The 115343-nt window shown below is 63.9% G+C and carries 103 protein-coding genes and 1 pseudogene; 54 read left to right on the forward strand and 50 right to left on the reverse strand.

Annotation, left to right across the window (positions count from 1 at the left end):
• Positions 1-3: 3 nt before the first annotated feature.
• The gene (rimO, locus tag DEIDE_RS12150) at positions 4-1515 is read left to right on the forward strand and encodes a 30S ribosomal protein S12 methylthiotransferase RimO (protein WP_012694256.1); all 1512 of its coding nucleotides are present in this window, start codon (positions 4-6) and stop codon (positions 1513-1515) included.
• A 60-nt stretch (positions 1516-1575) separates the two neighbouring features.
• On the opposite strand, the gene DEIDE_RS12155 is transcribed toward rimO, so the two are convergent.
• A complete protein-coding gene (locus DEIDE_RS12155; RefSeq protein WP_012694257.1) occupies positions 1576-3021 on the reverse strand; it encodes a nitronate monooxygenase in 1446 nt (481 codons plus the stop codon).
• A gap of 183 nt (positions 3022-3204) precedes the next feature.
• Here DEIDE_RS12155 and DEIDE_RS12160 point away from each other — a divergent pair, with 183 nt between their 5' ends.
• From DEIDE_RS12160 to DEIDE_RS12180, 5 genes are all read left to right on the forward strand, one after another.
• Positions 3205-4350, forward strand: coding sequence for a prepilin peptidase (locus DEIDE_RS12160; protein WP_012694258.1), 1146 nt, complete (start codon positions 3205-3207; stop codon positions 4348-4350).
• 238 nt (positions 4351-4588) lie between these two features.
• Positions 4589-6052: an aldehyde dehydrogenase family protein gene (locus tag DEIDE_RS12165; protein WP_041227265.1), complete on the forward strand. Its 1464-nt coding sequence runs from the start codon at positions 4589-4591 to the stop codon at positions 6050-6052.
• Positions 6053-6059: 7 nt separating this feature from the next.
• Positions 6060-6629, forward strand: a complete 570-nt coding sequence (gene mobA, locus DEIDE_RS12170) for a molybdenum cofactor guanylyltransferase (protein WP_012694260.1) — start codon at positions 6060-6062, stop codon at positions 6627-6629.
• 403 nt (positions 6630-7032) lie between these two features.
• Positions 7033-8217 (forward strand): MFS transporter, encoded by a 1185-nt coding sequence (locus DEIDE_RS12175; protein ID WP_162485465.1) that lies wholly within the window; start codon positions 7033-7035, stop codon positions 8215-8217.
• Between the two features lie 227 nt (positions 8218-8444).
• A complete protein-coding gene (locus DEIDE_RS12180) occupies positions 8445-8840 on the forward strand; it encodes an OsmC family protein (protein ID WP_012694262.1) in 396 nt (131 codons plus the stop codon).
• 71 nt (positions 8841-8911) lie between these two features.
• Here the strand turns inward: DEIDE_RS12180 and DEIDE_RS12185 are convergent, their stop codons facing one another.
• The 4 genes from DEIDE_RS12185 to DEIDE_RS12200 form a co-directional block, all read right to left on the reverse strand.
• Positions 8912-9301: a DUF1622 domain-containing protein gene (locus DEIDE_RS12185; RefSeq protein WP_012694263.1), complete on the reverse strand. Its 390-nt coding sequence runs from the start codon at positions 9299-9301 to the stop codon at positions 8912-8914.
• A 13-nt stretch (positions 9302-9314) separates the two neighbouring features.
• Positions 9315-9806: a DUF4385 domain-containing protein gene (locus tag DEIDE_RS12190; RefSeq protein WP_012694264.1), complete on the reverse strand. Its 492-nt coding sequence runs from the start codon at positions 9804-9806 to the stop codon at positions 9315-9317.
• Positions 9807-9890: 84 nt separating this feature from the next.
• On the reverse strand, positions 9891-10502 hold the full coding sequence (locus DEIDE_RS12195) for a Dps family protein (RefSeq protein WP_012694265.1): 612 nt from the start codon (positions 10500-10502) through the stop codon (positions 9891-9893).
• Between the two features lie 74 nt (positions 10503-10576).
• Positions 10577-11476 carry an MBL fold metallo-hydrolase gene (locus DEIDE_RS12200; protein WP_012694266.1) on the reverse strand — a complete coding sequence of 300 codons (900 nt, stop codon included), beginning with the start codon at positions 11474-11476 and terminating at the stop codon, positions 10577-10579.
• 32 nt (positions 11477-11508) lie between these two features.
• Between DEIDE_RS12200 and DEIDE_RS12205 the strand changes: the two genes are divergently transcribed.
• Positions 11509-12732: an MFS transporter gene (locus DEIDE_RS12205; protein ID WP_012694267.1), complete on the forward strand. Its 1224-nt coding sequence runs from the start codon at positions 11509-11511 to the stop codon at positions 12730-12732.
• Position 12733: 1 nt separating this feature from the next.
• Here DEIDE_RS12205 and DEIDE_RS12210 read toward each other — a convergent pair whose 3' ends face one another.
• The 3 genes from DEIDE_RS12210 to DEIDE_RS12220 form a co-directional block, all read right to left on the reverse strand.
• Complete coding sequence (locus tag DEIDE_RS12210) at positions 12734-14071, reverse strand: S41 family peptidase (protein ID WP_012694268.1); 1338 nt, start codon at positions 14069-14071, stop codon at positions 12734-12736.
• A 200-nt stretch (positions 14072-14271) separates the two neighbouring features.
• Positions 14272-15357, reverse strand: a complete 1086-nt coding sequence (locus DEIDE_RS12215; RefSeq protein ID WP_012694269.1) for a M20/M25/M40 family metallo-hydrolase — start codon at positions 15355-15357, stop codon at positions 14272-14274.
• Between the two features lie 145 nt (positions 15358-15502).
• The gene (locus DEIDE_RS12220) at positions 15503-15931 is read right to left on the reverse strand and encodes an EF-hand domain-containing protein (protein ID WP_012694270.1); all 429 of its coding nucleotides are present in this window, start codon (positions 15929-15931) and stop codon (positions 15503-15505) included.
• Between the two features lie 112 nt (positions 15932-16043).
• On the opposite strand from DEIDE_RS12220, the gene DEIDE_RS12225 reads away from it, so the two are divergent.
• From DEIDE_RS12225 to DEIDE_RS12270, 10 genes are all read left to right on the forward strand, one after another.
• The gene (locus DEIDE_RS12225; RefSeq protein ID WP_275040566.1) at positions 16044-17546 is read left to right on the forward strand and encodes a DR2241 family protein; all 1503 of its coding nucleotides are present in this window, start codon (positions 16044-16046) and stop codon (positions 17544-17546) included.
• A gap of 272 nt (positions 17547-17818) precedes the next feature.
• Entirely contained in the window at positions 17819-18532 is a 714-nt protein-coding gene (gene purC / locus DEIDE_RS12230; RefSeq protein ID WP_012694272.1) for a phosphoribosylaminoimidazolesuccinocarboxamide synthase, read from the forward strand.
• A gap of 63 nt (positions 18533-18595) precedes the next feature.
• The gene (gene purS / locus DEIDE_RS12235; RefSeq protein ID WP_012694273.1) at positions 18596-18847 is read left to right on the forward strand and encodes a phosphoribosylformylglycinamidine synthase subunit PurS; all 252 of its coding nucleotides are present in this window, start codon (positions 18596-18598) and stop codon (positions 18845-18847) included.
• Positions 18844-19215, forward strand: a complete 372-nt coding sequence (locus DEIDE_RS12240) for a cupin domain-containing protein (RefSeq protein ID WP_012694274.1) — start codon at positions 18844-18846, stop codon at positions 19213-19215. Before purS ends, DEIDE_RS12240 begins: the two co-directional genes overlap by 4 nt.
• The gene (purQ, locus tag DEIDE_RS12245; protein ID WP_012694275.1) at positions 19212-19883 is read left to right on the forward strand and encodes a phosphoribosylformylglycinamidine synthase subunit PurQ; all 672 of its coding nucleotides are present in this window, start codon (positions 19212-19214) and stop codon (positions 19881-19883) included. The genes DEIDE_RS12240 and purQ overlap by 4 nt, the downstream gene beginning before the upstream one ends.
• Positions 19880-20350: a DinB family protein gene (locus tag DEIDE_RS12250; RefSeq protein WP_012694276.1), complete on the forward strand. Its 471-nt coding sequence runs from the start codon at positions 19880-19882 to the stop codon at positions 20348-20350. The genes purQ and DEIDE_RS12250 overlap by 4 nt, the downstream gene beginning before the upstream one ends.
• Positions 20347-22575 (forward strand): phosphoribosylformylglycinamidine synthase subunit PurL, encoded by a 2229-nt coding sequence (gene purL, locus DEIDE_RS12255; protein ID WP_012694277.1) that lies wholly within the window; start codon positions 20347-20349, stop codon positions 22573-22575. Before DEIDE_RS12250 ends, purL begins: the two co-directional genes overlap by 4 nt.
• Positions 22572-23990 (forward strand): amidophosphoribosyltransferase, encoded by a 1419-nt coding sequence (purF, locus tag DEIDE_RS12260; RefSeq protein ID WP_012694278.1) that lies wholly within the window; start codon positions 22572-22574, stop codon positions 23988-23990. Before purL ends, purF begins: the two co-directional genes overlap by 4 nt.
• Positions 23991-24213: 223 nt before the next feature.
• Positions 24214-24435: a hypothetical protein gene (locus DEIDE_RS12265; protein WP_012694279.1), complete on the forward strand. Its 222-nt coding sequence runs from the start codon at positions 24214-24216 to the stop codon at positions 24433-24435.
• Between the two features lie 217 nt (positions 24436-24652).
• Positions 24653-24850 (forward strand): YwbE family protein, encoded by a 198-nt coding sequence (locus DEIDE_RS12270; RefSeq protein WP_012694280.1) that lies wholly within the window; start codon positions 24653-24655, stop codon positions 24848-24850.
• A 131-nt stretch (positions 24851-24981) separates the two neighbouring features.
• Here the strand turns inward: DEIDE_RS12270 and DEIDE_RS12275 are convergent, their stop codons facing one another.
• From DEIDE_RS12275 to DEIDE_RS12300, 6 genes are all read right to left on the reverse strand, one after another.
• Complete coding sequence (locus DEIDE_RS12275; protein WP_012694281.1) at positions 24982-26157, reverse strand: S1C family serine protease; 1176 nt, start codon at positions 26155-26157, stop codon at positions 24982-24984.
• Between the two features lie 175 nt (positions 26158-26332).
• Positions 26333-27052, reverse strand: a complete 720-nt coding sequence (gene otsB, locus DEIDE_RS12280) for a trehalose-phosphatase (protein WP_012694282.1) — start codon at positions 27050-27052, stop codon at positions 26333-26335.
• The gene (locus DEIDE_RS12285; protein WP_242402917.1) at positions 27049-28470 is read right to left on the reverse strand and encodes an alpha,alpha-trehalose-phosphate synthase (UDP-forming); all 1422 of its coding nucleotides are present in this window, start codon (positions 28468-28470) and stop codon (positions 27049-27051) included. Before DEIDE_RS12285 ends, otsB begins: the two co-directional genes overlap by 4 nt.
• Before the next feature lie 346 nt (positions 28471-28816).
• The gene (locus DEIDE_RS12290; RefSeq protein WP_012694285.1) at positions 28817-29851 is read right to left on the reverse strand and encodes a DoxX family membrane protein; all 1035 of its coding nucleotides are present in this window, start codon (positions 29849-29851) and stop codon (positions 28817-28819) included.
• Between the two features lie 616 nt (positions 29852-30467).
• Positions 30468-30707, reverse strand: a complete 240-nt coding sequence (locus tag DEIDE_RS12295) for a hypothetical protein (RefSeq protein WP_012694287.1) — start codon at positions 30705-30707, stop codon at positions 30468-30470.
• Between the two features lie 47 nt (positions 30708-30754).
• Entirely contained in the window at positions 30755-31624 is an 870-nt protein-coding gene (locus DEIDE_RS12300; RefSeq protein WP_049760481.1) for an SMP-30/gluconolactonase/LRE family protein, read from the reverse strand.
• Positions 31625-31764: 140 nt separating this feature from the next.
• On the opposite strand from DEIDE_RS12300, the gene DEIDE_RS12305 reads away from it, so the two are divergent.
• The 6 genes from DEIDE_RS12305 (at position 31765) to DEIDE_RS12330 (ending at position 38956) form a co-directional block, all read left to right on the forward strand.
• Positions 31765-32055, forward strand: coding sequence for a hypothetical protein (locus DEIDE_RS12305; RefSeq protein WP_012694289.1), 291 nt, complete (start codon positions 31765-31767; stop codon positions 32053-32055).
• 109 nt (positions 32056-32164) lie between these two features.
• Complete coding sequence (locus tag DEIDE_RS12310; protein WP_012694290.1) at positions 32165-35002, forward strand: 2-oxoglutarate dehydrogenase E1 component; 2838 nt, start codon at positions 32165-32167, stop codon at positions 35000-35002.
• Positions 35003-35166: 164 nt separating this feature from the next.
• On the forward strand, positions 35167-36471 hold the full coding sequence (gene odhB, locus DEIDE_RS12315; RefSeq protein WP_012694291.1) for a 2-oxoglutarate dehydrogenase complex dihydrolipoyllysine-residue succinyltransferase: 1305 nt from the start codon (positions 35167-35169) through the stop codon (positions 36469-36471).
• Positions 36472-36592: 121 nt separating this feature from the next.
• Positions 36593-37615 (forward strand): MBL fold metallo-hydrolase, encoded by a 1023-nt coding sequence (locus tag DEIDE_RS12320; protein ID WP_012694292.1) that lies wholly within the window; start codon positions 36593-36595, stop codon positions 37613-37615.
• Positions 37616-37638: 23 nt separating this feature from the next.
• Positions 37639-38427: an alpha/beta fold hydrolase gene (locus DEIDE_RS12325; protein WP_012694293.1), complete on the forward strand. Its 789-nt coding sequence runs from the start codon at positions 37639-37641 to the stop codon at positions 38425-38427.
• 52 nt (positions 38428-38479) lie between these two features.
• Positions 38480-38956, forward strand: a complete 477-nt coding sequence (locus tag DEIDE_RS12330; protein WP_041227630.1) for a hypothetical protein — start codon at positions 38480-38482, stop codon at positions 38954-38956.
• A gap of 78 nt (positions 38957-39034) precedes the next feature.
• Here DEIDE_RS12330 and DEIDE_RS12335 read toward each other — a convergent pair whose 3' ends face one another.
• The 6 genes and pseudogenes from DEIDE_RS12335 to DEIDE_RS12360 form a co-directional block, all read right to left on the reverse strand.
• Positions 39035-39301: a hypothetical protein gene (locus tag DEIDE_RS12335; protein WP_012694295.1), complete on the reverse strand. Its 267-nt coding sequence runs from the start codon at positions 39299-39301 to the stop codon at positions 39035-39037.
• On the reverse strand, positions 39298-40053 hold the full coding sequence (locus tag DEIDE_RS12340; RefSeq protein WP_083764278.1) for a sulfite exporter TauE/SafE family protein: 756 nt from the start codon (positions 40051-40053) through the stop codon (positions 39298-39300). Before DEIDE_RS12340 ends, DEIDE_RS12335 begins: the two co-directional genes overlap by 4 nt.
• A gap of 41 nt (positions 40054-40094) precedes the next feature.
• Positions 40095-40328, reverse strand: a pseudogene (locus DEIDE_RS12345) (gamma-glutamyltransferase); the annotation flags it as partial.
• A gap of 113 nt (positions 40329-40441) precedes the next feature.
• The gene (locus tag DEIDE_RS18070; RefSeq protein ID WP_012694298.1) at positions 40442-42076 is read right to left on the reverse strand and encodes a sensor domain-containing diguanylate cyclase; all 1635 of its coding nucleotides are present in this window, start codon (positions 42074-42076) and stop codon (positions 40442-40444) included.
• 307 nt (positions 42077-42383) lie between these two features.
• Positions 42384-44204, reverse strand: coding sequence for a glutamine--fructose-6-phosphate transaminase (isomerizing) (glmS, locus tag DEIDE_RS12355; RefSeq protein WP_012694299.1), 1821 nt, complete (start codon positions 44202-44204; stop codon positions 42384-42386).
• A gap of 371 nt (positions 44205-44575) precedes the next feature.
• Positions 44576-45781 carry a trans-sulfuration enzyme family protein gene (locus DEIDE_RS12360; RefSeq protein WP_012694300.1) on the reverse strand — a complete coding sequence of 402 codons (1206 nt, stop codon included), beginning with the start codon at positions 45779-45781 and terminating at the stop codon, positions 44576-44578.
• A gap of 137 nt (positions 45782-45918) precedes the next feature.
• Between DEIDE_RS12360 and DEIDE_RS12365 the strand changes: the two genes are divergently transcribed.
• The 5 genes from DEIDE_RS12365 to DEIDE_RS12385 all read left to right on the forward strand — a co-directional run bounded on the left by DEIDE_RS12365 (position 45919) and on the right by DEIDE_RS12385 (position 50113).
• Positions 45919-46125 (forward strand): FmdB family zinc ribbon protein, encoded by a 207-nt coding sequence (locus tag DEIDE_RS12365; protein ID WP_012694301.1) that lies wholly within the window; start codon positions 45919-45921, stop codon positions 46123-46125.
• Positions 46122-47222 carry a S1C family serine protease gene (locus DEIDE_RS12370; RefSeq protein WP_012694302.1) on the forward strand — a complete coding sequence of 367 codons (1101 nt, stop codon included), beginning with the start codon at positions 46122-46124 and terminating at the stop codon, positions 47220-47222. Before DEIDE_RS12365 ends, DEIDE_RS12370 begins: the two co-directional genes overlap by 4 nt.
• Positions 47223-47290: 68 nt before the next feature.
• Positions 47291-47902, forward strand: coding sequence for a deoxynucleoside kinase (locus DEIDE_RS12375; RefSeq protein WP_012694303.1), 612 nt, complete (start codon positions 47291-47293; stop codon positions 47900-47902).
• A gap of 73 nt (positions 47903-47975) precedes the next feature.
• Positions 47976-48599, forward strand: a complete 624-nt coding sequence (locus tag DEIDE_RS12380; protein ID WP_012694304.1) for a deoxynucleoside kinase — start codon at positions 47976-47978, stop codon at positions 48597-48599.
• A 32-nt stretch (positions 48600-48631) separates the two neighbouring features.
• Entirely contained in the window at positions 48632-50113 is a 1482-nt protein-coding gene (locus tag DEIDE_RS12385; RefSeq protein ID WP_012694305.1) for a UDP-N-acetylmuramoyl-L-alanyl-D-glutamate--2,6-diaminopimelate ligase, read from the forward strand.
• Here DEIDE_RS12385 and DEIDE_RS12390 read toward each other — a convergent pair.
• On the reverse strand, positions 50105-50746 hold the full coding sequence (locus DEIDE_RS12390; protein ID WP_162485466.1) for a hypothetical protein: 642 nt from the start codon (positions 50744-50746) through the stop codon (positions 50105-50107). The genes DEIDE_RS12385 and DEIDE_RS12390 overlap by 9 nt on opposite strands.
• A 183-nt stretch (positions 50747-50929) precedes the next feature.
• Between DEIDE_RS12390 and DEIDE_RS12395 the strand changes: the two genes are divergently transcribed.
• Entirely contained in the window at positions 50930-52333 is a 1404-nt protein-coding gene (locus DEIDE_RS12395; RefSeq protein ID WP_012694307.1) for an RtcB family protein, read from the forward strand.
• 259 nt (positions 52334-52592) lie between these two features.
• Here the strand turns inward: DEIDE_RS12395 and DEIDE_RS18075 are convergent, their stop codons facing one another.
• Both DEIDE_RS18075 and DEIDE_RS12405 read right to left on the reverse strand, forming a co-directional pair.
• Positions 52593-55544, reverse strand: coding sequence for a PAS domain S-box protein (locus DEIDE_RS18075; protein ID WP_083764260.1), 2952 nt, complete (start codon positions 55542-55544; stop codon positions 52593-52595).
• A 79-nt stretch (positions 55545-55623) separates the two neighbouring features.
• Positions 55624-56310, reverse strand: a complete 687-nt coding sequence (locus tag DEIDE_RS12405; protein WP_012694309.1) for an HAD family hydrolase — start codon at positions 56308-56310, stop codon at positions 55624-55626.
• 98 nt (positions 56311-56408) lie between these two features.
• Here DEIDE_RS12405 and DEIDE_RS12410 point away from each other — a divergent pair, with 98 nt between their 5' ends.
• Entirely contained in the window at positions 56409-57020 is a 612-nt protein-coding gene (locus tag DEIDE_RS12410; protein ID WP_012694310.1) for a DedA family protein, read from the forward strand.
• A gap of 176 nt (positions 57021-57196) precedes the next feature.
• On the opposite strand, the gene DEIDE_RS12415 is transcribed toward DEIDE_RS12410, so the two are convergent.
• Positions 57197-59422 (reverse strand): MMPL family transporter, encoded by a 2226-nt coding sequence (locus DEIDE_RS12415; protein ID WP_012694311.1) that lies wholly within the window; start codon positions 59420-59422, stop codon positions 57197-57199.
• A 109-nt stretch (positions 59423-59531) separates the two neighbouring features.
• Entirely contained in the window at positions 59532-60326 is a 795-nt protein-coding gene (locus tag DEIDE_RS12420; protein ID WP_041227266.1) for an APH(3') family aminoglycoside O-phosphotransferase, read from the reverse strand.
• A gap of 224 nt (positions 60327-60550) precedes the next feature.
• Between DEIDE_RS12420 and DEIDE_RS12425 the strand changes: the two genes are divergently transcribed.
• Together DEIDE_RS12425 and DEIDE_RS12430 are read left to right on the forward strand one after the other, a co-directional pair.
• Positions 60551-61456: an acyl-CoA dehydratase activase-related protein gene (locus DEIDE_RS12425; protein WP_012694313.1), complete on the forward strand. Its 906-nt coding sequence runs from the start codon at positions 60551-60553 to the stop codon at positions 61454-61456.
• Positions 61453-61818 (forward strand): hypothetical protein, encoded by a 366-nt coding sequence (locus DEIDE_RS12430; protein WP_012694314.1) that lies wholly within the window; start codon positions 61453-61455, stop codon positions 61816-61818. Before DEIDE_RS12425 ends, DEIDE_RS12430 begins: the two co-directional genes overlap by 4 nt.
• 164 nt (positions 61819-61982) lie before the next feature.
• On the opposite strand, the gene DEIDE_RS12435 is transcribed toward DEIDE_RS12430, so the two are convergent.
• Positions 61983-62654 (reverse strand): DUF2270 domain-containing protein, encoded by a 672-nt coding sequence (locus DEIDE_RS12435; RefSeq protein ID WP_012694315.1) that lies wholly within the window; start codon positions 62652-62654, stop codon positions 61983-61985.
• 204 nt (positions 62655-62858) lie between these two features.
• Here DEIDE_RS12435 and DEIDE_RS12440 point away from each other — a divergent pair, with 204 nt between their 5' ends.
• Positions 62859-64313: a S8 family peptidase gene (locus DEIDE_RS12440; RefSeq protein ID WP_012694316.1), complete on the forward strand. Its 1455-nt coding sequence runs from the start codon at positions 62859-62861 to the stop codon at positions 64311-64313.
• Between the two features lie 51 nt (positions 64314-64364).
• On the opposite strand, the gene DEIDE_RS12445 is transcribed toward DEIDE_RS12440, so the two are convergent.
• The 7 genes from DEIDE_RS12445 to DEIDE_RS12475 all read right to left on the reverse strand — a co-directional run bounded on the left by DEIDE_RS12445 (position 64365) and on the right by DEIDE_RS12475 (position 70171).
• On the reverse strand, positions 64365-65009 hold the full coding sequence (locus DEIDE_RS12445; RefSeq protein WP_012694317.1) for an MBL fold metallo-hydrolase: 645 nt from the start codon (positions 65007-65009) through the stop codon (positions 64365-64367).
• Positions 65010-65048: 39 nt separating this feature from the next.
• Entirely contained in the window at positions 65049-66005 is a 957-nt protein-coding gene (locus tag DEIDE_RS12450) for a DNA polymerase III subunit delta' (protein WP_012694318.1), read from the reverse strand.
• Positions 66002-66763, reverse strand: a complete 762-nt coding sequence (locus DEIDE_RS12455) for a metallophosphoesterase family protein (protein ID WP_012694319.1) — start codon at positions 66761-66763, stop codon at positions 66002-66004. Before DEIDE_RS12455 ends, DEIDE_RS12450 begins: the two co-directional genes overlap by 4 nt.
• A gap of 60 nt (positions 66764-66823) precedes the next feature.
• A complete protein-coding gene (locus DEIDE_RS12460) occupies positions 66824-67852 on the reverse strand; it encodes a S66 family peptidase (protein ID WP_012694320.1) in 1029 nt (342 codons plus the stop codon).
• 96 nt (positions 67853-67948) lie between these two features.
• Positions 67949-68416 carry a hypothetical protein gene (locus DEIDE_RS12465; RefSeq protein ID WP_041227267.1) on the reverse strand — a complete coding sequence of 156 codons (468 nt, stop codon included), beginning with the start codon at positions 68414-68416 and terminating at the stop codon, positions 67949-67951.
• Positions 68417-68482: 66 nt separating this feature from the next.
• Complete coding sequence (locus DEIDE_RS12470; RefSeq protein ID WP_012694322.1) at positions 68483-69025, reverse strand: hypothetical protein; 543 nt, start codon at positions 69023-69025, stop codon at positions 68483-68485.
• Between the two features lie 207 nt (positions 69026-69232).
• On the reverse strand, positions 69233-70171 hold the full coding sequence (locus DEIDE_RS12475; protein WP_012694323.1) for an SDR family NAD(P)-dependent oxidoreductase: 939 nt from the start codon (positions 70169-70171) through the stop codon (positions 69233-69235).
• 388 nt (positions 70172-70559) lie between these two features.
• Between DEIDE_RS12475 and DEIDE_RS12480 the strand changes: the two genes are divergently transcribed.
• From DEIDE_RS12480 to DEIDE_RS12490, 3 genes are read left to right on the forward strand one after another with little or no spacing between them, the layout of a single operon-like run.
• Entirely contained in the window at positions 70560-71696 is a 1137-nt protein-coding gene (locus DEIDE_RS12480; RefSeq protein ID WP_012694324.1) for a type III polyketide synthase, read from the forward strand.
• Positions 71696-72394, forward strand: coding sequence for a class I SAM-dependent methyltransferase (locus tag DEIDE_RS12485; protein ID WP_012694325.1), 699 nt, complete (start codon positions 71696-71698; stop codon positions 72392-72394). The genes DEIDE_RS12480 and DEIDE_RS12485 overlap by 1 nt, the downstream gene beginning before the upstream one ends.
• On the forward strand, positions 72387-73523 hold the full coding sequence (locus DEIDE_RS12490) for an FAD-dependent oxidoreductase (RefSeq protein WP_012694326.1): 1137 nt from the start codon (positions 72387-72389) through the stop codon (positions 73521-73523). The genes DEIDE_RS12485 and DEIDE_RS12490 overlap by 8 nt, the downstream gene beginning before the upstream one ends.
• Positions 73524-73647: 124 nt before the next feature.
• On the opposite strand, the gene DEIDE_RS12495 is transcribed toward DEIDE_RS12490, so the two are convergent.
• A complete protein-coding gene (locus tag DEIDE_RS12495) occupies positions 73648-74184 on the reverse strand; it encodes a GNAT family N-acetyltransferase (protein WP_012694327.1) in 537 nt (178 codons plus the stop codon).
• Positions 74177-75100, reverse strand: coding sequence for a carbon-nitrogen hydrolase family protein (locus DEIDE_RS12500; RefSeq protein WP_041227268.1), 924 nt, complete (start codon positions 75098-75100; stop codon positions 74177-74179). The genes DEIDE_RS12495 and DEIDE_RS12500 overlap by 8 nt, the downstream gene beginning before the upstream one ends.
• Before the next feature lie 34 nt (positions 75101-75134).
• Between DEIDE_RS12500 and DEIDE_RS12505 the strand changes: the two genes are divergently transcribed.
• The 3 genes from DEIDE_RS12505 to DEIDE_RS12515 are packed head-to-tail and all read left to right on the forward strand — an operon-like array spanning position 75135 to position 77473.
• Positions 75135-75755, forward strand: a complete 621-nt coding sequence (locus DEIDE_RS12505; protein WP_049760482.1) for a 5-formyltetrahydrofolate cyclo-ligase — start codon at positions 75135-75137, stop codon at positions 75753-75755.
• Positions 75752-76333: a DinB family protein gene (locus tag DEIDE_RS12510; RefSeq protein WP_012694330.1), complete on the forward strand. Its 582-nt coding sequence runs from the start codon at positions 75752-75754 to the stop codon at positions 76331-76333. The genes DEIDE_RS12505 and DEIDE_RS12510 overlap by 4 nt, the downstream gene beginning before the upstream one ends.
• A 60-nt stretch (positions 76334-76393) precedes the next feature.
• Entirely contained in the window at positions 76394-77473 is a 1080-nt protein-coding gene (locus tag DEIDE_RS12515; protein WP_012694331.1) for a PilT/PilU family type 4a pilus ATPase, read from the forward strand.
• Positions 77474-77608: 135 nt separating this feature from the next.
• Here the strand turns inward: DEIDE_RS12515 and DEIDE_RS12520 are convergent, their stop codons facing one another.
• Positions 77609-80077 carry an EAL domain-containing protein gene (locus DEIDE_RS12520; protein WP_083764261.1) on the reverse strand — a complete coding sequence of 823 codons (2469 nt, stop codon included), beginning with the start codon at positions 80075-80077 and terminating at the stop codon, positions 77609-77611.
• A gap of 403 nt (positions 80078-80480) precedes the next feature.
• On the opposite strand from DEIDE_RS12520, the gene DEIDE_RS19895 reads away from it, so the two are divergent.
• Positions 80481-80918 (forward strand): four-helix bundle copper-binding protein, encoded by a 438-nt coding sequence (locus DEIDE_RS19895; protein WP_476696198.1) that lies wholly within the window; start codon positions 80481-80483, stop codon positions 80916-80918.
• A 460-nt stretch (positions 80919-81378) separates the two neighbouring features.
• Here the strand turns inward: DEIDE_RS19895 and DEIDE_RS12525 are convergent, their stop codons facing one another.
• Together DEIDE_RS12525 and DEIDE_RS12530 are read right to left on the reverse strand one after the other, a co-directional pair.
• Positions 81379-81813, reverse strand: coding sequence for a hypothetical protein (locus tag DEIDE_RS12525; RefSeq protein ID WP_012694335.1), 435 nt, complete (start codon positions 81811-81813; stop codon positions 81379-81381).
• Positions 81814-81980: 167 nt separating this feature from the next.
• On the reverse strand, positions 81981-83741 hold the full coding sequence (locus DEIDE_RS12530) for an adenylyl cyclase (RefSeq protein WP_242402918.1): 1761 nt from the start codon (positions 83739-83741) through the stop codon (positions 81981-81983).
• Positions 83742-84784: 1043 nt separating this feature from the next.
• On the opposite strand from DEIDE_RS12530, the gene DEIDE_RS12535 reads away from it, so the two are divergent.
• Complete coding sequence (locus DEIDE_RS12535) at positions 84785-85240, forward strand: DUF488 domain-containing protein (RefSeq protein ID WP_012694337.1); 456 nt, start codon at positions 84785-84787, stop codon at positions 85238-85240.
• Positions 85241-85304: 64 nt separating this feature from the next.
• Here the strand turns inward: DEIDE_RS12535 and DEIDE_RS12540 are convergent, their stop codons facing one another.
• From DEIDE_RS12540 to DEIDE_RS12560, 5 genes are read right to left on the reverse strand one after another with little or no spacing between them, the layout of a single operon-like run.
• Positions 85305-86552, reverse strand: a complete 1248-nt coding sequence (locus DEIDE_RS12540; RefSeq protein WP_049760483.1) for a type III PLP-dependent enzyme — start codon at positions 86550-86552, stop codon at positions 85305-85307.
• Positions 86549-88303: an IucA/IucC family protein gene (locus tag DEIDE_RS12545; protein ID WP_012694339.1), complete on the reverse strand. Its 1755-nt coding sequence runs from the start codon at positions 88301-88303 to the stop codon at positions 86549-86551. Before DEIDE_RS12545 ends, DEIDE_RS12540 begins: the two co-directional genes overlap by 4 nt.
• The gene (locus tag DEIDE_RS12550; protein ID WP_012694340.1) at positions 88293-89453 is read right to left on the reverse strand and encodes an MFS transporter; all 1161 of its coding nucleotides are present in this window, start codon (positions 89451-89453) and stop codon (positions 88293-88295) included. The genes DEIDE_RS12545 and DEIDE_RS12550 overlap by 11 nt, the downstream gene beginning before the upstream one ends.
• The gene (locus DEIDE_RS12555) at positions 89450-91183 is read right to left on the reverse strand and encodes an IucA/IucC family protein (protein WP_041227270.1); all 1734 of its coding nucleotides are present in this window, start codon (positions 91181-91183) and stop codon (positions 89450-89452) included. Before DEIDE_RS12555 ends, DEIDE_RS12550 begins: the two co-directional genes overlap by 4 nt.
• Positions 91180-92373 carry an ATP-grasp domain-containing protein gene (locus tag DEIDE_RS12560; protein WP_012694342.1) on the reverse strand — a complete coding sequence of 398 codons (1194 nt, stop codon included), beginning with the start codon at positions 92371-92373 and terminating at the stop codon, positions 91180-91182. Before DEIDE_RS12560 ends, DEIDE_RS12555 begins: the two co-directional genes overlap by 4 nt.
• Before the next feature lie 426 nt (positions 92374-92799).
• On the opposite strand from DEIDE_RS12560, the gene DEIDE_RS12565 reads away from it, so the two are divergent.
• On the forward strand, positions 92800-93708 hold the full coding sequence (locus tag DEIDE_RS12565) for an ABC transporter substrate-binding protein (protein ID WP_041227271.1): 909 nt from the start codon (positions 92800-92802) through the stop codon (positions 93706-93708).
• Between the two features lie 117 nt (positions 93709-93825).
• Here DEIDE_RS12565 and DEIDE_RS12570 read toward each other — a convergent pair whose 3' ends face one another.
• On the reverse strand, positions 93826-94689 hold the full coding sequence (locus DEIDE_RS12570) for a hypothetical protein (RefSeq protein ID WP_012694344.1): 864 nt from the start codon (positions 94687-94689) through the stop codon (positions 93826-93828).
• A gap of 324 nt (positions 94690-95013) precedes the next feature.
• On the opposite strand from DEIDE_RS12570, the gene DEIDE_RS12580 reads away from it, so the two are divergent.
• Positions 95014-95781, forward strand: coding sequence for a DUF72 domain-containing protein (locus DEIDE_RS12580; RefSeq protein ID WP_049760484.1), 768 nt, complete (start codon positions 95014-95016; stop codon positions 95779-95781).
• Here the strand turns inward: DEIDE_RS12580 and dnaE are convergent.
• Positions 95778-99803: a DNA polymerase III subunit alpha gene (dnaE, locus tag DEIDE_RS12585; protein WP_012694346.1), complete on the reverse strand. Its 4026-nt coding sequence runs from the start codon at positions 99801-99803 to the stop codon at positions 95778-95780. The genes DEIDE_RS12580 and dnaE overlap by 4 nt on opposite strands.
• A gap of 298 nt (positions 99804-100101) precedes the next feature.
• Here dnaE and DEIDE_RS18080 point away from each other — a divergent pair, with 298 nt between their 5' ends.
• The 5 genes from DEIDE_RS18080 (at position 100102) to DEIDE_RS12610 (ending at position 105047) form a co-directional block, all read left to right on the forward strand.
• Positions 100102-100707, forward strand: a complete 606-nt coding sequence (locus DEIDE_RS18080) for a PAS domain S-box protein (protein WP_049760485.1) — start codon at positions 100102-100104, stop codon at positions 100705-100707.
• A 478-nt stretch (positions 100708-101185) separates the two neighbouring features.
• Entirely contained in the window at positions 101186-103072 is a 1887-nt protein-coding gene (dnaK, locus tag DEIDE_RS12595; protein WP_012694348.1) for a molecular chaperone DnaK, read from the forward strand.
• 154 nt (positions 103073-103226) lie between these two features.
• Positions 103227-103877, forward strand: coding sequence for a nucleotide exchange factor GrpE (locus DEIDE_RS12600; RefSeq protein ID WP_012694349.1), 651 nt, complete (start codon positions 103227-103229; stop codon positions 103875-103877).
• Between the two features lie 2 nt (positions 103878-103879).
• Positions 103880-104086, forward strand: coding sequence for a VF530 family protein (locus DEIDE_RS12605; RefSeq protein WP_012694350.1), 207 nt, complete (start codon positions 103880-103882; stop codon positions 104084-104086).
• Positions 104087-104126: 40 nt separating this feature from the next.
• On the forward strand, positions 104127-105047 hold the full coding sequence (locus tag DEIDE_RS12610; protein ID WP_012694351.1) for a DnaJ C-terminal domain-containing protein: 921 nt from the start codon (positions 104127-104129) through the stop codon (positions 105045-105047).
• A 140-nt stretch (positions 105048-105187) separates the two neighbouring features.
• Here DEIDE_RS12610 and DEIDE_RS12615 read toward each other — a convergent pair whose 3' ends face one another.
• The 4 genes from DEIDE_RS12615 to fba form a co-directional block, all read right to left on the reverse strand.
• Positions 105188-105607 carry a CBS domain-containing protein gene (locus DEIDE_RS12615; RefSeq protein WP_012694352.1) on the reverse strand — a complete coding sequence of 140 codons (420 nt, stop codon included), beginning with the start codon at positions 105605-105607 and terminating at the stop codon, positions 105188-105190.
• Positions 105608-105730: 123 nt separating this feature from the next.
• The gene (locus tag DEIDE_RS12620; RefSeq protein WP_012694353.1) at positions 105731-108316 is read right to left on the reverse strand and encodes a S8 family peptidase; all 2586 of its coding nucleotides are present in this window, start codon (positions 108314-108316) and stop codon (positions 105731-105733) included.
• A gap of 114 nt (positions 108317-108430) precedes the next feature.
• Positions 108431-109123, reverse strand: a complete 693-nt coding sequence (locus DEIDE_RS12625) for a hypothetical protein (protein ID WP_242402919.1) — start codon at positions 109121-109123, stop codon at positions 108431-108433.
• A gap of 103 nt (positions 109124-109226) precedes the next feature.
• Positions 109227-110144 carry a class II fructose-1,6-bisphosphate aldolase gene (fba, locus tag DEIDE_RS12630; protein WP_012694355.1) on the reverse strand — a complete coding sequence of 306 codons (918 nt, stop codon included), beginning with the start codon at positions 110142-110144 and terminating at the stop codon, positions 109227-109229.
• 92 nt (positions 110145-110236) lie between these two features.
• On the opposite strand from fba, the gene DEIDE_RS12635 reads away from it, so the two are divergent.
• The 6 genes from DEIDE_RS12635 to DEIDE_RS19900 all read left to right on the forward strand — a co-directional run bounded on the left by DEIDE_RS12635 (position 110237) and on the right by DEIDE_RS19900 (position 114126).
• Positions 110237-111457, forward strand: coding sequence for an aminotransferase-like domain-containing protein (locus DEIDE_RS12635; RefSeq protein ID WP_012694356.1), 1221 nt, complete (start codon positions 110237-110239; stop codon positions 111455-111457).
• A complete protein-coding gene (locus tag DEIDE_RS12640) occupies positions 111454-111735 on the forward strand; it encodes a nucleoside triphosphate pyrophosphohydrolase family protein (protein WP_012694357.1) in 282 nt (93 codons plus the stop codon). Before DEIDE_RS12635 ends, DEIDE_RS12640 begins: the two co-directional genes overlap by 4 nt.
• Before the next feature lie 15 nt (positions 111736-111750).
• A complete protein-coding gene (murI, locus tag DEIDE_RS12645; RefSeq protein ID WP_012694358.1) occupies positions 111751-112602 on the forward strand; it encodes a glutamate racemase in 852 nt (283 codons plus the stop codon).
• Positions 112599-113348 (forward strand): ribonuclease PH, encoded by a 750-nt coding sequence (gene rph, locus DEIDE_RS12650; protein ID WP_012694359.1) that lies wholly within the window; start codon positions 112599-112601, stop codon positions 113346-113348. Before murI ends, rph begins: the two co-directional genes overlap by 4 nt.
• Positions 113349-113420: 72 nt before the next feature.
• A complete protein-coding gene (locus tag DEIDE_RS12655) occupies positions 113421-113777 on the forward strand; it encodes a DoxX family protein (RefSeq protein WP_012694360.1) in 357 nt (118 codons plus the stop codon).
• Between the two features lie 115 nt (positions 113778-113892).
• Complete coding sequence (locus tag DEIDE_RS19900) at positions 113893-114126, forward strand: type II toxin-antitoxin system prevent-host-death family antitoxin (RefSeq protein WP_415542980.1); 234 nt, start codon at positions 113893-113895, stop codon at positions 114124-114126.
• Here DEIDE_RS19900 and DEIDE_RS18085 read toward each other — a convergent pair.
• Positions 114108-115079 (reverse strand): GGDEF domain-containing protein, encoded by a 972-nt coding sequence (locus tag DEIDE_RS18085; RefSeq protein WP_162485467.1) that lies wholly within the window; start codon positions 115077-115079, stop codon positions 114108-114110. The genes DEIDE_RS19900 and DEIDE_RS18085 overlap by 19 nt on opposite strands.
• Positions 115080-115343: the final 264 nt, after the last annotated feature.

The following is a 115343-nucleotide window of genomic DNA, read 5'->3' on the forward strand; positions in this document are numbered from 1 at the left end:
AGCATGACGGAAATGATGGAGCGGCCGGCCGAATCTGGCACGGCAGGCGTGAAGAAAGTGGGGTTTATCAGCCTGGGATGCCCGAAGGCACTGGTGGACAGTGAGCGGATTCTGACCCAGCTGCGGTTTGAAGGCTATGAGGTGGCACCCAGCTACGAGGACGCTCACGCGGTAATCGTGAATACCTGCGGCTTTATTACGCCAGCAGTAGAGGAATCGCTGACAGCCATCGGGGAAGCGCTGGACGCCACCAGCAAGGTGATTGTCACCGGGTGCCTGGGCGAACGCCCCGAGAAGATCCTGGAGCGTCACCCCAAAGTCGCGGCCATTACTGGTTCCGAGGCGGTGGACGACGTGATGATGCACGTCCGCGAGCTGCTGCCTATCGAGACCGACGCGTTTACGGGCCTGTTGCCGGTCGCGGCCCCTGGAATGCGTGCCGACGCAGAGCAGCCCGTGTCCCTGACCGACCCCAACGCCCGCCACGGGGACGTGCTGGCTCCCAGCGTCAAGCTCACCCCGCGCCACTACGCCTACGTGAAGATTGCCGAGGGCTGCAACCACACCTGCGCGTTCTGCATCATTCCGAAGCTGCGCGGCCGTCAGGTCTCGCGGGACGCAGGCTCGGTGCTGTACGAGTCTTTCCGCCTGATCGCGGGCGGCACCAAGGAGCTCATGATCATCTCCCAGGACACCAGCGCCTACGGAGTGGACATCCGCTATCGCGAGTCCGAGTTCCAGGGTGAGCAGATCCGCGCGCACCTGACCGACCTGGCCGTCAAGCTGGGAGAGATGGGCGCCTGGGTGCGCATGCATTACGTCTACCCGTACCCGCACGTGGAAAAGCTTGTGGAGCTGATGGGCCAGGGCAAGATCCTGCCCTACCTGGACGTCCCGCTGCAGCACGCCTCACCCCGCATCCTGAAACTGATGCGCCGCCCCGGTGCGGGCAGGCAGCTTGACACCATCCGGCGCTGGCGCGAGCTGTGTCCGGAGCTGGTGATCCGCTCGACCTTTATCGTGGGCTTTCCCGGCGAGACGGAAGAGGAATTCCAGGAGCTGCTGACCTTCCTGGAAGAAGCCCGGCTTGACCGCGTGGGTGCCTTTGCCTACTCGGACGTGGAGGAAGCTGACGCCAGAGCCCTGCCAGGCCACGTTCCCGAGGAGATCAAGCAGGAACGTCTGGCGCGCTTCATGGAAGTTGCCCAGCGTATCAGCACCGAGAAGCTGGCCGAAAAGATTGGGCGTGTGATGGACGTGATTATTGACGAGTTCAACGACGACGAGGGCGATCTGCCCGGCACGCGTCTGATCGGCCGGACCAAGGGCGACGCCCCCGGCATTGACGGTCAGGTCTACCTGTACGCCGGCGACTTTGCCGGGCAGGTCAAGATCGGCGACATCGTCCGCGCCCGCATTGAGGACAGTGACGAGTACGACCTGTTCGGTGAGGTTCTGGAGCGGCCGGAATGGAAGCCCAACGTGCCGCAGCTGGGTCACTTCGGCAAGCACTAAGGGTAATCAGATAAGTCAGCGGGCGAGGCATCACAGCCTCGCCCGCCTTCTGTAGATGGTTTATTCGCCTAGCAGGTACTTCACGACATCCTGAGCGGTATAGCCGCGCTTCCAGGTGGACAGCTTGATAACGTCGTCACCGCTGGTGATCAGCGCCTGCTCGACCTGACCGTTCTTCTGGATCTGAGGGTAGCCGGCGTCGGCCATCAGGGCATTACACAGGCACTTGCGGCCCACGGTGTCTTCGATCTTGCCACCCTTGCGTACATAGTCGGCTTCGGGCTCAGCAGCGCAGCGCAGGCCCGTCTTCCCTTCCCCGGCCCAGTAGAACTCGCGCAGGTAGCCGATGTCGCAGATGCGCATACGTTCGGCGTAGACCTCCGGCTCGGACAGGGTGTTCTCAAGCTGAACGACCTTGAACGGAAAGCCGGTCGGCGAGGCAAGAGGGTCGGTAAATACGCTGGCCTGACCTTCCCGGATCGCATCGAGGGTGCGTGCTTTGGTGTCGTCGCGCATGCCGCTCTCGGCACAGTAGGCAAACAGGGTGCCCACCTGAATGCCGGTCGCCCCCTCAGCCAGAGCAGCCTGCAACGCTTCGGGACTCCCGGAGCCTCCGGCCAGCCAGAACGGCAGGCCAATCTTGCGCATCTCACTGAGGTCTGCCACGTCCCGCTCGGTGTAGATAGGCTGCCCACTTTCGTCGTAGGCCACCTGACCGCGCGGAGGGGCATTGTGGCCGCCTGCAGTAGGCCCCTCAATGATGAAGCCCTGGATGCTGCCGGTCGATTTGCGGGTCAGGACCCCGGCCAGCACGTGCGAGGAAATAATCGGATAGAAGTTCGGGCGCCTCAGCGCTACGCCGCCAAACCCGTAGTCGGCAGGGTCAAGCGTCAGTGGCGCTGTAGGAGGGCCGTCTCCCTTAACGTCCACACGGAAGGTATAGGGCTGACCCTGGCTGAAGGCATCAAGCGCGCCGGGCACCTCACGCGGAATGCCGGCGCCCATGATGACGGTGTCCACGCCGGCCAGCATCGCGCCGTACATGGCTGGCATGGTGTGCAGCTGCAGTTTGGTCAGCAGGTTCAGGCCCACCGGGTGGTCATGGCCTTCGCGGGCCAGCCAGACTTCGACAAAGGCCCCCAGAATTGCCAGTCCCCAGGCCGGGTCCTGACGGGTCAGGGTGGGCAGCGGCACACGCTTGTAGGCCTGCCCGGGGGTGCGTCCACCTTCGAGGAAATAGTCCTGAATCGCCTTCTGGGCGCGTTCCTGATCGGGGAAGTGGGCCAGGGCCCTGCGGACGTGCCCCTCGGGGTCGCCGTCCTGCAGGCGGCGCACAATCAGGTTGTCGATGCCGGTGCCGGACACCACGCCCAGTTGCCCGATACTGGAGACCGCCTTGGCCAGCCGCCAGTCGGAAATGGCGACGCCCATGCCGCCCTGGATGATGCGTGGCAACGGGGGGGTGACGGGAATCGGATCGTGCTGTGTGGTCGTGGATATGGTCATGGAAGAGGTCCTGTGCGGTACATGGCCGGTGGCCAGAGTGGGAGAAGGCTGAAGCCAGATTGCGTTCATAGTTTCCCGTATGTCGGCGCGGGGGTCGGGGAGTCTGAACGCAGTGCAAAGCCCGTCTCAGGACTGCTTGCCTTATACGAAGCTGAAGTTCCGCCTCCGGCATACACTTCATGGGTGATTCCTGACGTGCTGCTTGTGGCGATGGCCGGCGTGCTCGGCCTGCTGGTGGGCTCATTTTCCAATGTGCTGATCTGGCGCCTGCCCCGCGGCGAGAACATCGCCTTCCCGCCGAGTCACTGTCCACACTGTGACCACCGTCTCACGCCGCGTGATCTGGTGCCGGTGTTCTCATGGCTGGGGCTGCGCGGCAAGTGCCGGTACTGCCGCGCCCCGATCAAGAGACGCTACCCGCTGGTGGAGCTGCTGACCGGCGCCGGCTACGCCCTGATTGCGCTGCTGTTTCCGCCGCTGACCTTCGGTTGGGGCACCCTGGGGCTGATGGTGCTGTTCACGCTGCTGCTGGTCAGCAGCGCTATTGACCTTGATACCTACACCATTCCCGATGAACTGACCCTGCCCGGCGTGGCGCTGGGGCTGCTGTTCGCACTGGGCAACGCGCCGGACTCGGGCCTGCCGACTTTCGCCCAGGCAGTGCAGGGCGCGCTGCTGGGCGCGGGGCTGCTGGTGACCATCAACAACCTGGGGGCCTGGGTCCTGCGCCGGTTTCGTGAGCGGCAGTTTCCAGAGTTCCCGCTGGGCTACCAGCAGATCAGCCTGGGCCTGCTGGCCGGCGCATGGCTGGGGCCCTGGTGGGGTGCAGGAGTCGGACTGGTCTCGGCGCTGATCAACCTGCTGGCCCGCCGGGTGATCCGCATCCCGGAACTGCTGACGCTGGGAGGGCTCCTGGTCAGCGTCATGCTGGGCAGCGCCGGCATGGGACCCGGCATGATTCTGATGGTTCAGGGCGCGCTCGCCGCGGCAGGAGCGGTCAGTCTGGTCTGCGGGGTCTACTGGTGGATTCACTGGCGCCGGCACCGCGAAGACGACACCCTCGCCGACGACGAGAATGTGGACGCCAGTGCCATGGGCTTTGGAGACGTGAAACTGGCGGCTGTGATCGGCGCCTTCCTGGGTTGGGAACGGCTGCTGGTGGCGCTGGTGGTGGCGGTGTTTGCCGGCGCCCTGCTGGGAATCGTGCAGATGGCCATGAAACGCGAAAACCGCGTGAAATTCGGGCCGTATCTGGCCCTGGGTGCGCTGGTGGCCCTGGTCTGGGGCAATGAGATCATCAGCAGCTACCGCACGATGCTCGGGTTCTGAGCGTGAGGAGAATCAGGGCCAGAGTCAGCTGGCTCTGGCCCTGATTTACGTACCCTGAAGCACGCCAGCGTTAATGCAGGGCGGCGCTTCAAAGGGCCTGCCCCTTGCCCTGAGGCCGGATAAAGAAGCCGTGTAGCAGACCATCCGTACAGGGGCCAGATTCTGGCACTTTCAGGAGACAACTGGCTTAGACTGGGTTCAAGTCCCTTTGTGCCGTTTCAGGTCCTGCGAGGTGTCCATGACTGCTTATTCAAGTCCTTCAGACTCTCCTGCGCCAGCTGATCTGCAGACCCTGTTCGACACCCAGCGGGCCTGGCGCTGGCGCGCTGCCCAGACCACCGCTGCCCAGCGGCAGGTGATCCTGCGGCGGGTTCATGACGCGGTGCGTGCCCACCGAGAAGCGCTGGCCGAGGCCCTGTCTCTGGATCTGGGCAAAAGTCGCGCCGAATCCGAGATTGCCGAGATTCATCCGATTCTGGAGGAACTGCGGCACGCGGTTCAGCACCTGCCGCGCTGGATGGCCCCCCGGCGGGTTCCCACCCCGCTGATGCTGGCCGGCTCGCACAGCGAGGTCCAGATGCAGGCCCGCGGCGTCACACTGATCCTGAGCCCCTGGAATTACCCGGTGAATCTGGCCCTGGCTCCATTGATAGCGAGTCTGGCGGCTGGGAACACGGTGGTCCTCAAACCCAGTGAGAAGGCTCCACATGTGGCCCGCGCTCTGAAAACACTGCTCGAAAGCGTGTTCGAGCCGAGGCTGGTGGCTGTGGTTGAGGGCGATGCCAATGTCGCCCGCACCCTGACCTCCATGCCCTTCGACCACATCTTCTTTACCGGCAGCACCGCTGTCGGCCGGCAGGTTATGAGCGCCGCTGCACAGAACCTGACCGGTGTGACGCTGGAGCTGGGCGGCAAAAGCCCGGCCCTCGTGCACTCCAGCGCGCATCTGACCCGCAGCGCGGAGCGTCTGACCTGGGGCAAGTTCCTGAATGCCGGGCAGACCTGTGTGGCCCCGGACTACGCCCTGGTGCCACGGGCCATGCAGGAGCAGCTGGTTGGAGAAATCGGGCGTGTTATCACCCGCCGCTTTGGTGACGCGCCGCGGCTGCGGGCCGGGACCGATTACGGACGCATGGTGGACGCCCACAGTGTGAGGCGCCTTGATCAACTGACCCGGCAAAGTCTCGAGCAGGGAGCCAGGCTGGCCCTGGGAGGAGACTTCGACCCCGAAGCCCGCTTTATCTCTCCCACCGTCGTTACGGACGTGACGCCCGACATGCCCCTGATGCAGGAGGAATTGTTTGGCCCGGTACTGCCGGTGCTGACCTATGACTCGCTGGAGGAAGCCCTGAACCTGATCCGGCGACTGGATCCGCCACTGGCGCTGTACCTGTTTGCTGAGAACGATCACGTTGTCGAGCGGGTCCAGCGTGAGACCACCAGTGGCGGCATGATCGTTAATGGCACGATTATTCACCTGACCAACCCCTACCTGCCGTTTGGCGGTGTGGGGACCAGTGGGCAGGGGGCATACCACGGCGAGCATGGTTTCCGCACCTTCAGCCACCAGCGCGCCGTGCTGACGGAAACGCCCCGCAGCGGAGTGCGCTTCATGTATCCGCCGTATGGCCGTCCCCTGCCCCGGCTGGCAGCCTGGGCACTGCGCCAGCTGGAGAGGCAGTCCGGTTCACGTGGAGGCTAGCCCTACTGTGCCCGCCACACTGTGGGACTTCACGGCGGCCATCACGGCCGGGGGACGCTCGAGTCGGTTCGGCTCGGACAAAGCCCTGGCCCTGTGGCGGGGGCGGACTCTGCTGCAGCATGTGGCGGCTTCGCTTGAGCCCTGCCCGCAGCGCCTGCTGGTGGCCCCGCCTGGGCGCTACGTCCTGGGCGGCTGGACCCCTGTCGAAGATACCCGGCCCGGTGAGGGGCCCCTGGCTGGTCTGGAGGCTGCCCTGCAGGCCGCAGGTACAGGCTGGGTCGCCTTTGCCGGGGTGGATCTGCCGGGTCTGACCCGGACGTACTGGGAGACGCTGGCTGCTGCCCGCGTTCCCGGAGCCCTGAGCGTGCAGGCGCAGGATGTTTCCGGACGACCTCAGCCGCTGGGGGCGCTGTATCACACATCTCTGTTGCCACGTCTCCGTGCCCTGCTGGACAGTGGTGAACGGAGGCTGCGGCTGGCCGCGCCGGAAGACACCACGGTCACGGCAGCTGGCCTGAACCCGGCGGCCCTGCGCAACGTCAACACGCCAGCCGACCTCGCGGAGTTGAAGCTATAGAGCCTCCGGAATTTATGAAGGGCGCTGGGTATGCCCTTCGCGTGCGCTCTCCGTTTAGCTCCGCAGGCGTGACCACGATTGATAACGGTGTAGGTTCGCATCGGTTGGATGAGAGCAAGGCAACTTGTGCCCTTCTCTAAAAGGGAGCCCGGTCGCAGGGGATACAGCCCAGGACAGCATGCGGCGCGCCGTCTGGCATAGAAGGCCGGGGAAATCCGGGCGGCGGCAGCACGATCAAGCGCAGACTCGCCACAGCAGCACAAACTGCATGCCAGCGCGACCTATTACACTTAGGCATGCTGTTTCCTCCTTGGTGAAACTGACACCCCGGCACAGGGTTATCTCCTCCTGAAGAGTCCGAAAGCCTCTGGCCTTTTGTCTCGCACTCCAGGAGTACATCATTGTGAAATCGCACCTGCAACGCGGGGCCTCAGCCGCCTTGAGTTCCTTCGTCACCGCCGCGTTGACCATCGAGCTGGCGGATGAGCTGGTAGACGGCGCCACTGGTGCGGCCTGGCCGTACCTGCAGGCTGACCTGCACCTCAACTACACCCAGATTGGCCTGCTGCTGGGCCTGCCTGCCGTCTTCGCAAACATCGTGGAGCCGGCGCTCGGCCTGCTGGCCGATGCCGGTTATCGCCGCCAGATCGTGCTTGGAGGCGGCGTGGCTTTCGCTCTCGCGCTCGGGCTGACGGCCATGGCTGGGAACTTCTGGGGGCTGCTGATCTCGCTCCTGCTGTTCTACCCGGCGTCGGGAGCCTTTGTGAGCCTTACCCAGGCCACCTGGATGGACGCTGAACCTGCGAGGCAGGAGCAGAACATGGCCCGCTGGACACTGGCAGGTTCCATAGGGAACGTGGTCGGGCCCCTGCTGGTCGGCGCGGCGGTGGCCTTCGGGGCAGGCTGGCGTGCGGTGTTCGGCGTGCTGGCCGTCTTGTCCCTGATCGCCCTGCTCCTGATCTGGCGCGTGCCCGGCTCTGCTCAGGAAATGCACGCTCCGCGAACCAGCCTCATGGAAACCCTGCGGCACGCCTTTCAATCACTGAGGCGTCCACCTGTGATCGACTCGCTCCTGTTACTGGAGACATCGAATTTCATGCTCGACCTGTTCCGGGCGTTCCTGGCGCTGTATCTCGTGGACGCCGCTCACACGACCTTGGCTCAGGCTGCACTGGCGCTGGCGCTGCTGACGGGGGTGGGCCTGCTGGGTGACACCCTGATCATCCCGCTGCTGGAGAAGATTTCTGGCGTCGCCTTCGTGAAATGGTCGGCTGCGCTGGTCACCCTGTTCTTTGTGGCCTTCCTTCTCCTTCCGGGCCTGGGCTGGAAAATGGTGTGTGTGGCACTGATCGGATTGTTCACCTCCGGCTGGCATGCCGTGCTTCAGGCCCGGCTCTACCAGTTGTTGCCAGATCGCGGCGGCACTGTCATGGCGCTGAGTTCCATTACCGGAATGCTAGGCGCGGCCGTTCCGCCGTTGCTCGGCGTACTGGCAGACCGTTATGGAGTACAGAATGCCCTGTGGCTCCTGGCGCTTGGCCCTCTGACGCTCGTGTGGCGTCTCCCGGCGATGACCTTCCGGCGCTGAGCGGCGATGGCGCACAACACGTTTTCAATGCAGATCGACGTCATGACCGCTACGCGTTTTGGATGGTATTGCGCTGCCTTCATCCGAATAAGGGAAGATCAGAAGCCAAAAGAGGTCGGCCAGTCCGCCCAGAATCCTGGGCGGAGCCTTCCTGTAACCCTTTGACTTGAGTCCTGCTGCCCCTCTGTCCGGTCATACTCAGAAGACCGATTTCCTGGAGGGTAGCCATGCAGATTGAAGTACAGGTCAGACAGATCAGCCCCGCCACATCACAGGCCACTGCCCGGACACATCAGGTCATGATCGACCGGCCGCTGGAAAAGGGCGGCGAGGACCGCGGCATGATGGGCGGCGAACAGCTGCTCGTGTCGCTGGGGGGCTGCTTTATCAGCAATCTGCTGGCAGCCATCAAGGCCCGCGAGGCGGACATCACGGACGTGCAGTTGACAGTAACAGGCACCCTGGAAAGTTCCCCCAGCCGATTCAGCGCCATTGAAGTTGTCGTGGATGCCCAGGCGCAGGACCGGGCGCTCCTGGAAAAACTGGTCGAGATGTCGGACCGCGCCTGCATCGTGTCCAATACCCTTCGCCCGGCCGTCGCACTGAGTTTCAGACTGGCCTGAAACCGGCCCTGGTACCAGGGCCAGCCTGCACTGGCCTTTTCAGCCTGGAGAAGTTGACGCCCCAGTGACGCTCACGAACCGGAATTATTCAGATCTCCACGGGCCACGTCTGTCTCGTTTCCGTGCCGGCGGTCATGGTTCTCGATCTCCTGTTGCAGGAAATAGTTGAGCAGGGTCCGGAGCGCCGCGATGGCGGCCAGCTTCCCGATCTCCTCCCACGTTGGCGCTACTGCTGTACGCAGAATATCGGCTGCGAGCGTGAACTCCAGAGCTACAGCCAGCCAGCGTGCCAGATGCAGACGCGCAATTTCTCTGACCCGGTCAGGCGCATCGGAGCGGCCGAGAAACACCACCATTGCCCGCCAGAGAGCCTCCACACCTGCAATGGCGACGACCAGGACCGCTGCTGCTTCCAGTCCCAGGGCCACGTACGACGCGAAGATCCTGAACAGCTCTTCCATAGCGGCCCTCCCCTCAGCCGTAGCGGGCCTTGTGCTCGCGCTTCATGGCGGCGTACACCGGGTTGGCTTCAGCCTGTTCCCACTTCTGTTTGAAGATGCGCGCCGACTCGGCCTTGACCGGGTCCTCGGGGCTGCGGGGCAGCTCAGCCCGGCCATGAGCACCGGACTGCCCTTTTTTGTCGGCTGGCACCGGTCCATCGTACTTTTTGCCACCCTTGTGGTTGGCATAGCGCCGCGAGCGGGTAAACCCCATCTGCAGGAACTTGCGGGCCATATCCGCGCCCACAAAGTCTCCGTCCTTCAGATAGGCCTCGAACATGGTGTAGAGCTTCTCACTGCTTTCCCGCGCCAGATCCGGCGTTGCAAAACGCCAGTGAGGCAGAAGCTCGCTTTTATAGGGCTGCACCAGCAGCACACCCTGCTCGCCCACGCCGACGCGGTACAGGTGCGGCTGGGCACGCAGGTCCAGTTCGGCGTAGTTCAGCGAGTAGTCGAATTTCGGCACCTGCCCTCCCCTGCGGTATGGCACAGGTCACCAGGCCCGATGGGGGCCGGTGACCTGCTACGCCGCTCAGGACCTGTCCCGGACTCAGTCCAGTCGGTCGTCGTCCATCAGGGCCTGCAGCATCCAGCGGATCTTGTCGATAATCAGCGCGTAACCGTTGTACATGTCGGCGGTGGCCGGATCGTTGGCCTCATCCACCGTCTGGCTGTCGTCGCGGAACCCCTTGCCGACCCGGCTCAGGTCCTCGACCAGATCGGCCACCTGCGTGCGGGCGTCCCGGACCGTTTCTGTCGGCACCTGGACGACGCTGAAACGGGCCAGATCTGCCGGCGCCGCAATGGGACTGCCGCCCAGAGCCACCAGACGCTCGGCCTGCTCATCGATGGCCGGGAAGATTTCCAGGATAAATTCGTCATAGGCGGGGTGCAGATCGCGGAAGAACCGCCCACGGATATCCCAGTGGTATTTCTTGAATTTCAGGTACAGGCAGATGGTGGTCGCCAGGTTGCGCTGCAACGTCTCAGCTACCGTGGCGAACTCCTCTTCACTCAGGTAGAGGTGGTCTACCAGAGCGTTGTTGGCGGTGCGCAGGTGCGCAGCGTCGGCCTTGGCCTCGCCCTCAGGCTTGGCGCCCCTGGCTCCACCTCGCGCGGTCGTTTTGGCGGCTGTCTTGGTAGAAGCGCTCTTCTTGGTCATGCGGTCACGCTACGCCCGGGCATGCGAACAGTGCCATGTGCCTTTCTTTACAGTTAGGCTCACGTCCCAGAGCATCATGGGCTGATACGGAACACCAGCCGGTGATGTTCGGTTACGCACTGCACCTGTTTCTGAGCCTGCAGTTCGGTGAGATGCGCGCTGACCACGGCACGGTTGAGTACGGCAGCGGCGGGGCTGCCGGTGCGCACACCCATCCGTACCGAAACCCGTGAGAGCAGGTCGTCGACACTGCCCGAATGCTGCTGAACTGTCGCCAGCACGGCAGCGGTGATGCGTTCATACGCGGTCAGGTTGGCCCCGACCAGTCCTGGCAGGTCCACGGTGGGGTCGCCGTGCCCAGGCAGAATGACGCCCACACTGCTCAGCTCCATCAGGCCGGCGGCGCTCACCTTCTGGGCTGCCGAATCCGAGCAGAAGGTCAGCGGGTGCTTTGCCAGCGCTTCCAGGCCGAACAGAGCGTCGGCAACATAGAGGACCTCTCCAAGCTGAACAGCGTACATATCTACTGCGTGCCCCGGCACCGGAATGAGGTCCAGCTCTACCCCACCCAGGATCTGCCGCCCCGGTGGGATGGGCTGGGCAGGGCTGGCGGGAGCCAGCAGGAACTTGGTCCGCAGTTCCGGCGGGGGGCTGGCTCCGAACAGCATCAGCGGTTCGAGCATCGGATGGTTGATCACGGCTGCTTCCAGCGGAGGCGCGTAAACCGTCAGCTCCGGCGATTTCTTCAGGATGAAGGCGTTGCCTCCATGGTGGTCGGCGTGACTGTGCGTATTCAGGATGGCGCTGGGGCTCAGGCCGGCTGACTCCACCGCCCGCAGCAGCTTGCGGGCGTGCGCGTCGTCCAGTCCGGTGTCGATCAGGAGGGCTCCCCCCTCACCGTTTTCCACCACCACACTGTTCACGGCGCCTGGCAGATACCAGATGCCGGGGCCAAGTGGCACCAGAGCAGACATGTCATCAGGGTAACGGGTGTAGGCTCGGGCGCGTGACTGTTGCCCCGCCCGCCATGCCGTTCCGTCCGTCGGGTGCTCAGCTGGGATTGATTGCTGCCAACTTTCTGATGTGGGGCGGCTTTTTTGCTGTGATTCCCCTGGTCACCGTGCATTTTGTCGAGGGTCTCGCCTGGACCGCGGCCAGTGTAGGACTGATCCTGGGACTGCGGCAGTTGACCCAGCAGGGCCTGACCGTCTTCGGGGGCGCCTGGGCCGACCGGATCGGGCCCAAACCGCTGATTCTGGCGGGTTGTGTCCTGCGTACGCTGGGATTTGCGGGCATGGCCTACAGCGAGACCTTCGCCACCCTGCTTCTGGCCGCACTGCTGGCCGGGGTAGGCGGCGGCCTGTTTGATGCGCCCAAAAACGCGGCGATTACCGCGGTTACCCGTCCCGAGCACCGCACGCGTATGTACAGTCTGGCCAGCATGTCCGGGAACCTGGGCATGGTCAGCGGTCCGCTGTTGGGAGCGGCGCTGCTGCCGGTGGGCTTCCGCACCGCCGGACTGGTGGCGGCCAGTGCCTATCTGGTGGCGCTGGTGGTCCTGGCCCTGACCCTGCCACATGTGCGTCCCGAAAGCCCCAGAGCCGGCGGCCTGGGTGGGCTGGCCACGGCAGCACAGGACGTCCGCTTCCGGCGCTTTACGCTGGTGCTGATCGGCTACTTTCTGCTGAGCACACAGATCAACGTGGCCGTGACCCTCAAGGCTATTGCTCTGGCCGGCACCACAGCCACGGCCCCGCTGTACGGCCTAAGTGCAGGTCTTTCGGTGGTGCTGCAGTACCCGCTGCTGCGCCTGGTCGAGCGCTATGTCCCGACCCGGATTGCCCTGGTGCTGGCCGTCCTGATGGTCGCGACCGCCCTGGGCCTGATGGCTTTTGCGCAGACCTTCCCTGCGCTGCTGGCGTGCGTGGCGCTGTACAGCCTGGGAACCATGATCGTGTATCCCACCCAGCAGGCCCTGACAGCTCGGCTGGCCCCCCCTGAGCTGCTGGGCAGCTACTTTGGCTTTTCAGCCATCAGCCTGGGGGTGGGTGGGGCGGTCGGCAGTCTGCTGGGCGGAGCGCTGGTAGACATGGGCGCGCGCCTCAGCTTTCCTGCGCTGCCCTGGCTGACCTTATTCGCAGTGGGCCTGCTGACGGCCCTGGGGCTGAAATGGGCGCTGCGGGAGGTGCCGTCCCGCCACGCCCCGCAGCCGGAGGTTTCAGCGCTGTAGGTTACCGGCCGCCGGGTGAGGCCGGCGCGGTCACCGGCATCGACACTGCTGCCGACCCCAGCGCCGGGGAACGTTCCAGGGCTGCCACTCCTGCGTTGAGCAGGCTGTCTACCCCCTGGGTCAGCAGGCGGACCTCTGCCTCGCCCTGCACATGAGCCTCGTCCGGACGAACCAGCAGCGGGTAGGGTGTGCCTTCGGGCTTGACATAGTTGAGGATGGTCAGCTGCACGGCAGCTTCGCCGACTTCAAACACCCGGGTCGCAGTATTGCCCACACCGGCCGTTTCCTCGCCCAGTACCGGGCCGCGCTTGGCATACTGCATCTCGTAGGCAAAGAACTCACTGCATGACGCACTGCCATCATCCACCAGCACCGCCACTGGACCGGTCCACAGCTGTGGGTTCTTCACCGCACCTACCACCCGGCCTGACTCGAAACGGGCTCCCTGGCGGACTTCGGTGCGGGTGTTGCCCCGTGCGCTGCGGGCCACACGGGTCAGGCTCGGCACGAACGCGCTGACGGAGTTGTCGCATTCCACCAGACTCCCCCCGCCATTTCCACGCAGATCCACCACGATGCCCTGGGCGCCAGCAGCCTGGGCCTCGGCCACCAGCTCATGCACCCGCTGCGCCACGCCGCCTCCCCCCAGGAAGGTGGGAATCCGCAGCACACCCACCTGGGCGCTGCCCACGGTCAGATAAGACAGGCGCGGCAGGTCCCGGCTGCTGCTTTCCCGCGCAGAGATACTGACGGTCAGCGGCTGCCCCGCACGTGTCAGGCCCAGGGTAATGGTCTGGCCGTTCAACCGTGCGGTGCGCAGGGCGTCGTACCGGTACGGCTGATTGTTCAGGGTCTGTAGCACGTCTCCGCGCCGCAGCCCGGCTTCTGCCGCTGCGCTTTCAGGAACCACTTCCAGCACAACCCGGTTCTGGCCGTCCAGCGACGCCAGCTTCACGCCAAACTGCCGGCGGTTGCCTCCCGTGGCGCTGGTGATGAAGTCCCGATAGTCCTCAGGGGTCTGAAAGAAAGTGTGCTTGTCTGCCAGGGCAGTAAACTCCGCTTCCAGCACCGGATAAGCCTTGGTGACCGGGCAGGTCGCGAGCATTGCCGCACAGACCGCATTCAGCCGCGTCTGATACTCGTTGCGCAGGGCCACGCGGTCAACAGTGGACAATCCTCCGTACTCTTCGACCAACAGGATATTGGCCTGATCAAACACCGCCTGGGCAGGCGACACTGCCTGAGCCTGGGCAGGCGGAAGCAGGAGTGACACCCCCAGCACCGCGCCCAGCAGGGAACGAAAAGGGGCCGGGTGGACGCGGCGAATGTTTGGAGTCATGAGTGTTCATATTCTGCCGGTTACAGATGGGAAATTGGTGGGTCCGCAAGGCCATCGGGGTCACATTTGAGTCGTCAGGGACGGAATTTTTTCGGGGCCGAGCCAGTTCGGAAAAAATGGCAGGATTCTGAGAGCGCCGGAGGGAAACAAGACTGGCCGGTACCTGTACACATCACCGGCCAGTCTTGCCTCTCTGTTTCTCAGGCAGCGGGGGAGCGCTGATACAGCTCTACCAGCCGCTGAAGCAGGCGTAGCCCTGGCCCCAGGCTGCTGGCCTGCACCCATTCGTCGTGGCGGTGAGCGTTGCCTCCGCGGTAGACCCCCAGCGCCAGGGCTGGGATTCCGTACGGCGCTGCAGCATTGGCGTCGGTGCTGCTGGAAGTGGTACGCACATCCACCCGCAGTTCGCGGGCAGCCTGCCGGGCCAGCGGCAGCAGCGCCTCACTGTGCAGGTCACCACCCGGCCGGTCTCCAACCCGTTCTACCCGCACAATCACGCCCACTTCGCGCGCCGCCGTATGCAGCGCCGCCACAGCCCGGGTGTCCAGGTCTGCCAGCAGCTCCGGGTCCAGAGAGCGCAGGTCCAGGAGCAGCTCTGCACCCGAGGCAATGCTGTTGACGCTCGTGCCTCCGGACGCGACCCCAACGTTCAGGGTGGTGCGCGGTGATAGCGGCAGGGGCAAGGCGTAGAGGGCCGCTATCGCTCGTCCCAGGGCGTGCAGCGCGCTGGGAGACTGGTCGCCCCAGGAATGTCCGCCGGGGCCCAGAAAGGAAGCCCGGTAGCGCCGCACAGCCACGCCGCGCGTGACCGCCACACCCAGGTACCCATCAACTGCCACAAAGGCCCCTAACGCCTTCCGGTGCTGGGCCAGCAGGTGCTTGGCTCCGCGCAAATCGCCCAGGCCTTCCTCGGCCACGTTGGCTGCAACCCACAGAGGCCGGCGCAGCGTATGGGCCATCCCCCGGAAGTCCCGCAGAAACGCCGTGATTACCGCCAGGCTGGCACTGTTGTCCCCCACCCCCGGCCCGACTAGGCGCCCTGCCTCCTCACGGACCCTTACGTCGGTCCCGGCATCAAAGACAGTGTCCAGATGCGCGGCCAGCAGCAGGGCAGGCTGGTTGTGGATGGCCGGTGTGGAAATGCGCGTCAGCACGTTGCCCACCTCGTCCCGGGTCGTCTGGTAGCCCAGCTCTTCCCACAGGCTGGCCACCAGCTCGGCACGCTGGGCCTCCTGAAAAGTTGGAGCGGGCGTCTGCGCAATACGCACCAGATAAGAAAGCGGCATTAGAGCGGATTCTAGCCTTCAGAGGGGCAGTATGAGAAACCCGGCCGCAAGGGGCCGGGGAAAACAGAAAGTCTGATGAAGGCCGTACTCAGAGCCGGGCGATCAGGCTGAGAGCGTCCTGACAGGACAGCCCGCCTATAAGGGCTCAGCGCCGCAGCATCTTGCTCCCGATGGCGGCGGCCAGACCCACCAGGCCAGCTTTCACCATCGGGTTGCCCAGCATGCCGCCAGACGAGAACGCTTCTTCCAGGGGGCTGCGGCCATTCTGCGCAGGCGCCTGGGCCGTGCGGGTGTAGGCGTCCACCAGATCATTGTCGTCGTCGTAGCGCACGCTTTGAACCGGGTTGGAAGGGCTGCGCACAATGGCGTCCCCCATCTGCTGGCGCTGGTCAGGGCTCATACCTCCGACGTATTCGCGCAGAATCTCGTTGCGCTCTTCGGGGCTGGCATTCTGCATGTAGTCGTGGATGTAGGCCGCTGCCTCCTGCGGACTGACCCGGCCGTCACCGTCGGTGTCGCGGGGATCGTAGGCGTTGGCCATCTGCTGGTGTCGATCGTTCTGCTGGAAAAACATGTGGAACCTCCGAACAAGGAAAGACGTGGGGAGCCGTGCCGGCCCCCGGGAATGCAGCACTATTCACCGTATCTGCCCGGCCCTCAGGAGCGCGTGAACGGCGGCTTCATCTGTGTTTATCTGGCCTGGGGCCTCACTTGGCCATTTCTTTCGCAAGCTCAGAAACACTCACGCGCCGGCCCTGGCGATACAGTGCGCAGATATGCGTTCCCTGGTGTTAATCGGACATGGCTCCCACCTGAACAGCGAATCGGCCAGCGCAGTGTTCCGGTACGCCGAACTGCTGCGTGAGCGGGGTCTGTACGACGAGGTCATCGAAGGCTACTGGAAAGAGGAACCGGCCCTGCGTCAGGTGCTGCGCACCACCGCCAGCACGGACGTCACGGTCATACCGATGTTTATTTCCGAGGGTTATTTCACCGAGACCGTGATTCCGCGTGAGCTGGGGCTGGGGCACCAGGGGCCGGTGCCTCCTGAAGGTGTGGCGCGTGTGCTGGGCGGGCGGACCGTGCGCTACACGCTGCCGTTCGGGGTGCATCCGGGCATGGCCGACGTGATCCTGGCGCGCGCGCGCGAAGTTCTGCCGGACGCCGCTCCCGAGGACACCGCGCTGATTGTGCTGGGCCACGGCACCACCCGCAACGAGAACAGCCACAAGGTGATCTACAGCAACGCCGACCGCCTGCGTGAAAGCGGCCTGTTTGCAGAGGTGCACGCCCTGTTTCTGGACGAGGACCCCCGGGTGGGCACCTGGCCGGATCTGGTGCGGTCGCGCCGGGTGGTGGTGGTGCCGTTTTTCGCCTCAGAAGGCTGGCACACCCTGGAAACCATTCCCGAGGACATGGGCCTGCGGGGAGAAGTCACCGAGTTTCCGGACAATCCACACGGCCCGCAGACGGTCTTTTACGCCCGTCCTGTCGGTACGCATCCAGCGGTGGCGAATGTGGTCCTGAGCCTGGCGGAAGAGGCACGCAGCGCTGGAGGCCGTGACGGAGATGTGGACCGCACCCACGACGCAGCCTGGCAGGCGATGATGGCCCTGGCGCGGCGCGGCGGACGTATCGGCGAGGTGCTGCTGACGCCTCACAGCGGCGTGTACGAACTGCGTCATGCGCTCGACGAGGGCATGGGAGGAGCCGAGCTGCAAACGGTCGTCACGCCGGAGGGCCTCAGAGACGTGACGCGGCGTGACGCGGCGGGTGAGCACCGCCCGGTCCGCACCTACCGGACCCTGCCGCGCGGCTGGCGGGCGGTGCTCAGCGAGGCCGAACTCCGGCGCGGGGTGCACTTCCTGTATCCGGCGGTGGTGGAGGAAAGTTACGCCCACAGCTGCCACAGCCTGCGCCACACCCCCTGGCCCACCACCGCGCGGCGGCAGACCGGGATCTACACCCGGGTCCAGCGCGCCACGCACGATCAGGTCGAGCGTGTGGCCCGTACGGTCTGCTCTCCGTGCCTTCGCACCCGGCTGTGGGCGGGCGAAAAGCTCCCACGCACATTTCTGGATGGAGTCCCCGGCGCCTTTCCCTGTGCCGAGGCGTGCACCTATTTTGTCGCTGAGGTGCGCGAAACGCTGATCAGCAAGCGCCCGACCACTGCCAGCCACGACGGCTGAGCAGTGGTCTGATCTACCGTCCACCCCGCCTGAACAGCTGCGACCAGCCTCATTTATAAGGTGTTAAGGTGGAGTACGGCAGCTGGCGTCATGCTCTGCTGCACGCCACCCAATCTTCCACCCGCGTCCCGTGAGACGCCCCGTTCCTTCTGGAAACGGTAAGTCCGTCCGGGAGACGGCGATGGAGGCCCAACCATGCCCACCACAGCGACATTCGAGCGTCGCCCCGATTCTGCGCGGGGGACGCCATTTCTACATTCCGGGAGAATGCCATGACCAGAGGCGAGATGAAGTACGAGGGCAAAGCCAAGCGCGTGTACGCCACCGAACAGGCCGGTGAGTACATCGTGGAATACAAGGACGACGCCACGGCCTTCAACGGAGTGAAAAAAGCCCAGATCATGGGCAAGGGCGAGATCAACAACGCCATCACTGCACACCTGTATCCGCTGCTGGAAGCCGCTGGCATTCCCACCCACTTCCTGGAAAAGCTGAGTGACCGTGAGCAGCGTGTGCGGGCCGTGACCATCGTGCCGGTCGAAATCATCGTGCGCAACGTGGCAGCCGGCAGCTTCTCCAAACGCCTGGGCATCGAGGAAGGCACCCCGCTGCCGCGCCCGGTCGTCGAGTACTGCTACAAGAGTGACGCGCTGGGTGATCCCCTGATCAACACCGACACTGCCGTTGCCCTGGGCTGGGCCACCGAGGCGGATCTGGCACGCATCCGCGAGCTGAGTCTGCAGGTGCGCGACTTCCTGGTGCCTTACTTCGAGGCGCGCGGGGTGCGCCTGGTTGATTTCAAGCTGGAATTCGGCAAGCTGAGCAGCGGGGAAATTGTGCTGGCCGACGAGATCAGCCCCGACACCTGCCGCTTTTGGGACGCGCAGACCAACGAGAAGATGGACAAAGACCGCTTCCGCCGCGACCTCGGCGGCGTGGAAGACGCCTACGCCGAGATGCTGCGCCGCGTCACCCAGAGCGTGTAATCCACAGCGCCTGACGCTTTGGTTTCCGCACCGCCCCCTGATTCCCCTGTTCCGGAGTTGCCTATGCCCCAGTACCACGCCAAAGTTTTTGTCACCCTCAAGCCGTCCATCCTTGACCCGCAGGGCCGCACTGTGGAACGCGCCCTGGCTCACCTGGAGCACGCCAATGTCAGCGGCGTGCGCGTGGGCAAGCTGATCGAGCTGACGCTGCACGGCGACCGCGCCGAAGTCGAAGCGCAGCTTGAGAGCATCACCGCCAACGTGCTGAGCAACCCGGTTATGGAAGACGCCCGCTGGGAGCTTGCCGAGGCATGACCGCCCCGCAGACCGTCAACCTGAACGAAAAATTCGGGCTGTTCACCGAACAGTGGTCGCCGAAGATCGTTGGGGAGCTCAACGGCCAGCAGGTCCGACTGGCCCGCTTTGGCGGTGAATTCATCTGGCACAGCCATGAGCATGAGGACGAGCTGTTTTTCGTGGTACGCGGCGTGATGCGCATGGAGCTGCGCGACCGCACCGAACTGGTCAGGGAAGGCGAATTCCTGATCGTACCGCGCGGTGTGGAACACAAGCCTGCCGCCGAGACCGAGGAAGCCTGGGTCATGATGCTTGAACCCGCCGGCACCGTGAATACCGGCCAGGTGCAGAGCGAACGCACCGTGACCGATCTGGAGAGACTGTGAAAACCGCTGTGATTCAATTCCCCGGCTCCAACTGTGACGCCGACGCCCTGCACGCGGCCCGGCTGCTGCTGGACCGCGACGCCGAGTTCGTGTGGCACACAGCCGCCGCGCTGCCTGAAGGCACCGAACTGGTGTTCCTGCCGGGCGGTTTTTCCTACGGCGACCACCTGCGCAGCGGCGCGATTGCTGCCCGCAGCCCGATCATGACCGCCATCAAGGAGCACGCTGACCGGGGCGGTTTCGTGCTGGGCGTGTGTAACGGCTTTCAGGTTCTGACCGAGTCCGGCCTGCTGCCCGGCGCCCTGTCACGCAACCGCGAGCTGCACTTTATGTGCAAGCCGGTGCACCTGCGCGTGGAGAACAACGCCACGGCCTTTACCGGCGCCTATACCAAGGGGCAGGTCATCGAGGTGCCTATCGCTCACGGTGAGGGCAATTATTACGCTGACGCCGCCACCATTGCCGAACTGGAGCAGCAGGGCCGCGTGGTCTTCCGCTACGCCGACAACCCCAACGGCAGCCTCAACGATATTGCCGGCATCGTCAGCGAGCGCGGCAACGTGCTGGGCATGATGCCCCACCCTGAACGTGCCGTGGAACTGCTGCTGGGCAGCGAGGACGGCCGTGGCCTGTTCGAGAGCCTGAAGGCCGCGAAGGTGGGCGCGTGAACACGCAGACCTTTGTGGCCGATGCGTTCGAGCAGGAGCTCAGCATGTTCCGCTCCGCACTCGACAGCGTGGCCGCAGAAGAGTTCGCCGCGCCGCGTCTGGGCCACAGTCCCGCGTGGCACGCCCTGCACATTGCCGAGTGGCTGCGGCTGTTTGCGCTGCAGGACTTCGGCGCCACCTACGCCCACCTGGGCTGGGAAGGCTCTCCCTGGACCGCCAGCCTGTGTGGGACACCCCTCGTGACCGAGCAAGCCGGCAAGACCGCCATTCTGGCAGAGCTGGACCGGGTCGGCGCTGAAGTCGTAGCCCAGATCCGCAGCCTGCACGACGAGCAGCTGATCGACATGCTGCGTGCGCCAGCCGCTCCCACTGGCGAGCGCCAGCGCCTGGCTGGCCTGGGCATGCAGCTGCGGCACACCGCGTACCACCGCGGGCAACTCAAACTTTCCCTGAAGGACAGCGCATGACCACTCCATCCACCCAGAGTTTGCGTGACCGGGCCGGTACCTTCGGCCTGACGGTTGAAGAATTCGATCTGCTCGTCTCGGGCATCGGGCGCGAGCCTAATGCCCTGGAGGCCGCCATCGTGGGCGCCATGTGGTCGGAGCACTGCGGCTACAAGAACAGCCGCCCGCTGTTCAGCGCCTTCCCCACCACCGGGCCGCAGGTGCTTCAGGGCCCTGGTGAGAACGCTGGCGTCGTGGACATTGGCGACGGCTGGGGCGTGGCCTTCAAGATGGAAAGCCACAACCACCCCTCGGCGGTCGAGCCGGTGCAGGGCGCGGCGACCGGCGTGGGCGGCATCCTGCGCGACATCTTCGCCATGGGCGCGCGCCCGTTTGCGGTGCTCGACAGCCTGCGCTTCGGCAACCCCGACAGCCCACGCACGCGCTTTCTGGTCAACGGCGTGGTGGAGGGCATCAGCCACTACGGCAACGCGATCGGCGTGCCCACCGTGGGCGGCGAGGTGACCTTTCACCCCAGCTACCAGGAAAACCCGCTGGTCAACGTGATGGCCCTGGGGCTGCTGCGCCACGAGGACCTCGCCAAGGGCACCATGGGTGAGGTTGGCAACCGCATCATCTACGTGGGGTCCAAGACCGGCCGCGACGGACTCGGCGGCGCCGTGTTCGCGTCCGCCGACCTGAGCGACGCCTCGCAGGCTGACCGCCCCGCGGTGCAGGTGGGCGACCCGTTCATGGAGAAACTGCTGCTGGAAGCTACCCTGGAAGCCATTCAGGCGGGTGTGGTGGCGGGCGTGCAGGACATGGGCGCCGCCGGGCTGGTCTCCAGCACCTGCGAGATGGCCTACCGCGCCGGGCTGGGCATCACCATGAACCTGGATCTGGTGCCCACCCGTGAGACCGGCATGGTCCCCATGGAACTGTGCCTGTCCGAGTCGCAGGAGCGCATGATCCTGGTACCGGTGCCCGGCAAGGAACAGGAGCTCAATGACCTGCTGGCCAAGTGGGAGCTGGACGTGGTGGAGATCGGTGAGGTCGAAGGCCACGACCGCTACCGCCTGACCTGGCAGGGCGAAGTGGTCTGCGACCTGCCGGTGGCCCTGCTGAACGAGGCGCCCAAGTACACCCGCGAGGGTGTGGAGTCTCCGGAAATCCGTGCGGCCCGCGAGCGTGACCTGAGCGGCGTGCCGGTGCCCGGCGACCTGGGTGCGGTGCTGGTCGAACTGCTGTCTCATCCCACGATTGCCAGCAAGCGTCCCATTTTCGAGCGTTACGACCATCAGGTCATGACCAACACCGTGGTGGTGCCGGGCGCCGCCGACGCCGCCGTGATGCGCGTGAAGGACTCGGGCATGGGCGTGGCCGCGACCAGCGACTGCAACCCGCGTTTCGTGCAGCTTGACCCCTACACCGGGGCGGCGGCCGCTGTCGCTGAGGCTGCGCGCAACCTCGCCTGCGTGGGCGCGACCCCACTGGCAATTACCGACAACCTGAACTTCGGCAACCCGCACCGCCCGGAGGTGTACTACCAGCTGCAGCAGGCGGTGCAGGGCATTGCTGACGCCTGCCGCGCGCTGAACACCCCGGTGACCGGCGGCAACGTCAGTCTCTACAACCAGTACGTGGAAGAGGGCCGCACGGTCGCCATTCATCCCACCCCGACCATCGGCATGGTGGGCGTGCTGCCGGACGTGAACGTGCGCGCCACCATGGACCTGAAGGGCGAGGGTCACACGCTGTACCTGCTGGGTGAGCACGCCAGTCACATCGGCGCGTCGCAGTACCTCGAAAGCGTGCATGGACTGGAAGCCGGTCAGGTGCCCGCGCTGGACCTGGAGCTGGAAAAGCGCGTCATCGAAGGCACTCTGGCCCTGATCCGCGCTGGCCTGACCACCACCGCACATGACACCGCCGAAGGTGGCCTCGCCGTGGCCCTGGCCGAGATGGCCATTGCCGGCCGGACGGGCCTGAGCGTGACCCTGGACGGCGAGGCCCGCGCCGACGCGCTGCTGTTTGGCGAGGCCAACGGCCGCATTCTGGTCGCCGTGCAGGACGAGGCCGGTACCGAAGCGCTGCTGCGTGAGAAGGACGTCCCGTTTGTGCGTTTGGGTACGACGGGAGGAACTAGCGTCACCATTGCAGTACCCGGACAGCACATACACTTGAGCGTGAACCTTCAGACCCTGACCCAGGCGTTCGAGACTCCGCTGCGGGAGATTCTCGGGTGATTTTCGACCCCGTAACCGACAAGCCGCAGGAGGAGTGCGGGGTCTTCGGCCTGTACTCCCCTGTGCCCAACGACCTGGCCTGGCTGACCTACCTGGGCATGTTCGCCCTGCAGCACCGCGGCCAGGAAGCGGCCGGCATGTGCGTGTCGGACGGCGACAAGTTTCATGTAGAAAAGGACCTGGGGCTGGTCACGCAGGTCTTCGACGAGCGCCGGCTGGACAGCGTGCGGCTGCCCAACGCGCGCGTCAGCATCGGGCACGTGCGCTACAGCACCACCGGTTCGAATCTGCGCTTCAACTCGCAGCCGCTGACCACCCGCACCAACAAGGGCATCCTGGGGCTGGCGCACAACGGCAACTTCGTGAACGCTCTGGAAGTGCGCACCGAAATGCTGCACGAAGGCGCACTGTTTGCCACCACCAATGACTCGGAGGTCATGCTCAACCTGATCGCCCGCGAAAGCCAGATGGATCTGGTCGCTGCCACGGCGGCGGCCATGAAGCGTCTGCGCGGCGGCTACGCGTGTGTACTGATGAGCCGCACCGGGCTGATCGGCTTCCGCGATCCGCACGGCGTGCGTCCGCTGGTCATTGGCCAGCGAGAGGACGGAGCCTGGGCCCTGGCGTCCGAGCCCTGCGCGCTGTACGCCGTGGGGGCCCGGCTGATCCGGGACGTGCAGCCTGGAGAACTGGTGTACTTCGACCGCGACGGCCTCCACAGCCTGATGGTCGAGCCCCGGCAGCCCACACCCTGCTCGTTCGAGTGGATCTACTTCGCGCGCAGTGACAGCAAGATCGACGGAGTGGATACCCATGAGAGCCGCATCCGCATGGGCATGCAGCTGGCCCGCGAGAAACCAGTGGACGCCGACGTGGTGGTCCCGGTGCCGGACAGCGGCATGGGCGCAGCTATCGGCTATGCCCGCGAAAGTGGCATTCCGTTCGATTACGGGCTGTACAAGAACCCCTACGCCGGACGCACCTTTATTGCGCCCAGCCAGGAGGCCCGCGAGCTGAAGGTCAAGATGAAGCTCTCCCCCACCAGTGCAGTACGTGGAAAGCGCGTGGTCCTGATCGACGACTCCATCGTGCGGGGCACCACCAGCCGGCAGATCGTGAACCTGCTGCGTGAAGCCGGCGCCACCGAGGTGCATTTCCGGGTCAGCAGCCCGCCCATCACGCACCCGTGCTTCTACGGCATCGACACGGCCGCCCGCAAGGAACTGGTGGCCAGCACCCACAGCGTCGAGGAAATCCGCGAGCTGATCGGGGCAGATACGCTGGCCTTCATCAGTGAACCCGGTCTGCGTCAGGCCATTGGCGGTCAGGGTATGTGCGGCGCCTGCTTCACCGGGCATTACCCTGCCGGCACGCCCCTGCTGAACGACGTCGATAAGCTGGCGCTTGAAGTTTGATGGTCTTCTGACTGCCGAAACCCAAGCGTCTGTCGTCAGACATCACAGCCTCATCTCCACACAGAAGCCAGGCCCCTGTTCCCCGAAAACGGAAGAGGGCCTGGCTTCTCTAAAGAACGCACAAGCTCCCGCTAACGCTCCTGAGCATGGTCCCCTCAATACTGGGCAAACGCCAGACCCTGTCATGCGGCACAGAGCTGATGAGGTGGCGAAGGAGCCAATCATGAAAGCAAAGATGTCCGACCTGATGATCATCCTGGGATACGCCTCTATTGCCTACAGCGCCTACCGTTACTTCACAAGCACTGATCCCGACGAAAAGCGTAACGCGCTGTTTGTGGGTCAGTGGGCACCCACCTTCTTTATCCTGAGCGTCGGGGCAGAGAACCGCGAATTCCGTAACCAGAACACCCTGGCCATTGACGCCGACGCCGGAAAGCACTGAATTGACGACCTGAGAGGCGCTGCTGTCAACGCGCCTGGAGCCGGTCGCTCGAAAGTCCGTAGCTGACCAGACACCGAAATGGCGTTGACAGAGACGCAGTTCCACCTCACAGCCAGCCGCCCCAATCTCGGGGCGGCTGGCTTCCTGAAGCGGCAGCCTGGTCTTGCTCTGCGCAAAGGCTCTTGCTGCCGAGTGCAGCCAGGATCAAGCTGTCAGCATGCCTCCTCTCCGATCACAGATTCAGCCCGGTATGACCGTGGACCTCGTTCAGAAGCAGGACCAAGCCACAGGCAGGCTGACACGTGGCGTCGTGGCACAGTTGCTGACACGTTCGCCTTCGCATCCTCACGGCATCAAGGTGCGTCTCACCAGCGGGCAGGTCGGTCGGGTGCAGGCAGTCATCACCCCGGAATAACAGGACCAGCAGTCAGAGCTCTCTGGCACACGCGTGTAGGTTCAATAGGCGCTTTAGGTGTCTTTTCTCTCATGGATACACGGCCCCCAAACGCGTACGTCCCGGTCTGCCTTCCTGAAGTGACGTGGACTTTACCGGGGTGCTTCCGGAATTGTGCCGGGTGCCAGGGTGACCTGCAGCGTCTGTGTCTGTCCGGCGCGGCTGATGGTCAGGGTGACGCGCTCACCCGCCCGGCGGGTAAAGAGGTACTCCCGCAGGTCAGCCGCCGACTCGATTGCCTGCCCGTTCACGGCGGTGATGACATCCCCGCCCAGGAAAACGTCGCCGACAGGTGTCCGGATGCGTGTGGTGCCGCCGCGCAGACCAGCCTGCGCGGCAGGGCTGTTGGGCGTGACCTGTGAAATGAGGGCGCCTGCGCGGGGCAGGGTGTATTGCTGCCGGGCCTGTTCGGTCAGGTCAGTCAGGTCGAACGGTGCAAGGGCCACACCAATCACCGGTCCCACAATGGTCTGTCCGGCCTGCATGCGAGACAGCAGACCAGCGGCGATGTTGATAGGAATGGCAAAGCCGACGCCAGCGCTCTGGCCCATCCCAGTGGCAGCACCCGCCGGAGACAGGATGGTGGTGTTTACGCCGATGACACGTCCGGCGGAGTCAAGCAGTGGCCCGCCAGAATTGCCCGGATTGATAGCGGCGTCCGTCTGAATGGCGCTCTGGGAAATACTGCGGACGCCGGTAGGAATGGTGCGTTCGGTGGCGGACACAATGCCAGTCGTGGCACTGAACTGCAGGCCAAACGGAGCGCCCAGGGCAATGGTGGTCTGACCGATCCGCAGAGTGCTGCTGTCGCCAAGCGGGAGAGGCCGGATCAGGTTGGCCGGCACACCCTGCACCTGAATCAGCGCAAGATCATAGTCAGGCGCCGTACCCACGATGCGGGCGGTGAAGGTCTGCCGGCTGTCACGCAGGGTCACGGACAGCCGGGTAGCGCCTTCCACCACGTGATAGTTCGTAAGGGCAAAGCCCTGCGTGTCCACGAAAAACCCGCTGCCGCTGGACTGGTTGTCCTGGCTGCGGGGATCGGCAAACAGCGGGCTGGAGAACGTCCCCTGCACCTGGCTGGGTGTGGTGGCCTCGATGTACAACACGCTGCCCAGCGCACGCTCGATCACGTTTACGGTGGCCCGCTCGGCGGCAGGCAGGGTTGAGGGCGGCGCGGTAGGTGTGGTCGGCGCCGGAGTGGTCTGGGCAGCACAAAGGGGTGAGGCGAAGGCAAGAAACACCGTCAGAGCAAAGGCTTTGCGCACGGAAGGAACCTCCTGGTGCCCTCTGGTCGCCGGGCCACCGCCCGCATTCTGTTCAGGGTTCTGTTTTTCGATCTTTGAAAACGCTGAATGCGGCTTAGGAAAGAAGTCCAGGTCTCTATTGCCCGCACCACGCGGCGTTCCTTAGCGCGGCCTGCAAGGGAGCCGGAAGTAGGAGTCAGCCACCCGGGGGCTCTGCCCACACACGCAGCAGCGCCACGACTTCAGCTGGGGAGGCCACGCGGTACTCAGCTGCCGTCTGGCCTTCCCCAACCTTGACGGTGACTCCGCCGCGCTCACGCAACGCAGCGAAGGCTTCCTCGTCTGTCACGTCGTCCCCCAGAAACACCGGCAGGTGCCCGGGGAACTGTGCAGCCAGCCTCAGCGCCGCCCGGCCCTTGCCGTGCCCCGATGGCCGGAACTCACGCACTTTCTTCCCGGCGATCACTTCCCATCCTGGGGGCACAGGCACGCTGGACAGCGCGGTTTCGACCGCAGGCTGATCAGGCTCAGGCACCTCGCGGTAATGCACGGCGAGTGTCCAGCCCTTTTCTTCATGCCGCACGCCGGGCGCGTCTGGCAGCGCCGCCTTGATGATCTGCAGTGCCGCCGTGTCCGGCGGATGCAGCTCCTGATCAGGCCATTCCATGCCGTGCAGGCCAACCACCATCAGCTCCGGCACATTCAGGAAGGCGGCGGCCTCTGCGACCCGGCGGCCAGTGACGACCGCTGCCCGGTGGTGACCAGCGGCCAGCAGGGCCTTCAGGGCTTCAGGCGCACCGGGTTCCGGGACGGCGTCCTCCGGCCGGGTCACGATAGGAGCCAGCGTGCCGTCGTAGTCGCAGATCACCAGCAGCGGACGTTCGCGCAGGTTGAGCAGGGGGTCAGCGATGTTCACTGATCTGCAATCTCCTTCACAAAATCCTCTGCCCAGGTCCGCAGGTCGCTGGCATGCAGCCGCGACCGCAGCCGCTGCAGCCGCGCTTTCTTCTCCTCCAGCGGCATGTTCAGGGCCATCTGCAGGGCTTCGGCCAGCCCACCGGGGCTATAGGGGTTGACCTGCACCGCCTCCTTCATCTCGTCTGCGGCACCCGCGAAGCGTGAGAGGATCAGTGCGCCGTCGCGGGAACACGCCGTAAATTCCTTGGCCACCAGGTTCAGGCCGTCCCGGAGCGGTGTCACCAGCATCACGTCCGCTGCACGGTAATGGGCCACCAGTTCCTCGCGGGACACACCCCGGTAGATGTACTGAATGGGAGACCAGCCCGAGTGCGTGTGTTTACCGTTGATGCGGCCGACCAGCCCCTCGACCCGCGCCCGCAGCTGCCGGTAGGAATCCACCTGCTCGCGGCTGGGCACCGCGATCTGGATCAGGGTGATCCTGCCGCGCGCGTCCGGGTGGCGGTCCAGGTAGGCGTCGAAAGCCTCCAGCCGCTCGGGGATCCCTTTGGTGTAGTCCAGACGGTCCACACCCAGCAGAATCAGGGTCTGCAACGTGCGGCGAATACGGTCAGCCTCGTCCTCCACATCGGGCCGGCTGGCCAGATCCTCGAACACGTCCACTTCAATGCCGATGGGACGCGCCACTACACGTGACGTGCGGCCCTGCCAGTGCACCACGCCCTCATCGGTGTCCGCGTCCAGCGCCCGGCGGCACGCCGCCTGGAAGTAGCGCACATAGTCTGTGGTGTGCATGCCGATCAGGTCCGCTCCCAGCATGCCGTCGAGCAGTTCTCGGTCCCACGGCAGCGTGCGGAACACCTCGGTAGACGGCCACGGTATATGCCAGAAAAATCCTATGGGGGCGTCCGGGAGCATCTCGCGGATCATGCGTGGCACGAGTGCCAGCTGGTAGTCATGCACCCAGATGGTGTCTCCGTTGCGGTAGGCGGCCACAGCTGCCTCCGCAAAGCGGCGGTTGACCGTCACATAAGTCTGCCAGGCGACCACGTCGTACCGGGTCCGCTCGATGAAGTAGTGACTCATGGGCCACAGGGCGCGGTTGGAAAATCCGTGGTAGAAGTCGCGCACTTCCGCCTCACTCAGGCGCAGGCGCTGCAGCCGGTACCGCGGGTTGTCCTGCGGCAGCTGCACCTCCCTGACGTCCGGGTGCGCTTCGCCCCAGGCGATCCAGGTACCGCCGGTGTGCTGCAGGGCCGGGTCCAGTGCAGCCGTCAGTCCCCCGATAGAGGGCACCCAGTCCAGTCCACCATCATCCCGGGACCGCGGCGCATATGGTTCCCGGTTAGAGACGACAATCAATGCCATGCGGTCTGCCGGGTGGCGCCGGCCCCGCTCCTGCCGCCGGTGATGCATTTCTTTTCAAACATCGTCATGCAGGTTTCCTCCCTGAGGTGTGCAGTCTCGTCATGCCTGCAGTTGGCTGACACAGTAGGCCGCGCACGCCTCTGACGCCTGATAGTTCCCTTGACCTTCCGGTAACGTGCCCAGGTCAGGGCGGCGCAGATGAGCTTTGGCAGGCAACACACCAGGTAGACGCCGAATTCATCTGGCCAAGAGTTCGCGGCGCAGGGCCACCACAATGGCTACGTCATACCAGGCTGGCATGATCAGCCGCAGAAAAAAGCCATGCCGGGACATCAGAGTCTGCCCGCTCCACGCCCGGGGCCAACAGGTTTCTTTGTCGCTACAGACGCGCAGGTCAGGGCGTCTGACTGTCAGCCGGGAGTGGTGACTTGCCCAGCAGCCCCCTGCTCCACAACACCTGTGTTGCTGGCCCAGGCATCCACATCAGGAGCACGACCATCACGCCATAGAACGGCAGATGGTTGATCAGTTCGGTCGTGTCGAAGACCGTCAGAGTAAGGTTGAAAAACACCCATGCCAGCGCGCTGATCTCGCGCGTGAAAATGTTGAAGACCAGGAAAAGCCCAATCAGCAGCTCCGTGCCTCCTGCTCCGGCAAGAAACAGACTGTCTGGTAAGGGGATGCCCACCTGCGAAACAAAATTCAGGGGGTACTGCTGGATGAACGCTGTGGCCAGCGGCGCATTGGCCAGTTTTTCCGTTAAAGCCACCACGATCAGACTGAGGCCGGTTCCGATCCGCAGTGCATTGACCGCCTGATTCATCATTCCAGGAGAGGGCATGGACTTCGGCAGCAGGACACGGTCTACCGACACGGGGCCACGGCCTGCCAGAAAGAAGAAGGCCGCAATGCCCAGGTAATGCAGGTTCTCCAGCATGGGCTGGATGCCCAGCAATACCAGGCCTATAAGCCAGAGCGCCGCAAGGACCACAGCAGCGATCCGCGTGAACAACCCGTAGAAGAGGGCGAGGGCAATGCTGATCTGAAGAAGGCCCAGCACGCTGGGAGGCAGATTGTTGTTAGGTGAGAACAGCTGAGTCTGCATGCCATTGATCAGCAAAGGAACAGCAACATGAACAGCGAGGAGGAGGGGAAGCAGGCCATACAGCATACTCAGCGGGCCCTCCTTGGCTCCGAAAGCAGCCGGCCCAGGCAGAAATCCCCGTCCTCCACGACGCGATTGCAGCCACGCGGCTCCCAGTGTGGTCAGGATCACCAGAGCTGTGACGATCAGCGGGAGGGGTTGAAGAAAAGACGCCCAGCTCGGCAGGTATGCTTTGGCATCCACAAACCATGACTTGTGGGCAGCTGCGGTAGAGACTACGGAGAGCATCACCAGGAAAAACATCAGGAACAGCCGGCTGATCATCACTTCTCTCCTGGGAAACAGCGCGCGATCGATATGGTCACAAAGAGCGTGTCAGGCTACGAGCTCTTAGGCCACTCCGACGGAAGGAACAGGCATGGACTGTGCGCTCTGTTGCACCTGCATAATTTCTTTGGAGAGCTACAGAGTGATATGCAGTGCACCCGTAATTGGATGACTGCCTGCATCAATGATTTAGATCTTTTTAAGATTCTGAGAAATCCCCAGTACTGCCGAGCTGTTCTGCCAAGGGGCGGCAAGCTGTCGGCTCAAAGCGGCGGCTCAAGCAAAGCTGCCCATAGCCCCTTGAAAGGAACCTTGAAGCTGACAGCGTCACAAGTGCCCGGCCCTTGCTGTCCTGATCAGGGCCGGGCTCAGGGAAACCTGTGATGCCTTATATCTCAGCCAGGAGACCACGTCCATGAAGGACATCAGGTGTACACGAGGCACCGGAACGACGCACTGCGATGTTCTTCTGGGTGAGACGGTTCAGATCGAAGACAACATCACCGGCTACAAGAGCGGTCTACGCGTCCGTCGTGCACTCGGCCTCCCCTTTCTGGGCTCACCCTGCAATGCCCGGTCCCGGGGTCCAGCGTATGCGTAGAGGGCTGTCTCTTCAGTGCCGGGAGGCGCCTCTGGGCATACTCAGACCTAATCCGGTCAGGAAGCCGCCGATGGTCGTCAGGGCAGCCATCAGCAGGATCTGCTGATTGGGATTGGCGCCCTCATTGCTTTTGTTGGCATAGGCCACTGCATGCAGCTGATTGATATCGATGACGTTCTTGCCCAGAAAGACCAGGCCCACGATAAGCACAATCAGGCCGATCAGCAGCAGCAGGCGGGACAGAACTCTCATGCACGCATCGTAAGCGCTGGTCGTTTGCCCGGGGGTTTATGGTTCCCTTACCAGCTCAGGCCACGGGTATAGGTCGGAATGCGGTACACCCCCGTGGTGGCGGTGACAGTCAGGTCGGTTCCCTGCGGCCCACCAAAGCACAGATTGCTCACGGTTTCCGGAACCAGCACCCGGCCCAGTTCCTGACCTTCTGGCGTCAGCACATGCACCCCGTCGCCGGCACTGCTCCAGATGCGGCCCTGCTCGTCAATACGCAGTCCGTCGGTCTTGCCGGGACTGACCGAGAACCACTCGCGCTCGTAGGTGGCGGCCTGACCCTGAATGCGGTAGGCGTGTGTCTTGCCCTCTCCGGTGTCGGCCAGCAGCAGGCGTTCGGCGCCCACAAAAGCCAGCCCGTTGGGCTTGACCCGGTCGCGGATAGGAGCGCTGAGGGTGCCGTCCACGTCCAGGCGGTAGACGTAGTTGCCGGGCTGCTCCTTCTCGCCGCCGTAGCCTTCCTCGGGCTTATCGATGCCGTAGGTGGGGTCGGTAAACCACAGGCTGCCGTCGGGATGCAGCGCCACGTCGTTGGGACTGTTCAGCCGGCGACCCTCGAAGCGGTCGGCCAGGGTGGTCCAGGAACCGTCGTCTTCCTGGCGCACCAGGGCACGGAGTCCGTGGGAGCAGGCGATCAGGCGGCCCTGGGCGTCCAGGCAATGGCCGTTCTGATGGTGGCTGGGGGTCATTTCGCCGTGCAGTTCGCCGCTGTCGGTGTAGGCCCAGGTGCGGTTCTGGCGCACGTCGCTGAAAATCACGGCGCGGCGCGACGGCACATAAGCAGGTCCCTCCGTCCAGGTGAAGCCGGTCGCCAGGCGGATCAGGCTGGCGTCCGGGGGAAACAGGGTCAGGAAGTCCGGGTGCACGGCACGCAACGTCATGCGCCTCATGCTGCCTGCTGCATGAACGGTGGGGGTGAGGGTTGTCTTCATGGCGGACCAGCGAGAACTAAACGTGCGAGGGGACACGCCTCACGAATCCTCCGCTCTGGGTGGCTTACGGTGCGCCCAGGAGGTGCACCATGCCGGAAGCCTGGTCCAAAAAGGATGAGCGGCAATACCAGCACATCAAGCAGAGCGAACTGGAGCGTGGAGAGTCCGAAGAGCGCGCCGAGGAGATCGCTGCACGCACTGTGAACAAACAGCGCCGCGAGGAAGGGCGCACGCCCAAGAAGCGCACGCAGGGCACTGGCAACCCGAACGCCGCCCTGTCCGAGCTGACCCGGGACGAGCTGTACAACCGCGCCCGCGAGAAAGACCTGAGGGGCCGCGGACGTATGACCAAGGACGAGCTGATCCGCGCCCTGTCCTGAGCCGCAGGACTGCTGACCCGCAACCCTGCGGGTTACGCTCCCAGATACACCCGTTATAGGGTGGCCGGTCACGTGCGCTGTGACGGTCAGCAGTATGCTGGGGGGCGTTATGACGCAGTCTCAGACCATCATGTCCGGCGGGAACGCGGCCTTTATTGAAGGGCTGTACGAGGCCTACCTGCAGGACCCGCAAAGTGTGGATGCCCAGTGGCGCACCTACTTCGAAGAGCTGCGCGGTGGTGCCCAGGAAACGGTGCACTCGGCCGTGCAGCAGGCTTTCTATAACCTGGGCACCCAGCGCAGAGGCGCAGCTGTGGTTCCGGCCCCCAGGGGCGTCAGCGGCGCGGCGCAGGCTGCCGGCGCGCTGATCACCGCCTACCGGGTGTACGGGCACATCAGTGCACGCACCAACCCGCTGAAGATGCGTGGCCTGCCGGTGGTGCCCGAACTGACCCCCGAGTACTACGGTCTGTCACAGGCGGATCTCAACGAGCATGTACACGACGGAGTATTCAATGCGCCGCTGCGTGACGTCATCCAGCAGCTGCAGGACACGTACTGCGGATCCATCGGCTTTGAGTACAGCTACCTGCCTGCCAACGAGCGTGCGTGGTTCCAGGAGCGCGTCGAGGCCAACCGCGGCCGCCCCAGCTACTCCGCCGAAGAGCGCCGCCGCATCATGGTCAAGCTGAACGCCGCTGAGGGCCTGGAGCTGTACCTGAAAAACCGTTACCCCGGTGTCAAGCGCTTTGGTCTGGAAGGCGGCGAGTCGTTTATTCCCCTGATGGACCGCATCATTCAGGAAGCCGGGCGCCTGGGCGTCAAGGAAACGGTCGTGGGCATGGCGCACCGCGGCCGCCTCAATACGCTGGTCAACATCTTCGGCAAGCCCTCGGGAGTGCTGTTCGACGAGTTCGACGGCAAGAAGAAGATCAGCGACGATCCGGACGTCGCCGGTGACGTGAAGTATCACATGGGCTACTCCAGTGACGTGCGCACGCCCGGCGGGCCTATGCACATGGCGCTGGCCTTCAACCCCAGCCACCTTGAAATCGTGTCTCCGGTGGTTCACGGCAGTGTGCGCGCCCGCCAGGACCGCCGCCAGGACACCGAGCGCCGTCAGGTGCTGCCGATCACCATCCACGGGGACGCAGCTGTCAGCGGCCAGGGCGTGGTCATGGAGACGCTGAACCTTTCACGTCTGCGCGGCTTTGCAACCGGTGGAGCCATCCGCATCGTGATCAACAATCAGGTCGGCTTTACCATCAGCGACCCCCGTGACACCCGCAGCAGCCGCTACTGCACCGACGTCGCCAAGATCGGCAACGCGCCGGTACTGCACGTCAACGGTGATGACCCCGAGGCCGTGACCTTCTGCGGTGACCTGGCGCTGGCCTACCGCCAGGAATTCGGCAAGGACATCTTTATCGACCTGATCTGCTTCCGCCGCAACGGCCATAACGAAGGCGACGAGCCGCGCATGACCCAGCCGATCATGTACCGCGAGATCGACAAGCATCCCGGTACGCGGGCACTGTACGCCGCGCAGCTGGAGCGCGAGGGCATCCTGAAACCCGGTGAGGGTGAGGAACTTGTGCTGCGCTTCCGCGACCAGCTCGACCGCGGCGAAACTGTGGTCGAGGAGATGGAAAACCTCGAACAGAGTGCCCTGAAAGTCGACTGGGACATGTACGACAACGTCAAGTGGGACGACGAGGTCAGCACTGCGGTACCCAGGGAGAAGCTGCAGGAGCTGGGCCTGAAACTGACCCAGGTGCCCGAGGGCTTCAAGGTTCACCGCACCATCGAGCGCACCGTGCTCAAGCCCCGCGAGGCAATGGCACGCGGTGAGCAGCCGCTGGACTGGGGCATGGGCGAGATGCTGGCCTACGCCACGCTGCTCGACGAGGGCTTCGGCGTGCGGCTGGTCGGTCAGGACTCCGGGCGGGGAACGTTTGTACACCGTCATGCCGTGCTGCACGACCAGGACGCCCATGATCCCATGAACGAGGAATACATGGCCCTGGCGCACCTGCGCGAAGGCCAGGGCCGCGTGGAGGTTATCGACTCCACGCTCTCTGAAGAGGCCGTGATGGCCTTTGAATATGGCTACAGCACCTCCGAGCCCAAGGCGCTGGTGGCCTGGGAAGCGCAGTTCGGTGACTTCGCCAACGGCGCTCAGGCGGTGATCGACCAGTTCCTGGCCGCCGGCGAGAGCAAGTGGCAGCGCCTGAGCGGCCTGACCCTGCTGCTGCCGCACGGCTACGAGGGCGCGGGCCCCGAGCACTCCAGCGCCCGTCTGGAGCGTTACCTGCAGCTGTGCGCGCAGAAGAACATGCAGGTCGTGGTGCCCAGCAGCTCGGCTCAGATCTTCCATCTGCTGCGCCGTCAGGTGCTGCGCCCCTACCGCAAGCCGCTGATCGTGATGACCCCCAAGAACCTGCTGCGCAACAAGCGCGCCATGAGCCCGCTGACTGATCTGGCCGAGGGCCGCTTTCACGAGGTCATCGGCGACGCCGAGGTCACCCGCGCCCGGCGCGTGGTCATCAGCAGCGGCAAGCTGCACTGGGATCTGGTGGAGGCCCGCGACACCGACGCAGAAGGCTACGCCGGTACCGCGCTGATCCGCCTGGAGCAGCTCTACCCCTTCCCGGGGCAGCAGTTGCGCGCTGAGCTGGCCAAGCATCCCGGCGCCCAGGTGATCTGGGCCCAGGAAGAGCCCGAGAACCAGGGAGCCTGGCTGATGATCTGGGAGGACCTGGAAAAATCCCTGCAGGAAGGCCAGAAGCTGGGCTGGGCTACCCGCCCGCGCAGTGCCAGCACCGCCGCCGGCTACACCAGCGTGCACCTCAAGGAGCAGGCCGCTGTCATCAGCGCCGCACTCGGCGAGAAAATCACTCCTCTGGAGGAAGCCAAGTCGGCGCCCAACGCGGGTGTCCAGAGCTAAGCTCCGCGCACCAGAGCGTTCCAGTCACAGAAGCAGAACCCAGCTGGTGAGACATGTGTCTCACCAGCTGTCTGCACTTTTTGCCCGGCACACGGCGCAGACGGCAAAACCACTGGCCGTCCCTGCGTGAGTTGCGCCCTGCGCGGGGTATAACAGAAGGCGTTATGGCGGACATCAAGGTTCCAGTTTTTTCCGAGTCGGTAAGCGAGGGTACGCTGCTGACATGGCACAAGAAACCCGGCGACGCGATCAAGCGCGGCGAGGTTCTCGCCGAGATTGAGACCGACAAGGTCGTGCTGGAAGTGACCGCGCTGCAAGACGGTGTGCTGACCAGTATCGCCAAGAACGAGGGCGACACGGTCCTCAGCGAGGAATTGCTGGGCACGGTCGGTGAAGCCGGAAGCGCACCTGCCCCAGCAGCGGCCCAGTCGGCTGATCCGGCCAGCGGCGCAGTGGTGGGCCAGGCCAGCGCCGGTGGCACCGCCACCACCCCCGACACCACGGATCTGGGCAACGAGGCGACGCGACGCGACGACCTGTCTCCTGCCGTGCGCAAGATTGTCGCGGAAAGCGGGTTGAACCCCGCGCAGATTCCCGCAACCGGTCCCAGGGGCAACATCACCAAGGAAGACGCCGTCGTTGCGGCCCAGGGCGGCCTGACGTACCAGGGCCCCCAGAGCGCCGCGCAGCCCGCGAGCATGCAGGCGTCTGCTCCGGCAGCCCAGGCCCCCGCGCAGGCCCAGCCCGCTGTGGCTGTCCCCGGCGGCCCCCGTCCCGAGCAGCGCGTTCCCATGACGCGCATCCGCCAGCGCATCAGCGAGCGCCTCAAGGACGTGCAGAACACGGCCGCGATTCTCACGACCTTCAACGAAGTCAACATGAAGCCGTCGATGGACCTTCGCAAGAAGTACCAGGACCAGTTCGTTGCCAAACACGGCACCAAGCTGGGCTTCATGAGCCTGTTCGTGCGCGCTGCCACCGAGGCCCTCAAGGCCTTCCCGGTGGTCAATGCCAGCGTTGAGGGCAAGGACATCATCTACCACGGCTACTACGACATCGGCATTGCCGTGGCCTCTGACCGTGGTCTGGTGGTGCCTATCCTGCGTGACACCGACCAGATGAGCCTGGCGGGGATCGAGAAGGAAATCGCCGGATTTGCCGCCAAAGCCAAGAGCGGCAAGCTGACCATGGAAGACATGAGCGGCGGGACCTTCAGCATTACCAACGGCGGGACCTTCGGCAGCATGATGAGCACCCCCATCATCAACGCGCCGCAAAGTGCGATTCTGGGCATGCACAACATCATCGAGCGCCCGATTGCCCAGAACGGGCAGGTCGTGATCGCGCCCATGATGTACATCGCCCTGAGCTATGACCACCGCATCATTGACGGCAAGGAAGCGGTGCAGTTCCTCGCCATGGTCAAGAATCTGCTGGAAGACCCGGCCCGCATGCTCCTGGAACTCTGAGCAGCACATCATGACAGGAGGCGGCCCCAACTCAATGGGGCCGCCTCTTTCCTGTTCCAGGCTGTCACAGCTCACGTAGCGTGAGGGGCAGGAGCAGGCTGGACGCCCCTAAAATGCCCCTGTGACGGCTCCCCTTTCCACCCCCGCTCCCCGGTTGACGCGGACGGTCACGTCCGGTGGAGCGCGAATATACACGCTGACGGTCCGGGCTTTCGAAGGCCTCAGCGTGAACGTGTTCGTGGTGGTGCGGGGCAGCCCGGCGCAGCCGGACTACGTGGCTCTGGTGGATACAGGCAGCGGTCTGAGCATCAGCACCGAAGGCCTGACGGGCCTGGCTGCCATCCGGGACACCTGGGGTGAGGCCTGCTCCTGGCGGACCCTTGACCGTATCGTGGTCACTCACGCTCACCCCGACCATGCTGGAGGTCTGCCGTTCGTACGAACCCTGACGGACGCGCCGGTTGCCGCCCACGTACGTGGCGTGCCGGTCCTGCAGGACCCGGAAGGCTACCGCGACAGCATGCGTCCGCGCCTGGAGGCTTACCGCACCTGGCTGGGGGTGCCAGCAGACAGCCCTTATGGTGTCCGGCTGGGGAACCGCACCCGCAACCTGATGCTGCCTTCGGGGGTGCCGGTCCATACGGCTCTGGAAGACGGCGATGTGCTGGACGGCATCTTTCAGGTGGTGTACACCCCGGGCCACGAAGGCAGCCAGATCTGCCTGCAACTTGATGACATGCTGCTCAGCGCCGATCATCTGCTGCCGCGCAACTCGCCACCGCTGCTTCCGGCCTGGGTGCATCCGGGCGGTGGCCTGCAGGCCTATCTGGAGTCGCTGGACAGGACCGAGGCGTTGACCGGTGTGCGTCTGGCCCTGGGGGGACATGACGAGCCCATGCCAGACTGGCGCGGCCGGATTCAGGCACTCCGGGAACGGTATGCCGAGAAGCTGCAGGCCGTCGTCAACGCGGCAGATACTCCCAGCAGCGTCCTGGAGCTCACTGAGCGCGTCAGCCGCATGAACACCCGGCAGGCCCTGCTGCTGCTGGACCAGACCGGCGCTCTGGCGGAGTTCCTGGCGGCGGAGGGTCAGGTACAGGAAACGCGCGGAGAGGCCGGGGAAGCCCTGTTTCAGCGAACCTGAAAGGGGGACGCTAGGCTGCGTCCGTGACTTCTTTGCCTGAATACCTCCAGATCGGCGGCCAGCAACTGGAGTTCAGCTGGCACGGACCGCCGCCTTCGCAGGCGCCGACGCTGGTGTTTTTGCATGAAGGCCTGGGGAGTGTGAAGCTCTGGCGCGACTTTCCGCAGGCTTTGGCGCAGGCCACCGGCTGCGGGGCCCTGGTCTACAGCCGGGCCGGGTATGGAAACAGCAGCGCTGTCCCGCTGCCACGCCCGGTCACCTACCTGCATCACGAGGCGCAGGAGGTTCTGCCTCAGGTGCTGGCACAGTGTGAAGTGCGGGAGTTTGTGCTGGTGGGCCACTCGGACGGCGGCAGTATCGCCCTGATCTACGCAGGCAGCGTCGCCCACCCGGGCCTGCTTGGCGTCATCACCGAAGCGGCCCATGTTTTCGTGGAAGACGTCACCGTGCGCGGCGTGCAGGCAGCCCGCGAGGCTTACCTGTCGGGTGATCTGCGCGCCCGGCTGGCCCGGCATCATGCGCAGGTGGACGTTGCTTTCAGCGGCTGGAACGACACCTGGCTTTCTCCGAGCTTCCGCGACTGGAATCTGGAAAAATTTCTGCCGGGCATCCAGGTGCCTCTCCTGGTCCTGCAGGGGGAGGATGACGAGTACGGCACCCCAAAGCAGGTCCAGGCCATCGTGTCGCAGGTCTCCGGTCCGGCCGAGGGTCACCTGCTGCCCGGCTGCGGCCATACTCCGCACCGTGAGGCGCGCGAAGCCGTGCTCCATGCAATGACGGCATTTATGCAGCAACTCGTGCCGGGGTCTTGAAGCACCCCAGCCGTCAGGGGTCAGAAAGATTGGTCGCTCTATGCTGCGGCCCATGAGCATCGGGCAGGAACAGGGCCTACACGGACGGCTGGGAACCTTCACCGCCGGACACGACATAAGCGCCACCTGGGACGGCGAACGGCTCACAGGGAGACTGGGCAGTTTCACGGCCGGACATGACCTGGCGGTGTGGTTTGGGGACGGAGTGCTGGAGGGCCGGGTCGGCAGCTTCACCCAGGGCTTCGACCTGCGGGTCGGCCTGAGTGCCACACAGCTGCATCTGCACCTGGGCGGCTTTGTAGACGGCGTGGACGCCGAACTCAGCTTTGACACGGAGGGAGCCAGCGGGCGTTACGGGACCTTTACTGCCGGTCATGACGTCAGCCTGCGCCACTTCGCCGGCGAGGTGCGCGGACGCATCGGCGGTTACACGCGGGGAGTGGACTTCCGCATGGACCTGGGCAATGTTCCCCTCCCGCTGGCTGTCGTGGTCGTGCTGGCCGCCTATCACGCCTGGCCAACCCTGTAAGTCAAAGGGAACAGTCAGCAGTGGGCTGACTGTTCCTTCGCTGGAGATGATCTGGCCCCATAGAGGCACCCTTTGCACTCAGGCAATCAGCGCCCGGACAAGCACGACCAGGCCCAGCCCGATCAGCGCAATCAGGGCGCCCAGACTGACATTTCGGTCCCGCCCCCAGTTGGTGACGACCACCACCAGGGCGGCCACGGCCGGAACAGCCATCATGAACCACACGCCGAGATCGGCGCCGTCAGGAAGCAGCAGGCTCAGCAGCAGCACCGGCAATGCCAGCCAGAATGCCGCCGGGTATAACCAGGCGGGCAATACACGGGTTTCATGGTGTTCTGCGTTCATGCCTGCCCCCAATATTTGTACAACAGCTGCGCGGCGGTAAAGACCAGCAGCACCGAGAAAAACAACTTGAGTTCCCGGTCTGGAATACGTTTCTGCAGTCCTGCGCCCGCACGTGCGCCGATCAGGACCCCCAACGCGACCCCGCAGGCCAGCCGGGCGTCAAGCAGTCCCCCGGCCTGATAGATCAGGGCGTTGGCAACGGCGGTCAAACCCATGATGAACGTGCTGGTGGCAATCGCCTGACGGATCGGCAGGCCGCCCAGCAGGTTCATGACCGGCACCTGCACGGTGCCGCCACCGATGCCCAGCAGGCCGCTCATCACGCCGGCAAAGGTCATGGCGGGCGGCACCAGACGGCTGGGTTCGCGCTCGACTTCCACGCGCTTGAGACCGCGCACCAGGCTATAGGCGGAGTACAGCAGCAGCACGGCAAACACGGTAGCCACGGCCCGCGCCGGCAGCACCAGCCCCAGCACGCTGCCGATGGTGCCACCCACGATGGTGTAGGGGCTGAGCAGGTACCCGGTTCTGGCCCGCACCAGGCCCTGCTGCAGGTAGGCCGCCGCACCCGACAGGCCCACCGCCAGCACGCTGAACTGGCTGATCGCCACAGCCTGCGCGATGGTGATGGGGTATCCCAGCTGCGGCAGAATAAATTCCAGTGCCGGCACGACCACCACGCCGCCACCCAGCCCCAGAATGGCTCCCAGCACGCCGGCCAGCAGGCCAATAGCCACCGTTGCCAGTGTCAGGATCAAAACGCCACCACCTGCCCGTCGGTCCGTGACCCGCTGCCACCGGTCAGGGCGTCCATGTTCAACTGCGCCGGTGAGCGGCCCGAGCCGTTGAGACCGTGTACTTCGCCGCGGTCCCACACCAGGGCAAACAGGTCACCGCCGAGGCCGTTGCTGGTGGGCTCCACCACGGTCAGGGCGGCGGTGGCGATGGCGGCGTCCACAGCATTGCCGCCCTCGCGGAGAATAAACAGCCCCGCCTGCGCAGCGAGCGGTTGACTGGTGGCGACCATGCCCTGACGGGCAAGGACCGGCTGGCGGGGGATTGAGGTCTGCATGTTGCTGCACGCAGTCTACGCACTGCCTGAGGACAGAAGGTGTTCCCGATGAAGGCACGGCCAACCTGCTACCGCCGGTCTGAAGGCTCCTTTCCGCCCTTCTTGGCTTGTTTATGCCGGTACATGCGCTGGTCAGCCTCCTCGAACACCTGACCGGCACTGCGGCCACCCCCGGCATGCGCCATTCCCACACTAAGCCCCGAAGTTGGGAACCCGCCGGCCCGCAGGGTCTCTTCTGCAGTCTGCAACTGTGAGACCAGGGCAGCGTCCGCTCCAGGCGGCGCGATCAGCGCAAACTCGTCCCCGCCCAGACGGTAGGCGGTGATGTGCTCGCTTTCCATGTCCTGCAACAGCCGGGCGAAGACGCGCAGCAGATCGTCACCCCGGGCGTGCCCCTGGGTGTCGTTGAGGGTTTTCAGGCCGTCCAGGTCCATCAGCACCAGCAAAAAGGGATGATCCTCCAGCGTGCCCACTGCCTGCCCGAAGGCATGGCGGTTGTGCAGCCCGGTCAAGGTGTCGGTCCCGGCCAGATGCAGCGCACGCCGCAGTTGAACAATATGGGAGATGTTGTCTCTCATCAGCAGCCGAAGCTGATCTGCCAGGGCAAAAGCCAGCAGCAAGCCGTCCAGGGTGCCGCCCAGCAGGGTCAGCAGTTCCGTATTGCGCACCGGGTCCGGCATCAAACCGACATTGGCCGGCAGGATCATGGTGGCTGGGACCATCAGCGCCAGCAATCCAAACACAAAAAAACGTGCCGAGTAGAAGCCCTGGCGCCAGCTTGCCACTCCGCATACCAAAGCCAGCACCAGCCACAGCGAGACCACACCGGTCGCCAGAATGTGCGTGTACGGCAGCAGCAGAAAACTGGAGGGCAGCAGCGCCAGCGGCAGCCACAGGTTCACCCGGCTCAGGCGGCCCAGCAGGGGCAGCCGCTGGTCGAGCTTCAGAAAATGCAGGTAGAACAGCGTGTTCAGCACTGGCAGCAGAAAAAAGCCCACGTAATGCCAGCGCAGATCATAGAACCCGAACACATCTGCCGGGACATGAAAAGTAAAGGCCCATGCCACGCAGTAGGTCAGTGCGTAGGCCGCGTAGTAGAAAAAGCTGCGGTTGTGCGTGCCCGCAAAAATAAACAGGTTGTAGCAGCTCAGCGCCAGCAGCGCCCCGAAGGCAACCAGCGTCAGCAGGTTGTCCAGATTGACCTGCTGACGGTAACGGTCCTGCGGTTCAAAGCTGAAATTCGGCTGGGAAGCAAAATACGGGCTCCGGATCTGCGCAACCACCCAGGTCCGCTCACCTGGGCGCAGGGTCAGGTCCAGGCCGTAGTGCAGCATATAGGCGTGCTTCGCGCGGTAGCCAGTCTGAAAAGTCTGCACTGGCTGTCCGGGGCGGTAGACCCGCACATCCACATGCTCCATCAGGCTGCCATAAGGGTTAAACACCCAGGCGCTGTCGGAAGTCAGGTTGCGGACCTGGGCAACCAGCCAGTAGCTCCCCCCTGTGAATTTTACCTTCTCGACGGGCGTCTGGCGGTCCCGCCACGCTGGAATGTCGCGGAAGGAAAGGGGAAACTGGTGGTCACGGGCCGTGAAAAGCTGGAATCCGGCCTGCACAGCCGGAGGGCTGGTCCTTGATGACTGGGCTGCAGCCGGTGACCACAACGCTCCAAACGTCACGGCAACAACGATCAGGAAGGCCAGCACCTAGCCAGTCCAGACCGGAGCAAAGCCCCCCGGTCTTTTCTGCACGTACTTCGCCCACTGTGTCACCCGGCTGCCTGCCCTCCCTTTCCAAGCTCGACTTGAAAAAGTATGGGCAACGCTCCGATACAAGAATATGACTCAAAACAGACAATGGTTAGATTGAGATGCGGCGGCTTTCCGTAAGGGTGGCGAATGGAGGCCAATAACAAACAGGCTGGTTTTCCTGACAGATGAGGAAAACCAGCCTGCTGAAAGACAGTTGTCAGGACCAGCTGGCGGACATTTCCGTCCGCCAGCCAGAGAAGAATTACTCGACAGTCACACTCTTGGCCAGGTTGCGTGGTTTATCCACGTCCTTGCCCAGGGCCGACGCCGTGAAGTACGCCAGCAGCTGCATGGCGATGGCGTTCACGATCGGGCTGACCATCTCGTGGGCACGCGGCACGTAGATCACGTCGTCAGCGTGCTGGGCGTTCTCGGTGTCGCCGTCACTCAGGATGGCGATGACCTTGCCAGCACGGGCACGAACTTCCTGGACGTTGCTGATGGTCTTCTCCAGCAGGCGGCTCTCGGTGGCCACGACGACGACCGGCAGGTTTGCGTCGATCAGGGCGATGGGGCCGTGCTTCATCTCGCCGGCTGCGTAAGCCTCGGCGTGGATGTAGCTGATTTCCTTGAGCTTCAGCGCACCCTCGTAGGCGGTGGGCGAGTTCACGCCGCGCCCCAGGAACAGGTAGTCGCGGGCCTGGTGGTACTTCTCGGCCACCTGCTTGATCCGCTCGACACGCTCGGGCTGCAGGGCTTCTTCTACCAGGCGGGGCAGTTCGCGGGCCGCGTGCAGCAGTTCAGCGCCTTCCTTTTCGCTCAGGGTGCCGCGGGCGCGGCCCAGCCACAGTGCCAGCATCAGGAAGGCGCTGACCATGGAGGTGTAGGCCTTGGTGCTGGCCACGCCGATTTCCGGGCCGGCATGGATGTACAGGGTGTCGTCCAGCTCGCGCGTCATGGAGCTGCCCTTGGCGTTGATGACGCCCAGCGTCCGGGCGCCGCCCTTCTTGGCTTCACGCAGCGCCTCGAGGGTATCGATCGTCTCGCCGCTTTGCGACACCACAATGGCCAGGGTCTCGGGGCTGACCAGGGGGTCGCGGTAGCGGTACTCGCTGGCCACGTCCACCTCGACCGGAATGCGCGCGAGCTGCTCGATCAGGTACTCGCCCACCAGACCGGCGTAGTAGGCCGTGCCGCAGGCAATGATGGAAATCCGTTTGAAGCTGCCCGGATCAAGGTTGATGTCCAGGTTCACCTCACCGGTTTCGTCGTGCAGGCGGCCGATCAGGGTGTTGGTCAGGGCCTGGGGCTGCTCGTAGATCTCCTTGAGCATGTAGGTGTCGTAGCCGCCCTTCTCGGCCGCTTCGGCGTCCCATTCCACGCGCTCGATCTCGCGCTTGAGCTCGTTGCCCTGCAGGTCGGTCACGCGGAAGCCGTCATCGTTCAGCACGACCATGTCGCCGTCGTGCAGGAAGACCATGTTGCGGGTGTAGGCCAGCAGGGCCGGCACGTCGCTGGCCAGGAACATCTCGCCCTCGCCCACGCCCATCACCAGCGGGCTGACTGTCCGGGCTGCGACGATCTCACGGTGGTCCACGTGCGTGACGACGATGCCGTAGGCGCCGCGCACCTGCGAGAGGGCCGTGCGCACCGCGCCTTCCAGGTCGCCCTGGTAGGCTTCCTCGATCAGGTGAGCCAGGACCTCGCTGTCGGTCTCACTTTTAAAGGCATGGCCGCGGGCAATCAGCCCTTCTTTGAGGCTCAGGTAATTCTCGATGATGCCGTTATGGACGATAACGATGCGGCCGTCCTCGGTGGCGTGCGGGTGCGAGTTGGTGTCGTTGGGCAGGCCGTGGGTGGCCCAGCGGGTGTGGCCGATGCCCAGCGTGCCGGCCAGCGGCGTGGATTCCAGTTCAGTGCTGAGGTTGGCCAGTTTGCCAGCCTTTTTACGCACCGTGATGCACGCTCCGTCGCCGATGGCCACGCCCGCACTGTCGTAACCGCGATATTCCAGCTTGGAGAGACCCGAGATCAGTACGTCCTGCGCCTGCTTGGGACCGATGTATCCGACAATTCCGCACATAGTTGCTCCTGCGAGGCAGGGCCTGCCATCAGGACGCCTGTGCGCCACGTGACCGCATGCCACTGCCTCTGATCCCGACAACATAAGCCGCGGGATCCGGTGTCTGATCTGATTTTTTTCACTGCGCGGCCTTATGTTTACGTTGCCGTAAGGGTTATCGCCGCGCTTCACTTACCGGAGTAAGTCGGGTAGGCCCGTGAGTAAGGGGCCTGGAGGCATCCGCAGAAACATCGCCGACCTCCACCTCGTATCCTGTCTGCGCCAGTAAATGCAGCTGACAGGCCTTGCGCTGCCCTGTTTCGTGTGAACCCGACACCAAAGGTTCACCGGGCAGCATAGCATCTGCCCGGAGCCTCAGGTGAGTATTTAGCTCAAAGGGAGACGGTTGTGCGTTCCTCGGCAGCCTGCAGGGCCTGAAGCACATCGTCAATCAGGTCCTGGGGGTCCTCGATGCCCACCGAGAGGCGCACCAGTCCAGGTGTAACGCCCTGGCGGGCCAGCGTTTCTTCGCCCAACAGCTGATGGGTGGTGCTGGCCGGGTGGCACGACAGGCTTTCCACGTCGCCCAAGCTGACGGCCTGAGTAAAAAGCTTCAGGGCGTTCAGGAACCGGAAGGCAGCGTCCTGTGAACCCAAATCCAGGCTGACCAGCCCCCCGTAGGCCTTCATCTGCCGGCCGGCCAGCTCATGGCCCGGGTGTGTGGGCAATCCCGGGTAGTGAACCGCCTGTATCCCTGGGTGGCCCAGCAGCGCAGTCGCCAGGGCCTGCGCGCCAGAGCAGTGGGCTTCCATCCGCAGCGGCAGGGTTTTCAGGCCTCGCAGCAGCAGGTAAGCCTCAAAGGGTGCCAACACCGAGCCCACATGGCGGAGCCCATGCAGACGCAGTTCAGCCACCAGTTCGGCTCCCGCAGCGACCACCCCGGCCACCACGTCACCGTGTCCGCTGATGTACTTGGTGGCCGAGTGCATCACGAGGTCCGCGCCGTGCTCCAGCGGCCGGGTCAGGTAGGGCGTGGAAAAGGTGTTGTCCACGACCACCAGGGCTCCGGCAGCGTGGGCAATGTCGCTGGCTGCCTGCAGGTCCACCACGCGGAGAGTGGGGTTGGTGGGGGTTTCCAGCCAGACCAGACGGGTGCGGCTGTTCATTACGTCCCGCAGTTCGTCCAGATCACGCACGTCGTGCACCCTGACGTCAAAGCGGCCGAGAATGTCGCGCAGCAGTCCCTCGGTGCCGCCGTACAGCGGCCCCATGAAGGCGACCTCGTCCCCCGCCTTGAGGAAGGTCAGGGCAATGGCGCTCGCTGCCCCCATGCCACTGCCGAAGGCCACGGCGTCTCCGGCTTCTTCCAGGCTGGCGACCTTCTCCTCGAAGGCACGCACAGTGGGGTTGCTCAGACGAGAGTAGAAATAACCACTTTCCTCGCCAGCAAACAGGCGGGCGCCACGCTCGGCACTGCCGTAGCCGAAGGTAGAGGTGGCATAGATAGGCACGGCGTGCGCCCCCGTGACAGGATCAAGGCCGTGGCCAGCATGCACCGCCCGGGTACGGAACCCGAACTCCTTGGATTGTTGAGCCATACCTGACTGTACTGTCTAGACGAGCGCTCCGGCCAGCGAATCTGAACGCCCTGAAAAGACGGGTCGCATGCCTTTCCCATAAGGGCTGCGTTAGGATTGGCGCACTGCCCCTTTACGGGGCTGCACGGAGACTGCACATGCCCACGTACCTGTACAAGAACATCGAAACCGGCGAGATCTACGAGCTGATCCAAAGTATGCGCGACGCCCCTTACACCCGTCACCCCGAAACCGACGTGGCCATCAAACGGATCCTGGCCCGCCCCGGCATTGCTTTCAAAGGCAGCGGCTTTTATGTCAACGACTCCCGCCCCAAGGATGAGGGCAGCAAAGGCAGCGAGTGAAAGCAGCGCGCGCCCTGGCATTGGCGGCGCTTCTGACAGCAGCGGCCACGGGCGCGTATGTCACTGGCCGTGTCACGGCGCAAAAGGCCCTCGTCACGAATGACGAAATCAATACGGTCGAGGTCACCCAGAAGGCCCTGCAGGCGGTTGTCCGGGTGGATGTCCGCCTGCGCAAGGACGCTTTGCAGCCCGGGGACGACCCCAACGAGACCGGCAGCGGGTTTTTCTACAAGAAGGACCTGATCGTCACCAACTACCACGTCATTCAGTACCAGGAGTCGATCAGCGTGGTCCTCTACAACGGCCGACGGGTCCCGGCGCGGATCGAGGGCGTGGACCGCGATATCGATATCGCCGTGCTGCGGGTCAGCGGCGTCACGGCACCCAAAACCCTGGCCTTCGGTCAGAGCGCCCGGCTGATCCCGGGGCAGAAGCTCATCACTATCGGCACGCCCCTGAAGATCCAGAACTTCGTGAGCACAGGAGTGTTCAGCGTGCTCGCCAGCGCGCGTGACGTGCCGCGCGGTGACAATCTGGCGCAGGAGGTCGGGCAGTACCTGATCACCACCGCCAGCATCCAGCAGGGCAACAGCGGCGGGCCTATCCTGGATTCCCGCGGCGCGGTCGTGGGTGTGGCCGACGCGAATGCCGCCCCCAACGCCGTGGTGCCGGGCGTGATCGGCATTGCACTGCCGGGTGACCTGGTCAAACAGAGCCTGGATGATCTGGAAAAGATCGGGGTTCCGCAGCGCGGCACGCTGGGCGTCACCCTGGTGGATCTGGATACCCTGGACCCGGCGCTGCGCAACCTTGCCGGCCTGAGCAGCAGCGAAGGCGCCCTGGTGGACGAGGTCCCGGCCGGCACGGCAGGCGCACGTGCGGGCCTGCGCGGCTCGCTGCGCAACAGCCGCGGGCAGCTGCTTTCACCCCTGGGCGACATCATCGTGGCGGTCAACGGGCAGCGGGTCCAGAGTTCTTTCGACGTGGTGCGGCTGGTGGCCGCCAAGCGCCCGGGACAGACCATCACGCTGCGGGTGTGGCGAAACAAGAAGGCTGTGGACGTGAAGGTCACGCTGCTCAAACGCACGCTGCAGTAGGCACCTTCCCCTGGACGGGGTTCCTGATCAGGTCTTCATGTCGGAGCAGCGCTATGCTCTGAGCTGTCATGTACGTCGTGGTGGAAGGCCCCATCGGGGTAGGAAAAACAAGCCTGGCCGGGCGGCTCGCCGCGCGCTATGGCGCCGAACTCAACCTGGAAATCGTCGAGGAAAACCCCTTCCTGGCGCGCTTCTATGAGCAGCCGGACGCGTACTCGTTCCAGGTACAGGTCTTCTTTCTGCTCTCACGCTTCAAGCAGCTCTCGGCCCTTTCACAGCCGGGACTGTTCAGCGGGAACGTGGTCAGCGACTACCTGTTCGACAAGGACTTCATCTTTGCGGCCATGAACCTCAAAGACGCTGAATTCCACCTGTACGAGGACCTCTACGCGCACCTCTCGCCGCGCCTGCCCACCCCTGATCTGGTGATCTACCTGCGGGCCGACACCGACGAGCTGCTGCGCCGCATCGCCCGGCGCGGGCGGCCGTTCGAGCGCGATATGCAGGCCAGTTATCTGGCCGAACTGACCAGCCGCTACGACGAGTACTTCCGCACTTACCGCCATCCGCTGCTGACCATCGAGGCCGGCCAGTACGACTTCGTGGGCTGCGCCGAGGATGAACAGGTCATCCTGGAGCGCATTCACGACGCCCTGCAGCCTAAAACAGCCGCCGACTGATCCGCCCTTCGCTGCTTTCTGCTTCTCGCGCCTGCCCGGGGCCTGCCGGCGCATCCACGCAAGGTGGTCTGATATGTACCTCGCCATTTCCGGCAACATCGGCAGCGGCAAAAGCACCCTGACGCGCATGCTCAGCGACCGCTACGGGCTGCGGCCGGTGTACGAGCCCTACGCGGACAATCCCTACCTGGAAGATTTCTACCGGGATATGCGGCGGTACTCGTTTCATTCGCAGGTGTACTTTCTGTCCCGGCGGCTCGAACAGCACCTGAACACGGTGACGGGCGCCCGCTACGTGATCCAGGACCGCACGGTGTTTGAAGACGCCAACATCTTCGCGCGCAACCTGTTCGAATCCGGCCAGATGGAACAGCGCGACTGGGACACCTACCGCGGCCTGTACGAGGGTGTGCTGCCGGCGCTGAGGGTCCCGGACCTGCTGATCCATATTGACGCGTCGCTGCCCACCCTGAAAAAACGCATCGCGCAGCGTGGGCGTGCCTACGAACAGGACATCCCTGACGCGTATCTCGGCGGCCTGAACCGCCTGTACGACGCCTGGGTCAGCACCTTTGACGCCTGTCCGGTGGTGCGGGTCAACGGCGACGAGCTGGATTTCGTGGCCGATCCCGGCGCCTTCCAGTGGGTCTGCACCCGCATTCAGGCCCACGGTATCGGGCTGCCGCTGCTGCGCTGAAAGCAGCCTGCACGGCTGGTACTCTGCCGGACATGCGTCTGCACGATCTGGCCGCCGCTCTGAATGTCCCCACCACCAGCCTGCCGGACCTGCCGGTGGTCGGCGTGACCCACAATGCTGCCTGGGTGCAGCCCGGCTTTGCGTTCGTGGCGATCCGCGGCGCAAAGTTCGACGGCCACAGCTTTCTGCAGCAGGTCAGGGAAGCTGGCGCGGTCGCCGTTCTGGGCGAGGGTATGCCTGACGGTATGAACTCACCGCTGCCCTACCTGACAGTGCCCTCGGCCCGTGCGGCCCTGGCCGACGCGGCAGCAGCCCTGGCCGGGCATCCCAGCCGGGCGCTGAAGGTCGTGGGGGTCACCGGTACCGACGGCAAAACCACCACCAGCTGGCTGACCCGTCATCTGCTGCGCGAGGCTGGCCTGCAGACAGGGCTGCTGTCCACCGTGGGTTTCGAACTGCCTGACGGCGAACTGCGGCATTTTCCGGCCCACTTCACCACCCCTGAGGCCCCGCAGGTGCAACAGACCCTCCAGGACATGGTCGCCGCCGGCGCCAGCGCGGTGGTGCTGGAAGCCAGCAGTCACGCCCTGGCCCTGGACCGGGTACGCGGGGTGGACTGGGACGTGGCGGTATGGACGCACCTGACCAGCGAACATCTGGACTTTCACGGCACGGTGGAAAACTACTTCGCCGACAAGCGCCGGCTGGTCGAGCGCGCGCCGTTTGCGGTCCTGAACGCTGACGACCCCTGGACCGGGCAGCTGCGCGGGGTGGCGCCAGCCGAAACCACCTACAGCCTGGACGGCGCCGGGGCTGACTGGCAGGCCACGGACATCCAGGAACGGCTGACCGGCCTGCATTTCCAGGTTAACTCGCCGCTGGGCGCCTTCGACGCCGCCTTACCGATGATCGGGCGCTTCAACGTGGCCAATGCGCTGGCGGCCATGGCCGCCGCCGCACACCTTGGCGCTGACGCGGCGCAGCTGGCCGCAGGGCTGGCCAGTTTCCGGGGCGTGCCTGGGCGCATGGAACTGGTGCCCGCCGGCGGACAGGAGGTGCGGGTCATCGTGGATTTCGCGCACACGCCGCCCAGCCTGGAAAAAGCACTGAGCACCCTGCGGGCCACCACCACCGGGCGGCTGTGGGTGCTGATCGGCTCGGCCGGTGGTCCCCGTGACCCGGGCAAACGCGCCCCTCTGGGCGAGGTGGCCACCCGTCTGGCCGATCACGCCGTGTTTACCGAGGAAGACAGCCGCGACACGCCGCTGGAAGACATTTTGCGGGAGATGGAACGTGGCGCCCGGCAGGGGGGCCGCACCAACTTCATAAGCATCGGGGACCGGCGTGAGGCGATCAGGCATGTCATTCAGGCGGCGGGCAGTGGCGACACGGTGCTGCTGGCCGGCAAGGGTCCCGAAGACACCCTGGAGCGGCTGACCGGGACCCTGCCCTGGAATGAGGTGCAGGAGGCGCGTGAGGCGCTGGCCCTGCGCGCCACACCCTCTTCAGCGTGACAGGCTTTCCCTGCCGAAGAGGCTGCCGTACACCGCCCGCGCGTTGGGCGTAAAGGCCCCCTGCACCCAATAGGGCAGCCCCGGCGTGGCGTTGGTCACACGGAAGGCCCCGGATTCGCTGGTGGTCATTACGGCGGTCCAGCCGCGGCGCAGCTTCAGGTCGTAATACGAGTTCAGACCCGTGCACCGGCCCTGGATGGTCGAGGCGCGGTCGCTGTAGACCCACTGGGTGCGCCGCGTCGGCTCGGTGGGGTGGTCAGCCTGAAACAGCAGCGCGGCGCTGTTTTTCCCGGCCTGATAGACCAGCAGGCTCTCGGCAATATAGGTGCGCGGCTCGGAGGGCCGGGCCGTGACACCGGAACATACGTTCATGGGAGCCGTCGCGGGGCGGAACGACGCGGGAATGTCGATGCTGAACAGCCCCCCGCGCAGCGTGCTGAGCCCGACGATCCTGCCCTCGGTGAAATTGGCGAGCAGCACGCGCACGTCCTGTTCGCCCAGCTGCGCTTTGACCTGCGCCACGTTGCGGATCTGGCCCTCGATGGCTACGGCCCCTGCGCCGCCCCCGGCACCGAGCAACGCCAGCAGCCCCAGAGACCTGACCATTTTCCTTGCCGTCCACGACGTGTTCATGCCGTGACGCTATGGGCGCGGTTTCATGGGCCTGTCAGGCCAACATGCCTGGAGCGCACCCGGCTACCTGGCGGATGTTGCCGCCTGATCCCAGGCACGAGACTTCAGATCAGGGGCGCAAGCCTCAGGGCTCCTTCATTTGCCCTGATCCGCACACCCACGGCCCCCCAGCAGGATGAATTCATGAACGGCAAACACATTCAGAAGCTCGGCTTCGAAAAGCGGGCGATCAAACTTGCGCTGGACGCCGCCAATCTCCGTGAGGACGCAGGCGCCAAGCGCGGCGACATCCTCGAAGAACTTCAGGCGGTGCAGAACAACCCCACCGGTTACCTCAGCGGTGGCGTGTATGCCGATCTGGCGGCTGAACTTCATGAACAGCAGCAGGCCGGGGTTTCCCGCCAGAGCGCCGCGCTGCGCTCTACGCCTCTGCCCTACCGCGTCTGGGGTCAGGACCTGATCGACCCCGGTGCACACGACCAGATGGACGTTGCCATGCGCCTGCCGGTCAGCCGCGCGGGCGCCCTGATGCCCGACGCCCACGTGGGGTACGGTCTGCCCATCGGCGGCGTCCTGGCCACCGAGAACGCGGTTATTCCCTACGGCGTGGGCGTTGACATCGGCTGCAGCATGATGCTCAGCGTGCTTCCCATCGCGCCCGGGGCCCTGAGCACCGACGAGGCCCGCAGCCTGCTGATGAAACACACCCGCTTCGGTGCCGGCGTGGGCTTCGAGAAACGTGACCGTCAGGACCACGAGGTGCTGCACGAGAGCACCTGGAAGGACCAGCCGCTGCTGCGCCACCTGTACCCCAAGGCCGCCGAGCAGATCGGCACTTCAGGCAGCGGCAACCATTTCGTGGAGTTCGGCACCCTGAAACTGCGGGAAGCCGACCTGGGCATGGAGCCCGGCGAGTACCTGGCGGTGCTGTCACACAGCGGCAGCCGTGGCTTCGGTGCGCAGGTGGCGGGGCACTTCACGGCGCTGGCCCAGAAACTGCACCCCAACCTTGACCGCGCCGCGCAGAAGCTGGCCTGGCTGCCCATGGATACGCATGAGGGCGAGGCCTACTGGCAGGCCATGAATTTGGCCGGCCGCTACGCGCTGGCCAACCACGACCTGATTCACCGCCGGCTGGCCCACGCCCTGAATGTGCGTCCCACCGCGCAGGTCAGCAACAGCCACAACCTGGCCTGGAAGCAGATTCACCAGGGCCGCGAGCTGATTGTTCACCGCAAGGGAGCCACTCCTGCCGAGCGCGGCCGCCTGGGCCTGATTCCGGGCAGCATGGCCGATCCCGGCTTCGTGGTGCGCGGACGCGGCGAGGAAGCTGCGCTGAACAGCGCCAGCCACGGCGCCGGCCGGCAGCTGGGCCGCAAGGCCGCCGCCAACACCCTCGCGAAAAAGGACGTTCAGGGCTACCTGCGCGAGCGGGGCATCACCCTGATCGGCGGCGGCATCGATGAGGCTCCGCAGGCGTACAAACGCATTGAGGACGTGATTGCCCGTCAGAGTGACCTTGTGGACATCGTGGCGGAGTTCCAGCCCCGCGTGGTCCGGATGGATACCGGGAGCGAGGATATTTGAGGGCCCTGTCGACCTGCCCTGGCACAGTCCTCTGCGGCATCTTCCGGGAGCTGGGAAAGTCACCTGACTTAAGCACCATGTCGGCTTCAGCTTCCCAAGCGGTACATATCCGGTCTATGCCTGTGGAAGGCGAGTGACAACGTGACCGGAGCCCCATGAGGTCAACAGTGAGGTCAACTTGCGCCGCCAGGAACAATCGAAGCGTTCCTGGCGGCGCAAGTTGAACATCAGGTGCGACTTGAACACAAAGTTCAGGCCATTATTCCTCGTCTGACTCTGATTCCTGCGCGGCAACAGGCAGGGTGAAGTGAAAAGTGCTTCCTGCGCCGACTTTCGACTCGAGCCACAACCGCCCACCATGCCGCTCCACGATTCGCTTACACAATGCCAGCCCTACGCCGGTGCCTTTGTATTTTTCCCGGTTGTGAAGGCGCTGGAAGACTGTAAAGATCCGGTCGAAGTACTGACGGTCAATGCCGATTCCGTTGTCCTGGACCTGAAAGTGAAAGACCTGTCCTTCCTCGTGTCCCGAGATATGAACTGCCGGCACCATGCCCTCGCGCTGGAACTTGATGCCGTTGCTCACCAGATTCTGAAGCAGTTGCCGGATCTGCACCGGGTCTGCATAAACGCTGGGAAGGGAGTCCCACGACACCACTGCGCCGCTTTCACGGAGGTCTTCTGCGAGGTCACGGGTAATGTCTTCAAGGACCTGACTGGTATCCACCATGGCCAGCTGGTGATTTTCCGCACCGACGCGGGAAAAGGCCAGCAGATCCTGAATCAGGCTGCTCATGCGTCTGGCCGCGTCCACCGTGAAATGAATGTACCGGTCAGCCTTGGAGTCCAGCTGTCCCTGATAGCGCCGGGCCAGCAGTTCAGTAAAGCTGGTAATGGTGCGCAGAGGCTCCTGCAGGTCGTGTGAAGCGACATAAGCGAACTGCTCCAGGTCACGGTTCGAGCGCTCCAGTTCCTCGGTACGCTGGGCGAGTTGCGTCAGGCTGCGCGCGCCTTCGATGGCCAGGCCCAGACTGCGGACCACGCTTTCGAGCACCGCCTTATCAATATTGGTCCAGACGCGGCTGTCAAACAGGGCCACGGCAAAAACGCCGATGCGCTCGCCATTCACAATGACCGGCAGAACCGCGCTGGCTCCAAAATGCCTGGTCGCTTCGCCCAGGTTGTCGATACTGGTGTCGTAGACATCCAGGTAATGCGCCTGCCCCTGCGTCCACGCAGGAATGAAATTGCGGGTGGTGTCGTAGGGCAGTCCACCTTCCACAGCCTGCTGGAGCCCCGGACTGCCCCATTGCCCCACGATGGACCGGAGCCGCCACGTCTGCCCTTCAAGTTCGTAGTAGGCGGCGTGTCCATCGGGCAGCATAGACATCACCACTTCCTGAGCGCGGCGGATCAGTGCCACGACGTCACTCTTCAGGGTCAGGTCGCGGGTCAGGCTGGCAAAGGCCTCCAGAGCTCTGGTTCTTGCTTCCAGTTCAGCGTTCTGCACTGCCAGACGCACTGACTGATCAGCACGTTCCAGAGCCAGATTCAGGCTGCGTCCCACCGCCCTGACCAGAGCCTTGTCAGGCTCTGACCACGTGCGGGTGTCTTTCAGTCCCACGGACAGCAGGCCCACCACCTCGCCACCCAGCATCAGGGGATAGGCGGCAATAGAACCGAACTGTTCCGTTTCGCGCACCTGTTCGCGCTGCGCGTCCCAGGCATCAGCGAATTGCGCCTCTCTTGCCCGAAGCGTCTGTGCGATCAATGGCGTTTCGGATGGCAGCCCAGACGTAATCACCGCGAGCGTCTCCTGCGGCAGGTCCAAGGTCCACTCCCGGGCTTTCCACAGACCGTCGTCGAATTCATAGTAGGCCGCACTGACTCCGCTGAAGCGCGTCTGGATCACTGCCAGTGCCTGCCGGATCAGCACAGATGGCTCCGTCTGGGTGCCGACAGCTTCCGTATACGCCACGAAAGCGTCCAGGGACGCCGTCTGAGCCTCCAGCGCCTGCGTCCGCTGTTCGACCCGCTGCTCCAGCGTGGCGTTCAGGGTCCGCACTTCCTCTTCTGCCCGCTTCAGGTTCGTGATGTCCTTGACCACGCCCAGCATGTATTCCTTGTTGCCTTCCTGGTCCTGCAACGCTCGGGCGCGGGTCCAGATCCAGCGCTCCTGACCGTCGGCCCGGCGCACGCGGCACTCGATGTCCCAGGCCTCACCCTTTGCCACGGCACTCTGGAACTTCTGGTCCACGTAGTCCCGGTGTTCCGGCACGACATGATCCAGAAACGTCTCGTAAGTCCAGGTCGCGTGACCCTGGGGATAGCCGAAAATGGTGTCGTGCTGCAGCGACCGCCACGATGAGTGGTCCCGCAGGTCCAGTTCCCAGTCGCCCAGTTCGGCAGCTTCAAGCGCAAAGCGCAGGCGCGACTGGCTCTCGCTCAACGCACGCTCGGCCTCCATGCGCGCTGTGATGTCGCGGGACACGGCCAGCAACCGCTCTATCTTTCCGTTTGCAGTACGGAGGGGACTGACCGTGACTTCCCACCAGCGGGGCGTGCCCTTGAAGGTGCGTGCAAAGCCCTGGAATGATGCAGTCTTTCCCTGCCGGGCAGCGTCGAGCGCCGCCTCGACTTCTGCCCGGTTCTCCCCTTCCCAGAAGGTCGGCCAGAAGGCCAGCTCGCAGGCGCTGAAATCATCCACTTCCATGACATGCTGACCGCCGGCATTCATGCTGAGCAGCTGGGCTTCCATGTTGAGCACCTTGATGCAGTCAGAACTCTCGTCGATGACGTGCTGTAAGAAGGCCTGCTGTTCGCTCATTTCCGGAACCGAGAACCGGAAACGGTGAATGTCGGTCGCAGCCGTAATCCAGGCGCCCGCTGCGGCCGTCCCGGGCAGGGCGCGGGTATCCAGCTGAAACCAGCGGTACTGACCGTCATGGCCGCGCATGCGCAGTTCAGTCTGATGTTCCTGCACTCCATGCGGAGGCTGAAGCTGGTCCTGGTCCTCAGGGTGGACCAGATGCTCCAGGGAACGTCCAACCAGTGTGTCTTCCCCCAGGCCGCAATAAGACAGCAGGGCCGCGTTGATTGCCAGCACACGTCCCTGCTGGTCGGTGGTCCAGGTGGGGTGGGGCTGGGCCACAGCCAGAAGACGATCCGGCTCTCGCGGCCCACTGTCAGAAGCTGCTGGTGGGACGTGCATCTCTTTATGCTATCGGGTAGCGGGGCATCATGTGCATCGTGAAGAGACCCTAAGGCATAGAACGCGTGTGACGCGGAAGTTACTGGTGTCCTGCCAGGAACCTTTCGTCTTCTCCCAGGGCACGCAACAGTCCTTCCAGGCCTCCCGCATACCCATCATCCAGTCGCGCCCAGGAAGGCGGAAACGGCTGCGTGCGTGTCACGTCATTGGGCACCACCACCACCCGCATTCCAGCCGCGACCGCCGCCGTCGCTCCGTTCAGGCTGTCCTCGACGGCCACGCACTCCTCCGGACGCAGTCCGAGACGCGAGGCCGCCAGCAGATACAGCTCCGGATCTGGTTTGACGCGCGCCACATCGTCGCGGGTGGCCAGGATTTCGAAGTGATCCAGCAGGTCATGCTGGCCCATCCAGCGCGTGACCCACTGGCGGTCGCTGCTGGTGGCCAGGGCCAGGCGGTAACCAGCAGGCCGGACAGCGTCGAGCACCGCACGGACCCCAGGGCGCAGGTCCTGTTCGGAGATGTCGCTGACAATACGGCTGTGCAGGTCGGCATGGACCTGCTGGCGGTCGGCCCGGACGTGTTCCGGCAACCCGGCCCAGGGATCAAAGGCGTCCCAGGTTCCCACCCCACGTTGCCAGTCGCGCAGATGCAGCTCGCAGCCATGCTGCTGATACAGCTGCTGCCAGTGCACAAACTCCCGGGTCTCGGTATCCAGGATGGTGCCGTCGAAGTCAAAAATCAGCGCTTTGAGAGCCGGAGCCATAGCTGCGAGTGTAGGCGGCGCACGTCCGCCCGGCCACTTGAGCTGGGCTTGACTTAAGGTGGATGTCAGCGTCACACGGAGCCGCTAGGCTGCGGGGTATGGCCGAGTGGGTACAGAATCTGATGGACAGCATGGGGTATCTGGGGATCCTGTTGCTGATGGTAATCGAGAACGTATTTCCCCCTATTCCAAGCGAATTGATCATGCCCTCGGCCGGCTTTGCCGCGTCGCGCGGCGATATGAATCTGGCCCTGGTGGTGCTGATGGGCACACTGGGCAGCGTGCTGGGCACCCTGCCTCTGTACTACCTGGGCCGGGCGTTCGGGGAAGAGCGGCTGGTCGCCTGGGCCGACAAATACGGCAAGTGGCTCACACTGAGCGGCAAGGACATCCGCAAGGCTGACGACTGGTTTGACCGCCACGGGACCAAAGCGGTGCTGTTCGGACGTATGGTGCCGGGCATCCGCAGCCTGCTGAGCCTGCCGGCCGGCATGAGTGAGATGCCGCTGCCCAAGTTCCTGATCTACAGTGCCATCGGCTCGGCAATGTGGGCGTCGGTGCTGGCAGGAGCCGGCTACATGCTGGGCGAGAACTACGACAAGGTCGAGCATTACGTGGCGCCGGTCAGCAAAATCGTTCTGGGAGTGCTGATCGTCGCGGCGGCTGTGTGGTTCATGCGCCGCAAGCGTTCTCAGAGCGCGGGCAGCTGAGCACAGAAGGCCCACAGTTGCAGGGAGAGGCCATTTCGCCTCTCCCCTTTCTGTACCCATTTTCTGTGCTTCCACCATCCCCGGCAGGTCCGCGCTGCATTCCGGCCTATGGGTCAGGAATCGCCCGCAACTCCTCTGGCACCCCGCTTCCTGCCCTTGAAGCCATGCATCCCGCTTCAATGTTCGATATGTACGTGTGGCAACCGCCGGTCGAGCCAGCCGGGCAGCCACCAGTTCCAGCGCCCGGCGAGCTTCAGGAAAGCCGGCACCAGCACCAGCCGGACCAGCGTGGCGTCCAGCAGCACGGCGGTGGCCAGCCCCAGTCCGATGCTTTTGCTGGCCACCACCCGGCCGACCGTGAAGGCCGAAAATACGATGAACATGATCACGGCGGCGCTGGTAATAATCCGTGCAGTGCGGCCCACCGCCAGCACGACCGCCTCATCATTGGAGGCGCCGCGCAGGTGCTCTTCCTGCACGCGGGACAGCAGAAAAATCTCGTAGTCCATGCTCAGGCCGAACATCACCGCAAACAGCAGCAGCGGCAGGCTGGAGTCCAACACACCAACATCGTTGGGAATGCCCAGCAGCCCCGCCATCACTCCGTTCTGAACGACCATCGTGACCACGCCATAGGCCGCACCTACCGTCAGCGCGTTCATGATGATGCTTTTCAGGGGAATCAGGAGGCTGCGAAATGCCACCATCAGCAGCAGGAAGGTCCCCACGAATACCGTGATCACTGCAACCGGCATGGCGCCGGTGATGGCGTGGCTGAAGTCCCGCTCGCCGATAGGCGCGCCACCCATCAGATAGGGAAAGCGGGCCGCGTCCAGCGCCTCACGCAGCCGGGCCTCGAAGGGTTCAATCTGATCGGCACGCAGGTACTGCTCGGGAATAACAGTCACGCGCAGCAGCTCACGGTCGCGGCTGAATGACCGCTGGTTCAGGGCCGTCACCGCGCCCAGGCTCTGAAGGCCACTGCTGGCACCCGCCGCGCCCCCCAGATCTTCAGGCTGTAGGAACGGGCTGATCACGGCCCGTACACCCGGCACCTCCCGCAGGGTCTGCACGGTGTCGCGGAAGGCTTCGCGCTCTGCTGGACCATACCGCTGTCCCTGCAGGTCCAGCACCACCTCGAACTGACTGAGCAGTCCCCCGGCACCCAGGTCGCGCACGTCGGCCAGCGCATCTCGGCTTTCTACACCCGGCGTCAGCCCCCAGGCCCCCGCGTAGCCGGTTCGCATGTTCAGAGCCGGAAGGGCCAGCACCAGCAGGAAAGCCGTGCTGAGCACCACCGCCAGCACAGGACGGGCCGTAACCCGCCGCGCAAAGGCAGTCCAGGCCTGGGACGCAGCCGGACTCTGGCCCCAGGGAAAGCGGATGATGCGGGGACTGTTGACGCGCTCGCCCAGCAGGGCCAGGAGCGCTGGCAGCGCCGTCAGGCTGGCCACCACAGTAAGCAGCACAACCAGCACCCCGCCCAGGCCCATGCTGCGGACAAACGCGATGGGCGGCAGGATCAGTGCAGCCATGGCGATAGCAACAGTCAGGCCGCTGAAAGCGACGCTGCGCCCGGCGCTCAGCATGGTGCGGGCGGCAGCGGCGCGGGAGTCGTGATCCCTGGCCAGTTCCTCCCGGAAGCGGTTGACCATCAACAGCGCGTAGTCGATTCCGGCGCCCAGACCCAGCATGGTGATGATGCTCTGCGCAAAGGTGCTGACCTCGGTCACACGCGTCAGGCCCCACACGCCGGCCATGGCCACCGTGATGCTCAGCAGCCCCACAATCAGCGGCAGGCCGGTGGCCACCAGCGCTCCAAAGACGATCAGCAGGACCAGTGCGGTCAGCGGAAGGGCGGCAAATTCGCTGCGTTTGGTGTCTTCCTCGGCATAGAGCGTAAAGTCGTCGGCTATGGCCTGCCCGCCCGTCACCTGGATACGCAGCGCCGGCGAATTGACCCGGGCTGCGTAGGCGCGCAGCCGCGCGACGGTTTCGCTGGCCCCTTCGTCCACGGGAATCTGGACCAGGGTCAGGGCTCGCTCTCCACGCTCATCGGTGGTGGGCACCGCACCGCCTGCGTCGGCCCGCACCACCCTCGACACGCCTTCGATGTCATCCAGGCCATCGGCGAAGCGGTCGTACGCAGCCTGTCCCGCCGGCGTGGTCAGCGGCGGCACAGAGTGGGTCACCAGCAGCGCGGTGTTGTTGTCCTTCTCTCCGAAGCGCTCGCGCAGCAGCCGCGTGACGCGGGCGCTCTCTGTGTTCTGTAATTCACCGGGATTGGCACTCAGCGCGCCGGGGGCACGGGCCGCGAGCGGTGCACACAACGCGACGATCAGCACCCACACCAGCAGCACGCTCCAGGGGTGCCGGGAGACCAGAGACGAGAGGGCTCGCATACCCGCGCAGTAGACCATGTGTTCCTGACGCAGGCCGGTGCATCTGAAGCCTCAGGGCAGGGCAGCGAAGACGAAAGTCCTGGATGAATGGAAGCTGCTCAGGCCGGGATCAGAACAGTTCGTCGAGCAGCGCGTAATAGTCCAGGCGACTCTGGTCGACCAGCGCGGGGCCATACAGGTCCAGGAACATGCCGGCATAGGTCTCACCCAGGTTGTACTGGACACTGCGCCAGGCCAGGGCCAGATCCGCATGCCGGTCCGCCAGGCCAGCGCGGCCCACGTCCACCAGTCCCTCGACAAACTCACCGCTGATGATGAAGTTGGGCAGGCAGGCGTCTCCGTGCGTGACGACCAGATCCTCTGTCTCCGGGCGGCAGCGGACCAGTTCATTGAACACGCTCACGGCGCTGCGGCCCTGTCTGTGGCTATCGAAATCGGCCTCGTCCACCACACCTGCCTCGACCCGTTCGCGCGCCACATGCAGGGTGTACGCCAGGGTCATGTTGAAGGGACAGTCGCGCAGGGGCAGCGCGTGCAGTTCGCGCAGCGCCCGTGCCAGCAGGGTGACCACCCGTTCCGGGTGCAGGGTGGCATCCGGGTCACTCATGGGAATGCCCGGCACGCGGGTCATGGCCAGATATTCGGTGTCTCCGTGGGTCTCATAGCCAATCACACGCGGCACCGGCACCCGCCCGGCGAAAAACCGCAGCCGCTCGCGCTCCTGCTGCAGGGTGCTGACCGGTGCCGCACTGCGGGTCTGCACCTTGACGACATAGCGGGTGCTGCGCCATACGCCTGCGCCGCTCTCCCCCAGTGAGACCCGCTCCCAGCGGGCGGCAGGCAGCACGCGCTTCAGGGACTCGGGCAGGGCCAGGACATCAGGCAGGCTCACGCGGCGCAGCATAGCGGCCTCACCCGGACGCCGTCTGCCGCATTGCCTCCGGAGGGCAATGCCCACAGCCGCGCTTCTCTTGCGCACTCTGAACATCCCGTATCCGTGCTGTCCGGCACCCACCCGTTTTGCGAAGGACCGGGCCCGCAACCGCATCACACACTGCGCAGCGGCGCTTCACACCAAAGGTGCCGTGCGGGACCCTTCGGAAAGGCTCAGCGCGTACACTACTGAGAATGAAGGTTGGTCTGCTGGAATCACGTGCCGCGCGGCTGGGAAGCTACTGGGCGGCGTACCTCAAGGAACTTGGGGTAGAGGTCGTCACGCCCTCCCTTCCCGACGCTGAAGCGCTGGCGCTGGGTCAGGAAAGCCTGAAGAGCGAATCGCTGCCGGTACAGCTGGCCCTGGGGCGCATCCTGGCGCTGGACGGAGTGGACGCGGTGCTGATGCCGCAATGGGCGCCAGTCCAGGGTGACGCCTGGAGCGAGGCGCTGGGCGAGCTGCTCTCACGCCGCATCAGCGGCCTGCCGAACATGATCCCGGTTCCCGATACCAGTGAAGGCCTGGAAAGCGCGGCGGCGGAGATCGGCCTGCGCCTGTCACAGAATGCTGGTGGGGTCCGCCTGGCTCTGGAACGTGCCCGGATTCATGCCGCCGGCCCGCGCGCGGAGATGCCGCCCCTGAATGCACCGTCGCGTGTGACGGTCGGTGTTATCGGTCCGCGCATCCTGCTGGCTGAGGATGTCCTGGCTGGTCAGCTGCGTCAGGCCCTGGACGCGCTGGGGCTGCACGCCGTCTACAGCCATGAACTGCCGCTGACAGAAGTGCTGAAGCGCGCCGAGCGAATGGACAATGTGGCCACGGCTCCCACCGGCGAGCGTGAACTGTTCGGGGCCGCCTCCATGCTTTCGGGCAAGGGAGCGGTGCGCGGCCTGATTTTCGCCTCACCCGCCCGCGACGGCGCGTCGCACGCCGCCCTGCAGCGGCTGGCAGCCCAGCAGCACAAGCCCTCGCTGGTCATGACCGTAGACGCCGGTGAGGCTGAAGCCAGCGCGGGAAGCTGGCCAGAACTGGAAGCTTTCCGTGACCGCATTACCCTGGGCGCTTCTGCCCGGGCCGTCACACCAGGAGAGAGCGCATGAAGGCCTGGCAATGGTTGACCATGTCCGATCCCACCCCTGGGTTCAACAGGACCAAAATGCTGCGGCTGGCTGTCCGGGTGCTGCTGTTCTCGCTGGTGGCCACACTGATCAGCAGCCTGCTGCAGCTCACACCAGTGGGGCCGTACCTGAATACCTGGTGGGGCAGCCTGCTGTTTATTCTGGCGCTGTACATACCGGTCGCCCGCTACATGATGCTGGACTTCGGCGCCCGGCGCCCGGCAGGCGGACGTGGCGTTCAGAACAGCACCCGGACAACCGCGAGTCGTACCGAGCGGCGCAAGCAGCGCAACCGCTACGCGGGAGTCAAGAAAGGCGCACCCAAATACGGTGGTCGTCGCTAAGGCAGCCTGTTATCTGAAGCCGCTGGGAGGCATGCCTCCCAGCGGCTCTGTCATTTGACGCGTGGTCCTCTACGTGCCCGGAAGCAGCTGGCCTGACGCTCCAGGCATCTACGCGGTTCAGGCGATGTCACTGTGGAACACCTTGTCGGGGAACCCCTGAAAGGTCAGCCCTCTTCCAGAGGGTAGGTCCGGGCTGCACGTATGGCCAGAGTGATCAGGTAGCCGTAGAACCCGGTCACACCTACAAACACCAGCCAGCCGGGAAAATTGCCGATATCGGCCAGAGACAGTGCATCAGGAAATTCTAGCATCCAGCCCTTGGGCTGGTCCAGGTTCAGCTTCGCAAGCCAGGCCAGCAGCACCGCGCTATAAATCCACAGATAGTTGCGGCCCAGGCGCCAGCCCAGAGCGTCGGCGCGGCTCATCGGGCTGCGGGGTTTGGCCAGCTCGGCCAGCAGCAGCTGATGCCAGCCGGGGTCCACGTGGTCTCCCAGCATGGCCGGATAAAAGAAACGTTCCATAATGCGTACCCGGTGATGCGCGATCTCGTAGGTACGGAATCGGCGTGCCTCCAGGCGAAGAAAAAAGTAGTTCATGAACATCGCGAACAGGAAGGTCGCGTGGCTGGTGTTGACATCACCCAGCGCAAATGACGAGAGACCGGCTGTGGTGACCACCGACCAGTTGGTGGTCATATCCAGCCGCTGCCGGTAGGCGGTCATCTTGCCGACCTCAGCGCGGTACAGGTGAATCAGCGCGTTGGACGTATTGGTGCTGTAGCTGACTTCTGTCAGACCACCAGTCAGGGCCCCAGGGCCGCCCCCCGTGCCGGGCATCAGGAGAGCCTCGCCTTCATGGCTCTCAGGGTACCGCGTCTGACGCTTATGGGAACATCCTCCACGGCGCAAGCAGAACATCTTGAGACTTCGTTCAGAGTAGAACGCCTCGTGAGGATGTACGGAGTTTCACACCCGACGTCTGGCTATGCTGAATTCAGTACCCACCTTCGGCATACGTCCTACTTCGTGTCAGGAGTCGCCATGAACCGTATCCCACTGTCTGGTCTGCTTACCCTTAGCGTCCTGCTGGCTGCCTGCGGACAGGCTCCCAATGCCCAGGCACCTGTTCAGGCTTCCCCCGTTGCCCAGGCCCCCGTACCAGTCGCTGCCGGACCGGAGTTCGTGGAAGGCGAAGTGCTGGTGCAGCTGCGCAGCGGCCTGAGTGCCCAGGCGATTACAGCCCTGAGTTCGCTTGGCGTGCAGAGCCTGGAGACCGTGGCGGTGACAGATGGTGCTCCACTGCTGCGCACCCGCATCACCGACGCTCAGAGCGTTGAAGCCAAGATCTCCCGGTTGCAAGCCAGCGGGCTGGTCCGCTTTGCGGAGCCAAACTGGATTTATCAGCACCAGGCGACCAGCAATGACCCGTACTACACCGATGGCTCTCTATGGGGCATGTACAGTGCCGAAACTAACCTCAGCGCGCCCGCCAACCAATACGGCAGTCAGGCGAACAAGGCGTGGGCGACCAACACTGGCAGCAGCACCGTGTACATCGGCGTAATCGATGAGGGCATCGACTACAGGCATGACGACCTCAAGTTGAACATCGGGGTCAATCCTGGTGAAACCCCTGGTAATGGCATAGACGACGACAAGAATGGCTATGTTGACGACGTCTATGGCTGGGACTTCGCTAACGGCAACAACACCATTTACGACGGTACCAGAAAGGAAGGTACCGATAAGCACGGCACGCACGTCGCGGGGACCATCGGTGGAGTCGGTGGCAACGGGAAAGGCGTTGCGGGCGTCGTCTGGAACGTCAAAATGATGAGCGGCAAATTCCTAGGTTCGCGCGGCGGCACCACCGCCAACGCCATCAAGGCGGTAGACTACTTCACCGACCTGAAGAAGCGGCACAACCTGAACCTCGTGGCAACCAGCAACTCCTGGGGCGGTGGCGGCTTTTCGCAGAGTCTGCTCGATGCCATCAACCGCGGCGGTGACGCGGGCATCCTGTTCATCGCTGCGGCGGGCAATGGTGGTAACGACGGCGTGGGCGACAACAACGACACTACTGCCAACTATCCCAGCAACTACGAGTGCAAAGCCACGGACGGTACGCTCGTCTGGGACTGCCTGATCGCCGTCGCAGCGATCGACAAAGAAGGTGCACTCGCCAAATTCTCTAACTACGGCATGACAACCGTCGACCTTGGTGCGCCGGGTGTGAGCGTCATGTCCACGCTGCCGAACAATACGTATGGAGCTTACAGCGGCACCAGCATGGCTACCCCGCACGTGACCGGTGGTGCAGCGCTGTACGCAGCCGCGTACAGTAGCGCCTATGGTGTTAAGGCCACGGCCAAGCAGATTAAGGACGCCATCATGAAAGCGGCTAACGCCACGGACACCACCAGCCTCACCGGCAAGACCGTTACTGGCGGTCGCCTGAACGTCAGCGGCTTCGTCCCCGAACTTGTCAACCCCTAGCCGTAATGCAGGTACAGCTGTGGTCCTCCTGACTGTGCCTTCTCTATACCCTTACGTCAAAAACGGATTCGTCTGCCGTTCCCGCCGGATGGTCGTGCGGGGCCCGTGCCCCGGATATACCACCGTGTCGTCCGGCAGGGTCAGCAGTTCGGCGGCAATTCCGGCAATCAGCTGGGGGTGATTGCCTCCAGGCAGATCAGTGCGCCCTATACCGCCCATGAACAGGGTGTCGCCGGCCACCACGAACCCACTGCCCACGAAGACCACGTGTCCTGGCGCGTGCCCCGGCAGTTCGCGTGCCGTCAGGGTCAGGTCCCCAGCCTGAAACTCCTGATCGTGCTTGATATCGTGGTCTGGCGCGGCTGGCTGCACAAATGGCAGGTTCCAGCGGGCGGCGCTGGCGGCGCCCAGGTCGTACAGTGCCCGGTCCGACGGGTGCAGCCAGACCGGTACCCCGAGCGCCTCGCGCAGCGGCTGTACCGCGCCGATGTGATCAAAGTGTGCGTGCGTCAGTAGAATACCCTGCACGGTGACGCCAGCGTCACGTACTACCTCCAGCAGCCGGGCGGCGTCATCGCCCGGGTCAATCAGGAAACCCTGATTCTGCGTGCCGGCCACCAGCACGGCATTTTCCTGGAGTGGACCCGTAGACACCGACCAGACACGCACGTCACCATGTTGAAAAAAGGCAGCCATGCGCGGAGTGTAGCGGGAAGACCGGCGGGCAGTCCGGGCTCAGGCGTGGCCCAGGGCGTCCCGGAGGTTCAGGGCAAATACCTGGAAGCTCAGACTGGGACTGGCGTAAGACTCCAGGGCAGCCTGCAGGGCCTCCAGGGCAGTGTCGGCGCGGGCCCGCTGGTGGGGTGGCAGGGTGCGCCAGGTAAAGCGCAGCGCTTCCGGATGCCACGCCGGGTCCCAGTGCTTTTCGAGGCGCTCTGCCGCTTCCAGGGCGGTCAGCAGTCCCACCCCCAGCGCCTCTGTGAACTCGGCGGCGCCGGCCAGTGCGGCGTGCACCGTTTCATGATTTTCCAGTACCCCGGCGCGGCCAGCAGCAAAGGCCACCAGAACCTCGTCCGCAGGGCGGCCCTGGGCGCTCAGTGCGAACTCCATGGCCCGGTCGGTGGCTGGCGTGACATTCAGCCGGGCACTCCGGCTCACGATGGTAGGCAGCACCGAGCGCAGATCCTCAGCCAGGAACACGAACAGCGCCCCGTGGGGCGGCTCCTCGATCAGTTTCAGCAGGGCATTGGCAGCCTCCTGGCCAAGGTACTCGGCGCCGTTCACGATCACCACGCGCCGGCGGTGTGTAGGCCGCACTTCCAGAAACTCGAAGACGTGCACGTCATACTCGCCGCCCTTGTCACGGGCTTCCAGCACTGCACCGATGGGAATCAGCTTGCGCCGCGCGACCTTGCCGGTGGTGGTCGTGGCCCGCGGTTCGATCAGCAGAAGATCCGGATGCGCTCCTGCGGCCAGCGCGCGGCACGAGGGGCACTGGCCGCACGCCTCGCCGTACATGCCTCGGGTGCCCGTGCAGTTGTGCTGCGCAGCCACCGCTTGCGCCAGGGCCAGCTTGCCGACCCGCGCCGGGCCAGTCAGGAGCAGGGCGTTACCGCCAAAGACGCCTGTCTGTTCCAGCAAAGGCCCATGCAGGGTCACAGCGCTGCGCAGGGCATCAGCAGCCGTACTCACTTGCCGACGCTCAGGCGCGCCGCCAGCACGGGCGGCAGCCCGGCGGCCAGCACTGCCTCCTGGGTGCGCTGCAGGTCATAGGTCACCCGGAAGACCTGAAAATGCGCGCGGGCAGTATCGAACACGGCGTAGCTGGCCTGCGGGTTGCCGTCACGCGGCTGGCCCACACTGCCGGGGTTAAGAATCACGCGGGTGCTGGGCGCGACCATGTAACTGCCGCCGTCCGGAAAAGCCTGCGCCTTGACCCATTCACCCACCGGGGCGTTCAGCGTGGCGTAGACCGCCGGGACATGGGTATGGCCCACGAAGCCCAGTCGGCCCTGCCAGTTCTGGAACACTTCACGCGCTGCCGTGACCGAGTCGGCGTAATCGTCCAGGCTGACCGGGGTGCCGTGGCGGTAACGCGCACCGACATCCGGGTCATCGATCCCGTCCTTCCAGCTTCCCACCCACCTCAGGTGGTCGGCGCTCAGCTGCGACAGCTGCCAGGTTAGCGCCTGCGACACCACACTCTCACGCGGCTGGCGTTTGCCGGATGCGTACTCCAGCAGCATCTGCTCATGGTTGCCCAGCAGACAGATGGCTTCAAGTTCACGCAGTGATTCCAGGACTTCCACCGGAAACGGGCCGTAGCCCAGGGCGTCGCCCAGGTGCACCACCTGGTCATAGCCCCGCGACGCGGCGTCCTGAAGGACGGCCTGTAGGGCTGGCAGGTTGGCATGAGTGTCGGAAAGCAGCAGCAGCCGCACGCCGGGCATGATACTGCCCCATTCTTTCACTGGCATCACACTGGGTGAGAACGCCATGAACTGTGGAGCTCAGGGCCACACTGTAATCCTGCTGGCGCGCGGATCCAGCTGCACCTGTGCTCCCAGCGGCAGGGTGAGTTGCGGGCTCGTATGCCCGAAATCCACCCCTGCGACCACCGGCATGTCCTCGCGGCCCGCCTCGCGCAGCACCCGCTGCACCCAGCGGTGCAGCTGCGCTGTCATCTCGGGCGTGTAGCCGCGAGGACGGGCCAGCAGCAGGCCAGCGGCCCGCGTCAGGATGCCCTGGGCAGCGTAGTTGCGCAGCCAGTACCCCACCTGGGACGGTGACGGCACATCCTCGCTGGTTTCCAGTGCCAGGACTGCGCCGCTCCACAGCTCGGGGGTGGGCCAGCCGGGTGTGCCGTTCAGCATGTCCAGCACCTCCAGGCACCCACCGATCAGGTGGCCCTGTGCTGGAGCCTCGCCCTGCAGCCACCTCCAGCCGTCACCTGGAGCAAATGGCCGGCGGGTGTGCTGGCCCTCTGCTGTCCAGTCGCCACGAGCTTCGGTCCATTCCGGGGCCGGAGACAGCATAAAAGGCTGCAGTTCGTCCACCAAAGCCCGGCGTACTCCCTGCACCGTGAATGGGTGCATGCCGCCGTTTTCCGCCAGATCGGTCAGCAGTGATGGGCCGTGGTAGGCCATCACGCCTGCGCGCAGGAACTGCAGCAGGGTCACCGTGCTGTCGCTGTACCCCAGAAAGACTTTCGGGTGGGCGCGGATGAGGTCCAGGTTCAGGTAAGGCAGCAGGCGCACGCTGTCATCCCCGCCGATGATGCTGACCATGCCGTGGATCTCGGCGTTTTGCAGGGCCCAGTGCAGGTCGTCGGCCCGGGCCTCCGGGTGGGCATCCAGGTAGTCGGGACCGCGCAGGGCGTTGGGGGCCGGCACTATTTCCCAGCCAAACTCCTGCGCCACCTGCTGGGCCCCCGCCTGATAACGGGCCATCACTTCCGTCACGAAACCACTCGACAGGCTCAGTGCTGCCACGCGCGATCCGGGGTTCAGGCGGGGCGGACGGACAAAAGGAAGCGTCATGCGGCAGCCTAAAGCAGGAGCGGGGGAAAGCCATGCGCCGGTTGGCTTAAGGAGCGCAGACCTGTCATTGACGCGCAGGCGCGCAGGCCCGGCGGATCACTTTTCCTCGTCAGAGTCGTACACAGCTCCCACGACAGCGCCGTACACCAGGTGTCCGGTCAAGAACAGCGCCATCGTCACAGGGCCGTACCCGGATGCGAAGATCTTCAGTGCGGGCATCCGGCCTGTGCGGACCATCGGGTTCATCCGGTCCAGCCCCGGCAGGACCAGGCTGGCGATCAGCCAGTGCAGGATTCCTAATCGGACGCCGATTCCAGGGCTGGCCGGGCGCGTTCGCTTCATGACCAGGGCGTAGGGCACTGCGATCAGGACCGAGAGCAGCAGATGCGCTCCGACACCTGCCGCGCGGCTGCTGAGGCGGTCCGCTTCACCCGTGAGCAGACCACCCTCATACCGGGACATGCTCAGTGGCGTCACCCGCGCCTGATACGTTACCAGCGCGAGAACTTCCATGGCCAGCCCACCGAGCAGACCAGCCCGCACGACTTTGGCAGGTTTGGGCATGCGGCTCTCCTTGAGCTCAGATTGATGTGTGAAGCACGCCTCCGGATTCATGGGCCCCGCCGGGACTCAGGTGGACCGGCTCACCTGTTCCACCGGAACAGGATGAAGTTCGCGGTCCATCACACGCAGCACAGCGTCGGTGACCATTCCAAGAACGATGTGCGACACCAGACCACGGACGTGGGCCTGCCAGGGGTAGGCCTGCGGCGGGCCGGAGAGCTTGAGCGCCGCGTTGACAATCTCGTCGTTCAGCACGAACAGACCCGCGCCGTACACGAACCCCTGGGCTTTTGGGAGTTCCTTGACGCGGTGGCGCAGCACCCCGTAAAGCGCCCCGGGCAGAACGCCCAGGGCAAAATGAGCTGCCACACCCCAGGGGTTAGGCTGCCGGGGATTGAGCTCGGTTCCCAGGGCGCCCGCCAGCCGGTTGGCAATGTTGTGTGCCGGGTCCAGGCCTCCAGGACGCGCAGCAAGTTCGCGCTGAATGGTACTGGCGTCCTCACGCCGGTACATGTACCACCCGACACGGTCCATGGCCCACACACCCGCAGCACCAGCCACTGCGCCTTTCAGAGCCTCGGAAACCGGATTCTTTGGTTGGGTATGCATGTGTTCTCCTTTGTCCTGAGGGGAAACGTGTCGTGACGGAACTGGCCTGAACGGAACTGGCCTGAGCAGCCTGGCGCAGGTTCAGGAATGTTCCCGAGCCCAAGTTCGGTTTCTGCACTGGCAGCTACAGGTCAACTGAACCCGCCTTCTTCCTGGACAACGTATGAAACTCGGAGCGAAAATAGCTGTGCAACACGCCTGATTCCGTTAGCTCCCTGCTTCGCCAGACCTGACCACCGGCGTATGCGGGGACTTTTCCGGGTGGCTTCCGCGCTGCGCGTGGCTGAGCACAGATGCGGGCTCGTCGACACGCACCAGGGTCAGCAGACGGTTGGCCCAGTCCGGGAACAGGTCATAGAACAGGATCAGGCTCTTGATCGGCGTGAACGGCAGAATGACGGGCCGGTAGACCTCCATCGCGTCCACGACGCCACGAGCGACGTACGCAGCCTCCTGTACGGGCTCGTTCATATGCGCACCGAAGCCGCCTGCTTTGATGTTCGCGACATTATCGAAAATTGCCGTCCGGGTCGTCACTGGCAGCAGCACACTGACCTTGATCCCGGTTTTCTCGACGTGCATCAGTTCCTGACGCAGAGACTGCGTCATGCCTTCAATAAAGGCTTTCGTCCCGGCGTACACGCCCGTGAAGGGAAAGCTGATGCGCCCCTCTACCGAGGAGGTGTTGATGATGTGCCCGAAGCCCTGGCGGCGCATGACAGGCACGGCGGCCTGCACCCCGTACAGGACGCCCATCATGTTGAGGTCGATCAGGTCACGGGTTCGGCCTTCATCGCTGTGCTCGACAGAATCGATGAACCACTGCCCGGCATTGTTGAACATCACGTCGATCTGTCCGAAGTGGTTCACGGCCGCTTCAACAAGACGCTCGACCTGCGGCCGCTCACGAACGTCAGCGGGCATCACCAGCACCTCGCCGCCAAGCTCCCGCGCCTCCTGCGCCACCCGCTCAAGAGCCTCCACGTTCCGCGCTGCAAGGACGACCCTGGCGCCCCGGGCCGCGGACTCGAGAGCGACCGCCCTCCCTATGCCACTCGACGCCCCGGTGATCACCACTACCCTGTCTCTCAGGGCGCCGCGTGCGTGAGCCCGCTGGAGCGCACGCGCCGCCAGGGTCAGCGTCATGGCAGCAGCACTGCCCAAAGCAGCAGTCCGGAATGACGGCGAAGTTCGATGATTGGCCCGACTCATCCGTTCACCGTACGAACTGGTGGGTAAAGGCGTTGGCGGACCACGTGAAGATGGATTCACCCCGAAGCTGCGAGGAACGCCATGGGGACACAGCGTTTCAATGGTTCTTTGCAATGTTCCGCCGCATCCAGTCGTCGTATGACCCGCAAACGACAGCGCACGTCCCTGCTTCCCGGTAGAACTGCGGGAGAGCTCGCAGCTGGGAGTGTACGCAGTTCCGGCGAACGGCCCCACTCACCTTCCGCTGAGAGCACGACTCCTTGCCCTAGGCCGCTTTAAGAAACCAAGCGGAAACAATCAGCTTGCCCCCCTAGGGTGAGGTATGGCCGTTTACCTCCACGCTCTGCAAACAGCACTCCCGGAAACGGCCTACCCGCAGTCCATGATCCGCGACCTGATCCGGGCGCAACCTGAACTCGACCGCCTTGCTCAGCGCCTCACGACCAGCATTTTCAACGCCTCGGGGATCGACCAGCGTTACAGCGTGGTCAAGGACTTCCTGGGGACAGACGATGAAGGACCGGGCCTGTTTTACGACCACACTACGGGTCAGATGCGGACGCCCAGTACCGGGGTTCGCAACGACTTCTACACCGTGGAGGCGACCAGGCTTTTCGTGCAGGCAGCCCGGCAGGCCCTGGCTGCCACGCCGGGCCTGAGTGCTGCGGATGTCACCCATGTCGTGACCGTGTCATGCACAGGATTTTTTGCCCCCGGCCCCGACTACGCCATTGTCCGTGCACTCGGCCTTGCGCCGCACGTGCAGCGCTTCCATGTCGGATTTATGGGCTGTTACGCGGCCTTCCCTGCCCTGAAGATGGCCAGGGCCTTCTGTGAGGCCGACCCGGAAGCTGTGGTCCTGGTGGTGTGCGCGGAGCTGTGCACTATTCATATGCACTCGGCCAGGGACCCGGACACGCTGATCGCCAATTCCGTGTTCGCCGACGGCGCCGCCGCTGCCCTGGTCACGGCCCGGCCACCCGCCCCGGGAACTCCGGTGCTGCGCATGGATCACTTCGAAACCACCCTGACCCCGGTGGGTGTCGGCGAGGCCGATATGGCCTGGACCATCGGCGACCAGGGCTATGACATGGTGCTGAGTACCTACGTTCCGGCCATCATCGAGTCGCACATTCAGGACGCCCTGGCGCCGCTGCTGGCCCATGATCCGGCCCTGGCGGGCGGCCCATACAGTGCGGTAGATCGCTGGGCGATCCATCCCGGTGGACGCAGCATCCTGGACAAGGTGCAGACCACGCTGGAGCTGAGCGACCTGCAACTGCGGCCGTCCCGGGAGGTGCTGCGTCAGTACGGCAACATGAGCAGCGTGACGGTGCTGTTTATCCTGGCGGATCTGCTGGCCAGCGCCTCGGACCAGGAGCGGATCGGTGCCCTGGCCTTCGGCCCGGGCCTGACTGTGGAATCGGGCCTGCTGACCAAGTTGTCCGGGCTGGATTGATGAAGCTGGATTTATCCCGGCGGGCAGCCTGGCTGCGCGAACGTATGGACGAGCCGGACTGTGACCCGCAGAAACTGCGGCGCACATACGCCCAGTTCGGCGTCATCAACGCGCTGGTGTCCGGGTGGCGAAGAATCTACATCCGGGACCTGCGGCCTGGGCTTTCGCCCGTGGTCCCGCGCACCCTGCTGGACATCGGGTGCGGCGGTGGGGACGTGCCCTTCCGGCTGGCCCACTGGGCCCGGCAGGATGGCCTGAAGCTTGACATCACCGCCATAGACGCCGATGAACGCGCCGTCGCCTACGCTTCAGCGCGGCCTGCCCATCCGCAGGTGCGCTTCCGTCAGGCCCTCAGCAGCGACCTCGTGCGGGAGGACCGGCACTTTGACTTCATCACGTCCAATCATCTGCTGCACCACCTGACGGCCGAGGAGCTGACCATCCTGCTGCAGGACAGCGAGCAGCTGTGCCGTGAGCTGGTGATCCATAACGACATTGAACGCAGCGCCCTGGCCTACGCGGCGTTCAGGACCGGAACCGCGTGGGTTTTCCCAGGATCGTTCATCCATGAGGACGGGCTGCTGTCGATCCGCCGCAGCTATGCACAGGCGGAACTGGCCGCGCTGGCCCCTCCGGGCTGGGTGGCCCGGCGGCAGTTTCCCTTCCGCAACCTGCTGACCTACCGCCCCCATGCTTGACGTGCTGATCGTGGGTGGAGGGCCTGTCGGCCTGTACCTGGGCTGCCTGCTGGCTGCGCGCGGCATGAATTTTCAGGTGCTCGAACGCCGCCTCGCACCTGGGTCTCATTCACGCGCCATTGGCATTCATCCACCATCCCTGGAAGCCTTCGCCCGGCTGAACCTGAGTCAACCACTGCTGGACGCCGGAGTCCGCATGACCGGTGGGATCGTCCGCAGCCAGCGCGGCCTGCTGGGAGAACTCAGCTTTCAGGGAGCCTCGTCTGCCTTTCCGTTTATTCTCTCGCTTCCCCAGCAGCAGACCGAGCAGATTCTCGAGGGGCGGCTCTCAGCGCTGGCCCCGGGTGCCCTGCACCGGGGTGTAGAGGTGCAGGCATTTCGTGATGAGGGCTCGCATGTCAGCGTGACCGCCCGGACCGAGGGGCAGACCAGAACCCTTCAGGCCCGCTTTCTGGTGGGGGCAGACGGGCGCCGCAGTCTGGTGCGGCACCTGGCCGGCATCACCTATCCAGGCGGGACCTATCCGGACAAGTACCTGATGGGAGACTTCCCGGACACCACAGCCTTCCGGCAGGCAGCTGTTCTTTATCTGGCTGAAGCCGGGGTGGTGGAGTCCTTTCCCCTGCCTGCCGGGCTCAGGCGCTGGGTGGTCCGCACAGATACGCTGCTTCACGGGGAAGCACCGGCCGAGCTGACCACGCTGGTCCGGCAACGGACGGGGCTGTACCTGCCCGCAGGGGAATGTCACATGCTCAGCGCCTTTGAGGTGCGTCACCATGCTGCCCGGAACATGGTAAGGGGCCGGGTACTGCTGATTGGCGACGCCGCCCATGAGGTCAGCCCCATCGGTGGGCAGGGCATGAACCTGGGCTGGCTGGATGCCGACGCCCTCGCGCCACTGCTTCAGGAGGCCGCTCAGGATTCTCTGGCCGCTGGACGCATGGGAATTTATGAACGGAAGCGCCAACGCGCGGCACGCCTCGCCACCCGGCAGGCTGAGCTGAACATGTTGTTCGGCCGGCCCGGACGTGGGTTTGCCCGTCAGGCACGCGAGCAGCTGCTGAGGGGTCTGCTGGCTTCCCCGGCACAGCCGGCGCTTGCCCGCGCTTTTACCATGCGCTGGCTGTAAAAAACCGCAGGCGATGAGGGCGGTTGTTCCTCCGTTTGAGCAACCGTTCTGAGACCCTTGCAGTCTTCGGACTGAAGGGGGGGCTGGTTTTCCGCAGCAACAGGTCAGGCACCATCCCTGCGCGTTAAGGCTGCAGCGCCCGCCACATCCAATGCTCGCTCAGAACCTGACCGTCCCGGCGCACGGCGTCAGGCTGTGTGCCCCACACGGTAAAACCATGGCGCTCGTACAGGCGCCGAGCGGCGTGCTGGGTGTCCATAACGGCCAGATGGAGACTGGTCACGCCCGCCCAGGTCATTGCTTGGGTCAGCGCCGCCCGCATCAGCGCGTCCCCACACCCCCGCCCGCGGGCACTGGACAGCACTGATACCCCGAACACATTGACCCGGTGGGCAAAGATGGCCGGCTTTTCGCGCGCCAGGGTCAGGAGGCCCACCAAGTGGCCGTCCAGAAACGCCCCGAAGCTGGTAGCTGTGTCCGAGGGGGTCAGGCGGTCGGCCACGCTGTCCAGCGAACGGGCCGCAAACTCGTCTGCGGTGGTCAGGAAGGCCAGCGGGTCGCTGCGCAGGGCGGACAGACGGACTTCACGGTAGACCGCAGCGTCCGCAGTGTCCAGGAGCCTCACCTGGAGCAGGCTGTCACTCAGCCGGTCGTCAGGCATGGACCGCAGATCCCAGCGGCACATGCTCGGCTGGGGTGGGCCGGTTCTGGGCAGCGTGGCGGTCGCGCCAGTTCAGAACGTGGCCGTCACGCCGGACCTCCCGGGTCAGGCGCAGATCCAGGTCGGTCACCAGCCATCCAGGTGCGTTCCACTCCCCCTGCGCCACCACGCCGTCGTCCGGCAGACCGTTGTCAGCGGGGGCGTAGACGCCGGTCTGCCCCACCGCGTCCTCCACGGCGTAGGTCCAGGGCGCGTCAGCAATCAGGGGAGCATGCACCGCATACAGCTGGTTTTCCAGGGCGCGGGCCATGCTGCCCACCCGCACGCGGGTGTAGCCGGCACGGGCTCCGGTAAACGAGGGCACGATCAATACTTCTGCGCCCCCTTCGGCCAGGGCGCGGGCCAGTCCGGGGAACTCGCTGTCGTAGCAGATGGCAACCCCGAACTTCACACGCTCCCCATCCACCAGAGGAAGCTCGAAGACCCGCACGCCTCTGCCCGGCGCGATGCCCCATTCCTCGTCCTCGAAGCGCGTCATCAGCAGCTTGTCCTGATGGCTGTACCCGCCGTCCGGCCCAAACACATAGGCGCGGTTGACGAACGTGCCGTCCCCGGCGTCCACCGGCACGCTTCCGGCCACGATGGCCACGTCATACTGCCGGGCAAGCCGCGCGTGCACGGCCAGAAATTCCGGCAGCAGAGCCTGCAGTGCAGGGCGCATTCCGTGGATGTCGTGGTGCAGTTCGGCCGGCAGCAGGCTGATCAGTTCCAGCGCGGCGTATTCAGGAAACACCAGCAGACGGGCGCCCTGCCGGGCTGCGTCTGCAACCCAGCGGTCAAGCTTGGCCTCGAACGCGGCCCAGCCGTCCAGAAAGTCGATGGGATAGGCACCCGCCGCGACACGTAAGACCGTCATGGACCCATGGTAGAGCGCCCCGTACACTGACTTCATGACGCATGCTGCTTATGCGGTGACTCCCGGCGCCTGGCGCGAGCAGGTGTGGACCACCCTGATGCGCGAAGGGCAGTGCAGCTATCCATTGCCGCCCCACGGGCATCATCCGAATTTCAAGGGTGCGCGGGCGGCAGCCGGGCACCTGCTTCGCCATCCGGACGTTGCCGCGCTGAGGGTGCTGGTGGTGGGGCCGGAACGGGCGCTGTATCCCCTGCGCAAACTGGCCCTTCAGTCCGGCGTCACGCTGTACGTGCCGCACCAGAAAAAGGCGGGCTGGTACTGGCGCGTGACTGACCCGGGCGGCGCGAAACTCAGTGCCCTGCCGGAATATGGCGAGCCGGTTCTGCGTCCCGATGGGGCCCAGGGCGTGGTCCTGGGAAGTGTGGCCGTGGACAGACAGGGTGGGCGGCTGGGCAAAGGATTCGGCTGGGCCGCGCGTGGCCTGCATCTGGACCTTCCTGAATTCACGCTGGCCCACCCGCTGATGCTCTCGGCGCAGCTGCCGTGCCTGCCCGACTCGGTGGTGGCGCTGATCGGTATGCCCGGCGGTGTGCAGAATCCCAAGACATTCCCACTGGCTGCCGTCAGCAGCCCCTCTTTAGACTCGGGAATATGAGCCGGAAAAAAGCCATTGTTCCTACGGTCGTGACGGTCGCCACCGTCGGTGTGGCAGCCGGAGCAGCCTACCTGGCGCGGGTGCGCAAGAACGACGTCAAGGACTTCATGGTGTCGCGGGTGCTCGAGGCCCCGGCCGGGCGCAGCAGCTACACCGAACTGGGTCAGAGCCTGGAACGCTCCGGAACCTTCCTGGCTGGCCGGGCAGCGCGGGCCGCCGATACCCCCGCCAACCGTGAGTTGCTGGGGCATATCATCAGCATCGAACGCTGGGGGCAGCAACGGCTGAAAGCTGCGTTGGGTCAGCAGGATTTTCAGCGCGACGAAGCCCGGCAGTACCGTCCGCCCCAGGACGCCAGCCTCCGGGAACTGCGTGAACTGCTTTCGCAGGTTCGCGCTGGTACGGTCGAGCTGGTCCGCCAGCTGCATGTCACGCCTCCGGACGACAGTCTGACGGTGGAGCACAATGGTCTGGGACCGCTGACGGCCAAGGCCTGGGTGCGTTACCTGACCCAGCACGGCGATCTGGAAAGCCGCCGGCTGCGCTCAAACCGTGAGCCTGAAGGCCTGGGAAACTGAGCCTCCATGTGGCAACCTGGATGATTCCTGTAAGACCCCCTTCTTTACCCTGAGGCCAAGATGAGCGTCCTGAACAGCATTCTGAGCACATTAGTCCAAGAGGGGGTCAGTGACATTCACCTGAGGTCCTTCAGCGCCCCAGCCGGGAGGGTCAACGGCGAAATCAAGCGCTTCGGCAATACCGAACTACTGCCCGAACACATTGAGGAATTTACGCGGGAAATGATGGCGCGCCCCGGCATGTGGGAAGAATTCACCACCACCCGCGAGGCCGACTTCGCCTATGGAATTCCTGGGCTGGCCCGTTTCCGGGTCAATGCCTACTTCCAGCGCGGCACCCTGGGGCTGATCATGCGCGTCATTGAGACAAAACCCATTCCCACTTTTGAGGAACTGGGCCTGCCCCAGCAAACCTTTGAGCACCTCGGGGCCCAGGAACGCGGACTGGTGCTGGTGACCGGACCGACTGGCTCGGGCAAGACCACCACCCTGGCCAGCCTGATCGACTACATCAATGCAACCCAGGCCGTCAATATCGTCACGCTCGAAGACCCTATCGAGATCCTGCACCGAGATAAGCAGGCCATGATCAGCCAGCGTGAACTGGGCAGCGATACCATGAGCTTCAGCAACGGCCTGCGCGCTGCCATGCGCCAGGATCCCGACGTCATCCTGATCGGCGAAATGCGCGACAAGGAAACCGTGGAAGCTGCGCTGTCGGCCGCTCAGACCGGTCACCTGGTGCTGAGCACGCTGCATACCCAAGACGCCATCCGGACGGTCAACCGCATCATCGACTTCTTCGCGCCGCACGAGCGCGAACAGATCCGCCAGGGCCTCTCGGAAAGTCTCGTAGGAATTGTCAGCCAGCGCCTGCTGCCCAAACTGGGCGGAGGCCGTGTGCTGGGCATGGAAGTGCTGCTGGGCACGCCAACCGTGCGCGAGTGTGTCAAGGACCCCGACCGGACCGAGGAAATCAAGCAGGCCCTGCTGGAAGGTGGCCTGCGCGGCATGCACACCTTCGACCAGCATCTGGGCAACCTGGTGATGTCAGGCATGATGAGTGAAGAGGACGCCATGGCTTCTGCGACCAGCCCACACGAGCTGAAGATCCTGCTGATGCGTCAGCAGTTCGCCTGAGCGCAGCACAGAGCAGGCAACAGGTGGGCGCCGGATATGGCGCCCGCCTTTCTTGTATTTATCTCACGGAAGCCGGGAAATGCCGGGTACAACGATGTATGCGGGCCTCAAGCTGACGAGACCCGCTTTCCACAATCAGTCAGACGCCATATGAAGTTCGGGCGCAGCTCTGGCTGCAGGTGCCGCTATTTGCGGCAACAGGGCCGTGGCCTGATGCGCCGGAAGTGGCCGGCTCAGGTAAAATCCCTGCGCAGTAGGACAGCCCATTTCTCTGAGCAGCGCCTGGTGTTCGGCATTCTCGACCCCTTCGGCCACGACATTGAGTCTTCGCGCCTGGCCCAGCATGACCAGCAGGCGCAGAAAGACCTGAGCGCTTTCGTCAGTGTCGTCCGGCCCTGGCAGGAAGGAACGGTCAATTTTGAGCTGATCAATCGGGATGTGGCGCAGCAGGCTCAGGGCGCTCTGCCCGGTCCCGAAGTCGTCCAGCGCAATCCTGACCCCCAGCGCGCGCAGGCGCTGCAGCTGCTGGGTTGCCGATGCAACATCACGCAGCACCGTGCTTTCGGTGAGCTCCAGCATCAGGCATTCCGGCCTGATCCCGGCCTCCTCCAGGGCTTCCTGAACCAGCCGGGCAAAATCAGCGGTGTCGAACTGCACCGGACTGACGTTTACGCTCATGGTCAGCCCCCGTTCATCGGCCCGCCAGGCCCGGGCCTGACGGCAGGCCTCGCGCAGCACCCAGGTTCCGAGCGGACCAATCAGGCCACTGTCTTCGGCCACCGGAATGAACCGGCCAGGCGCAATCATGCCGTGCACCGGGTGCTGCCAGCGGACCAGTGCTTCATAGCCGCTCAGCGCACCGCTGGCCACGTCGAACTGCCCCTGATAATGCAGAACGAATTCTCCGTTGCGCAGCGCCTCACGCAGATCGCGCTCCAGGTCCATGCGGGCAGCCGTCTCATCCCCCATACCGGCAGAGTAGGTCCGGACCGCATTCTTGCCGTCATGCTTGGCGCGGTACATGGCCACGTCGGCATGTTTTTGCATGGTGGTGATGTCCATGCCGTCCTGAGGCGCAACTGCTACCCCGATAGACCCCGTGATATGCAACTTATGCCCGCCCACCTGAAAGGGCTGGGCCAGACTGGCCAGTACCTTGCGCGCCACGCGCTCAGCGTCTGAAGCGTCTCGCAGGCCGGGGAGCAGCAACGTAAATTCGTCGCCCCCCAGCCGCGCCACCAGATCTCCGGTACGCACCACGTTCCTGAGGCGCTGCCCGACCTGATCGAGCAGTTCGTCTCCTACGTCATGGCCGAGGGTATCGTTGACCTGCTTGAAGCGGTCGAGGTCGATAAACAGCATGCCCAGCTCGCCGCCGGAAAGGTCAGCGAGGTGGCGTTCAGCCTCGGCCTGAAAATGAGCGCGGTTATGCAGGCCCGTCAGGGCGTCGTGTGTGGCGCGGTAGGCCAGATGCTGCTGGGCCTGCTCCAGAGCAGTATTGGCCTGAGAAAGCTCGGCATTGCGCTGGCGCTCACGCTCGGCCTCACGTTTGAGCATCTCCACCTGCATCTGCACGCTCAGAACCCGGCTTCTGCGCTCACTGTCCTGGGTATGCAGGACCCGCTGGAGTTCCTGATGCTGGCGACTATAGGCATAAGCCAGCCGCCAGTCCTCTCGGGAGGCGCAGAGTTCGCTGAGGTACCCCAGGATGTTGCGCTCGAGCGCCCGGAGCTCCCGCTCCCGGGCAACCCCGAGGGCAGTTTCAAGCTGGAAAGCAGCTTCATCGTGCCGGTCCAGGGCATGCAGGGCCCGGCCATACGCCGAGCGCAGGTTGACCACATGCTCCTGGTTGCCTACTTCCTCTGCCAGCGGCAGAACCTCAGTGGCCAGATCAGCAGCCTGCTGGAACTGCCCGGTTTCGAACAGTGCATGGGCGACGTAGGCCTGCATCACAACCTCGTTCTGACGCAGGTTGTACTTCCGCACCTCCGTCAGATGTTGGGCCGCCAGGGCCAGCGCCCGGTCGTACTGTTTCAGGTAATAGTGGGCCACCAGGATATTGATTGTTGACGCTGAATATGCGACCACATTTTCCTGGCGCACAGCGATCTGCTGCGCCTGAGTCACGGCCTCCAGCGCCGCTTCGTACTCACCGATGTTCATGCGTAGAACACCAATATTGCTCAGCACACGGCCCTGGTTGCCTTCATCACCTATGGCCTCTGCGATCCTGAGGCACTCCAGGCAATACTCCATGGCACTGGTGTAATCGCCCTGCATAGCGGCGCTGATTCCCAGTACGTTCAGTGCCCGCACATGAATCATCTGATTGCCACATACCTGCGCCAGCTCAATTGCCCGGACACTACAGGCGTCGGCCTGCTGAAACCGCGACTGGAAAAACAGCGCATTGCCCTGCAGCATGACTGCCATAGCCTCGCTGGAGAGGTCGCCGGCGGCTTGGGCCAGCGCCTGAATTTCCAGCAGGTCGGCCTTGGCCTGCTCGGCATCTGAATAAATAAGCCGCTCTGCAGCCTGGAGCCGCTCCCCCAACCGGTCCTGAGGAGCAACCGAGACTTGAGGGGCGTCGGGCTCAATATGCATTCCTCAGGATAGTTATCTGACACTGACACCCTTATAACCGGCGCCGTGGGTTGTTTACCTTAAGACCCTTTCGCAGGTCAGGCCAGAGGAGCACTGAGATGCGCTTATACGCTCACGCAAGTTGCCAGCCTCCTCTCACGTAACAGGCGGGGACACAAAGCTCAGGCGTCAAGTCCGGGCGCTGGTCCGCCCTGGAAGCGTGCGGTGTCTTGAGCCCAGCATCACGCGACAACCATTCACCCTCTCTTGAGTCTTTCCATTCTTTACTGCATTCAGCTCTTTTCTCCTACTACCATGCGGGGCACGTCCACCGTTTTTCGGTGCGCCCAGAAGGATCACGGCCAGGGAACATCCGCTCCCGCTCTGCACCAGGAGGCTGCCCATGAAAACCCGGATACAGACCATGCTGTCTGCTCACCCGCAACCCCAGAGCCTTTTTGACCAGGACACTTTGGCAGAATGTATTGCTGCGTGTATGGAGTGCGCTCAGATTTGCGGGGCGTGTGCCGACGCCTGCCTGGCCGAGACGGAGCACCTGACGCATCTTCTCCGCTGTATCCGAATGAATCTGGACTGCGCTGATGTCTGTGCGGCCACCGGACGTATCCTGTCGCGGCTGACCTCTCCGGATCAGACAATGTTACGGGCACAGCTGCAGGCCTGCATGACGGCATGTAAAGCGTGTGGAGACGAATGCGAACGACACGGCACCGAGATGAATATGCAGCACTGCACCGTGTGTGCCGAAAGTTGCCGGCAGTGTGAATCCGCCTGTGCGGCGCTACTGGGCCGTCTGTCAGAGTCGGCAGACAATTCACGCGCAGCTGTTCATCCCTACTGACGGTTCACGCATCCGGGTTGCGCTGGTTGGAATGCTACAGGGGACAGGAGGCGTTTCCATACGTCCGGGCGTCTGCAGAGCGCCATGATTGTCAAGTGGAGCTGTTTTGCCACGCAAGCATTTCTGGCCATGCATCGGGCGTAGTCACGGTAGTAAGGGTAGTAAGGTCCCTGGCTCTGGCCAGACTCTCCGGCGGTAATGATCGCTGTACCCAAGACTTCAGTACATCCGACAAATATGATTTTGCAGCGATCTGGACACGCCGTGAGACAATCTGCGGTCTGGCTTTCTGTTCAACTGCTGGAGCGGATATGCTCGGCCAGCAGAGTTCGGTGGCTGCTGTTATTTCTGAAGATCATTCTCTTTACAAAAACGGTAGCTACGATGGTTTGCAGAGCTGAAAAGTAGGGTTCAGACTGTCCAGTGTGGCCACAGGGGAAATTTCTGTTGAAGTCAGTTTTCAGAGATACGGCTTGAGGACCTCAAGGATTACCTCAGAACCTTCCATGGACTTGGGATTCAGGTGCAACAGGGTCACCATTACATTGTTGTTGACTTCAACGTTTGCTGAGACTGCAGGAGGGGCACGCCGGTCACGTCCATAGTCACGGTTCGTAAGCATAATGGCGACCACTGGAAACGCAGGACGTTGGGTAAGAATTACAAAATCCAGTCGTTTGCGCGCCTCACGCGTGATTTCGCCTCTGGACTTTCCTGGCTCAACCGTAAGCGCCACGAAATCCGACAGGACCATATTGCTCTCTACAGTAAAGGGCAGATCCTTAAGTGCCTCGCGTAAGTCCAGTTCAAAGCGGTCATTTAACCGGGACAGCTGCGCGCGAGGCGGAACAGGATTGTGCGTCGACAAAGGCCATTTTGGAAATGTCAGAGGCATATCTCATAGTAAAGGAATCGTAAATCTGAATTGTGGGAAATGGCAATTTTGTGAAATATCCTTCATATGTTCCAGGATGCTGTTCCTCACAGTGTTCAGCATGTCCCGTGGGCCAGAGCTGATGTGCTCTGGCCCACGTTGCCCGGTGTGGCAGCTTCGGTGAAGGGCTATCTCACCGGGTAGTCGCGCAGATAAACCGGCACACCAATATGCCCGGGTTCACTGGTGGCTGCCTCTCCCAGGCCGTTGACCACGTGATTGATCGTCCCGGCACTGAGATTCACAGTCATGATGTGGTGGAGTCGAATCCCTGGTGCTGCAGGGACCTCAAAGCCGTTCTCCGTCCGGATAGACGGATTGTTCTGGTTGAATACGTATACACCGCCGCCGTAAAGCTGGTGAGTCTGTACGTGATCTGCCACCTTGTACCCGGCCCAGCCAAGCACCCCGTCATGGCTCCAGTCATCCTGAGTCGGTGGATCGTACGGCAACTCATTCTGGTACAGCACTGTCAGGCCATTTTCGCCGTTCCATATGGTGTTGTATTCCTGGAAGTGCTCGACGAACAGTCCCGTAGCGGTCACGTTGTCGCCGTTGATGATGACTCCATTGCGGCCGATGTTCGTGTTCCAGCGCTCAGTGTCGCCTGAGAACCCCTCGATGCCGTGATCGGCACGCCACACCCAGGTGTGGTCGATCAGCACGTTGTCGCTGTTAATCTCCAGACTGGTTGCGGCCTTTCCGACATGCGGACCACCCACGCGGAAATACACGTCACTCAGGGTAGTTGGATTGGCAGGATCATTCTTCTTTGCACCTTTGTTGCCATTCTTTTTTCCGACCTGTAACAAAACCGGCGAGAGCATGCTGCCTGCGTCAATGGTCACCCCGGCAATGATGACCCCGGGGACGTCCGCTACCTGCAGAGGCGTCGAGCCGTTCATGGCAGTCAGCGTCGCGTGACCCATGCCCAGAATCACCGTATCGGCCCGCTTGACCAGAATGCTCTGCGCTACGTTGTAAACTCCAGGGGTCAGCAGCAGGTTCCGGCCACGCGCCAGTTGCGCATTGATGACCTGGATGGAGTCCGAGGGCCTGGCGATGAAGAATTCGCTGAGTGGCACGGTGCGGCCCGGAGTTATACCGTTTTCCCACGAGGTTCCCCGGGTGTTGGTCTGGGCTGAAGGCACACGGACCTGATACCGGCCCTGGGCGTCCAGGTACAGGAAGGGTTTTTCGCGGCTAAGGGGCGTCGTATCCAGGGTCGTGTAGGGCTCGGTAGGAAATTTGGCCTCTGACGGCGCACCTATGACTCCGGCGAAGACCTGATTCCACACGCCGTTGGACCAGGCACCGATGTTGCTGTTTCGTGTCAGCCACTGCTGCTGCGAGCCGTTGATGACGGTCTGTGCGCGGCTGTCAGCCAGAAAGCCCCCACTGGCATACTGGGGCCCAGCGGTGCAGTAGTCCATCAGAGACAGGTTGCCGCCATTGATTGCTACACGGCGCACCGAGACCGCCTGAGATACAGCCCAGAAGTTCGCGGAGGCCCGGCAGCCATCCTGACCCCTGGCGTTGATGTTGACAGTCAGGTTGGACAGTGTGCGCCAGAAGTTGACCAGTGCCAGACAGTTGCTGGTGCCGTTCTCCCCCAGGCAGCGGTTGTAGACCTCGACCTTGCCGTTGATGACAACGTCTTCAGGGGACGCCCCCAGGCCAGCGATCTCGGTGTAGTACCCGACCTTGATCTGTAGCGGCTGGGTGTCAGTGCCATATACCCCAGGCCGGAAAAAGTACGCATAGCGCTCGGTGCCCATCTCGTTGTTGACCTGCCGGGCGTAGGTTGCGTCCAGGACAGCCTGAATGTGACTGACTGGCATACCTGGGTCAAAGATGGTGACATGGGGGCCCAGATCGCGCCCCTCCACAGAACCCACTCCGGCGGCCTGGAGCTTCCCGTCGTCGGCGGGGTTGTCGCTTATGGGGGACGGCTGTCCGCAGGCGCTCAGAAAAGTCGCCAGACCTGTCCAGAGCAGAATCTGCCGCGGAAGTCCGCGAAGCCGGGAGGTCCGTTCATGGACGTGTCGAGTACCGTGCTTTTTACCATTCGAATGATCCTTCATCTGTCCCTCTCCAATTTGCTGATAGGTAAACAAGAACGAAATCTGCGCGGAATCTAAATCAACGAACCCCCTTATGAAAATTACTAAATTTGTATCTCGGTCGAAGACTGTTAAAGAGCATTCGGGAGATCCAGTCAAGATCATAATTGGTGCATTAAATAAGATCCTCAGCAGCTACGTTCCCAGAAAAGAGACAAATCAGGCAACAAAGCAAGTAAACAGAGGATCCTGTCATACACAAAACGACCATGCGGCACCATATGTATCTCCGACAAGAATTCAAGTCGTAAAGCTATGGAATAGAGATCCATGCCAGAGAGCTTTCGCTATCCGCCTTTATCAATAAGTTTGCGTGCTGTAAAAGTAACAGGCCTCCCGCCAACTGTCAATAAGAAAACGTTTCCAGAATTGTAGATGCGGCTAAAGTTACGTCTGGGACGAATAATTTAAGAGTGAATTCCGAGAGACAGAAGATGCATATCGACAGACGGGTCAGATTCAGGAAAAGGTATTCAAGATAAAAGCTGAGGCTTCAGCCTGTAGGACGTGCCCCCAGGCATCGTTTCGGCTGAAGCCTGCTCCGCCCGGGACATCTGCTTGTCGAGCCAGCGAATGCATGCGCTTCTGTGAAAATCCAGGCCTCGGCTCCAGCCTCCCGTTTCCCCTGCCAGGCTTCTCGCAGCCTGGAAATCCTTGGACCCTTTACGACTCAGCAACACTGAAGCACAGGCAAATCAGGAGCCACCATCTGCCCCTAAGCCCTGTTTGCTCCTGTGCCCATCGGAGTCTCAAATAAAAACGCTTCCCAGGACACTCTGTAGCGGCGGCCCCACCCCTACCCTGAAGCCATGACCCTGCCCAGGCTGCTGACCATCGGCTACGAGGACGCGGATCTGCATGACTTTCTTGACACCTTACGAACTGCTGGCGTTCAGGTCGTGGTGGATACCCGTGAGCGCGCCCAGAGCCGGCGCAGAGGCTACAGCAAAACCGCGCTTGGAATGGCCCTGGCACAGCAGGGCATCGCATACCGGCACCTGCGGGCACTCGGCACTCCGCCAGGGATTCGCAAGGCCTACAAACTGAACAGGGATTTTGCGGCCCTGAAAGCCGGGTACACCCTGCATCTGGCCACCCAGGGCGAGGCGCTCACCGAACTGGCTGCATTGGCAGCCCGAAGTCGGGTTGCCCTGCTGTGTTATGAAGCCGATCCGCACGAGTGCCACCGGTCCCTGGTTGCCCGCAGGCTGCAGGAACTCGAACTGGTAGGCGAGGTGGAGGACCTGCAAGTTTTGGCCAGCTGACCAGGGCAAAATGCCAAGCAGCACAGGTGCCGCAGCCCGACCTTCTGCGGCACCTGTGTCCAGTTCAGCAGAGCTCTTCCCTGCGTGTGCCCTCCTGCTGGACCGGTCCTCCCTGGTCCACCGCAAGAAACACCATCTGAGGCGCGGGGTGTGACAGGAACTGCTGGTGTGAGATGTTCCAGGCGTAGGCTCCCGCCAGCGAGAACAGCAGCAGGTCGCCGGCCCGGACCCGTCCGACTGGCACCCGCCGCGCCAGCACATCCTTGGGAGTACACAGCTGTCCTACGACTGTCACCAAACCTCCGGCCAGTTCAACGCGGGAATAGGCATGGGGCCAGGAATCCACCGCCAGCACCTCGAAGGGATGGTTATGGCCCTGCGCTGCCGGCGTGCGGAACTGGTGGGTACCGCCCCTGGCCACCACGAAGGCTTCACCCAGGTTGTGCTTCAGGTCGATTACCTGCATGGCGTAGTACCCGCACCCGGCGGTAACGAAGCGCCCAAGCTCCAGGCGCCAGCGCACCCCCGGCAGGGTGGCTGTCAGGGCCTGCATTCCGGTGCAGAAGGTGCTCCAGTCAAAAGACTGCGCCGGGTTGCGGTAGTTCACGCCGATGCCGCCGCCTACGTTCAGCAGGTCGGTCGTCAGGCCATAGCGGCTCTGCCAGGCGCGCACCTGCTCGGCGTACGCAGCCAGCAGCCGCAGATGAGCGCGGGCATCAAGCTGATGCGACAGCAGGTGAAAGTGAAAGCCGCGCAGCTGCAGTTCCGGATGCTGCTCCAGCCACGCCAGACAGCCGGGTATCTCGGCAGCGTCGATGCCGAACGGCGTGGGACGCCCGCCCATGGTCAGCGGCGTGTCGGGCAGGTCCCCGACACGGAGGTTGACCCGCAGCAGCACCGCAGCCACGCGTCCCCTGGACCGGGCCGTCCAGGCCAGGCGTTCGAGTTCACTGCGGCTCTCCACATGAAGAACCTCAGCGCCGGCTTCCAGCGCCTGTGCCAGCTCGCTGTCGGTTTTGCCTGGTCCACCGAAGATGACCGGCACCTGCGGGAAACGGGCAGACACCTGCGCAAGCTCCCCGCCCGACGCCACCTCGAAGCCGTCTACGTGGGGCGCCAGGGTTTCCAGAATTCGGGGTTCAGGATTGGCCTTGACAGCGTAGAACAGCTCGCATGCTGCTGGCAGGGTGGCGCGGAGCCACGCGGCGTGCTCGTCCAGCGCCGCAAGATCGTACACGTAAGCGCTGATGGGCTCAGGGGTCGTGGCCGCCAGCTTCAGCGCGGCTGCCCTCACCCGGTCGGGCGCCCTCATGCCGGCACCAGGTGCGCCAGTGGACTGCGCAGCGGTACATACTGCGCTTCCCGGTCGGCCTGCCGTGCAAAGCGGGTCAGCAGGTTGGTTTTGACCGGCCAGGGTGCGCCTGAGAGCAGCCCATGAATCTGGCGGGCAGAGGCCGGAGTGCCGTGCTGACGCTGGTAGCGCCGCAGCGAAGCGGCCAGGACCGGCCACAGTTCGGACTCAGGAGCAAACGCCGCGAGTTCGGCAACCACTTCCGTGAGGTGATTGACCAGCAGGCAGTACGCGACGCGCTGCCAGCCCCGCTCGGCACTGTACGTAAACGCTTGCCGCGCGCGGTCACTGGCCCCCTCGAACCAGGCCTGAGGCGCACGTCCGGCAATCAGCTTGGTGCCTTCCAGGTCGCGCAGAAAGACCTGCGTGGGCCACCCGTTCCGCAGCCCGACCACCACGTTCTGCAGGTGCGGTTCGAACACCACCCCGTGGGCGAACAGGGCGTGCAGCACCGGCGGCACCAGCAGGTCGAGGTACGCGGCAAACCATTCCAGCGCTGTTTCGCGCGGCGGCAGACCGGTCAGCAGCGCCGCCTGCTCAAGCTGTCCCGGCAGGCCCGAGGATGGATTGCCGAACAGGGCCCCCGAGAGCAGCGGAGTCACACCCGGCTGCAGGTAGGCCGTGAACTGCTCACGCAGGATCAGGCCGAAACCTTCAATGGTCTCGCGCTGCTGCGCTGCCGTGTCGCCCAGGCGGACGCTCAGGAACGCGGGCTCCAGCAGAACGCGGGTGTGCGGAAACCGGGCCGTGAATTCAGGCTCGGCCTGCTGCCACACCCGGCTGAGGTGAACGGCGCCTTCCAGCTCATACTCGGCGTTCTTGCGCACGCAGTTGGTGATCCGGACATTCAGCGAGCACTTGTAGAAAAAAGGGACGTCCGGGTGCATCAGGGTCCGTACCGAAGCGGTGGGCGAAAACTCCGGCCCGAGCGGTCCCAGGTCCTGTAACTCTCCACGTGAGAGGGCGGCGCGCACCTGAGGCCACTCCCGCAGCAGCCGGGCCTGACCAGGGTGGGTGGGCACCAGCACAAAATCATCTTGAAGGGAAAGCGTCTGCGCCGGGCGCACCAGCGCTGCGGTGCTCTGCGCCAGCATGGAGTCCTGCATAATCAGGTCACGGCGCACCGCGAAGTAATGCAGCGCAAAGCGGGCTCCGAGTTCCGGAGCGTAGGCGCTCCATGCCTCCGTTGCGTCTCCCCACGAACGGCTCTTGGGCGCAGGATGAAACCGGTGGCCGACCTTCAGCGCCTGCTCGGAGCGAAGGTAGGCGTCCAGCGGCGTGTCACCGGAAGTCGGGGCCCCGGCGTGAGACAGCGCCGCTTCGGTCATCTCCACGCTCTGGCGAATCTGGGACAGCAGTTCATCGTTAGGCGTGCCGGTCCGGGCCGCCAGGTCAGCCGTGACCAGCTGGGCAAAGGTCTCCCAGTCCAGGGACTGCCATGTGCCGCCCGGCTGACGGAACTGCGCCGGCATCCCATACCGGTGGTTTCCCGTGAGGCTGGCATGTTCAAGCGGCACGCGGATCTCGGCGCCGGCATCCGGCAGCTGCGCTTCCAGATGCGCTTCGCCCGGCCCCTGATGCACAGTAGATCGGTGATGAACAGAGGTCTGGCCGGCAGGTCCAGCCACCTCGCGCAGGTAGCAGTTCAGGAGGTTGTGCAGGGCGTGACGGGCCGCTTCGTGGGCCGGGGTCCTGGGGAGTTCAGGCAGCATACGTATTCCTTTTTCGGGGCAGCCAGCCACGGACCAGCAGGACCGTGACGACCGGGAGAAGGACAAGGGCACCCAGCACGAAGGGCGCGTGCAGACCAAGGCGCGGCGCAGCCAGACCCGCTGTTACACCTGCCAAAACCGCAGCCAGCTTGGAGACAGCCTCGAAGGTGCCGAACAGGCGGCCGGCCTGCCGGTCTTGCGCCAGACCCACCACCAGCACATGGAGCCAGACATAGAAGCCGGTCATCGCCAGACCCATCAGTACGCGGAAGGCGACCATGGGACTCAGGAAGGGTGTCAGCTGTCCCAGCAGCGATACCATCAGCGCCGCCAGGCTCAGGGTCAGGCCGCGCAGTGGGGTCACCGCGCGCAGGCGGCGCAGCGCTACGGGGGCGAACAGCAGGTACACCAGGTGCGGCACGGCGAACACAGCGCCCCAGAGTGCCGGAGAGAACTCCAGCGCCCGGACATAGGGAATGAAGTACGGGAACGTCACGATGGTGGCAAAAACAAACGCGGCCTCCAGCGTGAATACCAGCGCAGCCCCGGCTGCCTGAGTGACCGGAATCTGGCATTCCGGGTTCGCTTCCGGCTGGCTGTGCTCCACCGGCGGCAGACGCCACAGCAGCAGAGCGGCCAGCAGCGGCAACACGGAGAGCGCGGTGTACAGGCCCAGCGGTGAGCGGCTGCCTACAAACAGCGCCAGCGTGGCCGGAGCGACAACCAGCGCGGCGCGGGCTGATCCCTGCATAAGCGTCAGGGCGCGCGTGAGGTCCGGGCCACGCAATAGCGCCGCAAGGTAGGTGTTTGAAGCGGCAAACGTTCCGCCCAGCACACCCTGCAGGGCCAGCGCACCAGCAAATTCCCAGGGGGTGCGGGCAGCCCCGGTCAGAAGGAAACTCAGGGCTAGCCCCAGCTGAGCGCGCAGCAACAGCGGCCGGGGCCCATACCGGTCAGCCAGGCGCCCCCACAGCGGCGCGCTGAACGCCGCGCACAGCGTGGGCAGCACATACAGCCAGCCGGCCAGCGCTGGAGCCGGGTCATGCAACGACCGTTCCAGAATCAGCGGAAAGAATGGAGGCAGGCCCAGCGCCGCGAAGGCCGCGATGAAATGGCAGCCGGCCACCACCCAGGCGAACCGGGCATTCACCGGAGGTAATTGGGGCCGCTGAGGCCGTAGTACTTGTTGACGTCCGCTGCCCCACTGCGCGCCTTGCTGAGCAGGCTTCCCGCACTGAGCATGTACTTGACCGGCAGCCGCGGGGCATCGAGTACATGCTCTTCTACTTCTGCGCGCTCCAGCTTCAGTTCGTCAATCAGGTGCTCGATGCGGCGTCTGAGGTCCCGGTACAGGTCCGGGCGGCCCAGGCCATGCACCAGGGCAGCGAGGTTCAGGTGCAGCGTAATGGTCGTGAACATCTGGGCCAGCGGCTCCGGGCCGTCCACGAAAATGCGCTGGTCATCCAACCCGGCCAGCGCCGCAGCAGCTTCCGGCAGGATCCCGGCCAGCCGCTCAGCCAGCACGCGCGGGGAGTCGTTGTCCTTGAGCAGCAGCCGCAGCCCGCCGGAGGTGAGGACCAGCGCCGTGTTCTGCTGATTGGACTCCAGCGCCACGCCGTACCGCAGCCACAGCGTCAGGTGCAGCCGCAGGGTCAGGTCCGCGTACTCGGCCCAGAAGGCACCGAAGTCTCCCTGGTAGTGCTCGCGCAGCAGGCCGTCCAGAACCGTACCCCCACCGGGCGCTGGCGCCAGCAGAGACGCCACCGTGACCAGGGTGCCCTCCTGCGTGGCCTGCGGGTAGCGCCGCAGGAGGTATGCCAGAAAGCGTTCGCCGGCATGTCCGCTGGCCGTCTCGTCGGTCAGCAGCACGGTGTGCTCCAGTCCTTCCTGGCGCAGAATCTCGCCCAGCACGCCCTGCATCCGCGCGCCGTCGCCCAGTGTTCCGGGATGCACGAAGCGGCGGTTCCTGAGCCCCAGGGTGCTGATGTCCAGCGGCAGCTTGAGATGCCAGTGCGGTTCGTCCACCAGCGCGACGGTCCGGACCGACAGGGTCGGGCTGACCTTCAGGTGCGCTCTGGGCGCGGCGACCACCTCTGCGTCCAGAGCGCTTTCCTTCAGCAGCAGCTCAAGCCGCCCGCCCCACATGAAGGGGTGAACCGGCAGCAGCACATGGGAGTGTGCCAGTTCTGCCGGAAGGCCCACCTGCGCAAAATCCGGCCATCCCAGGGGCCTGGTCTCGCCTGTCTCCTGGACGCGGGCGCGCGGCACCGTAAGCCAGCGCAGTTCGAACACCGGGGCGAATTCCGGCGCGTATGCTCGCAGGTCGGCGGCCCCAAAGCCGGTCTTGGCCCGGGCCGTGGGGTACACGGGGTGATCCAGGAAGGCTCCCAGGCGGTCGAGATGCAGCGTCCGTTCGCCCCAGTCGGTGGGGATCTGGGGCGGCGTGGACAGCAGGCTGGCATGCTCATCTTCCACCAGCCAGCGCTGGGTCACGGCCGTGCGGTACTCCTCGTCAAAGGCAGCGAAGTCCAGTGCCTCCTGCGCCGGAAGGCCAGCGCGGAAGGCCGCCAGAATGTCCAGCGCGCCGTGCAGCTCTCTCGGCTGTCCTGCCTGACACCAGATCACCGGCAGCGCGCGCAGGACCCAGTCCTGGAGATACTGCGCGCGGCGAACAGCGAAGTAGAGCGTTCCGCCTGTCCAGTGGGGAACCGTCAGCCACTTGCCGTCCTGAAGCTCCGGCGAGATGTCCTGAGCGAAGGGAAGATCACGGCCGTCCGTGACCCGAGAGGCGTTCAGGCAGCCACGCACGTTCTCACGCAGCAGGGCGTCAACCACCCGGCGGGTCATGTAGGCCTCGTGCGTGTGGGGAGCAGCCCTCATGCGCGGACCTCCCAGTGCAGGCCCGCGCCGAAGGCATCGGCTGCAGTGTCGAGCGGGGCGCCCAGCGGCGCGACGGCACGCAACACCCCCAGATAATCGCGGTTGGTGTGGCTCAACGGCACCCGCTCGCCGGGATGTCGCAGGGGCCGGTAGGTCAGGTCCACCTCACCGGCGCGCCCGTCCTGTGCCGCCGGAGCCTGAACCAGCGTTCCTGCCTGCCGGGTGCAGAAGTAGCGCACGGTGGCGGTGCGGCGGGTTGCGGGCAGATCCGGCAGCGTCTCGCCCAGGTGTGCACGCAGCACCCATTCGAACAACGGGATTTCCAGCAGGTCCTGCAGCATCAGGTCGCACTGGTCACCGATGTTCCGGTAGTTCACCTCGATCAGGCGGGGACCCTGAGGCGTCAGCACGAACTCGGTGTGGCAGGCGCCAAAGCCCACGCCGAGGCAGTCAAGCTGTTCCAGAACCTGGGCCTGCACCCTGGCGTCCAGGGGGCGCCAGTCCAGCCGCGTCTCGATGAAGTGCGGTGGGGCGCCCAGCGCCGTGGCAAAGCTGCCCAGCACCTGAACCCGCCGCGCGTCACCCAGGGTTTCCAGGGTGTGCAGCGGTCCGTCAAGGAACTCCTCGACCATCAGGGCGCGTCCTGGTTGGGCCTTCCAGAACGCCTCGCAGTGCTGCTGCAGAGCAGTGCGCTCACGGACCAGGGTGACGTCCTCACTGGCAATGCCCTCACGCGGCTTGAGGACACAGGGAAAAGGAATGTCCTGTAGTCCGCTTAGGTCGTCGGGGCTGCTCAGCACGGCGAACCACACGGCGTCCAGGCCCGCTCGGGTGAGGCAGGCGCGCATTTCGGCCTTGTTCTTGACCCGGCAGGCGGCCTGCCAGTTCTTGGCGGGCAGACCAAAATACTCGGCCGCCAGGGCAGTTGCGGCCTGAAGATGATCGCTGTTGCTGAAGATCGCTGCGGGGCGTTCCCGGCGCGAAACTTCGGCAATCACGGCGAACGGATCGGGAACATGGCAGCTGATGACCCCGGGGCGCTCGGAACCCCAGGAACCGTACTGCGCCCGGTGCTCGTCAGGGTGGCTGGTCAGCACGACTGGCTTGAGGCCCAGCCGTCGGGCCGCCGGAAGAAATCCAAGCGTGACAGCGTCTGTAGGCACCTGTGCGGTCAGGATCAGCTCGTTCATGGCTGGCCTGCCGGCAGGGAGATGGGCTCTGATCGCAGGACAGGCGAGGAAAGACGCAGCAGAAAGACGAGGCTGTACTGGAACATGAGTGCACCTGCTTTTTGACAATGAGAGGGCGACACGGGCAGGTAGACCTGTCCGCAGACATAAACTAAATTAATCCGATCAGTTCACTCGGCTTTGAACCGTACCGCTGATGAACCATGCTGTCAAGCACAGTTGGCCACGCGGACTCCGGATGCTCCCAGAGAGAGACAGCAGGACAAGAACTCCCCATTCAACAGGGACATCAGCCTGTTCTCTGCCCCCAGGACGCATAATTTCCCCTCCACGACATCACCAGGGCACACAGGACGGGCAAGCCCAGTTGCCATTGCAATCTTGGTCACTTATATTCCTGACTAATCCAATCGGATAAGGAGATATATGTTGTCCCTACGTACTCTGTCCCTGCTGCTTGCCCTGTCCATGCCCGCTGGTGCACTCACAGTTCCCCATCTGGCAGGCACGACCGAAATCAAGACCACCCCCAAACGTATCGTCGTGCTGGAATTCGGCTTTATGGACGCCCTGGCCAAACTGGGGGTCAAGCCTGTGGGCATCGCAGCTGACGGCGACACCGCTGCCGACGTTCTGCCTCACCTCCGGAAGTATTACGGGCCAGCTCTTCCCACGGTCGGCAACCGTCACTCGCCCAGCCTGGAAAGGATCCTGGCCCTGAAGCCGGATCTGATCATCGCCGACGAGAACGACCACAGGACCATCTACCCGCAGCTGGGCAGGATCGCGCCGACCCTGCTGCTGCGCTCCTACCGTGGAACCTACAAAGACCAGCTCGACCAGTTCGGACTGATCAGCAAAATCGTCGGCAAAGAAGCCCTGGGTAAGGCAGTCCTGGCCGACCACACCCGTCTGTTTGCCAAAGTGAAAGCTACCAGCAGCCCCAAGGCGGGAAAGATGGTCGTCGGGGTGCTGACTCCCAACGGCTTTTACGTGCACAGCGACAGGAGTTATGTCGGCAGCCTGCTTGAAGCCCTAGGACGCGACAACCCCACCCGGATGCGTGACGACCAGACCCAGTACCAGCTGTCTTTAGAAGGGTTGAGCGCCCTGAACCCCGACACCCTGGTCGTGCTGTACAACGCGGAGCATCAGGCCGCCTTTGACCGCTTCAAGGCTGAGCCGCTGGTCCAGGCGCTGCCTGCCGGCAAGCACAACCGCGTCTATACCTTCAACCGCGACCTGTGGGCCAAGGGACGCGGGGTGATCGGCCTGGAACATATCCTCAGCGACATGTTCAGCAGCCGCGTGCTGAGCGGCAAAGCAGCCCGGTAAGCGCCGCCGCCAGGCTGGATGTGCCGCCTCTGTACAGACCCTGTCACAGACAGCCGCACACAGCAGGAAGCTGCAAATGGACCCAGGGCATCCTGCTCCGGGTCCACTTGCGCCGCTTCACGGTTCGGCAGGTTCGTGGCGGGCCCGGGCAAGACGAGCGATCCGGCTCACCTGTGGGTTAAGTGCATCACTGACCAGCTGCGCTGTCGTTCGCCAGACCCACAGCGACACGCCACCAAGCAGCAGCAGCCACATCATCAGACCGAGCATCGCCGGCTTTTGTCCAGCCAGTTCACGTTCCAGGGCAGTTACCCCGGGGGTGAACATCAGTTCGACCAGTGGCGCGGGCGTCAGGTACATACCCAGCCCCAGCATGAAGAAGGCGCCATAGGTCAGCGTGTCCGACACCCTGCCCAACGGCCGATGCAGAGCCTCACGCGGCTGGTCACCATTGATCCAGCGGCCAGCGGCCGTCAGCCATCGCCGGAAACCAGCCATACACAGCCAGGTCAGCAGCAGCAGCGGCAGACCGACCATCACCATGACAAACGATGTGATCAGCGCATAGACCCCTGGTGGCAACAACCCCAAAGAAGATTCGGGACGACCCACGCTCCACAGTTGCCAGCCCACGGCAGCCAACGCCACCAGCACCAGCAGAAGTTGCACGGCCCAGGTGGCAGCACTGAACAGCTGACGTGCACGTGTATGTTCCCTGCCCAACAGACTCCGCAGCCAGACCAGCAGGGCGGCGTTCATGACGGCCAGCACCAGAGCGCCGCTGGTCAGCAGGCCCAGCAGGATCAGCTGTGGAAGCATCCGATCGATCGGCACAGGTGATAATCCCAGCTCCCGCGTCTCGGCAGGCATGGTCTGCCAGGCCTGGGCCACCTTCCATAACAGGACTCCACACGCCACCGATGGACCCAGCCCGGCTACGCACAGAGCCTGTAATGCCCTACCCTGCCATGTATTCAGCATGAACAGCCTCAGCGTACATACTGGTGCTCGTTCCCGACGCCCAATATCAGCAGCAGGAGGCACAACACGCTCCACTGCATGCAGGCAACGTCATGGCACGCCAGGAAAGCCACAAGGCAGGACGCCGCCGCAGAAACCTGCCCTCTCATCAGGTGGCACAACAATTCCATACCGTCCCGGACATTCATTGTCCAAAACTGGCCCGCACCAGTCCTTCCTTGACGATCAGGTCAACCGCCTGTACCACATGCAAGGCTCCACCCCGTTATCAACTCGGAAGTAAATCCCTGCCAACCAGACTCGGGGCTTTCCTTGCCTGTTGCCATGACACGATCCGGTATGACGCAGGTCCACGTGAACTTAGGATGTGCCAGCTGGAGCGTCGCCAGCGGTCAGACGGCCCAATTCGGCCAGGGCGGGAGTGTGCTGCAGCGGTACGCGACCCGCTTCCGTGCTGTGGAGATCAACTCGTCGTTCTACCGGCCGCACCGGCAAAGTACGTATCAGCGCTGGGCTGCCAGTGTCCCGGAGGACTTCCGCTTCAGCGCCAAGGTGCCCAAGGCGGTGACCCATCAGGCCAGGCTGCAAGACTGTCATGACCTGCTGAGCGACTTCGTCCACCAGACAGCCGGGCTGGGGGAGAGTCTCGGGTGTCTGCTTGTGCAGCTACCGCCCAGCCTGACCTTTGATGAACCTGTAGCTGAGGCCTTCTTCCGGGACCTACGACTCATGACCCCGGTCCCCGTGGCCTGCGAGCCGCGTCACGGCTCCTGGTTCAGCCCGGCAGCCGACGCTCTGCTGATCACGCACCGGATTGGACGCGTAGCCGCCGATCCTGCCCTTACGACTGAGGCCAGCGTCCCAGGGGGCCACAGCGACACGGTCTACTACCGCTGGCATGGCTCGCCCCGGATGTACTTCTCAAGTTATTCCGACCAGGCACTCCAGACACTGGCCCAGGATCTTCAAGACCGCTTAGCGATCCGGCCCTGGGTCATATTCGACAACACAGCGGCGGGCGCAGCCGCGGAAAACGGGCTGAAGCTGATGGAGCTGTTGGCCCGAGACAGCCTGACTCACAGAGGACTTTAGGCCCGCATCCCTCCCCCGTTCTGTTTGTTCATCCAGGCCGGTGGCTTGGGCGCGAAGCGGCCCAGGATGGTCTGCTGGTCGTACGCGAGGTAAGCGTCGGCCCACGGGAAGGTCTGGTTGAGCACCCGGATTGCTTCATGGCTGCCCATGCCGTGGTCAAGCTGATACAGCACGAACTGCTCGGGCGTTTCCAGGCGCAGGTAGGTCGGCATGCTGCCGGCGTGCTCGTCGAGGATGCTCTGAAACTCGCCCACCGCGTCCGGGCTGGCGTTTTCCAGGTCGATGGTCACGTACATGACCTTGGGCACTTCCGCCAGCTGCTCCACGCTGACCACTTCCTCGGCGATGGCGCGCAGGCCGCCGTCCTCGGATTCCAGTTCCACGATCACCAGGGCTGGCGTGTCGTTGACCAGTTTTTCCTGAATGCGGTCATAGGCGCGCGAGAAGGCCACCAGTTCGGTCTGCCCGGACTCGTCGGCCAGGATGAACCGGGCCATCATGCCGCCGGACTTGGTGGGCTTCTTAACTACACCCTCGATCATGCCGGCCAGCACGGCCTTCAGGCGCTTGCCAGGAGCGACGTTCTGCTGCGTGAACCAGGTGTCCAGGTCACTGATCCGGCAGCTGGCGGCTTCCCGCAGGCCCTCATGCTGCTCCAGGGGGTGACCGGAGATGTACAGGCCCAGGGCTTCTTTCTCGATACTCAGTCGCTCCAGGTCGGTGAAGGGCGGAATGCCGCTGCGCAGCGGGCGCTCCTTTTTCACCTCTTCCATGCCGAACATCATGCTCATGCCGCTGGCCGCCTTGGCATTGATATCAGCCGTGCTGGCAGCGTCCTCCAGGGCGTCTTCCAGGCTGTGTAGTAACTGGTTGCGCTCGCCGAACTGGTCGAACGCCCCGCTCTTGATCAGGCTTTCCATCGCCTTGCGGTTGCAGACCTTGTTGCCCAGGCGTGAGCAGAAGTCCGCCAGGGACTTGTAGCGCCCGGCGCGCTGCCGCTCTTCCAGGATGCGCTGTACGGCCGCCTCCCCAAGGCCCTTGATGGCGTACAGCCCGAACAGGATCTCCTCGCCTTCTACGGCAAAGTCGGGCGCCGAGCGGTTGATGTCCGGCGGCAGCACGTGCACGTCCATCTTGCGGGCGTCACTGACGTACTCGGCGACCTTGTCCGAGTCGCGGCGCTCCACCGTGAGCAGCGCAGCCATGAACTCGACCGGGTAGTTGGCCTTGAGCCAGGCGGTCTGGTAGGTGATGACGCCGTACGCCGCCGAGTGGGATTTGTTGAAGCCGTAGTTGGCAAAGGCGTCCAGCAGGTCGAAGAGCTTGTTGGCCTCTTCCTTGGGCACGCCGTTGTTTCCGGCGCCCTCCACGAAGATCTGACGCTGGCGCTTCATCTCCTCGGCGTCCTTCTTGCCCATGGCCCGGCGCAGCAGGTCGGCGCCGCCCAGCGAGAAGCCGGCGACCTCCGAGGCGATCTGCATGATCTGCTCCTGGTACACCGGAATCCCGTAGGTTTCGGCCAGGATCTTCTCCAGGTACTTCGCGCTGGTGGGAAAGCCGTCCCGGACGTAATCCACCTCTTCCAGGCCGTGGTGACGCCGGACGTAGGTGGGAATGTTCTCCATCGGGCCCGGGCGGTACAGCGCCGAGAGGGCGATGATGTCGGCCAGACGGCGCGGCTTGAGACGGCGTGAGGCGTCGGCGATCCCGGCTCCTTCCAGCTGGAACACGCCCTTGGTGTCTCCACGGCTCATCAGCTCGTAGGTTCTGGCGTCGTCGAAGGGAATGGCGTCGAAGTCAATCTCGATGCCGCGCGACTCGCGCATGATGCGCCTGGCTTCGTCCAGGAAGCTCAGGGTACGCAGCCCCAGGAAGTCCATCTTGATCAGGCCGATGTCCTCGACGGCCTTCATGTCGTACTGACAGACCATGCCCTCGCCGGAGGTGTCGCGCATGACCGGCACGAGGTCAGTCAGCTGCGTCTTGCCGATGACCACACCCGCGGCGTGCACCGAGGCGTGTCGGGTCAGGCCCTCGAGCTTCTGCGCAAACTCGTACGCTTCGAGCAGCTGGCCGTCCTCGGCCAGCATCTGCGCGATGTCCGGCACCGCCTCGCGGGCCTGCTCCAGGCTGTAGCTCTTGCCGAACTTGATGGGAATCAGCTTGGAGACCTTGTCCACCTTGGCATACTCCAGCCCCATGACGCGCGCCACGTCCTTCAGGCAGGCCTTGGACGCCATGGTTCCGAAGGTGGCGATCTGCGCGACCTTGTCCTCGCCGTACTTGTCCTGCACGTAGGCAATGACCTCGCTGCGCCTCGCGTCGTTGAAGTCGATATCGAAGTCCGGCATCGAGATACGGTCGGGGTTCAGGAAGCGCTCGAACAGCAGCGCGAATTCCAGCGGATCAAGGTTGGTGATGCGCATGGCGTAAGCGACCAGACTTCCTGCACCGGAGCCGCGGCCCGGCCCCACGCTGATGTCCTGGTCCTTGGCCCAGTTGATGTAATCGGCCACGATCAGGAAGTAGTCGGGGAAGCCCATGTTGTTGATGACCGACAGTTCGTACTCGGCGCGGCGCAGGATTACCAGGGCGTGCTTATGGTGCGCGCGGGTGGTTTCCTCGTCATTGCCGTCCGGGTCGAGTGCGATGCTGGTGTCGCTGCTCTCCTGCCGGGCTTTCCGGCAGTCCTCATGAGCATAGGCTGGAAGCGTCCCGCCTTCGGCTTCAGTCTCCATGACTTCCAGGGCGGGGTACTTGGTGTACTTTTCTCCGGCCTGCTTGCCACGCGCTTCCCACTCACTGCCCATAAAGGCCAGCAGCGTCAGCAGGGTTTCCAGGTCACAGCTCCGGACGTCACAGCCGTCCACGCGCTTCAGGACCCTGGCGGCGTTGTCTGCACCCAGCGCTTCCAGGGAACGCAGCGCGTAATCCCGCAGGAGATGCTCGGTGGCGTGCCCCGGGTAGCGCTTGACCGTACCGCGGTAGGTCTGAATCCTCAGTTCCTCGGCCATGGTGCGGCCCTCGGGGATAGGCAGGGCCGGCATCTGGTAGACGCGTTTCTTGCCTACCGGCAGGTCCACGTTGCACAGGTCGGCAATGGCGGAGGTGTTGTCGAAGGGTTCCTCGCCCCAGTCGCTGACCGGCAGCGCCGCCTGCATCTCCTCCAGATTCTTGACGTAGAACTCGTCACACGGGAACTTGAAGCGGTTCTCGTCTGCCAGCGTCGCTTTGGTCTGAATGGCCAGCAGGGTCTCGTGCGCAGTGGCGTCGCTCTTCTTGACGTAATGGCCGTCATTGGTGGCGACCATACCGATGCCCAGTTCCTGCGCCCAGGCCCTCAGGATGGGGTTGTTGCGCTTCTGCTCGGGCAGACCATGGTCCTGAATCTCAATGTAGTAGTTCTCGCCGAACAGCTCGCGGTACCACAGCAGGCGCTTTTTCGCGTCCTCCTCGCGGCCCTGCAATAACAGTTGCTGCACCTCACTGCCCAGGCAGCCGGAAAACGCGATCACACCCTTGTGGTGCTCCTGGAGCAGTTCGTGGTCAATACGGGGCTTGTAGTAATAGCCCTCGGTGTAGCCGCGGCTGCTCAGGCGGCACAGGTTCTGATACCCCTCGAAGTCGCGGGCCAGCAGGGTCAGGTGGAAAATGCCCTTCTCGCCGTCCTGGGCGCGGGTGCGGTCGCGCCGGGTCCCTTGACCAGGGACCACGTAAGCCTCGTATCCAATGATGGGTTTGACGCCCGCCGCCTGGGCGTAGTTGTAGAAATGCACTGCCCCGTGCATGTTGCCGTGGTCCGTCATGGCCAGCGCCGGTGTGCAGCCCTCCGGGGTGACCTCCTTGGCCCACTTGAGCAGATCCTTAAGCTTGGCCGCACCGTCAAGCAGGGAGTACTGGGTGTGCTGATGCAGATGCGCAAAGCGGCGAGGCACGCTTGCGCCGGGTGCCGTTGAGGGCTTGCAGCACGAACCGTCCGGCAGATGAATATGTGGAGACTGGGCGAGGTCGGCGGCGGTCATATCCTCCAGCATAGGCGGGCAGGACTCACGGCGCTGTGACGCCTGGTCTTGACGGGTATGCCGAAGGTGCACTCCTGTTTTTCCGAGTTGTGCCTCTGCTCTGTCTGTAAAAAGAACCTGGTGGACAGAGATACGGAGGCCATGTCGCAGGAGCCTTTGAGCGGCATTCCGCCTGCCATTGCTGTCTGGTTCATGTGCAGTAGACCGCAGCCCGGCTGAGGTCTACCGTGACACTCAAAAGGAGGCGGACATGCTGAGCGTAAGACCCATGTCATGGCCTGACTCTCATACTCCGGGGATGAGACCGGGCGTCCGCGAACTGCGCTTCGGATATGGGCTGTTTGCGCTGCTGTTGCTGACCACCCTGCTGGTGGTGGTGCTGATGGAGCGCCCGGCAGTCTACTGGGTGCTGCTGCCTCTGCTGGCAACCCAGGTCATCGCCTTATGGCTGACCAGTCGGATAATCCGGATCGTGCGTCATCACCGGCAGGTCCGTGAGTCCTACGAGCAGGAACTGGATTTTGCTCGGCAGGTGATGGAAAGCATGGTGCACGGCGTGACCGTAACGGACAAACATGGAGAGGTCATGTACGCCAACCGGGCTGCCGCTGAGATCTACGGCCGACCCACCGAGGAAATCGTCGGCAACACGGCTTTTGCGCTGACAGTTCCGGAAGACCACCACCTGCTGCGTGCAGCCCAGCAGGCGCGGCAGCTGGGCCGCAGCGGCGCTTACCACGTACGGGTACAGCGCCCCGGAGGAGACCGTGTGCGGGTACAGGTGACCGGTACGCCAAGGTTTCATCAGGGCCGGATGGTAGGGAGCTTTGCTTCGGTGGTACTGGAGCCGGATTCTGCGACCGGAGCACTTCGTCAGGAGACCCACCCAGTTCAGCCTGAATAACACCGGGTCAGGCGAATAACATGAATCCAGATAACCCTTCACGCAGCCCTGGTATGTTTTCCGCCCCCGCAGGCAGATAAATACGCGACCATGCCTGACATTCATGTCAGAGCCTCCGATATGCCGGATGCGCGTGACTTCCGGGGAGATTCGAGAGCCGCCGGGCAGATACGGTGACCACCGTGCCGGGCAGTGGTCTGCCTATAGTTCTGTGCACAGCACCGCCCGGCCTTCTGATACACCTCGCTCAGTCCGTTCTGACCGCCTGATTTTCGAGGATGGTCAGAACACTGAATGGTCCTGCGCTGATCACCGGAAACCGCAGCCGTGCCGGTCACCCGCTGCCGATCCACCTGATCTTACTTTAGTCTATGACGCTCAAGTCTATTGACATCCTTCAACTGTAGCCTTATGCTGTCAGACGTTTAGAACTGCTGCCCTGTGGGCTGCAAATCCCTGTATCTCAAGGAGTCAACTCATGGCTAAAGCTGTTGGAATCGACCTGGGCACCACCAACTCCGTTATTTCCGTTATGGAAGGTGGCCGCCCCGAAGTGATCGTAAACGCCGAGGGCGGACGCACCACCCCGTCTGTCGTGGCCTACAAGGGCGACGAGCGCCTGGTGGGTCAGATTGCCCGCCGTCAGGCCGCGCTAAACCCAGCCGCCACCCTGTTTGAAGTCAAGCGCTTTATCGGCCGCCGCTGGGACGAGGTCAAGGAAGAAGCCGCGCGCAGCCCCTTCAAGGTCAAGGAAGGCCCCGGCGGCAGCGTCCGTATTGAAGTGAACGGCCAGGATCTGGCTCCCGAGCAGGTCAGCGCCGAGGTTCTGCGTAAGCTGGTCAGCGACGCTTCCGCCAAGCTGGGCCAGAAGATCACAGACGCCGTGATCACCGTGCCCGCCTACTTCGACAACTCGCAGCGTGAAGCAACCAAGCAGGCCGGCGAGATCGCGGGCCTGAACGTGCTGCGCGTGATCAACGAACCCACTGCCGCCGCGCTGGCCTACGGCCTCGAGCGCAAAGGCAACGAGACCGTGCTGGTCTTCGACCTGGGGGGCGGGACCTTCGACGTGACCATCCTGGAACTGGGTGACGGCGTGTTCGAAGTAAAATCCACCGCCGGCGACACCCACCTGGGCGGCGCGGACTTCGACCACCGTATCGTGGACTGGCTGGCCGAGGAGTTCAACCGCGAGCACAACTTCGACCTGCGCAAGGACAAGCAGGCCCTGCAGCGCCTGATCGAAGCGGCCGAAAAGGCCAAGATCGACCTGTCCAACGCTTCGGAGTCGAGCATCAGCCTGCCCTTCATCACCTTCGACCCCGAAACCCGCACCCCCATGCACCTGGAGCGCACCCTGAGCCGCGCCAAGTTCGAGGAGCTGACGGCCGACCTGCTGCGCCGCGTGCGCAAGCCGGTCGAGCAGGCCCTTGCGGATGCCAAGCTCAGCGCCAGCGACATCGACGAAGTGATTCTGGTTGGCGGCTCGACCCGGATCCCGGCCGTCAAGCGCATCGTGCAGGACCTGGTGGGCAAGACTCCAAACGAGTCGGTCAACCCCGACGAGGCCGTGGCTCTCGGCGCCGCTGTGCAGGCCGGCATCATTCAGGGTGACTCTGCGCTGGGCGACATCGTGCTGGTGGACGTGACCCCGCTGACCTTGGGCGTGGAAGTCAAGGGCGGCATGATCGCCCCCATGATTACCCGCAACACGACCGTTCCTGCCAAGAAGACCGAGATCTACACCACCGCCGAGAACAACCAGCCCGGTGTGGAAATCAACGTGCTGCAGGGCGAGCGTCCCATGGCCAGCGACAACAAGTCCCTGGGCCGCTTCAAGCTCGAAGGCATTCCGCCCATGCGCGCCGGTCAGGCACAGATCGAAGTGACCTTCGACATCGACGCCAACGGCATCCTGCATGTGACGGCCAAGGAAAAGACCAGCGGCAAGGAAGCCAGCATCCGCATCGAGAACACCACCACCCTCGACAAGAGTGATGTCGAGCGCATGGTCAGGGAAGCTGAGGAGAACGCCGCAGCCGACAAGCTGCGCCGCGAGAAGGTCGAGAAGCGCAACAACCTCGACTCCCTGCGTGTGCAGGCCACCCAGCAGCTCGAAGAGAACGAAGGCGCTGCGCAGGACGCCAAGGACGCGCTCAAGGCTGCCGCTGACGAGGCCGAAGAAGCTGTCCGTAGCGAAGACGACGCCCGCATCGAAAGTGCCCAGAAGCGTCTGGAAGAAGAGCTGCGTACCTTCATGACCGCTCAGCAGGCCGCAGGCCAGGGTCAGCCCCAGGGCGCCCAGGCTCAGGGCACCAAGGCCGACGACGACGTCATCGACGCGGACTTCAAGGCTGCCGAGTAAGGCCGGGCAGCCACCCAGCAGAGATCGGCTGCTGGGTGTGCCCTGAAGGAACGTCCTTCTCAGGCCCCCACACCAGACCACCCCCAGGGGGAGAGGACGGCCCATGAGCCCCCTCTCCCCTATCTTGCAGAGAATGTTCCGGAGGCGACCCCGCATGACCAATGATGACCAGAAGAAAACCGACACCGGCTCCCAGGCCGGAGACACCACCGAAACCCTGAGGCCGGACCAGGAGGGCGAGACCAGCGAGGTTGAGGTTCTGGACGCCGAGACCGACAACATGGAAGAGGACGCCGACCTGTCGGGCTTCCCCGATATGGACGAGGGAATGTTTGCCCAGGTGCAGGAAATGATGGGCAAGCTTCAGCGCGCTGACGAGCTTGAAAAAGAGAACGCAGACCTGAAGCACCGCCTGGGCCGACTGGCCGCTGACTTCGAGAGCTACCGCACCCGCACGGCGCAGGACAGTGCCGAGGCGCAGGGTCAGGGGGTCAGCAAGGCCGCTGAGGCGCTGATGCCGGTGTATGACGACATCGACCGCGCCGTCACCATGGGCAGCGGTGACCCCGCCAAACTGATCCCCGGCATGCAGGCCGTGCAGGGCAAGGTGCTGAACATCTTTTCCAGCCTGGGCCTGGAAGCCACCGGCAAGGAGGGTGAGGCCTTCGACCCCCAGTGGCACGAGGCGATTCAGGTGGTTTCTGGTGAGCAGGACGACATGATCGTGCAGGTCTACCAGCTGGGCTTCCGCATGGGTGACCGTCTGGTCCGCCCGGCGCGCGTGGTCGTCAGCAAAAAGGACTGAGTATGACTGACCCGCTGCATGGCGTCACGCTCCAGACCATCGTGGAGCGCCTCGCGGACGAGTACGGCTGGGAGGGCCTGGCCCAGCGGGTCCCGGTGCGCTGCTTTCAGTACGACCCCAGCGTGCAGAGCAGCCTCAAGTTCCTGCGCAAGACCCCCTGGGCACGCGCCAGAGTCGAGGCGTTGTACGTAGATCTCGTGACCCGCTAAGCCCGTTTTCTTTCCCTCTTTCCGCCAGGAGGCGACCACCATGGCCTATAAGGATTATTACGACGTGCTGGGTGTCTCGCGTGGCGCGTCCGATGCGGACATCAAGTCCGCCTACCGCAAACTCGCCAAGCAGTTTCACCCCGACAAGAACGCCGGCGACGACAGGGCTGCCGAGCGCTTCAAAGAAATCGGTGAAGCCTACGCCGTTCTGAACGATCCGGAAAAACGAAAACTGTACGACCAGTACGGTCATGCCGGACAGGTTCCCCCCGGAGCCTATCCCGGCAGCGGGGGGTTCCCCGGAGCAGACTTCGGCGGGTTTGATCCTGGGCAGTTCAGCGACTTCTTCCAGGGCCTGTTCGGGCAGACCGGACCGCGTGGAGGCGGAGGAGGATACCGCAACCCGGCGGGGCAGCAGGTCAACATCGAGGATCTGCTGGGCGGTTTGGGCGGCGCAGGACAGAGCCGGCGCTTCGTGCAGAACGTCGAAGGCGAGTTGCAGGTCACGCTTGAAGAGGCCTACAGCGGCTCGGATGAGGTCATCAACGTGGACGGCAAGCGCCTGAGCCTCCGTGTCCCGGCGGGGACCAGAGACGGCGCGCGCCTGCGACTGGCCGGGCAGGGCCCCGGTGGCGGCGACGTTCTGCTGACCATCCGTGTGCTTGAAGACGGCCGCTTCGACCTGGACGGCGATGACCTGACCACCAGCGTGGACGTGCCGGCTCCTGTGGCCGCGCTTGGGGGGGACGTGAAAGTGCAGACCATTGCGGGTACCACCGGCAACCTCACCGTGCCGCCCGGCAGCAGTGGCGGGCGCAAGATGCGTCTGCGCGGGCAGGGCTGGCCCCGCAAGGACGGTACCCGGGGAGACCTCTATGTGCGCCTGAACGTCACTGTGCCCAAGGATCTGACTGACGAGGAAAAAGAGCTGTACCGGCGATTGCGCGACCTCCGGCACTGAAATGGACAACGGAGCAGGCCGCACCTTTCGTAGGGTGCGGCCTGTTTGCAGCACAAGCGAAAAGACCCGAGCATCGCATGGTATTGGGGTTCTTTTCCTCCAGGTGTAGCCGACCGTTCAGGCTCCTGGCCCTTCCAATTTCAGCTCCTGTCAGGCTGGCTGATGCCCTCAAGCGCCTGTTGATCAGCGTTGGTATCGGTACGCACAGCCAGATCGCCCAGGCTGACAATGCCCACAACCTTGCCGCCCTCGGTCACAGGCAGGCGGCGCAGCTGACGCTCAGCCATGGCCTGGGCAGCCTCGCGCACGTCAGTGCTGGCCTCCATGGTGAACACGCTGCCAGTGGCGTAATCGCTTGCCGGGGTACCGAAGTCGTGGCCATAAGCAACTGCCCGCACCACGATGTCGCGGTCAGTAATGATTCCGCGCAGGGTGTCACCCTCCATGATCAGCACATTTCCAATGTCCTGGTCACGCATCAGCGTTGCCACTTCCTTGAGCGTGGCCTGAGAGTCCACGGAGGTCAGTTCCCGGGTCATGATCTCGCGCAGGGATGTCATGTCCGCACCTTAAGGGCAGTACCTTTGGCCGCAGTGGGAGAGACATAAAGGCGCACAGGGGTCTGAGAAGCAAAAAACAGGAGAGACTGTTGAAGTCTCTCCCTGCACTCGTAAGGCGTCAGCTCAGCGCATCAGCCAGTCGAAAGAAGTCTTGATCAGGATATTCCGGCTGTTGGGGGTCAGCCCTTCCAGACCGAAGCCCATGTTGACGGTGCGGTACTTGCCAGCGTCGTTGGCCACGATTGCACCAGCGTTTTCGCTGGCGTTCTGGGCAGTGACCCGGGGACGCTGCGTCTGCTGCTGTCCACCGAAGATCTGGTTCAGCACCGTGCCGATCACGTTGGCGGCCAGCTGCTCGACCAGGCCGCGCGGCTCCTGCACCTTCTGGGTCGCGCGGTTACGGTTAGGATCCACGCGGATGCTTTGCGCGCTGATGGTACCGGCGTTGGCATTGGCGTTGCCCCAGCTGGCGACCACACTGCTGCCGTTCAAGTCGGCAATGACATCAGGGTAGTACTGGTTCCCGGCGCTGCCCTGTGCGTTCAGGTTGAAGGCCGTGTTGCCAAAAGCCCCGCGGGTCACAAACTTGGGTGTTCCGCTGCTGTCAGCCACGAAGCGCGTTTTCAAGATGCTGCGGTAGAACTCACCTGCTCCGATGTCGTATCCCACGTCCTGACCGGTCACCAGCAGGCGCCCACCGGCAGCCAGGAACTGACGCAGGGTGTTCTGGTCATTGGCAGTGATCGTGTTCTGATACTGCTCACCAGTGGCCCATATCACGATGTCAGCGCGGTTCAACTCGCTCAACGGCACCTGACCCTGGGTCTGGGTGTTCCAGACGAAGGCTCCGCCCGCGGCTGCATTGGCCTTGATGGCGTCACGCAACGTATTCGTGACATCGGCGCCCTGGCCCATGTCGTCATCCACCAGCAGGACTTTGGGTTTCTGATTGCTGGCGGGCGGAGTGGGCGCTGGTGCCGGCTTGGGTGCTGGTGCCGGAGCACTGCCTGGAATGTCCTTGATGAAGCAGCCCTTGAGGCGACCAGGGTAAGGATCACGGCCCCATTCCTGCACGGTGCAGTTGAAACCATCTGTTCCAATACCCGTCAGGTAGCGGCCTGCAGTTCCGAACGCAGCTTCCTTGCGGCCCGTGAAGTTGCACTTGCTGCCTTCAAGTGCGCACAGCGCGTAACCCGCCGGGCCAGTCGGCTGAGCGGCCGGGGGCGTAGGTGCTGGAGCTGGAGTGGGCGCAGGAGCTGGAGTAGGTGCTGGCGCGGGCGCTGGAGCTGGAGTGGGCGCTGGAGCCGGAGCTGGGGCTGGTGCGGGCGCTGGAGCAGGAGCCGGTGCAGGAGCCGGAGCTGGGGCTGGTGCGGGCGCCGGCGCTGGAGCTCCTGCCGACGCGCCCAACTTACCCAATGCTCCTGGAACGCTGATCAGGCCGTACCCGACGTTGTTGTTCTTGCTTCCAGCATTGCTGGCACTGGAGAACAGCGCATTCTTGATGGCGTCCACGCTAGTCCCGGGCTTGGCTGAGAGCAGCAGGGCCACAGCACCGGCGGCAATCGGGCTGGCCTGAGAGCTGCCGCTCAGGGCTCCGTATTTATTTCCAGGGAAAGCACTGGTGATTTCCACACCAGGAGCGGCGATGTCGGGTTTGACAAAGACTCCGTTGATCTTTCCAGTCCATGCGACAGGGCCACGGCTGCTGAAGCTGGCTACATTCCCATTCTGGTCAACGGCGCCCACACCGATAGAGTCGGGCAGGTTACCTGGGCTGCCGGTGCTGCCCGCGGCGGGTCCGAAGTTACCGATAGCGAACACCGGGACCACGCCAGCCTTGATCATGTTCTGCACTGGCACAATGAATTCATCGTGGGTGCCGGGAATCCCCAGGCTCATGTTGACGACGTCGGCTCCGTCGTCGGTATCTGCGTTGTTGTCGGGGTCCAGCACGTACTGCATCCCCGCGATCACCTGCGCGAAGGTCCCCTCGTTGTTGGGTAGAACCAGTGCGCTGATAACCCTGGCGCTTGGCGCAATCCCGACCGAGTCACCCACCAGCAGGCCGGCAGTGTGCGTGCCGTGGTTGGTCGAATCGTGCGGTTGGCTGGCCACCCGGTCGCCTTCGGCGTTGAATTCCATGAATGCCGCGAGCTTGCCGTTGAGCTGCGGATGGCTGGCGTCAATCCCGCTGTCCAGGTGCCCGATCTTTACGTTCTGGCCTTTGAAGCCAGCCGCCCAGGCTTGCGGAGCACCCACTTTCTGCACGTGCCAGGGTGTGCCAGCTGCCGCTGCCGCCGTGCTGAGCGCCACAGCCCTGGGTTTAGGAATCTGGACCTTGAAGTTCTCAAAGATGTCGGTCACGAATGGCAGTGTTGCCAGTGCACGGGCCTGGACTGGCGTCATCCGCAGGTAGACACTCTGGTCCAGCCACAACTGGGTGACCTTGCCGGATTTCATGGCCTGTCCCACAATCCCACCGCTGGGCCCCAGCTGTGCCAGTCGCTTGGCCAGCTGCGCCCGCAGGTTCTTCATCTGGCCACGTCCACGCACATCGTTGCCGAAAGCAAAGCGGACGATAACCCCGACCTGTGTCTGGTCACCGCGTTTGGCACGCTCCAGCAGAGCAGGAGACAAACCCGCCGCGCCGGCAGTGGACAGGCCGCCCATAGACAGAGCAGCGCCAAGCATCAGCATTTTACGTTTCATGAGTGTCAGCGTAGCTGTCTGCCGGTGACGCGCCCTGAAGAGAGCGTTAGGACGTCTTGACCTGCCATCAGTGAACAGTCAGCCTGCGCAGAGCAAAACCTTCATGGCCCTGAATCAGCGGGTGTACTGGACGATCAGTTCACCTGTGGTGGTCACACTGTGCAGCATGCTGGTGCGGGTATAGCTCAGGATAATGTCCCCACTGCTCAGCTGAAGCAGATTCAGCACACCACGAACCCCGTTTCCGGTTCCGGCATTGTTGCCACGGATATTCCACTGAAAGCCGCTCCTGACATCCAGCAAACGGTCTGCCGCATTGCTGGGTGCCACGCTGGTGGCCTTGGCGGTGAAACCTTCAGGACCCCGCATCTCTCCGGTGCGCAGGTCGATGCTGACCCCTTTGAGAATTCCATTCATACCAGGAGCATCACCAAAGCTGACGCGGTTGCTGTCGCGGTTGACCGCAAGGCGGAGTGTCCTGCTGGTTGATGCCAACGTCGGCTGAAACACCAGATAGCTCAGGAACTCCTTCTTGCTGATGCCCAGCCGTTCGTTATATGCCGGCATTTCTCCGCGCTGGGCACTGGCCATGACCTGATTCAGTGCCTGCGGATCACCGCCCACATTCATGACGCGCAGGCTCAGGTCCACCAGTGACAGGCTGGCCCGGCGCTCCATCAGCACCGCGGGCTGCGCTGCCAGGGGCAACAATGCCGCCAGTTTGGTCTGCCAGCCCACGGTCAACGGTTGAGCGACCGCCAGTGAGGCCAGTGCCAGGACTGGAAACAAAAACCGTGCCGCCTTCATGCCACGTTTAGCATAAGACGACACAGTGAGAATTCCCGGCGGCCCGACCTCATCCAGCTTCAGGCGAGGTCAGGCAGGGGTCAGATTGGAAAACGTGTACTGGTCAGGCTTTACCGACGCTGCCCAGCACGCCCAGCTTGTGCTCGACGATCTTGCTCATCACGTCGCGGGCAGGCCCCATGATTTTGCGGGGGTCGAATTCCTTGGGGCTGTTTTTCAGAATTTCGCGGATACCGACGGTCATTGCCAGACGCAGGTCGGTGTCCACGTTGACCTTGGCAATCCCGTGCTGGGTCGCGCGCTGCAGGTCCTCGTCCGCGATGCCGAAAGCGTCACCGATCTCGCCGCCCGAGTCGCGGAATCGCTGCACGATCTCAGCCGGAACACCGCTGGAGCCGTGGGCCACCAGCGGAATGCCCAGCAGTTTTTCGATCTTTTCGATACGCTCGTGGTCAATAAACGGGCGGCCCTTGCCCTTGTAGGCGCCGTGGCTGGTCCCGATGGCAATAGCGAGGTAGTCGGTACCGGTCTGTTCCACGAACTGCACCGCTTCCTCTGGATCAGTCAGGAAGGCGTCCTTCTCGTCCACCACGATGTGCTCTTCGATGCCGCCCAGACGCCCGATCTCGGCTTCCACGCTGATGCCCATGGCGTGCGCGGCCTCGACAACCCGCCGGGTCTCGTGGACGTTCTCTGCGAACTGATGATGCGAGGCGTCGATCATGACCGAGGTAAAGCCCATCTTGATGGCCTTCAGGGCACTCTCGTACGAGCTGCCGTGATCGAGGTGCAGTGCAACCGGTACCGTGGCGCGCTCGGCCAGATCAATAACGATGTTGGCGAGATCCTGACCACCGTATTTGATGGCCCCTTCGCTCATCTGCACCATGACGGGGCTGCGCAGCCGCTCGGCGGTGTGGATGATCGCCTGGGTGATTTCCATGTTGTTGGTGTTGAACGAGCCAACCCCGTACTTTCCGGCGCGGGCCGGGACCAGAATGTCGTTACCAGTGACGAGCATAATGTGCCTCCTTTAACGGTTCCTACTTTACCCGCTGCCTCTGTTCTGCCAAGCGGGTCTACTGGACGTGGGGGCAGGCGTAGCATGAACGCATGACCACGACCGCTTTTGACATGAGTGCGCAGCTGTCCCGCCGGGCCCGGACCATGAATGCCAGCGCCATCCGGGAAATCCTGAAGATCACGCAGCAGCCGGACGTGATCTCGTTCGCTGGCGGTCTGCCTGCTCCGGAACTGTTCCCGATTGAGGACGTGCGCCGCGCGGCCGATGACGTGCTTACCCGGTATGGCCCGGCTGCGCTGCAGTACAGCACCACTGAAGGTCACGCCCCACTGCGCGAATGGATTGCCATGCGCCACGGCATTCCGGCCGCCAACGTGCAGATCGTGACTGGCAGTCAGCAGGGCCTGGACCTGCTGGGCAAGGTGCTGATCGATGAGGGAGACACCGTCCTGGTCGAGGCACCAACCTACCTGGGAGCGCTGCAGTCCTTCCAGCCGTACCTGCCGCGCTACGCCCAGATTCCTACTGACGACGGCGGCATCGACGTAGAGGCCCTGGAGCGTGTCCTGCATGAACAGCAGGCGCAGGGCCAGCGAGTGAAGCTGCTCTACGCCATTCCCAATTTCCAGAACCCCACCGGGAGGACGCTGAGCCTGGAGCGCCGCCAGGCCCTGGTGGAACTGACGGCCCGCCACGGCCTGCTGATCATCGAAGACGATCCTTACGGGGAGCTGCGGTTCAGCGGAGAGCCGGCGCCCAGCCTCTATGAGCTGGGTCTGGCTCTGGCCGGCGGCGACCCCGAGCGCAACCACGTGATCTACAGCAGTTCTTTTTCCAAGACCCTGGTGCCCGGCCTGCGCGACGCCTGGGTGCAGGCGGCCGGGCCGGTGATTGCCAAGCTGATCCAGGCCAAACAGGGCTCGGACCTGCACACCCCGACCTTCAACCAGATGATCATCACCGAACTGCTGCCCATCCTTCCCCGACAGATCGAGACGGTCAAACGGGTCTACGGGGAGCGCGGTCAGCGCATGATCGCGCGTATCAGCGAACATTTCCCGGCAGGGGTGGAGTTCACGCAGCCGCAGGGCGGCATGTTCCTGTGGGTCACTCTTCCACAGGGGCTGGACACCACGGCGCTGTTGCCCCGCGCGGTGGAGCGCAAGGTCGCGTACGTGCCGGGCAGCCCCTTCTTTGCGCTGGGCGGCGGAGAGAACACCATGCGCCTGAGCTACAGCAGTGCGGCCCCCGAGAAGATTGACCAGGGTATGCGGGCGCTCGGCGAAACCCTGAGCGAGGCACTGGCTTGACGGCGGCGACGCCGGGCGTGCTGGCCGAGGTCAGACGTGAACGTGAGCGGCAGGAGGCGAAGTGGGGTGAACAGACCCTGGACCCGGCCGTGTGGCTGATGGTGCTGGGCGAGGAGGTGGGGGAAGCCAACCAGGCCGCTCTGGAACATCTAATGGGCACGCGGGCCGACCTCAGTCACTACCGCGAGGAACTGGTGCAGGTGGCGGCCGTGGCGGTGCGCGCCATCGAGAACCTGGACCGGCAGCAGGCGGCACAGGTGCGGACCGTTCAGGTCTGACCTATCATCTCCAGGATGAGCAGTGCGGCGCCGGTGGGCGTGTTCGACAGCGGCGTGGGCGGCCTGAGTGTACTGGCCGAGCTGCGCCGGGCCATGCCCCATGAGGAGTACCTGTATCTGGCCGACACGGCGCACGTGCCGATCGGAGCGCGCAGCGATGAGGAGATTCGGGATCTGACTGATCGGGCGGTCAGTGCCCTGCATGCCCGGGGAGTCAAGGGCGTAGTGGTTGCCTGCAATACCGCCAGTGCCTTCAGCCTGTCGCACCTGCGCGCGCGCTTTGCCATACCGATCATTGGACTGGTACCGGCCGTGAAGCCAGCAGTAGAGGCCACCCGCAGCGGGGTGGTAGGCGTTCTGGCCACGCCAGGAACCCTGCGCGGAACCCTGCTGGCCGACGTGATCCGGCAGTTTGCCGACCCCGCAGGAGTGAAGGTCCTGCAGGCCGTCAGCCGTGAGTTGGTTCCACTGGTCGAGGCTGGACAGGCCGACAGTTCCGAAACTCAGGCAGTGCTCCGGGAGGTTCTTTCTCCGCTGGTCCAGGCTGGAGCCGATCAACTGGTACTGGGCTGCACCCATTATCCGTTTCTCGCCGGAAGCATTCACGCCGAATTTGGAAACTGTTTTACTCTGGTTGACAGCGGAGCAGCGGTGGCCAGACATACCCGGCGCGTGCTGGCAGCCGAGAATCTGCTGACGGCCCGGACTGAAACCGGCAAGGTGACCTATCTGGTGACAGGCGACGTGGACGCCGCGCGTCCGGTGTTCGCCACCCTGGTAAGTCAAAACGTGCACAATGAAGACCACACTCCCGCAGCGGCTTCCACACAGGCAGCGCCGCTGAGAATCGAGCATATTCATACATGACCAGCGTCCAACCCAATAAGTTCCCCCCCCGCGAGGGCCGGGGTCTGCTCGAACCCCGGCCGGTCAGCGTCAAGCGCGGGGTCAACCCCCACGCTCCGGGCAGCGCCCATCTGATCATGGGCCGCACCGAGATCCTGGCCACCGTCACCCTGGAAGACAAACCCGCTCCGCATATGCGCGGTAAGAAGGAAGGCTGGCTGACGGCGGAGTACTCCATGCTGCCGCGCGCCACCAATGACCGTCAGGCACGTGAGCGCAACCTGCAGAACGGCCGCCGCCACGAAATCCAGCGTCTGCTGGGCCGGGCGCTGCGGGCCAGCGTGGACCTGAAGTACTTCCGCAACCAGACCATCTATGTGGACTGCGACGTGCTGGTGGCTGACGGCGGCACACGGGTCGCCAGCATCCTGGCCGGGCACGCAGCGCTGCACGACTTCTGTGACCGTCTGATCAACTCCGGGCAGCTGAGCGAATGGCCGCTGACCCACAAGGTCGGGGCTATCAGCGTCGGTCTGGTAGGCGAGGAAGTGCGCGTGGACCTGGACTACGCCGAGGACAAGGTGGCCCGTGCGGATCTCAACGTGGTGGCCACCGACACGGGTCTGGTCATTGAGGTTCAGGGTGGGGCCGAAGAAGGACCTATCTCGCTCGCAGAGTACAGCCAGCTGCTGCATACCGGTGTGCAGGCCATCCATGGCGTCATGGACGAACTGGGCCGTGAGCTGGCCGTTATTCAGGGTGTCTAAAGGTCTGCGTATGTGCGGGGCGCGGTAAACTTCCTCGCATCAGCATTACGGCGTTACGGGAGGGAGACAGGCATGAGCGTGACAGGATTTATCGGCCGGGCGCTGCTGGCAAGCGTCTTTATCAAAAACGGGCTGGATCATCTCCAGAACCCTGAACCGATTGTGCGGGCCGCGCACGGCGCAGAAGTTCCAGAGCCTGAGCTGGCTGTCAAGGTCGGCAGCGCCGTCATGGTCGGCGCAGGAGCCCTGATGGCCGTGGGCCTGGCGCCACGTGCGGCCAGCACTGCCCTGGCTGCCACGCTCATTCCCACCACTGTCATCGGCCATCCGTTCTGGGACCGTCAGGGTCGCGAACGCGAGCAGCAGCGCGCGCAGTTCATGAAGAATCTGGCACTGTTCGGTGCCCTGCTGGCTGTGGGCCTCGACTGACACGTCCTTCGCAGTTCCCGCTGTCGCCTGGCCTATTCCTACGGTGTTGGGTGATTGTCAGTGAGAACAGCTTGAAAGCTCCCACCGCGAAGAGGTCTCTATAAGTCCGAGTCGACTGCCCAACTGGCCCTATGCCGAAGCGCAGGCCCGCCTCAACGAAACTCTGGAACGCGCGGCCGACGGCGAACCCCAGCGCATCACTCAGCCGGACGGGGCGGCGTTATGGTCGTGCTGGCCCCACGTACTGCGCAGGCCAGCATCTCACAGCCTGCACCGGAGGACCCCAGTCCAGCCGGTTGAACTGGTCGCCAGGTACAGGCCAGTCTGGATTCAGGCCGCCTGCACCTGATTGCGGCCGGCGTGCTTGGCGGCGTACATCGCTTCGTCCGCCCGCTTGAGCAGTGCCTGGAGATTTTCTCCAGGCTGAGCCTGCGCAACTCCCAGGCTCACGGTCACCTGGACTGGCAGGTCATATCTCACCTCTGCCACGCTGTGGCGAATACGTTCCGCTACGCCGCGCGCCTCTCCCCGCGCTGTTGCCGGCAGAACGACCAGAAACTCCTCACCGCCCCAGCGGCCAAACAGGGTGCCTCGCCGTAGAGCACCGGCGACTGCAGCCGCTGTACGCTTGAGCACTTCGTCACCGTAATCATGTCCATAGGTATCGTTGATGTGCTTGAAGCGATCAAGGTCAAACAGGATCACACACAGAGGCTCGCCGGTGGTCTCGGCCCGGTTCTGGCGGCTGGTCAGCCACAGCATCAGCTGCCGGCGGTTGGCAACATTGGTCAGAACATCGAGGTAACCGGCCCTGGCTTCGCTCTGAGCCTCAGCAATAGCGGATACATACCGGTTTTGCAGAACGCCGAACAGCAGAAAGAAACTGATAAAGGTGGCATGCGTCAGCAGCACCTGAATCAGTAGCACGGAGTTTTCGCGTTTCAGACCCATATCATCGGTGCCGGTCGCCACATAGCTCAGCACGATGGCCGCCAGAGTTGCAAAGACACCCAGTGACGCTCCAAGAGCTACGCGGCCCGAGAAGGCCAGAAAGGCCACGACATAGACCAGAGGCAACCAGTAGGAGTAGTTGCCCAGCCCCCTGGCGACATGATCAATCATGACCGCCTGACCGAACTTATAGATCCCGGTCGCAGCCAGAATCAGGAAATGTGTTCCCCCCACCAGGGCGTACTGCTGAGGAAAGGACCTCAGCCAGAGCAGAAACACCACATTCTTGACGATCAGGAACGTCAGCCCGATTTTGATGCTGACGTTCCAGTTCAGAGGAAAACCCACCATCAGGGCAAAGACTGACGTGACCAGCGATATCGCTATCACAGCCTGCAGCGCCTGACAACGAAACTGCTGTTCGTGCAGGGATGGGGGTTCTGTCTGGAAGGCGAGGGGCGGCACTGCCGCGACGGTATCCCGGCCCACCTGACAAAAGCCTCGCAGACGACAAACTCAAGAGGAGCTGGTTGAAGTGAAGGTGTGCCGGCATAACTTCCCTGCGGAGCGCGACTTCACACGGAGGGCCCCCTCAACTTCGTGTCATACCTGGCC

Source organism: Deinococcus deserti VCD115, from assembly GCF_000020685.1.
GTDB lineage: Bacteria > Deinococcota > Deinococci > Deinococcales > Deinococcaceae > Deinococcus > Deinococcus deserti.

Coding starts and splice junctions, on each gene's coding strand:
- rimO (WP_012694256.1), top strand. CDS start 4: ATGACGGAAATGATGGAGCGGCCGGCCGAATCTGGCACGGCAGGCGTG.
- DEIDE_RS12155 (WP_012694257.1), bottom strand. CDS start 3,021: ATGACCATATCCACGACCACACAGCACGATCCGATTCCCGTCACCCCC.
- DEIDE_RS12165 (WP_041227265.1), top strand. CDS start 4,589: ATGACTGCTTATTCAAGTCCTTCAGACTCTCCTGCGCCAGCTGATCTG.
- DEIDE_RS12180 (WP_012694262.1), top strand. CDS start 8,445: ATGCAGATTGAAGTACAGGTCAGACAGATCAGCCCCGCCACATCACAG.
- DEIDE_RS12185 (WP_012694263.1), bottom strand. CDS start 9,301: ATGGAAGAGCTGTTCAGGATCTTCGCGTCGTACGTGGCCCTGGGACTG.
- DEIDE_RS12195 (WP_012694265.1), bottom strand. CDS start 10,502: ATGACCAAGAAGAGCGCTTCTACCAAGACAGCCGCCAAAACGACCGCG.
- DEIDE_RS12200 (WP_012694266.1), bottom strand. CDS start 11,476: ATGTCTGCTCTGGTGCCACTTGGCCCCGGCATCTGGTATCTGCCAGGC.
- DEIDE_RS12210 (WP_012694268.1), bottom strand. CDS start 14,071: ATGACTCCAAACATTCGCCGCGTCCACCCGGCCCCTTTTCGTTCCCTG.
- DEIDE_RS12215 (WP_012694269.1), bottom strand. CDS start 15,357: ATGCCGCTTTCTTATCTGGTGCGTATTGCGCAGACGCCCGCTCCAACT.
- DEIDE_RS12220 (WP_012694270.1), bottom strand. CDS start 15,931: ATGTTTTTCCAGCAGAACGATCGACACCAGCAGATGGCCAACGCCTAC.
- purC (WP_012694272.1), top strand. CDS start 17,819: ATGACCAGAGGCGAGATGAAGTACGAGGGCAAAGCCAAGCGCGTGTAC.
- purS (WP_012694273.1), top strand. CDS start 18,596: ATGCCCCAGTACCACGCCAAAGTTTTTGTCACCCTCAAGCCGTCCATC.
- DEIDE_RS12240 (WP_012694274.1), top strand. CDS start 18,844: ATGACCGCCCCGCAGACCGTCAACCTGAACGAAAAATTCGGGCTGTTC.
- purL (WP_012694277.1), top strand. CDS start 20,347: ATGACCACTCCATCCACCCAGAGTTTGCGTGACCGGGCCGGTACCTTC.
- DEIDE_RS12265 (WP_012694279.1), top strand. CDS start 24,214: ATGAAAGCAAAGATGTCCGACCTGATGATCATCCTGGGATACGCCTCT.
- DEIDE_RS12270 (WP_012694280.1), top strand. CDS start 24,653: ATGCCTCCTCTCCGATCACAGATTCAGCCCGGTATGACCGTGGACCTC.
- DEIDE_RS12285 (WP_242402917.1), bottom strand. CDS start 28,470: ATGCATCACCGGCGGCAGGAGCGGGGCCGGCGCCACCCGGCAGACCGC.
- DEIDE_RS12290 (WP_012694285.1), bottom strand. CDS start 29,851: ATGATCAGCCGGCTGTTCCTGATGTTTTTCCTGGTGATGCTCTCCGTA.
- DEIDE_RS12295 (WP_012694287.1), bottom strand. CDS start 30,707: ATGAGAGTTCTGTCCCGCCTGCTGCTGCTGATCGGCCTGATTGTGCTT.
- DEIDE_RS12300 (WP_049760481.1), bottom strand. CDS start 31,624: ATGACGTTGCGTGCCGTGCACCCGGACTTCCTGACCCTGTTTCCCCCG.
- DEIDE_RS12305 (WP_012694289.1), top strand. CDS start 31,765: ATGCCGGAAGCCTGGTCCAAAAAGGATGAGCGGCAATACCAGCACATC.
- DEIDE_RS12310 (WP_012694290.1), top strand. CDS start 32,165: ATGACGCAGTCTCAGACCATCATGTCCGGCGGGAACGCGGCCTTTATT.
- odhB (WP_012694291.1), top strand. CDS start 35,167: ATGGCGGACATCAAGGTTCCAGTTTTTTCCGAGTCGGTAAGCGAGGGT.
- DEIDE_RS12330 (WP_041227630.1), top strand. CDS start 38,480: ATGAGCATCGGGCAGGAACAGGGCCTACACGGACGGCTGGGAACCTTC.
- DEIDE_RS12335 (WP_012694295.1), bottom strand. CDS start 39,301: ATGAACGCAGAACACCATGAAACCCGTGTATTGCCCGCCTGGTTATAC.
- glmS (WP_012694299.1), bottom strand. CDS start 44,204: ATGTGCGGAATTGTCGGATACATCGGTCCCAAGCAGGCGCAGGACGTA.
- DEIDE_RS12360 (WP_012694300.1), bottom strand. CDS start 45,781: ATGGCTCAACAATCCAAGGAGTTCGGGTTCCGTACCCGGGCGGTGCAT.
- DEIDE_RS12365 (WP_012694301.1), top strand. CDS start 45,919: ATGCCCACGTACCTGTACAAGAACATCGAAACCGGCGAGATCTACGAG.
- DEIDE_RS12375 (WP_012694303.1), top strand. CDS start 47,291: ATGTACGTCGTGGTGGAAGGCCCCATCGGGGTAGGAAAAACAAGCCTG.
- DEIDE_RS12380 (WP_012694304.1), top strand. CDS start 47,976: ATGTACCTCGCCATTTCCGGCAACATCGGCAGCGGCAAAAGCACCCTG.
- DEIDE_RS12385 (WP_012694305.1), top strand. CDS start 48,632: ATGCGTCTGCACGATCTGGCCGCCGCTCTGAATGTCCCCACCACCAGC.
- DEIDE_RS12390 (WP_162485466.1), bottom strand. CDS start 50,746: ATGAACACGTCGTGGACGGCAAGGAAAATGGTCAGGTCTCTGGGGCTG.
- DEIDE_RS12395 (WP_012694307.1), top strand. CDS start 50,930: ATGAACGGCAAACACATTCAGAAGCTCGGCTTCGAAAAGCGGGCGATC.
- DEIDE_RS18075 (WP_083764260.1), bottom strand. CDS start 55,544: ATGCACGTCCCACCAGCAGCTTCTGACAGTGGGCCGCGAGAGCCGGAT.
- DEIDE_RS12405 (WP_012694309.1), bottom strand. CDS start 56,310: ATGGCTCCGGCTCTCAAAGCGCTGATTTTTGACTTCGACGGCACCATC.
- DEIDE_RS12410 (WP_012694310.1), top strand. CDS start 56,409: ATGGCCGAGTGGGTACAGAATCTGATGGACAGCATGGGGTATCTGGGG.
- DEIDE_RS12415 (WP_012694311.1), bottom strand. CDS start 59,422: ATGCGAGCCCTCTCGTCTCTGGTCTCCCGGCACCCCTGGAGCGTGCTG.
- DEIDE_RS12420 (WP_041227266.1), bottom strand. CDS start 60,326: ATGCTGCGCCGCGTGAGCCTGCCTGATGTCCTGGCCCTGCCCGAGTCC.
- DEIDE_RS12425 (WP_012694313.1), top strand. CDS start 60,551: ATGAAGGTTGGTCTGCTGGAATCACGTGCCGCGCGGCTGGGAAGCTAC.
- DEIDE_RS12430 (WP_012694314.1), top strand. CDS start 61,453: ATGAAGGCCTGGCAATGGTTGACCATGTCCGATCCCACCCCTGGGTTC.
- DEIDE_RS12435 (WP_012694315.1), bottom strand. CDS start 62,654: ATGCCCGGCACGGGGGGCGGCCCTGGGGCCCTGACTGGTGGTCTGACA.
- DEIDE_RS12440 (WP_012694316.1), top strand. CDS start 62,859: ATGAACCGTATCCCACTGTCTGGTCTGCTTACCCTTAGCGTCCTGCTG.
- DEIDE_RS12445 (WP_012694317.1), bottom strand. CDS start 65,009: ATGGCTGCCTTTTTTCAACATGGTGACGTGCGTGTCTGGTCGGTGTCT.
- DEIDE_RS12455 (WP_012694319.1), bottom strand. CDS start 66,763: ATGCCCGGCGTGCGGCTGCTGCTGCTTTCCGACACTCATGCCAACCTG.
- DEIDE_RS12460 (WP_012694320.1), bottom strand. CDS start 67,852: ATGACGCTTCCTTTTGTCCGTCCGCCCCGCCTGAACCCCGGATCGCGC.
- DEIDE_RS12465 (WP_041227267.1), bottom strand. CDS start 68,416: ATGCCCAAACCTGCCAAAGTCGTGCGGGCTGGTCTGCTCGGTGGGCTG.
- DEIDE_RS12470 (WP_012694322.1), bottom strand. CDS start 69,025: ATGCATACCCAACCAAAGAATCCGGTTTCCGAGGCTCTGAAAGGCGCA.
- DEIDE_RS12475 (WP_012694323.1), bottom strand. CDS start 70,171: ATGACGCTGACCCTGGCGGCGCGTGCGCTCCAGCGGGCTCACGCACGC.
- DEIDE_RS12480 (WP_012694324.1), top strand. CDS start 70,560: ATGGCCGTTTACCTCCACGCTCTGCAAACAGCACTCCCGGAAACGGCC.
- DEIDE_RS12485 (WP_012694325.1), top strand. CDS start 71,696: ATGAAGCTGGATTTATCCCGGCGGGCAGCCTGGCTGCGCGAACGTATG.
- DEIDE_RS12490 (WP_012694326.1), top strand. CDS start 72,387: ATGCTTGACGTGCTGATCGTGGGTGGAGGGCCTGTCGGCCTGTACCTG.
- DEIDE_RS12495 (WP_012694327.1), bottom strand. CDS start 74,184: ATGCCTGACGACCGGCTGAGTGACAGCCTGCTCCAGGTGAGGCTCCTG.
- DEIDE_RS12500 (WP_041227268.1), bottom strand. CDS start 75,100: ATGACGGTCTTACGTGTCGCGGCGGGTGCCTATCCCATCGACTTTCTG.
- DEIDE_RS12505 (WP_049760482.1), top strand. CDS start 75,135: ATGACGCATGCTGCTTATGCGGTGACTCCCGGCGCCTGGCGCGAGCAG.
- DEIDE_RS12510 (WP_012694330.1), top strand. CDS start 75,752: ATGAGCCGGAAAAAAGCCATTGTTCCTACGGTCGTGACGGTCGCCACC.
- DEIDE_RS12515 (WP_012694331.1), top strand. CDS start 76,394: ATGAGCGTCCTGAACAGCATTCTGAGCACATTAGTCCAAGAGGGGGTC.
- DEIDE_RS12520 (WP_083764261.1), bottom strand. CDS start 80,077: ATGCATATTGAGCCCGACGCCCCTCAAGTCTCGGTTGCTCCTCAGGAC.
- DEIDE_RS19895 (WP_476696198.1), top strand. CDS start 80,481: ATGCTGTCTGCTCACCCGCAACCCCAGAGCCTTTTTGACCAGGACACT.
- DEIDE_RS12525 (WP_012694335.1), bottom strand. CDS start 81,813: ATGCCTCTGACATTTCCAAAATGGCCTTTGTCGACGCACAATCCTGTT.
- DEIDE_RS12535 (WP_012694337.1), top strand. CDS start 84,785: ATGACCCTGCCCAGGCTGCTGACCATCGGCTACGAGGACGCGGATCTG.
- DEIDE_RS12540 (WP_049760483.1), bottom strand. CDS start 86,552: ATGAGGGCGCCCGACCGGGTGAGGGCAGCCGCGCTGAAGCTGGCGGCC.
- DEIDE_RS12545 (WP_012694339.1), bottom strand. CDS start 88,303: ATGCTGCCTGAACTCCCCAGGACCCCGGCCCACGAAGCGGCCCGTCAC.
- DEIDE_RS12555 (WP_041227270.1), bottom strand. CDS start 91,183: ATGAGGGCTGCTCCCCACACGCACGAGGCCTACATGACCCGCCGGGTG.
- DEIDE_RS12560 (WP_012694342.1), bottom strand. CDS start 92,373: ATGAACGAGCTGATCCTGACCGCACAGGTGCCTACAGACGCTGTCACG.
- DEIDE_RS12565 (WP_041227271.1), top strand. CDS start 92,800: ATGTTGTCCCTACGTACTCTGTCCCTGCTGCTTGCCCTGTCCATGCCC.
- DEIDE_RS12570 (WP_012694344.1), bottom strand. CDS start 94,689: ATGCTGAATACATGGCAGGGTAGGGCATTACAGGCTCTGTGCGTAGCC.
- DEIDE_RS12580 (WP_049760484.1), top strand. CDS start 95,014: ATGACACGATCCGGTATGACGCAGGTCCACGTGAACTTAGGATGTGCC.
- dnaE (WP_012694346.1), bottom strand. CDS start 99,803: ATGACCGCCGCCGACCTCGCCCAGTCTCCACATATTCATCTGCCGGAC.
- DEIDE_RS18080 (WP_049760485.1), top strand. CDS start 100,102: ATGAGACCGGGCGTCCGCGAACTGCGCTTCGGATATGGGCTGTTTGCG.
- dnaK (WP_012694348.1), top strand. CDS start 101,186: ATGGCTAAAGCTGTTGGAATCGACCTGGGCACCACCAACTCCGTTATT.
- DEIDE_RS12600 (WP_012694349.1), top strand. CDS start 103,227: ATGACCAATGATGACCAGAAGAAAACCGACACCGGCTCCCAGGCCGGA.
- DEIDE_RS12605 (WP_012694350.1), top strand. CDS start 103,880: ATGACTGACCCGCTGCATGGCGTCACGCTCCAGACCATCGTGGAGCGC.
- DEIDE_RS12610 (WP_012694351.1), top strand. CDS start 104,127: ATGGCCTATAAGGATTATTACGACGTGCTGGGTGTCTCGCGTGGCGCG.
- DEIDE_RS12615 (WP_012694352.1), bottom strand. CDS start 105,607: ATGACATCCCTGCGCGAGATCATGACCCGGGAACTGACCTCCGTGGAC.
- DEIDE_RS12620 (WP_012694353.1), bottom strand. CDS start 108,316: ATGAAACGTAAAATGCTGATGCTTGGCGCTGCTCTGTCTATGGGCGGC.
- DEIDE_RS12625 (WP_242402919.1), bottom strand. CDS start 109,123: ATGAAGGCGGCACGGTTTTTGTTTCCAGTCCTGGCACTGGCCTCACTG.
- fba (WP_012694355.1), bottom strand. CDS start 110,144: ATGCTCGTCACTGGTAACGACATTCTGGTCCCGGCCCGCGCCGGAAAG.
- DEIDE_RS12635 (WP_012694356.1), top strand. CDS start 110,237: ATGACCACGACCGCTTTTGACATGAGTGCGCAGCTGTCCCGCCGGGCC.
- murI (WP_012694358.1), top strand. CDS start 111,751: ATGAGCAGTGCGGCGCCGGTGGGCGTGTTCGACAGCGGCGTGGGCGGC.
- rph (WP_012694359.1), top strand. CDS start 112,599: ATGACCAGCGTCCAACCCAATAAGTTCCCCCCCCGCGAGGGCCGGGGT.
- DEIDE_RS12655 (WP_012694360.1), top strand. CDS start 113,421: ATGAGCGTGACAGGATTTATCGGCCGGGCGCTGCTGGCAAGCGTCTTT.
- DEIDE_RS18085 (WP_162485467.1), bottom strand. CDS start 115,079: ATGGTGGGTTTTCCTCTGAACTGGAACGTCAGCATCAAAATCGGGCTG.